At 71.0% G+C, this 82,042-nt stretch carries 69 protein-coding genes and 1 pseudogene; 38 read left to right on the top strand and 32 right to left on the bottom strand.

The window, feature by feature from the left end; all coding sequences use genetic code 11:
* The 4 genes and pseudogenes from AB0B58_RS38640 to AB0B58_RS38625 all read right to left on the bottom strand — a co-directional run.
* Positions 1-95: pseudogene (locus AB0B58_RS38640) on the bottom strand (sugar ABC transporter ATP-binding protein); the annotation flags it as partial.
* A gap of 78 nt (positions 96-173) precedes the next feature.
* Positions 174-1,271 (bottom strand): substrate-binding domain-containing protein, encoded by a 1,098-nt coding sequence (locus tag AB0B58_RS38635; RefSeq protein ID WP_360234980.1) that lies wholly within the window; start codon positions 1,269-1,271, stop codon positions 174-176.
* A 315-nt stretch (positions 1,272-1,586) separates the two neighbouring features.
* On the bottom strand, positions 1,587-2,069 hold the full coding sequence (ybaK, locus tag AB0B58_RS38630) for a Cys-tRNA(Pro) deacylase (protein ID WP_360234977.1): 483 nt from the start codon (positions 2,067-2,069) through the stop codon (positions 1,587-1,589).
* Positions 2,070-2,080: 11 nt separating this feature from the next.
* Entirely contained in the window at positions 2,081-3,247 is a 1,167-nt protein-coding gene (locus AB0B58_RS38625) for a class I SAM-dependent methyltransferase (protein WP_360234974.1), read from the bottom strand.
* Positions 3,248-3,479: 232 nt separating this feature from the next.
* Here AB0B58_RS38625 and groES point away from each other — a divergent pair, with 232 nt between their 5' ends.
* The 4 genes from groES (at position 3,480) to AB0B58_RS38605 (ending at position 7,818) form a co-directional block, all read left to right on the top strand.
* Entirely contained in the window at positions 3,480-3,794 is a 315-nt protein-coding gene (gene groES, locus AB0B58_RS38620; protein ID WP_018222648.1) for a co-chaperone GroES, read from the top strand.
* A gap of 73 nt (positions 3,795-3,867) precedes the next feature.
* Positions 3,868-5,517: a chaperonin GroEL gene (groL, locus tag AB0B58_RS38615; RefSeq protein WP_360234970.1), complete on the top strand. Its 1,650-nt coding sequence runs from the start codon at positions 3,868-3,870 to the stop codon at positions 5,515-5,517.
* 84 nt (positions 5,518-5,601) lie between these two features.
* The gene (locus AB0B58_RS38610; protein ID WP_360234967.1) at positions 5,602-6,222 is read left to right on the top strand and encodes a hypothetical protein; all 621 of its coding nucleotides are present in this window, start codon (positions 5,602-5,604) and stop codon (positions 6,220-6,222) included.
* A 21-nt stretch (positions 6,223-6,243) separates the two neighbouring features.
* The gene (locus AB0B58_RS38605; RefSeq protein WP_360234964.1) at positions 6,244-7,818 is read left to right on the top strand and encodes a molybdopterin-dependent oxidoreductase; all 1,575 of its coding nucleotides are present in this window, start codon (positions 6,244-6,246) and stop codon (positions 7,816-7,818) included.
* Positions 7,819-7,983: 165 nt separating this feature from the next.
* Here AB0B58_RS38605 and AB0B58_RS38600 read toward each other — a convergent pair whose 3' ends face one another.
* Entirely contained in the window at positions 7,984-8,373 is a 390-nt protein-coding gene (locus AB0B58_RS38600) for a WhiB family transcriptional regulator (RefSeq protein WP_360234961.1), read from the bottom strand.
* 231 nt (positions 8,374-8,604) lie between these two features.
* On the opposite strand from AB0B58_RS38600, the gene AB0B58_RS38595 reads away from it, so the two are divergent.
* Entirely contained in the window at positions 8,605-9,447 is an 843-nt protein-coding gene (locus tag AB0B58_RS38595; RefSeq protein WP_360234958.1) for a response regulator transcription factor, read from the top strand.
* 37 nt (positions 9,448-9,484) lie between these two features.
* Here the strand turns inward: AB0B58_RS38595 and AB0B58_RS38590 are convergent, their stop codons facing one another.
* The gene (locus AB0B58_RS38590) at positions 9,485-9,886 is read right to left on the bottom strand and encodes a DUF5319 domain-containing protein (protein WP_360234955.1); all 402 of its coding nucleotides are present in this window, start codon (positions 9,884-9,886) and stop codon (positions 9,485-9,487) included.
* A 120-nt stretch (positions 9,887-10,006) separates the two neighbouring features.
* Here AB0B58_RS38590 and guaB point away from each other — a divergent pair, with 120 nt between their 5' ends.
* Genes guaB through AB0B58_RS38575 form a run of 3 tightly spaced genes read left to right on the top strand, consistent with a single transcriptional unit; the run spans position 10,007 to position 14,072 of the window.
* Positions 10,007-11,494 (top strand): IMP dehydrogenase, encoded by a 1,488-nt coding sequence (gene guaB, locus AB0B58_RS38585; RefSeq protein ID WP_360234952.1) that lies wholly within the window; start codon positions 10,007-10,009, stop codon positions 11,492-11,494.
* A 12-nt stretch (positions 11,495-11,506) separates the two neighbouring features.
* Entirely contained in the window at positions 11,507-12,625 is a 1,119-nt protein-coding gene (locus tag AB0B58_RS38580; protein ID WP_360234949.1) for a GuaB3 family IMP dehydrogenase-related protein, read from the top strand.
* 13 nt (positions 12,626-12,638) lie between these two features.
* Positions 12,639-14,072: a M1 family metallopeptidase gene (locus tag AB0B58_RS38575; RefSeq protein ID WP_360234946.1), complete on the top strand. Its 1,434-nt coding sequence runs from the start codon at positions 12,639-12,641 to the stop codon at positions 14,070-14,072.
* Here AB0B58_RS38575 and AB0B58_RS38570 read toward each other — a convergent pair.
* Positions 14,062-15,162 carry an LCP family protein gene (locus AB0B58_RS38570; protein WP_360234943.1) on the bottom strand — a complete coding sequence of 367 codons (1,101 nt, stop codon included), beginning with the start codon at positions 15,160-15,162 and terminating at the stop codon, positions 14,062-14,064. The two genes, AB0B58_RS38575 and AB0B58_RS38570, sit on opposite strands and share 11 nt — an antisense overlap.
* A gap of 146 nt (positions 15,163-15,308) precedes the next feature.
* On the opposite strand from AB0B58_RS38570, the gene AB0B58_RS38565 reads away from it, so the two are divergent.
* From AB0B58_RS38565 to guaA, 3 genes are all read left to right on the top strand, one after another.
* Positions 15,309-17,087: a S8 family serine peptidase gene (locus AB0B58_RS38565; protein WP_360234940.1), complete on the top strand. Its 1,779-nt coding sequence runs from the start codon at positions 15,309-15,311 to the stop codon at positions 17,085-17,087.
* 109 nt (positions 17,088-17,196) lie between these two features.
* A complete protein-coding gene (locus AB0B58_RS38560) occupies positions 17,197-18,903 on the top strand; it encodes a S8 family serine peptidase (RefSeq protein ID WP_360234937.1) in 1,707 nt (568 codons plus the stop codon).
* 20 nt (positions 18,904-18,923) lie between these two features.
* Positions 18,924-20,477, top strand: coding sequence for a glutamine-hydrolyzing GMP synthase (guaA, locus tag AB0B58_RS38555; RefSeq protein WP_360234934.1), 1,554 nt, complete (start codon positions 18,924-18,926; stop codon positions 20,475-20,477).
* A gap of 34 nt (positions 20,478-20,511) precedes the next feature.
* Here the strand turns inward: guaA and AB0B58_RS38550 are convergent, their stop codons facing one another.
* Positions 20,512-20,784, bottom strand: a complete 273-nt coding sequence (locus AB0B58_RS38550) for a PspC domain-containing protein (RefSeq protein WP_360234931.1) — start codon at positions 20,782-20,784, stop codon at positions 20,512-20,514.
* A gap of 227 nt (positions 20,785-21,011) precedes the next feature.
* On the opposite strand from AB0B58_RS38550, the gene AB0B58_RS38545 reads away from it, so the two are divergent.
* The 3 genes from AB0B58_RS38545 (at position 21,012) to AB0B58_RS38535 (ending at position 24,129) form a co-directional block, all read left to right on the top strand.
* Positions 21,012-21,959 (top strand): NUDIX domain-containing protein, encoded by a 948-nt coding sequence (locus AB0B58_RS38545; RefSeq protein WP_360234928.1) that lies wholly within the window; start codon positions 21,012-21,014, stop codon positions 21,957-21,959.
* 5 nt (positions 21,960-21,964) lie between these two features.
* A complete protein-coding gene (locus tag AB0B58_RS38540; RefSeq protein WP_360234925.1) occupies positions 21,965-22,867 on the top strand; it encodes an NUDIX domain-containing protein in 903 nt (300 codons plus the stop codon).
* 353 nt (positions 22,868-23,220) lie between these two features.
* On the top strand, positions 23,221-24,129 hold the full coding sequence (locus AB0B58_RS38535; RefSeq protein ID WP_360234986.1) for a CDP-alcohol phosphatidyltransferase family protein: 909 nt from the start codon (positions 23,221-23,223) through the stop codon (positions 24,127-24,129).
* Positions 24,130-24,198: 69 nt separating this feature from the next.
* On the opposite strand, the gene AB0B58_RS38530 is transcribed toward AB0B58_RS38535, so the two are convergent.
* From AB0B58_RS38530 to AB0B58_RS38520, 3 genes are all read right to left on the bottom strand, one after another.
* Entirely contained in the window at positions 24,199-25,443 is a 1,245-nt protein-coding gene (locus AB0B58_RS38530; RefSeq protein WP_360234922.1) for a phosphatidylserine decarboxylase, read from the bottom strand.
* A gap of 106 nt (positions 25,444-25,549) precedes the next feature.
* Positions 25,550-25,996, bottom strand: a complete 447-nt coding sequence (locus AB0B58_RS38525; protein WP_360234920.1) for a phage holin family protein — start codon at positions 25,994-25,996, stop codon at positions 25,550-25,552.
* Positions 25,993-27,627: a PspC domain-containing protein gene (locus tag AB0B58_RS38520; RefSeq protein WP_360234917.1), complete on the bottom strand. Its 1,635-nt coding sequence runs from the start codon at positions 27,625-27,627 to the stop codon at positions 25,993-25,995. The genes AB0B58_RS38525 and AB0B58_RS38520 overlap by 4 nt, the downstream gene beginning before the upstream one ends.
* Before the next feature lie 206 nt (positions 27,628-27,833).
* On the opposite strand from AB0B58_RS38520, the gene AB0B58_RS38515 reads away from it, so the two are divergent.
* The 7 genes from AB0B58_RS38515 to AB0B58_RS38485 all read left to right on the top strand — a co-directional run bounded on the left by AB0B58_RS38515 (position 27,834) and on the right by AB0B58_RS38485 (position 35,670).
* Positions 27,834-29,063 (top strand): PspC domain-containing protein, encoded by a 1,230-nt coding sequence (locus AB0B58_RS38515; protein ID WP_360234983.1) that lies wholly within the window; start codon positions 27,834-27,836, stop codon positions 29,061-29,063.
* Entirely contained in the window at positions 29,060-29,725 is a 666-nt protein-coding gene (locus AB0B58_RS38510) for a response regulator transcription factor (RefSeq protein ID WP_360234914.1), read from the top strand. Before AB0B58_RS38515 ends, AB0B58_RS38510 begins: the two co-directional genes overlap by 4 nt.
* Before the next feature lie 268 nt (positions 29,726-29,993).
* Positions 29,994-31,628 carry an ABC transporter substrate-binding protein gene (locus tag AB0B58_RS38505; RefSeq protein WP_360234911.1) on the top strand — a complete coding sequence of 545 codons (1,635 nt, stop codon included), beginning with the start codon at positions 29,994-29,996 and terminating at the stop codon, positions 31,626-31,628.
* Positions 31,629-31,760: 132 nt separating this feature from the next.
* The gene (locus tag AB0B58_RS38500; protein WP_360234908.1) at positions 31,761-32,687 is read left to right on the top strand and encodes an ABC transporter permease; all 927 of its coding nucleotides are present in this window, start codon (positions 31,761-31,763) and stop codon (positions 32,685-32,687) included.
* A complete protein-coding gene (locus tag AB0B58_RS38495) occupies positions 32,680-33,618 on the top strand; it encodes an ABC transporter permease (protein WP_360234905.1) in 939 nt (312 codons plus the stop codon). The genes AB0B58_RS38500 and AB0B58_RS38495 overlap by 8 nt, the downstream gene beginning before the upstream one ends.
* Before the next feature lie 7 nt (positions 33,619-33,625).
* Positions 33,626-34,657 (top strand): ABC transporter ATP-binding protein, encoded by a 1,032-nt coding sequence (locus AB0B58_RS38490; RefSeq protein ID WP_360234902.1) that lies wholly within the window; start codon positions 33,626-33,628, stop codon positions 34,655-34,657.
* Positions 34,654-35,670, top strand: coding sequence for a dipeptide ABC transporter ATP-binding protein (locus AB0B58_RS38485; RefSeq protein ID WP_360234899.1), 1,017 nt, complete (start codon positions 34,654-34,656; stop codon positions 35,668-35,670). The genes AB0B58_RS38490 and AB0B58_RS38485 overlap by 4 nt, the downstream gene beginning before the upstream one ends.
* 77 nt (positions 35,671-35,747) lie before the next feature.
* On the opposite strand, the gene AB0B58_RS38480 is transcribed toward AB0B58_RS38485, so the two are convergent.
* Positions 35,748-36,038: a chorismate mutase gene (locus AB0B58_RS38480; protein WP_360234896.1), complete on the bottom strand. Its 291-nt coding sequence runs from the start codon at positions 36,036-36,038 to the stop codon at positions 35,748-35,750.
* 228 nt (positions 36,039-36,266) lie between these two features.
* Positions 36,267-38,117 (bottom strand): bifunctional metallophosphatase/5'-nucleotidase, encoded by a 1,851-nt coding sequence (locus tag AB0B58_RS38475; protein WP_360234893.1) that lies wholly within the window; start codon positions 38,115-38,117, stop codon positions 36,267-36,269.
* Between the two features lie 241 nt (positions 38,118-38,358).
* Between AB0B58_RS38475 and pcrA the strand changes: the two genes are divergently transcribed.
* Positions 38,359-40,776, top strand: coding sequence for a DNA helicase PcrA (pcrA, locus tag AB0B58_RS38470; protein ID WP_360234890.1), 2,418 nt, complete (start codon positions 38,359-38,361; stop codon positions 40,774-40,776).
* Between the two features lie 27 nt (positions 40,777-40,803).
* On the opposite strand, the gene AB0B58_RS38465 is transcribed toward pcrA, so the two are convergent.
* Together AB0B58_RS38465 and AB0B58_RS38460 are read right to left on the bottom strand one after the other, a co-directional pair.
* Positions 40,804-41,550, bottom strand: a complete 747-nt coding sequence (locus AB0B58_RS38465; protein ID WP_360234887.1) for a M23 family metallopeptidase — start codon at positions 41,548-41,550, stop codon at positions 40,804-40,806.
* 168 nt (positions 41,551-41,718) lie between these two features.
* Positions 41,719-42,435 carry a M23 family metallopeptidase gene (locus tag AB0B58_RS38460; RefSeq protein ID WP_360234884.1) on the bottom strand — a complete coding sequence of 239 codons (717 nt, stop codon included), beginning with the start codon at positions 42,433-42,435 and terminating at the stop codon, positions 41,719-41,721.
* Positions 42,436-42,873: 438 nt separating this feature from the next.
* On the opposite strand from AB0B58_RS38460, the gene AB0B58_RS38455 reads away from it, so the two are divergent.
* The 4 genes from AB0B58_RS38455 (at position 42,874) to AB0B58_RS38440 (ending at position 47,467) form a co-directional block, all read left to right on the top strand.
* On the top strand, positions 42,874-43,278 hold the full coding sequence (locus AB0B58_RS38455; protein ID WP_360234881.1) for a cobalamin B12-binding domain-containing protein: 405 nt from the start codon (positions 42,874-42,876) through the stop codon (positions 43,276-43,278).
* Positions 43,279-43,768: 490 nt separating this feature from the next.
* On the top strand, positions 43,769-44,947 hold the full coding sequence (gene sucC, locus AB0B58_RS38450) for an ADP-forming succinate--CoA ligase subunit beta (RefSeq protein ID WP_360234878.1): 1,179 nt from the start codon (positions 43,769-43,771) through the stop codon (positions 44,945-44,947).
* A 4-nt stretch (positions 44,948-44,951) separates the two neighbouring features.
* Positions 44,952-45,833 (top strand): succinate--CoA ligase subunit alpha, encoded by an 882-nt coding sequence (sucD, locus tag AB0B58_RS38445; RefSeq protein WP_360234875.1) that lies wholly within the window; start codon positions 44,952-44,954, stop codon positions 45,831-45,833.
* Positions 45,834-46,018: 185 nt separating this feature from the next.
* Positions 46,019-47,467 (top strand): DUF6350 family protein, encoded by a 1,449-nt coding sequence (locus tag AB0B58_RS38440; RefSeq protein WP_360234872.1) that lies wholly within the window; start codon positions 46,019-46,021, stop codon positions 47,465-47,467.
* A gap of 83 nt (positions 47,468-47,550) precedes the next feature.
* On the opposite strand, the gene AB0B58_RS38435 is transcribed toward AB0B58_RS38440, so the two are convergent.
* Positions 47,551-47,808: a hypothetical protein gene (locus AB0B58_RS38435; RefSeq protein ID WP_360234869.1), complete on the bottom strand. Its 258-nt coding sequence runs from the start codon at positions 47,806-47,808 to the stop codon at positions 47,551-47,553.
* Positions 47,809-47,972: 164 nt separating this feature from the next.
* Here AB0B58_RS38435 and purN point away from each other — a divergent pair, with 164 nt between their 5' ends.
* The 5 genes from purN (at position 47,973) to AB0B58_RS38410 (ending at position 53,234) form a co-directional block, all read left to right on the top strand.
* Positions 47,973-48,590 (top strand): phosphoribosylglycinamide formyltransferase, encoded by a 618-nt coding sequence (gene purN / locus AB0B58_RS38430; protein ID WP_360234866.1) that lies wholly within the window; start codon positions 47,973-47,975, stop codon positions 48,588-48,590.
* A complete protein-coding gene (gene purH / locus AB0B58_RS38425; RefSeq protein WP_360234863.1) occupies positions 48,587-50,146 on the top strand; it encodes a bifunctional phosphoribosylaminoimidazolecarboxamide formyltransferase/IMP cyclohydrolase in 1,560 nt (519 codons plus the stop codon). The genes purN and purH overlap by 4 nt, the downstream gene beginning before the upstream one ends.
* Positions 50,146-50,739, top strand: coding sequence for a pentapeptide repeat-containing protein (locus AB0B58_RS38420; protein WP_360234860.1), 594 nt, complete (start codon positions 50,146-50,148; stop codon positions 50,737-50,739). Before purH ends, AB0B58_RS38420 begins: the two co-directional genes overlap by 1 nt.
* A gap of 143 nt (positions 50,740-50,882) precedes the next feature.
* Positions 50,883-51,833 (top strand): malate dehydrogenase, encoded by a 951-nt coding sequence (gene mdh, locus AB0B58_RS38415; RefSeq protein WP_360234857.1) that lies wholly within the window; start codon positions 50,883-50,885, stop codon positions 51,831-51,833.
* 186 nt (positions 51,834-52,019) lie between these two features.
* A complete protein-coding gene (locus AB0B58_RS38410; protein ID WP_360234854.1) occupies positions 52,020-53,234 on the top strand; it encodes an NADP-dependent isocitrate dehydrogenase in 1,215 nt (404 codons plus the stop codon).
* A gap of 321 nt (positions 53,235-53,555) precedes the next feature.
* On the opposite strand, the gene galT is transcribed toward AB0B58_RS38410, so the two are convergent.
* From galT to AB0B58_RS38390, 4 genes are all read right to left on the bottom strand, one after another.
* Positions 53,556-54,647, bottom strand: coding sequence for a galactose-1-phosphate uridylyltransferase (galT, locus tag AB0B58_RS38405; RefSeq protein ID WP_360234851.1), 1,092 nt, complete (start codon positions 54,645-54,647; stop codon positions 53,556-53,558).
* Positions 54,644-55,420 (bottom strand): DeoR/GlpR family DNA-binding transcription regulator, encoded by a 777-nt coding sequence (locus AB0B58_RS38400; protein ID WP_360234848.1) that lies wholly within the window; start codon positions 55,418-55,420, stop codon positions 54,644-54,646. Before AB0B58_RS38400 ends, galT begins: the two co-directional genes overlap by 4 nt.
* A 92-nt stretch (positions 55,421-55,512) precedes the next feature.
* Complete coding sequence (locus AB0B58_RS38395; RefSeq protein ID WP_360234845.1) at positions 55,513-56,427, bottom strand: glycosyltransferase family A protein; 915 nt, start codon at positions 56,425-56,427, stop codon at positions 55,513-55,515.
* Positions 56,427-57,377, bottom strand: coding sequence for a sulfotransferase (locus tag AB0B58_RS38390; protein WP_360234842.1), 951 nt, complete (start codon positions 57,375-57,377; stop codon positions 56,427-56,429). The genes AB0B58_RS38395 and AB0B58_RS38390 overlap by 1 nt, the downstream gene beginning before the upstream one ends.
* A 62-nt stretch (positions 57,378-57,439) precedes the next feature.
* On the opposite strand from AB0B58_RS38390, the gene AB0B58_RS38385 reads away from it, so the two are divergent.
* Positions 57,440-58,225, top strand: coding sequence for a WecB/TagA/CpsF family glycosyltransferase (locus tag AB0B58_RS38385; protein WP_360234839.1), 786 nt, complete (start codon positions 57,440-57,442; stop codon positions 58,223-58,225).
* A gap of 38 nt (positions 58,226-58,263) precedes the next feature.
* Here the strand turns inward: AB0B58_RS38385 and AB0B58_RS38380 are convergent, their stop codons facing one another.
* From AB0B58_RS38380 to cysC, 8 genes are all read right to left on the bottom strand, one after another.
* Positions 58,264-59,262 (bottom strand): glycosyl hydrolase, encoded by a 999-nt coding sequence (locus AB0B58_RS38380; RefSeq protein ID WP_360234836.1) that lies wholly within the window; start codon positions 59,260-59,262, stop codon positions 58,264-58,266.
* A gap of 8 nt (positions 59,263-59,270) precedes the next feature.
* Positions 59,271-59,999 carry a methyltransferase domain-containing protein gene (locus AB0B58_RS38375; protein WP_360234833.1) on the bottom strand — a complete coding sequence of 243 codons (729 nt, stop codon included), beginning with the start codon at positions 59,997-59,999 and terminating at the stop codon, positions 59,271-59,273.
* Positions 59,996-61,561: an MATE family efflux transporter gene (locus tag AB0B58_RS38370; protein ID WP_360234830.1), complete on the bottom strand. Its 1,566-nt coding sequence runs from the start codon at positions 61,559-61,561 to the stop codon at positions 59,996-59,998. Before AB0B58_RS38370 ends, AB0B58_RS38375 begins: the two co-directional genes overlap by 4 nt.
* Positions 61,558-62,436 carry a sulfotransferase gene (locus tag AB0B58_RS38365; RefSeq protein WP_360234827.1) on the bottom strand — a complete coding sequence of 293 codons (879 nt, stop codon included), beginning with the start codon at positions 62,434-62,436 and terminating at the stop codon, positions 61,558-61,560. Before AB0B58_RS38365 ends, AB0B58_RS38370 begins: the two co-directional genes overlap by 4 nt.
* A gap of 2 nt (positions 62,437-62,438) precedes the next feature.
* Positions 62,439-63,668: a hypothetical protein gene (locus AB0B58_RS38360; protein ID WP_360234824.1), complete on the bottom strand. Its 1,230-nt coding sequence runs from the start codon at positions 63,666-63,668 to the stop codon at positions 62,439-62,441.
* On the bottom strand, positions 63,665-65,056 hold the full coding sequence (locus tag AB0B58_RS38355; protein ID WP_360234821.1) for a hypothetical protein: 1,392 nt from the start codon (positions 65,054-65,056) through the stop codon (positions 63,665-63,667). Before AB0B58_RS38355 ends, AB0B58_RS38360 begins: the two co-directional genes overlap by 4 nt.
* Entirely contained in the window at positions 65,053-66,867 is a 1,815-nt protein-coding gene (locus tag AB0B58_RS38350; RefSeq protein WP_360234818.1) for a Wzz/FepE/Etk N-terminal domain-containing protein, read from the bottom strand. Before AB0B58_RS38350 ends, AB0B58_RS38355 begins: the two co-directional genes overlap by 4 nt.
* A gap of 110 nt (positions 66,868-66,977) precedes the next feature.
* Positions 66,978-68,501 carry an adenylyl-sulfate kinase gene (gene cysC, locus AB0B58_RS38345; protein WP_360234815.1) on the bottom strand — a complete coding sequence of 508 codons (1,524 nt, stop codon included), beginning with the start codon at positions 68,499-68,501 and terminating at the stop codon, positions 66,978-66,980.
* A gap of 157 nt (positions 68,502-68,658) precedes the next feature.
* Between cysC and AB0B58_RS38340 the strand changes: the two genes are divergently transcribed.
* The 5 genes from AB0B58_RS38340 (at position 68,659) to AB0B58_RS38320 (ending at position 73,456) form a co-directional block, all read left to right on the top strand.
* Positions 68,659-69,990: a glycosyl hydrolase gene (locus AB0B58_RS38340; protein ID WP_360234812.1), complete on the top strand. Its 1,332-nt coding sequence runs from the start codon at positions 68,659-68,661 to the stop codon at positions 69,988-69,990.
* Between the two features lie 75 nt (positions 69,991-70,065).
* On the top strand, positions 70,066-70,980 hold the full coding sequence (locus AB0B58_RS38335) for an ABC transporter ATP-binding protein (RefSeq protein ID WP_360234809.1): 915 nt from the start codon (positions 70,066-70,068) through the stop codon (positions 70,978-70,980).
* On the top strand, positions 70,973-71,836 hold the full coding sequence (locus tag AB0B58_RS38330; RefSeq protein ID WP_360234806.1) for an ABC transporter permease: 864 nt from the start codon (positions 70,973-70,975) through the stop codon (positions 71,834-71,836). Before AB0B58_RS38335 ends, AB0B58_RS38330 begins: the two co-directional genes overlap by 8 nt.
* The gene (locus AB0B58_RS38325; RefSeq protein WP_360234803.1) at positions 71,833-72,744 is read left to right on the top strand and encodes an ABC transporter ATP-binding protein; all 912 of its coding nucleotides are present in this window, start codon (positions 71,833-71,835) and stop codon (positions 72,742-72,744) included. Before AB0B58_RS38330 ends, AB0B58_RS38325 begins: the two co-directional genes overlap by 4 nt.
* Position 72,745: 1 nt before the next feature.
* Entirely contained in the window at positions 72,746-73,456 is a 711-nt protein-coding gene (locus tag AB0B58_RS38320) for an ABC transporter permease (RefSeq protein ID WP_360234800.1), read from the top strand.
* Between the two features lie 67 nt (positions 73,457-73,523).
* Here the strand turns inward: AB0B58_RS38320 and ppc are convergent, their stop codons facing one another.
* Entirely contained in the window at positions 73,524-76,319 is a 2,796-nt protein-coding gene (gene ppc / locus AB0B58_RS38315) for a phosphoenolpyruvate carboxylase (RefSeq protein WP_360234797.1), read from the bottom strand.
* Between the two features lie 174 nt (positions 76,320-76,493).
* Here ppc and AB0B58_RS38310 point away from each other — a divergent pair, with 174 nt between their 5' ends.
* A complete protein-coding gene (locus tag AB0B58_RS38310) occupies positions 76,494-78,071 on the top strand; it encodes a lysyl oxidase family protein (RefSeq protein WP_360234794.1) in 1,578 nt (525 codons plus the stop codon).
* Positions 78,072-78,133: 62 nt separating this feature from the next.
* Here the strand turns inward: AB0B58_RS38310 and AB0B58_RS38305 are convergent, their stop codons facing one another.
* The 3 genes from AB0B58_RS38305 to AB0B58_RS38295 form a co-directional block, all read right to left on the bottom strand.
* Positions 78,134-79,201, bottom strand: coding sequence for a glycoside hydrolase family 6 protein (locus AB0B58_RS38305; protein ID WP_360234791.1), 1,068 nt, complete (start codon positions 79,199-79,201; stop codon positions 78,134-78,136).
* A 24-nt stretch (positions 79,202-79,225) separates the two neighbouring features.
* A complete protein-coding gene (locus tag AB0B58_RS38300) occupies positions 79,226-81,175 on the bottom strand; it encodes a galactose oxidase-like domain-containing protein (RefSeq protein ID WP_360234788.1) in 1,950 nt (649 codons plus the stop codon).
* Positions 81,172-82,042 (bottom strand): glycosyltransferase family 2 protein (locus AB0B58_RS38295; RefSeq protein ID WP_360234785.1); only part of this gene is annotated, 871 nt, incomplete at its 5' end. The genes AB0B58_RS38300 and AB0B58_RS38295, both read right to left, overlap by 4 nt.

Here is an 82,042-nt window from a genome sequence, read left to right as displayed (position 1 = left end):
CCCGGATAGACGCTGAGGCCGACGTCGTGCAGGACCTGTACAGGACCGAAACTCTTGTCGATCCCGCGCAACTCCAGAAGAGGTGTCGCGGCCACAGGGGGTTCTCCTTCACTCGATGCGGCGCCGCCCACACCCGGCCGGGCATGGGCGGCGCCGTCGGGCCCGAGGTGGGGTCAGCTGACGCCGTTCTCTGCGCAGAGCTTGGCGAAGTCGCCGGCGCAGAGCTGGTCCTTGGTGACGAATCCGTCGGCGACGACGTCCTTGACGCTGTCCTTGAAGATGGGGTCCGGGGTCAGCAGGACCGCGGGAATATCCTTCTTCGTCTCCGGGTCGGTGACGGTCTGCCCGGTGTCCTTCCTCGTGCCCTTGGCCAGGCCGATGGCGAGCTCGGCGGCCGCGTCGGCCTCCTGCTGGATCGCCTTGTAGACCGTCATGCACTGGTCGCCGACGAGGATGTTCTGCAGGCCCTGCACGGTCGCGTCCTGGCCGGTGACCGGGACCTTGCCGTTTAGGCCCTGCTTCTTGAGGACGGAGATGACCGCGTTGCCGAGGCCGTCGTTGGCCGCGAGCACGCCCTTGATGTTCTTGTTCTCGGTCAGCATCTGCTCGAAGATGGTGCCGCCCTGCGCGTTGTCCCAGTCCGGTACGGACTGGTCCGGACCCTTCACGAACTCACCCGAGGCGAACTTGGGGTCGAGGACCGAGTCGTAGCCCTGCTTGAACAGGGTGGCGTTGTTGTCGGTCGGCGAGCCGTTGAGCCGGGCCACGACGGGCTTGACGGCCTTCATGGCCGTCAGGCACTTGACCAGGCCCTCGCCCTGAAGCTTGCCGACCGCCACGTTGTCGAAGCTGACGTAGTAGTCCGCGTTGCCGCCGAGCGTGAGGCGGTCGTAGTCGATGGTCGCGATGCCGGCCGCACGGGCCTTGTCGAGGACCGCCTTGCCGGTTCCGGAGTCCAGGTTGACGATCATGAGCACCTTGACACCGCTGGAGATCATGCCCTCGGCGATCGTCTGGAACTGGCTCTTGTCGCCCTGAGCGTTCTGGATGTCGACCGGTACGCCGGCCGCGTCGAACGCCGCCTTCAGGAACTTGGGGTCGTCGGTGCTCCACCGCTGAGAGCTTGCAGTGTCCGGCAGGATGACGCCCACCTTGCCGACGGACGCGCCGCCGTCCGTGCCTGAATCGCCACCGCTGTCGTCACCGCATGCAGCCATGCTGCCGGCGGCCAGCAGGCCGGCCGCGGCAAGGGCGAACATTCCCTTACGCATTCCTCGAGTCCTTTCGGATCAATCCGGACCTTGCTTCGGATTCTGGTGTGCGCTGCCGGGAACGTCACTCACCCGATCCGCTGCGGGATCGGACACTCTGTTGTATCGGGCAACGTATTCCCGGTGCTGAACGTTGGCACGACGGGCCTGATCGCAAGGTCCCGCAGCCCGCGTAGACGGCAGCGCGACGACGTTGGGTCACCGCGCAGCCATGGAGTCACTCCACAACGTGACGCTAGGTCACTTCACGGCTCTGGATTGCCGGATCTTGATAACGGTGTCGTAACGGAAGGATCCGGAACAGCGTCTGCCGCTCTATGTCCGAATCTTCGCGATTTTCGCATCCGTGAGCCGGATCAGGTCGGCGGGAACGAGCGAGACCTGCAGGCCGCGGCGCCCGGCCGAGACGTACATGCGGTCCAGGGCGGCGGCCGAGTCGTCGACGACCGTCGGCAGCCGCCGGCGCTGTCCCAGCGGGCTGATCCCGCCGCGGACGTAGCCGCTGCTGCGCTCGGCCGCCGCGCGATCCGCCAGCGCCGCACGCTTGCCGCCCGCCGCGCCCGCCAGCGCCTTGAGGTCGAGTTCGCCGGTGACCGGGACCACGGCGACGGTGAGCCCGCCGTCGACCTCGGCGATCAGCGTCTTGAAGAGCGCCGCCGGTGCCACCCCGAGTGCCGCGGCGACCAGCGCGCCGTAGTCGCGCGCATCCGCCGGGACGTCATACGGGTGCAGCTCGTGCGCCACCCGCTGCGCCGTGAGCAGCACGGTGGCCGGGGTACCGGCAGCCTTCTTCGCCACGAGGAGGAAGGTTAGCGGCAGAGCAGGACCGTCGGCGCCCCCGCCGTGCGGGTCAGCACGAGCGACGCCGCGGCGCTGCCGCTGAGCCGCAGGTCCCGGCGCAGCTGCTCGGGCTCGAGCGCGGAGCCGCGTTTGCGGATCTCCAGCCGTCCGACGCCGCGCTCGCGCAGCAGCGTCCGCAGCCGCTTGAGGGAGAACGGCAGCACGTCGGTGATCTCGAGCCGCCGGCCGAACACCGTGTCGACGGCGGTGTCCGTGTAGACGTAGGCGATCTCGGGGTCGGCGATCCGGCCGCCGATCGCCGCGGCGAACTCGGCCACGAGGTGCGAGCGGACCACGGCCGGGTCCGGGTCGTACAGGAAGGCGCCGACCGGGCCGACCGGAGCCGCCTCGACTCCCGATCCGGTCAGCTCGGCCCCCGACGGCAATAGGATCGCCCGCCGCGCGAATTCCGCCAGCGGCCCGCACCAGAACGCGGCCTCGACCAGATCGCCGCCGACGCTGACCCACTCGCCCTCGGCGCCGGGCGGTAGCAGCGCGTGATCGATGCCGGGGGCCAGCTTGAGCACCGTGCGCGGCACCCGGCCTGGCAGGGCGGCGATGAAGTCCCACGGCGGCGACCACGAGCGCGGGTCCATCACCCGGCCGCGGCCCGCCCGCCGGCGCGCCGGGTCGGCGAAGACCGCGTCGAACCTCTCCACCGGAACGCTCGTCGCGTCCGCACACTCCACGGTCACCAGGTGGGCCAGGCCGGCGGCCGCCGCGTTCGCGGCGGCGAGCGCGGCCGTGAGCGGGTCGGCGTCGACGGCCCACACCCGGATGCCCTGGCGGGCCGCGGCGAGCGCGTCCGAGCCGAGGCCGCAGCCGAGGTCGGCGAGGGTCTCGACGCCGGCCGCCCGCAGCCGGGCGGCGCGCCGGTCGGCCACCACCGCCCGCGTCGCCTGCTCGAGCCCCGCCCGGGTGAAAAGCATCGTGGCGCCGGCCGCGCCGAACTTGGCCTCCGCGCGTCTGCGGAGGTCGGCCTGGGTGAGCGCGGCGGCGGACAGGGCAGGGGAGAGGCCGCGGGAGCGCAGGGCCGTGGCGGCGGCGAGCGGGTCCGCGCCGGCGACCTCGGCGGCGGCCGCCAGGGCGGCAGACCCCTCGGCGGTACGCAGGGCGGCGAGCAGTTCGAGGTCCACGGAAAGTCATTCTGCTGGAAGCTGACGTGTTGGCACTCTGGTTGACGGAGTGCTAGTTCCGGCATAATCTCCGATTAGCACTCTCAACCTGAGGGTGCCAGCGTGCTCCCCGATCCGGGGACGTGCGCTTGCGCCAGGCGGACCGGCACCCGCGACGACGGCCCCGCCCGGTGGCATGAGGCATCAGCCCGGCCTGTCATTGGCCGGCGACAACACCTGTACCCAGGAGGGTATGCCCGTGACTACCGCGACAAAGGTTGCGATCAAGCCGCTCGAGGACCGCATCGTGGTCCAGGCGAACGAGGCCGAGACCACGACGGCGTCGGGCATCGTGATCCCCGACACCGCCAAGGAGAAGCCGCAGGAGGGCACCGTCCTCGCCGTCGGCCCCGGCCGGATCGACGACAAGGGCAACCGCGTACCGATCGACGTGAAGGTCGGCGACACCGTCCTGTACTCGAAGTACGGCGGCACCGAGGTCAAGTACGCCGGCGAGGAGTACCTGGTGCTCTCCGCCCGCGACGTCCTCGCGGTCATCGAGAAGTAGACCTGATCTGACAGTGCTGAGCGCCCTGGCCCGGCTTCCGGTCCAGGGCGCCGGTGCGTTGAAGGGACCATAAATGGCGAAGATTCTCAGTTTCTCCGACGACGCGCGGCACCTGTTGGAGCACGGCGTCAACACGCTCGCCGACACGGTCAAGGTCACTCTCGGGCCGCGCGGCCGCAACGTCGTCCTCGACAAGAAGTTCGGCGCGCCCACGATCACCAACGACGGTGTCACCATCGCCAAGGAGATCGAGCTCTCCGACCCGTACGAGAACCTCGGGGCCCAGCTGGTCAAGGAGGTGGCGACGAAGACCAACGACGTCGCCGGCGACGGGACCACCACGGCGACCGTGCTCGCGCAGGCGCTGGTCCGCGAGGGCCTGCGCAACGTGACCGCGGGTGCCAACCCGATCGCGCTCAAGCGCGGCATGGACCTGGCCGCCGAGGCCGTCTCCAAGGCCCTGCTGGAGAAGGCGGTCGAGGTCGACGACAAGAAGTCGATCGCGAACGTCGCCACCATCTCGGCGCAGGACGCCACGATCGGTGAGCTCATCGCCGAGGCGATGGAGAAGGTCGGCCGCGACGGCGTCATCACCGTCGAGGAGGGGTCCGTCCTGGACACCGGGCTCGAGGTGACCGAGGGTCTGCAGTTCGACAAGGGCTTCATCTCGCCGAACTTCGTGACCGACGCCGAGTCGCAGGAGGCCGTCCTCGAGGACGCCTACCTGCTGATCACGACCCAGAAGATCTCCAGCGTCGAGGAGATGCTGCCGCTGCTGGAGAAGGTTCTCTCCGGCGGCAAGCCGCTGCTCATCGTCGCCGAGGACGTCGAGGGCCAGGCGCTGTCGACGCTCGTCGTCAACGCGCTGCGCAAGACCTTCAAGGTTGCGGCCGTGAAGGCCCCGGGCTTCGGGGACCGGCGCAAGGCCATGTTGCAGGACCTTGCGATCGCGACCGGCGGCGAGCTCATCGCCCCCGAGCTCGGCTACAAGATCGACCAGGTCACCCTCGACATGCTGGGCACCGCCCGGCGGGTCGTGGTGGACAAGGAGAGCACGACCATCGTCGACGGTGGCGGCCGCAAGGCCGAGATCGAGGACCGCGTCTCGCAGATCCGCAAGGAGATCGAGGCCTCGGACTCCGACTGGGACCGCGAGAAGCTCTCGGAGCGGCTGGCCAAGCTCTCCGGCGGCATCGCGGTGATCAAGGTCGGCGCCGCGACCGAGGTCGAGATGAAGGAGCGCAAGCACCGCATCGAGGACGCCATCGCGGCGACCAAGGCCGCGGTCGAGGAGGGCACCGTCCCGGGTGGCGGCGCCGCCCTGGCGCAGGTCGCCTCGACGCTCGACGGCAACCTCGGCCTCACCGGCGAGGAGGCGGTCGGCGTGCAGATCGTCCGCAAGGCGCTGGTCGAGCCGCTGCGCTGGATCGCGCAGAACGCGGGCCACGACGGCTACGTGGTGGCGGGCAAGTCCGCCGAGCTCGGCTGGGGCCACGGCCTCAACGCGGCCACCGACGAGTACGTCGACCTGGTCGCGGCCGGCATCATCGACCCGGTGAAGGTGACCCGCAGTGCGGTCTCCAACGCCGTCTCGATCGCCGCGCTGCTGCTCACCACGGAGAGCCTCGTGGTGGAGAAGCCGGCCGAGTCGGAGCCCGCCGCGGGCGGTGGCCACGGCCACAGCCACGGTGGCCACGGCCACCAGCACGGCCCGGGTTTCTGAGTCGAAAGAGTAAAAAAGGGCGCGTCGCATTCCGCGGCGCGCCCTTTCTCGTGTGTGATGCGGGATTCGGGGAAAGAGGCGCGGATGATCGTCGTGGTGGAAGGTCCGACCGCGGCCGGCAAGACGTCGTGGTGCCGGCGTTACGTCGGCCGTTACGTCGCCGAGTACGCCGCGACGGGCCGCGAGCCGACCGACGAGATGGCCCTGGCCCGGCACTGGGCGCGGGTCGGCATGGGCCGCTGGGCGCAGGCCGTCGATCTCGAACGCGCCGACGGCGTCGCGTTCTGCGACACCGACCCGGTGAAGCTGCACTACGCCTGGGGGATGGCGGCGCTCGGCCTGGCGCCGCGCGCCCGGTTCGACCGTGAGCTGACGGTGACCCGGGAGGCGTTCCGCTCCGGCCGGCTCGGGTTCGCCGACGCCGTGCTGGTCGGCCTGCCCGAGGTCGAGACGCTGCAACGGCGCCGCGACAGTGACGAGACCCGGCGGCGGCGCAACTTCGCGGCGCACGTACAGCTCCGCGAGCCCCTTCAGCAGTGGTACGCCACGCTGGACCGGCTCGACCCGGGCCGGGTGATCTGGGAGCTGCCCGCCGAGGGCGTGCCCAAGCTGCCGGTGCCCCGCGCCGATCGCTGCGCGGTGGAGTTGCTGGACGATCTGGTGGCCGCCCTGCCGCCGCTGCGCCAGGCCGTCACCGAACCGTAAGGGCTGTTCCGCGCCCCGCGGATGCAGGATGGAGGCGTGAACCTCTCGCCTCGGGCCGCGTGGGCCGCGCTGGCCGGTGTCGCCGCGGCCGGTGTCGCCGTCGGCGTCGCCGAGATCGTCGCCGTCCCGATCGGCCCGCTCTCGTCGCCGCTGCTCGCCGTCGGCGGCGTGGTGGTCGACAACGTGCCCGGGCCGGTCAAGGATGCGGGAATCGCGGTCTTCGGCACCCACGACAAGACCGCCCTGATCACCGGCACCGTGATCCTGCTCGGGCTCTACGCCGCGGTGCTCGGCGTCATCGCGCTGCGCAGCCGGGCGGCCGCCCTCGCCGGCGTCGTCCTGTTCGGCGCGATCGGCGTGACCGCCGCCGTCACCCGGCACGGCGCCGGGTTCGCGGCCGCGCTGCCGTCGCTGGTCGCCACCGTCGTGGCGGCGCTGGTGCTCCACCGGCTCGTGCGGCTCGCCGCAGCCGCGCAACCGGCCGCCGCGCCCCCCGAGGGTGAGGGCGGCCGGATGGGGCCCGGCGGCGTGGTGCAGGAGAATCGGCGCCGCTTCCTCATGGCGCTGGGCGGTGCCGCCGCGGTGGCCGCCGTCGGGGGCTTCGGCGGCCGGTTCCTGACCTCGCGGCGTGCGGTGACCGCCGCCCGCGACGCCGTCGTGCTGCCGGCCCCGGCGCGGCCGGCCCCCGCGGTCCCGGCCGGCGCCCAGGTCCGGGGTGCGGTCCCCTACGTCACGCCGAACGCCGACTTCTACCGGATCGACACCGCGCTGTATCCGCCTCAGATCGATCCGTCGACCTGGGAGCTGCGCATTCACGGCATGGTCCGCAACCCGATCACCCTCACCTGGGAACAGCTGTTGCGGCGCCCGATGGTGCAGCGGTACGTGACGCTGGCCTGCGTGTCCAATGAGGTCGGCGGCGACCTGATCGGCAACGCGCTCTGGCTCGGCACCCCGATCAAGGATCTGCTGGACGAGGCTCGTCCGCTGCCCGACGCCGACCAGGTGGTGCAGCGCTCGGCCGACGGCTGGAACTGCGGCAGCCCGACCGCGGTGCTGCGCGACGGCCGGGACGCCCTGCTGGCGATCGGCATGAACGGCCGGCCCCTGCCGGTGTCGCACGGCTTCCCGGCGCGCATGGTCGTACCCGGGCTGTACGGCTACGTCTCGGCCTGCAAGTGGATCACCGAGATCGAGTTGACCCGGTTCGCCGACTTCGACGCGTACTGGGTGCCGCGGGGCTGGTCGGCGCAGGGTCCGATCAAGACCCAGTCGCGGATCGACACGCCACGCGACGGCGCCGGGCGTAAGGCCGGCGCGGTCACCGTCGCCGGTGTCGCGTGGGCGCAGCACCGCGGCATAGACCTGGTCGAGGTGCAGATCGACGGCGGCCCATGGGTGCGGGCGACCCTCGCGCCGACCGTATCGTCGGACACCTGGGTGCAGTGGTCCTACCTTTGGCAGGCGACGCCGGGCGAGCACACGGTGCGGGTCCGGGCGGCCGACGGCGACGGCGGCCTACAGACCGGCGCCCCCGCGCCGCCGGCCCCGGACGGGGCGACGGGATGGCATTCCGTACAGGTCACGGTCGACTGAGGGTGTCACCCAAAAGCCGCACTTTTGGTCCGACGACAACCCCAAGTTCGCTCATACGGTGGCTTGCATGTCCACCGATGCGGCGAACACGCCGTTGAACACGTCGACGCGGCTCCCCGCAGGGAACCGCGTCGGCAGCTGTGTGGTGCCGCGCGTCGACCGGCGTCAGGCCGCCGGTACCTGCCGTTGTGCCGGGACCGCCGACTTGTGGGGCCGGCCGAGGCGGGCCTCCAGCCGGGCAAGGTCGACCCGTCCGTGATGCCGATCGGCAAGGTCCTCCCAGCCGACCGCGAGCAGCCGCAGCCGCTCCGCTTCGCTGAAACCTCCCCATACCCCGTACGGCTCACGGACAGCCAGTGCGTGAGCAGCGCACTCCGCCCGGACCGGGCAGGCGCCGCACATCGTCTTGGCGTTCGCCTCCCGACGGTTGCGGGAAGACCCACGCTCACCGTCCGGGTGGAAGAACTGGGCGCTGTCGCGCCCCCTGCACAGGCCGAGTCGCTGCCATTCCCAAAGGTCGGCGATGGGTCCGGGCAGTCTGCGAACGTTCGACATCAACACCCTCCTCCCGCGCGGCACCGCGGAGTGCTGTCATTGAGGGGCCTGACTCAGGCCTGCCGCCCGTGTACCCCGGCGAACGCCGGATCACACGCGACTTGTCGATGTCTTCGCCAGCCGTATCTCATCGGTGCTCCAAGCCGTACCGATGTTTCCTAATTTTTCCATCTAAAGCGCGTAATGCTGCGGCCGTTGCGTGATCTCCTCTGAGAGAGAAGGAGGATCACTGTGCGTACCGTCCTCGTGTGCGTCCGAACCCCACTTGCGGCCCAGACCGTCGCCTCTACCGCGGCCCGGCTCGGGATGACCGGGGTCGTGCGGACGGCGGTCAGCGAGACCGAGGCCATGATCCGACTGGCTGAAAGGCCGGCCGAGGTTGTCCTGGCCGACACCGCCGTGACCCGTCCCGACAGCGTCGGTTTCACCCGCCGCGTCCTCGCCCGCGCCCCACAGGCGCAGGTCGTCCTCTTCGGTGCCGAAGATCCACGGGTCGCCGCAGCGGCTGTCGCCGCCGGTGCCAGGGGTGTCATCCGCGGCGTCGAGCACGACCTGGTCAGTGTCGTCGCCAAGGCGTTGCTGCTCCTGCTGTTGCCGGTGCGGCCACAGGGCATGCCGATCAACGGCGCGAATGCCCAGCCCGCCGCGGTCGGCGGCGCCGGCCGTAACAACAACTCGGCGGCCGCTCGCGGCCTGCACCGCGACGGGCTGGCCATGGCCGGCACGCCCAACGGTGCCGGCGTCCCCGCGATGCTGCCGAATTCCCCGATGGTCCCCGCCCAGCGAGGCGACGGATCGGACATCGACCCGGCCACCGGCCGGCCGATGGTGTGGCCGGGTAACGACACCGGCCGTACCGACGCCCCGACGGGCCGGCGGCTCACGCTCACCGAGCGCGAGTTGCAGGTGTTGCGGGGGATGGCCGACGGCAAGAGCAATGCGGAGATCGGGCGCGAGCTCTTCGTCTCCGAGGACACCGTGAAGACCCACGCTCGGCGGCTCTTCCGCAAGCTGGGCGCCCGAGACCGGGCGCATGCGGTGGCCGCCGGCTTCCGGGCCGGACTGGTCGCTTAACGGTAAGTCGTTTCACACCCGGGGGCCCGGGCGGCGATCACGAAGCGTCGTCGTCCGTGCCCTCGGTCAGTGTGTCGTGCACCCCGTCGGCGTAACCGCGGGCGTACTCCCAGGTCACGTAGTGGTCCGGGTCGGGATCGTAGGCCGGCTCGTGCACCCGCGGTCGACCGTTGCTCAGCAGGTGGCGCAGGTTGCCCCGGAGCAGGTCCCAGTCGAAGTAGTGTGGCTCGTGGCAGTCCTCACACTCGATCACCAGGCCGCGGATGCCCGTCGGACTCAGCAACGCCTGGTAGATCTCCAGGTCGGAGAGGTCCTCGAGGACGTCCTGCCGCTCCGGCTCGGTCAGCGGATCGCTCTCGGCGTCCTCCGAGAGGTCGTCGAGACCGGCGGCCGGGTCGGCGGGGTCGCCGTTGAACGGGTCGATCGGCTCTTCTTGCACGATGTCTACCGTACCCATGTATGGCCGGTGTGTGCTGGCCCGCACGCGCTGTCCGCCCAACAGAACGCCCTGACCGGATGGGTAGGATGAAACACTCCGCCTCTTCGCTAGGGATGATCTGTGGATAACGAGTCGGCCCGCACGGTTCCGCTGGGTCTCACCTTCGACGACGTGCTGCTCCAGCCGGGTGAATCGGACGTCGTGCCGAGCCGCGTCAACACGATCACCCGGTTGACCCGCAACGTCGAGCTGTCCATCCCGCTGCTCTCCAGCGCCATGGACACCGTGACCGAGGCGCGGATGGCGATCGCGATGGCCCGCCAGGGCGGTATCGGCGTGCTGCACCGCAACCTCTCGCTCGAGGACCAGGCCTCGCAGGTCGACCTCGTGAAGCGCTCCGAGTCCGGGATGATCACCAACCCGGTCACGTGCAGCCCCGACGACACCCTGCGCGAGGTGGACCAGCTCTGCGGGCGCTACCGCATCTCCGGCCTGCCGGTCGTCGACGCCGAGGGCGTGCTCGTCGGCATCGTCACCAACCGCGACATGCGCTTCGTCACCGACGACAGCGTCAAGGCGCGCGAGGTCATGACGAAGATGCCGTTGATCTCCGCGCCGGTCGGTGTCGGCAAGGACGAGGCCCTGGCGCTGCTGCAGCGGCACAAGGTGGAGAAGCTGCCGCTGGTCGACGACGCCGGCCGGCTGCGCGGACTGATCACGGTCAAGGACTTCACCAAGAGCGAGCAGTATCCGAACGCCGCCAAGGACGCGCAGGGCCGGCTCCGGGTCGCCGCCGCGGTGGGCGTCGGCGAGGACGCCTACAAGCGGGCCCGGTCCCTGATCGACGCCGGCGTCGACGTGGTCATCGTGGACACCGCGCACGGCCACCAGCGCGCCGTGCTGGAGATGGTCGCCCGGCTGAAGAAGGACACCACCACCGACATCGTCGGCGGCAACATCGCGACGTACGCGGGCGCCAAGGCCCTCGTCGACGCGGGCGCCGACGCGGTCAAGGTGGGCGTGGGCCCCGGCGCGATCTGCACCACCCGGATCGTCGCCGGTGTCGGCGTACCGCAGATCACCGCGGTCATGGAGGCCGCCCGGGCCTGCCGCCCCGCGGGCGTACCGGTCATCGCCGACGGCGGCATCCAGTACTCGGGCGACATCGCCAAGGCGATCGTGGCCGGCGCCGACACCGTGATGCTCGGTGGTCTGCTCGCCGGCTCCGAGGAGAGCCCCGGCGACCTGATCTTCATCAACGGCAAGCAGTTCAAGACCTACCGCGGCATGGGCTCGCTGGGCGCCATGCAGTCCCGCGGCCAGGCGAAGTCCTACTCCAAGGACCGCTACTTCCAGCAGGACGTCACCGAGGACAAGCTGGTACCCGAGGGCGTCGAGGGGCAGGTACCCTACCGCGGCCCGCTGTCGCGCGTGGCGCACCAGCTGATCGGTGGCCTGCGCGCGGCGATGGGTTACGTCGGCGCCGAGACGATCCCCGATTTGCAGGAGCGGGGACAGCTCATCAGGATTACCGCGGCGGGCCTCAAGGAAAGCCACCCGCACGACATCCAGATGACCGTCGAGGCACCTAACTACCACTCCCGCTAAGGGGTTTGAGACATGCGTGACGTCGTGGAGATCGGTCTCGGCAAGACCGCACAGCGCGGCTACCACCTGGACGACATCGCGATCGTCCCGAGCCGCCGCACCCGCGACGTGGACGACGTGTCCACCGACTGGCGCCTCGACGCGTACCCGTTCAAGATCCCCTGTGTGGCGCACCCGTCGGACGCGACGATGAGCCCCGAGTCGGCGATCGCGCTCGGCCGCCTCGGCGGCCTGGGCGTGCTCAACGCGGAGGGCCTCTGGACCCGCTACGAGGACCCGACCAAGATCCTCGAGGAGCTGGCGTCGCTCGACGAGGAGGCGGACGCCACCAAGCGCCTCCAGGAGGTCTACTCCGAGCCGATCCGGCCCGAGCTGATCGCCGAGCGGGTCCGCGCCATGCGCGACGGCGGCGTCACGGTCGCCGTCCGGGTGTCGCCGCAGCACACGCTGGCGCTGGCACCGGTGATCCTCGACGCCGGCGTCGACCTGCTGGTCATCCAGGGCACGCTGGTCTCGGCCGAGCACGTGTCCACGACGGACGAGCCGCTGAACCTCAAGGAGTTCATCGCCGATCTCGACCTGCCGGTCATCGTCGGCGGCTGCACCGACTACAAGACGGCGCTGCACCTGATGCGCACCGGGGCGGCCGGCGTCATCGTCGGCATCGGCGCGGACGAGTGGTCCACCACGGACACGGTCCTCGGCATCCGGGTCCCGATGGCCACCGCGATCGCCGACGCCGCGGCCGCGCGCCGCGACTACCTTGACGAGACCGGCGGCCGCTACGTGCACCTGATCGCCGACGGCGGCATCCAGACCTCGGGCGACATCGCGAAGGCGATCGGCTGCGGCGCGGACGCGGTCATGCTGGGCGAGCCGCTCTCGCTGGCCGAGGGCGCCCCGGCCGGCGGCGCGTGGTGGCACTCGGCGGCGAGCCACCCGAGCCTGCCGCGCGGGGGCTTCTGCATCGCGGGCGAGCCGGACGGCACCCTCGAGGAGCTGCTTTACGGCCCCGCCGACCGGCCGGACGGCCAGCTGAACCTCTTCGGCGGCCTCCGCCGCGCCATGGCTAAGTGTGGCTACCACGACGTGAAGGAATTCCAGAAAGTTTCGCTTGTCCTCGATCGCTGACGATTAAGTGCACATGCAGGAAAACACGCGCAGGGTACGAGCAGCCGTAGCGACCGTCGCGGTGCTGGCGCTGGCCGGCTGCACCGCCGACGAGGGCGGGCCGGCGCCCACCCCGTCGACCTCGATCTCGACCGCACCGAGCTTCGCGGCGGGGGCCGAGGGGGCCGGCGATCCGTACTTCCCGACGTACGGCAACGGGGGTTACGACGTCGGCGGCTACGACCTGAAGCTGCGGTACGACCCGGCCGGCGGGGAGTTGCGGGGCACCGCGACGATCACCGCCACCGCCACCCAGGACCTGTCGCGGTTCAACCTCGATCTCGCTAACCTCGTCGCCGGCAAGGTGACCGTCGACGGCCGGGCCGCCACCAGCCGGGCCGACGGCAACGAGCTGGTCGTCACGCCCGCGGCCGGCCTCACCAAGGGCGCGGCCTTCACCGTCGTCATCGAGTACGGCGGCAAGCCGCAGGCGCTGGACAACGAGACGCTCGGGGTCGGCGGGTGGCTGCGTACCAAGGACGGAGCCTTCGCCATCGGCCAGCCGGAGTCCGCGAGCACCTGGTTCCCGGTCAACGACCACCCGTCCGACAAGGCCACGTTCTCGCTGGCCATGACCGTTCCCGACGGGGTCGAGGCGATCGGCAACGGCGTGCCGGGCCCGCGCAGCACCGCCGGCGGCTGGACCACCTGGACCTGGACAGAGCGGAACCCGCTGGCCAGCTACCTGGCGTTCGTGGTGATCGGGCAGTACCGGATGCAGGTCGGCACGCACGCCGGCAAGCCGATGATCATCGCGATCCCGGAGTCGCTGCCCGCGAACGGCAACGCCGCCCGGGCGCTCGCCCGCACCGGCGAGGTCGCCGACTATCTCGCCACCCAGTTCGGGCCGTACCCGTTCGCCGCGTACGGCGGGATCGTCCTCGACGACGACCGGGTCGGCTACGCCCTGGAGACCCAGTCGCGGCCGGTTTACGGGAACACCTTCTTCGGCGGCCGCGCCAACGCCACGGTGGTCGCGCACGAGCTGGCGCACCAGTGGTACGGCGACAGCGTCTCCATGCGCCGCTGGCAGGACATCTGGCTCAACGAGGGCTTCGCCACCTACGCGGAGTGGCTCTGGCAGGAGCACCAGGACGAGCGGACCGTCCAGCAGTCCTTCGACCGGGTGTACGCGGACTTCGACTGGACCATCCCGACCGGCGATCCGGGCGACGACAACCTGTTCAGCGACGCGGTCTACCTGCGCGGCGCGATGACCGTGCACGCCCTGCGCAAGCAGATCGGTGACGACGCGTTCTTCGCGCTGCTCAAGTCGTGGCCGGCCGAGCACCGCGACGGCAACGTCAGCACCGAGGACTTCATCGCGGCGGCCGAGAAGGCGTCCGGCAAGGATCTCGGCGACTTCTTCGAGGCGTGGCTGTTCGGCAAGCGGAAGCCTACTTATTGATCAGCTCGGGGTGGTCCTCGAGGTAGGGCCCGGGCCGGCTGGCCGCCATCGCCTTGAGGAAGCCCCGGCCGGTCGGGGTCAGCTGCTCGCCGATGTAGCGGCCGTTGCTGGAGACCGAGTCGCCGGGCAGCCCGACCAGGGTCAGCCGCGAGGGGTCGAGGTCGCGCAGCGCGTACGCGTACTCGATCGGGCTGCGGTCGCCGGAGAAGACCAGGGTGTCGCCGAGCGCCACGAGGATCGTCTGCACCCCGGCCTGGTCGGCGGGCAGCCCCGCGCCCATGGCCTGGGTGAGCAGCGCCCTGACGAGCTGGCGCTGGTGGCGCTGCCGGGTGTAGTCGCCGCCGGCGGTGTAGCGCTGGCGCGCGTAGTCGATCGCCTGCCAGCCGACGAGCTTGCGGGTTCCGGGCAGGTAGGTGGCCTGCGGGCCGACGTACCCGCCGCCGCCGGAGCGCAGCGTGCGCGCGGTGCCGTCGGGGCGGCGGTGCTGCGAGACGACCTTCTGGTCGATCTTCAGGGTGACGCCGCCGAGGGCGTCGGTCAGCCTGCTCAGCCCGCTGAAGGTCAGGATCGCGCCCGCGTCGAAACCGTCGATGCCGACGTAGTCCGAGATCGTCCGTGCGAGCAGCTCGTAGCCCTGCGCGACGTCGGCCTTGTCGGTGCCCGGTACCTTCGCGCCGGCGCTCATCGCCTCGGTGAGCTTGCGCCGCCCGCCGCCGTACCCGTTGGCCGCGAACGCGGGCACGTCCACGCGCAGGTCGCGGGGGAGCGAGTAGAGATAGCCGGACTTGAGACCGGCGTCGATGTGCAACACCATGACGGCGTCCGCGTGCGGTTGCCAGTCCGGGATGCTCACGCGGGTGTCGACGCCGACCACCAGCAGATCGAGCGGGCCGGTGATGTCGGTGCCGGCCGACGGGACCGGGTCGGCCGAGGCGGGCGGGGTGTACGGCACCGCGGGCCGTCCCGCGCTTGGCACAGCCGCCGGAGCGGGCTCGTCGGGGCCGCTCCGCAGCACTATGACGATTCCCACCCCGGCCAGCAGCACGACGACCGCGCCGATCGCCGCAAACAGGAGCTTCCTCGTCCGCATGTTGGAACAGTAGGCGACGACTTCAAGCAGCTCAATGCCCCAAGATCTCGCCCCTTGGAACGAGCATGGAAAACGTGAAGATCGGTTGTACGTTGGCCGCCGCGATTCGCCGTGGCGGTGGGTCGATCACGGGGAGGCGCGGCCATATGAAGTTCGTCTCGCGGCGGGTAACCGTCGGTGCTCTGTCGGCGGCGGTAGTCGTGTCCGTGGCCGGGGTGTCCACCTGGGCGCTGGCTGCCGAAACCCCCGATTCCGAGCCCGTGCGGCTCGTCGTCGGCCTCAAGGCCAGCGCACCGCAGGACGTGACGGCCGCGGGAACCGTGTCCGCGATGGGCCTCCGGACGATGGACGCCTCGGGCGCCGCCAAGCAGGCGATGTCTGTGCTGCGCGCGCAGACCACGGAGGTCTCGGCCGAGCGCAAGGCGTCGGTCATCGCGGCCCTGAAGAAGGACCCGAACGTCGCGTACGTCGAGGTAGACCACGTGCTGAAGGCGTACGACGTGAGCCCGAACGACCCGCAGTACGTCGCGGGCGCGCAGCCCGAGGTGGACCAGGTAAAGCTCCCGGCCGCCTGGGAAACCACGAAGGGTGACGACACGGTCAAGGTCGCTGTGCTGGACACGGGCGTCACCGGCGTCGGTGACCTGGCCGGCGCGGTCCTGCCCGGCTTCAATGCCATCACCAACGACGACGACACCGCCGACGACAACGGCCACGGCACCATGGTGTCGTCGCTGATCGCCGCCCGCGGCGACAACGGCGTCGGCATGGCCGGCGGCTGCTGGAACTGCAAGATCCTCCCGGTCAAGGTGCTCGACTCCGAGGGCTTCGGCACCTACAGCAACATCGCCAAGGGCATCGTCTGGGCCACCAACAACGGCGCTAAGATCATCAACCTGTCGCTCGGCGGTGAGTTCCCCGGCCGGGTCCTTGACGACGCGGTCGCGTGGGCCAACCTCAAGGGCGTGCTGGTCGTCGCCGCTGCCGGCAACGAGCACTCACCCGCCCCGCACTACCCGGCCGCGTGCACCGACGTGCTCGCCGTCGGCGCCACCGCGCGCGGCTCCGACGAGCGCGAGGTCTACTCCAACTACGGCGCCGGCTGGGTCGACATGGTCGCGCCGGGCGACGTCACGGTCATGGTCGGCGAGAACGAGTTCGAGCCCCTGCAGGGCACGTCGTTCGCGGCGCCGATGGTCGCCGGCGCGGCCGCGCTGATCAAGACGCAGCACCCCGAGTACACCGGCTGGTCGATCTCGCGCGCGTTGCGGGTCGCGGCCCGCCCGCTCGACGCCGACGGCAACGGCCAGCACGACGGCTGGTCGCAGTACGGCATGCTCGACGCCGCCAAGGGCCTGACCATCGGCACCGAGCTGGACCCGCCGACGATCACCGGCGTCTCGTACCCGGGTGAGAACTGGCGGATTCGCGGTTCCATCAACGTCACGCCGACCGGCGTCGGCGACCCCTGGTCCGGGGTTCGCAACGTCGACCTCTACGTGGACGGCGCATACAAGGCGCAGGACCGGACCGCGCCCTACGCGCTGCCATACAACACCACCAGCCACAGCAACGGCACGGTCAAGCTGCAGCTGCGGGTCTACGACAAGGCCGGCAACCGCACCACCTTCGACCGCACCTTCATCGCGGACAACACGGTGCCGACCGTGAAGATCACCAGCGCGCCGAAGAACAAGGCGAAGGTCAAGGGCACGGTGAAGATCGCGGTCACCGCCTCCGACACGTACGGCATGCGCCGGGTGGAGCTGCTGATCAACGGCAAGGTGATCCAGACGGACACCACCTCGCCGTACAACTTCAGCTTCGCCGCCTCGAAGCAGCCGAAGACGATGAAGGTCCAGATCCGGGCGGTCGACCTGGCCGGCAACGTCAAGTACGAGGCGACGCGCAACTACACGCGCTGACCGGTCCTGCGGCAAGCCCTCACCGAGCGCTCCCGGTGAGGGCTTCCTGCTACCCGGTCGCACCCGACGGGGTCCGGCGTCTCCAACGGGCGGGCCCGACCGTATAGGTATGACTCTGCTGCGGGTTCTGGGTGTCGGTCTCCTGGTGGGTGCCATCTCGGTCACGGGCAGTCCGGCCGTCGCCGCGCCGGCGGACGAGGCGCCCGTCTCGCTGATCGTCGGCCTGCGCGGAGACACCGACGTGGTCGCCTCCCTCGAGCGCCGCGTCGACGTCGTCGACAGCGAGCAGCTCGCCGGGGCCGGTGCGGTCACCGTCGACGTCCCAGCCGACCAGGTCACCGAGGCCGCGGACACGCTCCGGGCCGACCCCGCCGTCGCGTACGTGGAGCGGGACCAGGTCGCCCAGATGGCCGTCGTCAGGCCCGGCGACCCGTACTTCTCCGGCCAGTGGGGCGTCACCCGCACCGACGTCGCCCGGGCCTGGGACACGACCCGGGGCGCCGGCAGCGTGGTCGTCGCCGTGGTCGACACCGGCGTGAAGAAGCTGCCCGACTTCACCGGGCGGGTGCTGCCCGGCTACGACTTCGTCAACGACGACAGCAACGCCGACGACGACCAGGGGCACGGGACGATGGCCGCCGGCGTGATCGCCGCGAGCGGCGACAACGGCGTCGGCATCGCCGGCATCTGCTGGTACTGCAAGATCCTGCCGGTCAAGGTGCTCGACGCCAAGGGCAGCGGCAGCTACAGCGACATCGCCGAGGGCATCCGCTGGTCGGCCGACAAGGGCGCGGACATCATCAACCTGTCGCTGGGCGGCACGGCGGACAGCCGCCTGCTGCGCGACGCCGTCGCGTACGCCACCGGCAAGGGCGCGCTCGTGGTCGCGGCGGCCGGCAACAGCGGGGTGTCGACGCCGACATACCCGGCGGCGGCTCCTGACGCGCTCGCCGTCGGCGCCTCCACCTCCGGCGACGCCCGCTACTCCTGGTCGAACTACGGCAGCAAGTGGGTCGACATCGCGGCGCCCGGCTGCAACCCGGCGCAGGGTCGCAACGGCGTCGTCAGCCAGTTCTGCGGCACCTCGTCGGCCACCCCGTTCGTCGCCGGCATCGCCGCCCTGCTCGAGTCGACCACCCCGACGCCGACGGCCGCCACCATGCGGACGGCGCTGACGACGTCGGCCACCAAGATCTCCGGCGGCTGGGTCGCCACCTCCTCCGGCCGGGTCAACGCCGCGGCCGCCCTCGCCACCCTGCCGGTCACCGACGACCACGTGGCTCCGTCCACGTCCATCACCTCGCCGGGCGGCAACGCGCTGGTCCGCGGGACGGTCAACGTCACGGCCCGCGCCACCGACGACATCGGCATCGCCAAGGTTCAGCTGCTCGCCGACGGCGTGGTCGTGGGCACCGACCGGGTGGCGCCGTACGCCTTCTCCTGGCGGACCTCCGGCCGGGGCAAGGCCGTGACGCTCGCGCTGCGCACGTACGACCGCGGCGGCAATGTGGCGAACGCCACCCGCGCGGTGAACGTCGACAACTGGGGCCCCTCGGTCCGGATCACCAGCGGCCCGGCCAACGGCACGCGCAAGGTACGCAAGACCCGGTACATCGCCGCCACGGCCGCCGACACCCACGGGATCAGCCGGATGGAACTGCTGGTCAACGGCAAGGTCACCCAGCGGTACGCGGGTAGCACCCGCAAGTTCGGCGTGCAGACGTGGAAGCACGGCAAGGTCATGACCGTGCAGGTGCGCGCCTACGACAGGGCCGGCAACGTGCGATCCGCCCCGGCCCGGAAGTGGTACCGCTGACGCCGGTAAACTCGCGCGTCATGAGTACACCGCGTCCGGTTCTTGTCGTCGACTTCGGCGCACAGTACGCCCAGTTGATCGCCCGACGGGTCCGCGAGGCGCGGGTCTACTCGGAGATCGTGCCGCACTCGATGCCGGTCGCGGAGATGCTCGCCCGGAACCCGGCGGCCATCATCCTGTCCGGCGGCCCGTCGAGCGTCTACGAGCCCGGTGCGCCGTCGCTCGACGCGACGCTGTTCGACCACGACGTGCCGGTCTTCGGCATCTGTTACGGCTTCCAGGCGATGGCGCAGGCGCTGGGCGGCACGGTCGCGCACTCCGGCGCGCGGGAGTACGGCCGTACCGTGCTCACGCCGCTCGCCGAGGCCGGAACGCTGCTGCGCGAGCTTCCCGCGGACCTGCCGGTCTGGATGTCGCACGGCGACGCGGTGACCGAGGCTCCGGCCGGCTTCGCCGTCACCGCCTCCTCGGCGGGTGCGCCGGTGGCCGCGTTCGAGAGCCTGGAGACCCGGCGGGCCGGCGTGCAGTTCCACCCCGAGGTGGCGCACACCCAGCAGGGGCAGGAGATGCTCCAGCGTTTCCTCTATGACATCGCCGGCATCGAGCCGACCTGGACGTCGTCCAACATCATCGACGACCAGGTCGCCGCGATCCGCGAGCAGGTGGGCGACAAGCAGGTCATCTGCGGCCTGTCCGGCGGCGTCGACTCGGCGGTGGCCGCGGCGCTGGTGCACAAGGCGATCGGGGACCAGCTCACCTGCGTCTTCGTCGACCACGGACTGCTGCGCGCCGGCGAGGCGGAGCAGGTCGAGAAGGACTACGTCGCGGCGACCGGCATCCGGCTCAAGGTCGTCGACGCCGCCGACACCTTCCTGGGCCACCTGGCCGGCGTCACCGACCCCGAGCAGAAGCGCAAGATCATCGGTCGGGAGTTCATCCGGGCGTTCGAGGCGGCGGCCCGCGAGCTCGACGCCGAGCGGCACATCGAGTTCCTGGTGCAGGGCACGCTCTACCCGGACGTGGTCGAGTCCGGCGGCGGCACCGGCACGGCGAACATCAAGTCGCACCACAACGTCGGCGGCCTGCCGGACGACCTGCAGTTCGCGCTGATCGAGCCGCTGCGCACCCTGTTCAAGGACGAGGTGCGCGCGCTCGGCGCCGAACTGGGCCTGCCCGAGGAGATCGTCCAGCGGCACCCGTTCCCGGGCCCCGGCCTGGCGATCCGGATCATCGGCGCGGTCGACCGGCACCGGCTCGACGTGCTGCGCGCCGCGGACCTGATCGCCCGCGAGGAGCTGACCGCGGCCGGCCTGGACCGCGACGTGTGGCAGTTCCCGGTGGTCCTGCTGGCCGACGTGCGCAGCGTCGGCGTGCAGGGCGACGGCCGGACCTACGGGCACCCCGTCGTGCTGCGGCCGGTCTCCAGCGAGGACGCCATGACGGCTGACTGGTCGCGCCTGCCGTACGAGATCATCGCCAAGATCTCGACCCGGGTCACGAACGAGGTGCCCGAGGTCAACCGGGTGGTCCTCGATGTGACAAGCAAGCCGCCGGGCACCATCGAGTGGGAGTAGACGGGACCGGGCCCGTGCGGGCCCGGAATCTCCGTCACGCGGCCGGCGGCTGACCCCAGGTCGGGTCGGCCGGGTCGCGCCACGGCGGCGCGGCCGGCGCGGGCTCCTCGGGCATCAGGAACCAGACGACCGGGTACGCGAGCAGGGCCACGCCCCAGGTGAGGACGGCGAGCACGGCGAAGCCGACGCGGACGAGCACGGGGTCCACGCCGAGGTAACGGCCGAGCCCGCTGCACACACCCGCCACGATGCGGTCGTCGAGCGGTCGGCGGAGCTGCTTGTACGGTGCGATGGTCGGTTGAGTCATGACCCAAGAGTGCGGCGCGGCGGCCCCTCGCCGCCTCGGTGAGAGCCCCGATTCCGACCCTGATTCGCGGCACCGAGATGGGTGATTCGAGGGTTTGCTGTCTGTTACTACCCGGGTGCGCTCAGTGCGGAGAACCGCCCTGATCAGCGATTACTGTGGGCTATCGTCCTGTCAGGAATCCGACAGTAGATTTCTGGAGGTCACATAATCCGGGCAGAATGCCGCCCGTGACCCCCGCACTGGAGCCGCTTCGCAGGATCGCGGCCTACGCCGTCGCGACCGATCCCCAAGGCCGCGTCCTACTCGTCCGCGCCTCGACCCGGTCCGGCACTCCCGGTGTGTGGTCGCTGCCCGGCGGCGCCGTCGACCATGGCGAGGACCCGAACCACACCGTCGTCCGCGAGACCGCCGCGGAGACCGGGCTGTCCGTGGCCGTCGCCGGCCTGCGCGACGTGCTGGCCGACATGAGGTCCCTGCCGCACCGCGGCGTCACCATCCACACCGACCGCCTCATCTACGAGGTGTCGATCCGCGGCGGCAACCTCTACGACCGCGTGGGCCAGCCGACCGACCTGGCCCGCTGGCACACCCTCGGGGAGGCGGAGAGGCTGCGCCTGCGGCCGTTCACCGCCGCCGCGCTGGGCCTGCCGGCCGCCTCCGCCGATCTGCGGCCCGAGGAGGTGCCGGACTTCCCTTCCTTCTACGCCGTCGCCGGACCGGACGGGTTGCACCGCGCGCAGCGCTTCGCGGCGTACGCGATCGCCACCGACCCGCACGAGCGCCTGCTGCTCACCCGCATCGCGCCGGGCTATCCCGGCGCCGGGCGCTGGCACCTGCCCGGCGGCGGCACCGACTACGGCGAGCAGCCGGGCACCGCCCTGATCCGCGAGCTGGTCGAGGAGACCGGCCAGGTCGGCCGCCTGGTCGAGCTGCTCGGCGTCGCCAGTCACCGGGACGCGGCGTCGCTGGGCCCCGAGGGCTATCCGATCGACTGGCACGGGGTCCGCGCCTTCTACCGGGTCTTCGTGGACGCGCCGACCGAGGTGATCGTCAAGGACGTCGGCGGCTCCACCTCCGAGGCCTGCTGGATGCCGGTCAAGGCGGCCGCCGAGCTGCCCGGCGACCAGGTGACCGAGGTGACGGCCGAGGCGCTGCGGGCGGCGAGGCTAGCCTGAGGGGCGTGAAGGTCAGACGAATCGGCGCGTACGGCGTGTGCCGCGACGACACCGGGCGGGTTCTGCTCGCCCGCAACTCCGGCCTGTCGTCGTTCCCCGGACTGTGGACGCTGCCCGGCGGCGGCGTCGAGCAGGGCGAGGACCCCGACGACACGGTCGTCCGGGAGTTCGCCGAGGAGACGGGCCTGTCGGTGCGCGTGGCGGGCCTCCGTTCGGTGACGTCGGACGTGTTCCGGCTGCCGCACACCAGTACGTGGGAACACACCGACCGGATCATCTACGACGTGGAACGGGTCGGCGGCAGCCTGCGCGACGAGGCCGCGGGCACCACCGAGGCCGTCGACTGGGTGGTGCCGGAGCGGCTGCCGCTGATGCCGTTCACCGCCCGCGTCCTGGGCCTGCCCGACACCCCCTCGGACGTCCCGGACGACTCGGACGAGGCCGTCGCCCGCGCCGCCGGGAGCGGCCAGCGCTTCGGCGCGTACGGGCTGGTCACCGACCCGGACGGCCGGATCCTGCTCACCAGGATCGCGGCCGGGTATCCGGGCGCCGGCCTCTGGCACCTGCCCGGCGGCGGCACCGACCACGGCGAGTCGCCGGAGGAGGCCGTCGCCCGGGAACTGCTCGAGGAGACCGGGCAACACGGACGGGTGACCGCGCTGCTGGGCACCTCTCACCGGCACGACCCGGCCGCGATCGGCCCGGAAGGGGTGCCGATCGACTGGCATGTCGTCCGTGTCCTGTTCAGGATTCTCGTCGACAAGCCGACAGAAACAGTGGTGACCGAAGCGGGTGGATCCACGGTCGCGGCGGGGTGGTTCGACGCCACCACGTTGCGTGATCTCCCGCTGACCGAGGTCGCGAGGGCCGCCGTCGACCGACTGGCGGAGGAGACGACGCAACGATGATCGGCCGAGGCGGCCGGTGATCGGCCTAGGAGGCTTCGGTTAGAATCGTCACAGGGCCAGGCAGCGTGGGTGCCTCCCTCGCCCGTCGGGAGATCACAACTCCAGAGGATGTCGTTGCACGCGGAGCTGAAGAGGTCTGCGAGGTCTATCGCCAAGACAGCTCGGCTATGCGATTGTGTAACCCGCCTAACATGACTGTCCGTAGACGTACGGGCGAAGGGCAGCACCCCGGACCGGCTCGAGCCGCCGGGGATACCGACCCCAAGATGGAGGAGCACGTGCCGAGAACCCCTTGGCGCCGGCGTCGCACGACGGATAGTCCCCGTCCCGCCGGACGTCGTTGGGCAGGCCGGCTGCGCCGCGGCGGAACGATCGCGCGGCAAGCCCTTCTGGTGCGCGTGGGACGCAGGTCCGGCGACGCCGGACGCGCTGCCACCGCTACCCGGGCCGAGGTGATCTACACCGGCACGGAGCTTCTCCCGTCACCGTACGGCCGCAGCCGTGCGGTCGTGACCTCGGACAGCCACGGCCCCGTGCCGGCGGCCCAGCCGGTCGTCGTCGAGGCCGACTCGGCCTCGCTGCTGCCCGGCGAGCACACGATGCGCCGCCGCGTCAGCTTCGCGCTGGTCAACGCGTGCACCCTCGCGAGCCTCGGCCTCGGGCTGCTCGCCATCTTCCTTGCCATGCACGGCGACACCCGGATCGCGGCCGCCTGCCTGGTCGCGTGCGTCGGCTTCGACGGGCTCGACGGCGCCCTGGCCCGCAAGCTGGGTGTCTCCAGCCCGTTCGGCGCGCAGATGGACTCGCTGGCCGACATGTGCTCGTTCGGCCTGGCCGCCCCGGTCGTGGTCTACGCCTCGCTCGCGCACACGGTGCCGACCGCGTTCGCCGCGGTGGCCTGCATGCTGGTGGCCGGCTGCGCCGCGATCCGGCTGGCCCGCTTCAACGTCTCGCCGAAGGACGGCCGGTTCTTCTCCGGCGTGCCGACGACCATGGCCGCCGCGGTGCTGGCGCTCGCGGTGCTGATCGGCCTGCCGCTGCCCGGCGTGGTGGTGCTCGGCGGGGTGGCGCTGATGGCGTTCGCGATGGTCTCCAGCTTCCCGTACGCGAAGCTGGCCCGGCTCGTGAAGCTGCCGCCGTGGCTTTGGCTGCTGCCGATCGTCGGCGCCCTGGTGGACCCGCGCCTGACGTTCGTGCTGGTCGTGGCCGCCTACCTGGGCAGCGGCCCGGTCATGTGGCTGCGGACCCGCCGCGCCGTCTGACGTTCGGCGATCATTCGAAAGGCCGCCTTCCCCTAGGGGGAGGCGGCCTTCGACGTTGGTGCGTGCCGGTCAGATCCAGCGGGCGATCACGGAACTGGCGCCGATGACCTTGTCGCCGACCGCGACCCGGGCCTCCGCCTTGTCCGCCGGCAGGTAGACGTCCGTGCGGGAACCGAAGCGGATCAGCCCCATCCGCTCGCCGCGGGCGACCAGCGTGCCGACCGGGGTGCGCTGCACGATCCGGCGGGCGATCAGGCCCGTCCGCTGCGCCACCGCGACCGTGCCGTGGTCGGTGTCCAACACCGTGTATGCCGCCACGTTGTGCTCGGCGGCCGCCGTCATCGCGTTCGCGTAGCCGCCGTCGATCACGAAGTAGTCCGTGACCCGCCCGGCCACCGGTACGCGGTTGACGTGGACGTCCAGCACCGACAGGAAGACCGCGATGCGGAGGAACTCGCCCTCGCCGATGCGCTCGTCGGTCAGGCGCTCCACCGACAGCACCCGGCCGTCGCTGGCGGCCACGATCGTGTTCGCGTCGGTGGGGATGTCGCGCTCGGGGTCGCGGAAGAACGCCGCCACCGGGAGCGCGGCCAGGGCCGGGAGCAGCCACAGCTTCGACTTGGGCCGGGCGCTGCGGGCCAGCGCGGCCAGGCCGAGCGCGATGCCCGCCGCGGCGACGCCGTTCGAGTCGATGTGCATCGTGCGGGTGACCGGCACGCTGGACGGCCGGTATGCCGGCGCCAGCGTCGCGGCGACGCTGGTCTCGGCCTGGCTGAAGCGCAGCCGGTGCACGCGCAGCGGCGGCTGGTTGCGGGCCACCAGGTCGGTGCCGACCCCGAAGAGGGCGCTCTGCCGGAACAGCTCGGCGGCCGCGCCGCCGGTCCGTCCGGGCACGGCGGGTGTCGCCACGGAGACGACCGCGCCCTCGGTGAGGTATTTGCCCAGGCTGTCCAGCACCGCGCGGGTCTCGTCGGCGGTGCCGGTCAGCGGCTCGCCGAGGATGACCACGTCGGCCGGGGCGGCGTCGGCCAGCGAGTCCAGGATCCGGACCCGGTCCGAGACCCAGCTGCCCAGCCCGGCGATGTGATCGCGGAGCAGGTCGGCGGTGCTGCGAACGCCAGCGACCAGGGTTAGGTTGTCGCCGGGCAGCAGCGCCTCGATGGCGGCGGCCACCACGGCCGACGAGTGGTCGGCCCCGATGACCAGGGCGGTGGTGGCGGCGTTGTGGCGGGCGAACTCGGCGGTAAGGGCGCGGGCGGCGCGCGGGCCGACGCCGGTCACAGGCGCGGTGGACACGGCGGGAAACGGCGTCATGGCGGTACGAGCTCCTCGCGCTGTCGGATTTCCTCTGCTCGAAGAGCATATGGCGCCGCCCGCGGGCCTCACCCGTTGGTGTGACCTGCGGACGGCGCCCTAGCTGTCAGTCGCGCTGCGGTAGCTCGCCGGTGTCCCCGTCCGCCGCCGGCGCGGGCGGCGCCGAGGCCGGATTCGGGGCGGCGGGGGCCGGCGATTCCGTGGCCGGCGGCGTGGAGACCGGATGCTTCAGGTACGCCGGGTTCAGGTCGACCCGGTCCGCCGGGTTGTCGAGCAGCTCGCGGACGATGTCGGCGTGCATGCCGGGCGGCAGGTCGCCGGGCGTCTCCACCTGGGCCTCGGCCTGCACCGGGGCGGGCACCTCGGCGCGCCTGCCGGAGCGGATCGCGCCGAGCAGCCCGATCACCCCGAACAGGATCAGTCCGCCGGCCACCAGCCAGCCCGCGGCGGGCAGGTGTACCGACATCACCCGGGTGATCGCCCACCAGACCGCGATAAGCAGAAAGATCAGTCCGAAGCTCAGCGAGATGCCGTCAGTGCGGTGCGGCTTCATCGGGTCACCTCCACGTCGCCGGTGTTCATTTCGATGTTGAGCCGCAGCTTGCCGCCGCCGGCGCCGTCGGCACCCAGATCGGTGATCTCCTGGGTGCTGAGGTCGTTGCCCTCCCACGAGCGGCCGAAGATCTGTGCCCGGCCGCCGTCCATCTGGACGGTGGTGGTGGCGTCGACGTTGTCGGGTAGCAGCACCTTGAGCTGCCCGACCTTCATCGCGACCGTGGTGACCTGCTCCTTGCCGGTGAAGTCGACCGCACGCAGGTCCAGGGTGGCCGTACCGATGGTGAAGTCGTAGCGGTCCGCGACCGCGCCGATGGTCTGCGGCCGGTAGGAGCTGTTGCCCAGCTCGCCGCCCCAGGTCTCGGCGCCGCTGGAGATCGCGAGGCCCAGGCTGGCCAGCACCGCCAGGAAGATGAGCCCGCGGGCCCGGCCGAACCAGGCGCCCACGATCAGGCCGAGCGCGATCGTGGTGAGCGCGGCCGCGAAGTAGGCCGAGACCGAGACGTCCACGCCGGCCAGGTCGAACAGGGCCAGCAGGCCCATGACCATCACGATCATGAAGAACGTGATGCGGCCGAGCTTCGAGCGCTCCCGTGGCGGCTTGGGCGGCTTCGGCGGCTTCGGCGGCGCCGGCGGGTGCACCGCCGGTCCGGCCGCCTGCTGCGCCCAGGGTCCGTGCGGGGCGAACGGTGGCCGGTAGCCGCCAGCCGGCGGCGCATAGGCCGTGCTCGGCGGGATGTACGCGGCCTGCGTGTAGTTCGGCGGCGGGTAGCCGGGCGGGGCGGAGGCCGGCGGGCCGTAGTTCGGGGGCCGGGGCGGCAGCGGCGCGGTCACCGGTTCGCCGGCCGGTGCGGCCGCGGCCGGGAACGCCGCGGTCCGCTCGTCGCCCGGCGCCTCGGCAGCGGGCGGTGCGGGTGCCGGTGCCGCGGGAAACGTGGCGGCGCTCGCCGCCGACCAGGGCTCGGCCGGCGCCGGACCCGGCGTCTCGGCGGTCCGGCCGGCGTTCAGCCGGTTGTTGCGCTTGAGGACCAGCGCGCCGCCGACCAGGACCGCCGCGGCCAGCAGGGTCGCGCGGAAGCCGTCCCGGACGACGAACGCGAAGGTCAGCACCGCGGCCGCGCTCACCAACAGGATCGAGAGCGGAGCCATCGCCGAGCGGCCGCGGCCGAGCAGCGACTCGACCGGGGAGCCGGTGTCGCCCTCGGCCGGTATCAGCAGCCAGGCGACCAGGTAGATCAACACGCCGACGCCGCCGAAGAAGCCGAGCACGGCCAGCACGACGCGCCAGAGCACCGGGTCGGTGTTGGTGGCGTTGGCGATCGCGCCGGAGACGCCGGCGATGTATCGGCCGCGGGTGGGCCGGATCAGCTTCTCGCGGGAGAAGGCGGGCCCGTCCGGCGCGCCGAACCACGGCGGGGGCTCGGCGCCCGGGGGCGGCTGGGCCCCGGGAGGAGGCGGTGCGGCGCCCGGTGGCGGCGGAGGGGGCGGGTCTGCCGCGGTGGGTGCGTCCGCGGCCGGCGGCTCGTAGGCCGCGGGCGGTGGGTCGGACGCCGGAGGTACGGCGGAAGGTGCCGGAGCGTCCTGCGACGACCCGGAAGCTTCGCGGGACTGGGCAGCTTCGTCGGTCATGCCTTCGATACTGGCGGTACCGCTACCCGAACCGCCTCAGGCGGCGACCCTGACGCCACCCTGAGATCCGGGGGCCCCGCGGATCGGGGAGTTACCCCGTGGCCGTTGCCCCCGGCGCGTGTGACGATCGAACAGGCCGGACTCAACCGTGCCCGGAGCCTGGAGGAGGAGCGATCACCGCCGCCGCCGCACCACCGCCGCGCCGCCTGTACCGGCCGCGCGACCACCGTGTCATAGCCGGTGTCGCCTCCGGTCTCGCGCGTCATCTGCGCGTACCGGTCACGGCGGTACGTATCGCCCTCGTGCTCCTGCTCGGTTTCAACGGGCTGGGCCTACTCCTCTACGCGGTCTTCTGGGCCGTGCTCCCGCAGCAGTCGCCCACCGGCGAGCAGCGCGCCCACCGCGACCTGGCGTTGCTGCTGCCGTTCGGCGCGATCGGCCTCGGCGTCGTCCTGCTGCAGGGCCTGCTCTTCGGCGGCAAGGGCGACACCGCAGGCACGGCGGGCTGGCTGATCGCGATCACGGCGGTCGGCGTCGGCGTGATCTGGCACCAGTCCGATCCGACCCGCCGCGGCCAGTTCGCGGACAACCCGCGGGCGCCCTGGCTCGCCGCGGTCGTGGCGGAGAGCGACCGCCGCTCGTTCCTGTTCCGGTTCGTCGGCGGCGGCGTGCTGGTCGCGGTGGGTGTCATCGGCGCGCTGGCCGTGTACGCGCCCGCCGGCAACCTCACCACCGTCGTCAACGGCGTGATCTTCGCGCTGGTCGGCCTGCTCGGCGTCGCGGTCGTCATGGCGCCCCTGCTCTGGCGTACGTTCAGCCAGCTGCGCTCGGAGCGCGAGGGCCGCATCCGTGAGCAGGAGCGCGCGGAGGTCGCGGCGATGATCCACGACCAGGTGCTGCACACGCTCGCCCTGATCCAGCGCAACTCCGCGGACATCAAGGAGGTGCAGCGGCTTGCCCGCGGCCAGGAGCGCAGCCTGCGCAACTGGCTGTACAAGCCGATGGCGTCGCCGACCGAACGGTTCGCGGCGGCGCTCGAGCAGGCGTCCGCCGAGGTCGAGGACACCTACGCGATCTCGGTCGAGACCGTCGTGGTCGGCGACACCGAGTGCGACGAGCGGGTCGCCGCGCTGGTCGCCGCCGCGCGCGAGGCGCTGGTCAACGCGGCCCGCCACGCCGGGGTGGAGACCGTGTCGCTCTACGCGGAGGTCGAGGCCGACGAACTGAGCGTGTTCGTTCGTGACCGGGGCGCCGGTTTCGACCCGGCGGAGGTGGAGGATACGAGACACGGCGTCCGCGGCTCGATCGTCGGGCGGATGCGGCGGCACGGCGGCAAGGCCGAGATCCGCAGCGCACCCGGCGACGGCACCGAGGTACGCCTGACGCTGCCCGCTTCGCGGGAGAGCGTCTCCGCCGGAAAGGAGACTGCACGATGACCGAGCCTGTAGCCGAGGAGAACCGGCGGCTGACCGTCTTCCTCGTGGACGACCATGCGATGTTCCGGGCCGGCGTCCGTGCCGAGCTCGGCGCGCACGTCGAGGTGGTCGGCGAGGCCAGTTCGGTGGCGGAGGCCGTCACCCGGATCGCCGCGACCTCCCCGGACGTGGTCCTGCTCGACGTGCACATGCCCGACGGCGGCGGCCGTGCCGTGCTCGACGCGATGCGGCGTACGCATCCGCAGGTCAAGTTCCTGGCCCTGTCCGTCTCCGACGCCGCCGAGGACGTGATCGGCCTGATCAGGGCCGGCGCCCGCGGCTACGTGACGAAGACGATCTCGCCGGAGGAGCTCGCCGCGGCGATCCGGCGGGTGGCCGACGGCGACGCGGTGTTCAGCCCGCGGCTCGCCGGCTTCGTGCTGGACGCGTTCGCGTCGCGCCCGGACGTGCCCGTCGCGGACCCCGAACTGGATCAGCTCACCAACCGCGAACGCGAGGTGCTGCGGCTGCTCGCCCGCGGCTACGCGTACAAGGAGATCGCCAAGGAGCTGTACATCTCGATCAAGACGGTGGAGACGCACGTGTCGAACGTGCTGCGCAAGCTGCAGATGTCCAACCGTTACGAACTCTCAAGGTGGGCGGCGGATCGCCGACTTGTGTAGGTGTACCCAACCGTCTAGAGCGGTCGTTTTGCCAAGTAGGGGACAAAGCGGGCGCTCCAGTAACTGTTGGTTACTGCACTGTTACAAGTAACCCAAAACCAGAGGTCAGCGGCATGTAGCCGACCGAGAAGATGATCTTCGTACAGCGGCGGCGGCGCATCGGGCTAATATCGGCTTGATAACGGCGCCGCCATGGCCTAGGGGCCCTGTGCGAAGGTGTCCTCTACTCACACAACCCCTCGTGAGCGCCCTTGAAGGAGTAACTCCCATGCTCGGGAATCGTCCATGGAAGATGGCGGTCGGCGCGACCGCCATCGCCTTGTTGGCCGCTGGCTGCTCTGGAGGTGGGTCGGAAGACACCGACTCCAACTCCAACACCATCGTCATTGGTATCGGAGAGCCGCAGCACCTGATTCCGTCGAATGCGACTGAGTCGAGTGGCGCCCAGGTCCTCTCCTCGCTGTTCTACCCCCTCATCGACTTCGACGCCCAGAGCAAGCCGGTCGAGGTCGGCGCCGAGTCGGTCACCTCGGACGACAACAAGGTCTGGACGGTGAAGCTGAAGGATGGCTTCACGTTCAGCAATGGCGAGCCCGTCATCGCCGATAACTTCATCGACGCCTGGAACTACGGCGCGTACGGCCCCAACGGCCAGGGCGCGTCCTACTTCTACGAGCGCATCGAGGGCTACGCCGACCTGCAGTCGGTCGACCCCGATGGTGAGGACGGCCCGAAGAAGGCCCCCGAGCCCAAGGCCAAGACGCTGACCGGCCTGAAGAAGATCGACGACAGCACCTTCACGGTGACCCTGTCGGCGCCCTTCGCCGGCTGGGAGTCCGTCATGGGCTACACCGCGTTCTACCCGCTGCCGAAGGCCGCCTTCTCCGCCCCCGGCGTCATCGCCGACGGGTTCGAGGACGCGATCATCGGTAACGGCCCCTTCAAGATGAAGGGCACCTGGGAGCACGACTCCCAGATCGTGGTCGAGAAGGTCGACGGCTTCAAGGGCACCGCCCCGAAGGTCGACGGCATCACCTGGAAGATCTACCAGGACCAGAAGGCGGAGTACGCCGACCTCCTCGCGGAGAACGTCGACGTCCAGACGACCATCCCGATCGAGAGCCTGGCCGCCGCGCCCGGCGACCTGGGTGCTCGCTTCCTGAAGAGCCCGAGCTCCTCGTTCGCGTTCGTCGGCTTCCCGACGTTCCAGAAGGAGTTCGCCAAGAAGGAGGTCCGGCAGGCCCTCTCCATGGCGGTCAACCGCCAGGAGATGACCGACCAGATCTTCCTCGGTTCGCAGACGCCGGCCACGTCGTTCGTGTCCCCGGTGGTTGCCGGTTACCGCGAGAACACCTGCGGTGACAACTGCAAGTACGACCCGGCGAAGGCCAAGGCGCTCTACGAGGCCAACGGCGGCCCCAAGAAGATCCAGGTCACCTACAACGCCGATGGTGGCCACAAGGCGTGGGTCGACGCCATGTGCAACCAGATCAAGGCGTCGCTCGGCATCGAGTGCACGGGCGTCGGCGAGCCCAAGTTCGCCGACCTGCTCACCAAGGTCGAGAAGAAGGAGCCGGTCGGCCTCATCCGCCTCGGCTGGCTGATGGACTACCCGCTGATGGAGAACTACCTCGGCCCGCTGTACGGCACCGGTGGCTCCTCCAACTACTACGGCTACACCAACCCGGCGTTCGACAGCCTGGTCAAGGAGGGCTCGGCGGCCAAGACGACCGACGAGGCCATCGCCAAGTGGCAGGCGGCCGAGGACATCCTCGCCCAGGACATGCCGGTCATCCCGCTGCGATTCGGTCAGAACGTCTTCGGCCACTCGCAGAAGGTCAAGAATGTCGAGGTTGACCTGTTCTCGAAGGTTAACCTCTACAAGATCGAAGTCAACAGCTAGTCCAGACCGTTAGTGCAGTGGTGGCGCCACGGATAATGTGCAACCGTGGCGCCACCGCTGTGTTCCCCTACTTATAGCCGCCGTGCCCACGAGGCGCGGCGGCGCATCTTCCGCGGAAGAGGCTAAATCCGTATGTTCCGCTACATCGTGCGGCGCTTACTTCAGATGGTTCTGACGTTCTTCGGAGCCACCTTCATCGTGTATGCGCTGATGTTCGCCAACCAGGACGACCCCCTCCAGGCGTTGGCGGGCGAACGGCCCCTTACCCAGAACGTGCGCCAGGCACTGACCGAGCGCTATCACCTCGACGAGCCCTTCCTCATGCAGTACTGGTACTACATGAAGGGGATGCTCACCGGAGATTTCGGCACCTCGCTGACCGGCCGGTCGATCAAGAGCATGATGGAGACGGCTTGGCCCGTGACCATCCGGCTGGCGCTCATCGCGATGGTCATCGCCGCCACCGTCGCCGTCGTCGCCGGCGTCATCTCCGGCATCCGCCGAGGAAGCACGTTCGACAACGTGACCCTGGTGATCACGCTGATCATCCTCTCCCTGCCGATCGTGGTGCTCGCCCCGATCGCGCAGCTGGTCTTCGCCATCAAGCTGGGCTGGTTCCCGCCGACGGCCGGCGCCAATCCGACCTTCTGGGCGCTGTTACTACCGGCGCTGGTCCTCGGCAGCCTCGTGATCGCGACCGAGCTGCGGGTCACCCGCTCGTCGGTCGCCGAGAACCTGCGCTCCGACTACGTTCGCACGGCACGGGCCAAGGGTCTGTCCCGCAAGCGGGTGATCGGCGTGCACGTGCTGCGAAATTCGCTCATCCCTGTGGTGACGCTCATCGGTGTCGACATCGGCGGCCTGATGTCCGGCGCCATCGTCACCGAACGAATCTTCAACATCCCCGGCGTCGGGTTCAATCTCTTCCGAGGCATCACGACGGAGGACGGGCCGCTGGTGGTCGGCTTCGTCAGCATCCTTGTCATAGTCTTCCTGGTCGTGAACCTGCTGGTTGACCTGCTGTACGCCGCACTGGACCCGAGGATTCGTTATGAGTGATCTTGAATCAGTAATGGCGGCCGAGGGTCCGACAGGGCAGCTTCAGGAGCCCAGGCACGCCGACAAGCGCGACAAACCACGCAGTCTCGCCGCCGACGCCTGGATCGACCTGCGTCGCAACAAGATCTTCTGGTTCGCGGCCGTCCTGGTCGTGATCATCTTGGCGATGGCTGCCTTCCCGTCGATGTTCGGCGCGGGAGACCCGCGTGACTGCGCGCTGAGCCGCCAGCACGCCCCGGCAAGCGGCACCGCCTTCTTCGGATACGACTTCCAGGGCTGTGACGTCTACGCCAAGACCATCTACGGCGCCCGCGCCTCGATCGTCGTCGGCGTGCTCGCCACGCTGCTCTCGGGCCTCATCGGGCTGGCCTTCGGGCTCAGCTCCGGCTACTCCGGTGGCTGGCTCGACGCGCTGCTGTCCCGTTTCGTCGACATCGTCCTCGGCGTGCCGTTCCTGCTGGCCGCGATCGTTCTCGCGCGGCGCCTGGCGTCGGACCCGAACAGCACGGGCGTCGTGGCCGTCACGATCACGCTGGGTGTGCTGGGCTGGACGACGGCCGCCCGCATCATGCGGTCCGCGGTGATCACGTCCAAGAATCAGGACTACGTCGCGGCGGCCCGCATGCTCGGCGCCGGTCCGGGGCGCATCATGCTCCGGCACATCCTGCCGAACTCGATCGCGTCGTTCGTCGTGGTGCTGACGATCCTGTTGGGCACGAACATCGCCACCGAGGCCACGCTGTCGTTCCTCGGCATCGGGCTCAAGAACGGTGCCATCTCCTGGGGCATCGCGATCGCCGAGGCCGGTCCGTACGTCCGGACCGCACCCGCCCCGCTGATCTGGCCGTCCATCTTCCTCGCGGCCACTGTGCTGGCCTTCATCATGCTGGGCGACGCCATCCGCGACGCCTTCGACCCGAAGCTGCGGTGACCGCGACATGACCGATATCAAGGCGCAGATCGACGTTCTGCCCGGGCTCGATCCGCACGCACCGTTGCTCGAGGTCACCGATCTGCACGTGGAGTTCCGCACCCAGTACGGCGTCGCGCGCGCCGTCAACGGCGCCAACTTCGTGCTGTCGCCCGGCGAGACCCTCGCCATCCTCGGCGAGTCCGGCTGTGGCAAGTCCGTGACCGCGCAGGCGATCATGGGCATTCTCGAAAGCCCGCCCGGCTTCATCACCCAGGGCGAGGTCAAGTACCGCGGCCTCGACCTGCTGAAGCTGCCGGAGAAAGAGCGCCGCAGGGTGCGCGCCAACCAGATCGCGATGATCTTCCAGGACGCGCTGTCGGCGCTGAACCCCGTGTTCAGCATCGGCTACCAGATGGCCGAGCTCTTCCGGGTGCACCGCGGCATGTCCCGCGGCGACGCCAAGCGGCGCTCGATCGAGCTGCTCGACCAGGTCAAGATCCCGGCCGCGAAGGCCCGGATCGGCGACTACCCGCACCAGTTCTCCGGCGGCATGCGCCAGCGCGTGATGATCGCGATGGCGCTCGCCCTGGACCCCGAGGTGCTGATCGCCGACGAGCCCACCACGGCGCTCGACGTGACCGTGCAGGCGCAGATCATGGGCCTGCTCGCCGAGCTGCAGCAGCAGCGCAACATGGGCCTCATCCTGATCACCCACGACATGGGCGTGGTCGCCGACGTCGCGGACCGCATCTCGGTGATGTACGCGGGCAAGGTCGTCGAGGAGGCGCCGGTCTACGACATCTACGCGCGGCCGGCGCACCCGTACACGAAGGCGCTGCTCGAGTCGATCCCGCGGCTCGACATGAAGGGCCGGGAGCTCAAGGTAATCAAGGGCCTCCCGCCCGCGCTGACGGACATCCCGAAGGGCTGCGCCTTCAACCCGCGCTGCACCTACACCCAGGATGTCTGCCGGCAGAACCCGGCGCCGCCGCCGTACTTCGTCGCTCCGGGCCGTACGTCCCGTTGCCACTTCTGGAGGGAGGTCGCAGGCGAATGAGCGACCGCAATGAAGTCGTGCTCGAGACCAAGAATCTCGTGAAGCACTTCCCGATCACCCAGGGCATCGTCTTCAAGACGAAGGTCGGCGCGGTCCGCGCGGTCGACGGCGTGGACATCCAGCTGCGCCGCGGCGAGACCCTCGGCGTCGTCGGCGAGTCCGGCTGCGGCAAGTCGACCCTGGCCAAGCTGCTGGTCGGCCTCGAGAAGCCGACCTCGGGTGAGATCAACGTCCGCGGCGAGGACATGGTCAAGCTCAGCGGCGGCAACCTGCGGCGGGCCCGCCGCAACATCCAGATGGTGCTGCAGGACCCGTACACCTCGCTGAACCCCCGCATGACGGTCGGCGACATCATCGGGGAGCCGTTCGAGATCCACCCCGAGGTCACGCCCCGCAAGGGCCGGGCCCGGGCGGTGCAGGACCTGCTCGACACGGTCGGCCTCAACCCCGACCACGTCAACCGGTACCCGCACCAGTTCTCGGGCGGACAGCGTCAGCGCATCGGCATCGCCCGCGCGCTGGCCCTGAAGCCGGAGATCATCGTCTGCGACGAGCCGGTCTCGGCGCTCGACGTGTCGATCCAGGCGCAGGTCATGAACCTGCTGGAGGGCCTGCAGAGGAACTTCGGCCTGTCGTACATCTTCATCGCGCACGACCTGTCCGTGGTCCGGCACATCTCGACTCGGGTCGCGGTCATGTACCTGGGCAAGATCGTGGAGATCGGCAACGACCAGCAGATCTACGAGCAGCCGACCCACCCGTACACCCAGGCGCTGCTCTCGGCGGTCCCGGTGCCGGACCCCCGGCTGCGCGGCCGCCGTGACGAGATCGTCCTGGAGGGCGACGTCCCGTCGCCGGCCAACCCGCCGTCGGGCTGCCGGTTCCGGACCCGCTGCTGGAAGGCCCGGTCGGTCTGCGCGGAGCAGGAGCCCCTGCTGCAGATCCGGGAGCGCTCGCCACACCCGAGCGCCTGCCACTTCGCCGAACCGCGCGACGTGGTGCACGCAGTCTGAGGAATCGCGTTCGAGGAGGGGCCTGCCGATCCGGCGGGCCCCTTTCTCCTACCCCGTCAGGCGATCGAGGTACGGCGTCAAAGGGGTCCGCGGCCGGCGCGGAGCAGCAGCAATGCCACCTGCGTGCCGTCCGGGCCGAGGGCCTCGCGGAAGCGTTCCACGATCTCCCGCTCGCGGCTGAGCACCAGCCGCGTGCCGCCCGATGCCATCCGGGTGCGGCCGACCTGCTGGCTCAGGCGGGAGCGCTCCAGCCACAGGTCGATCAGGGACTGGTCGATCTCGTCGATGCGTTCGCGGATGGCCTTGATCTCCTCCACGGCCGGCTCCGCGCCGGCGCCGGTGGGCTGGTCGATCAGGTCTGCGCTCATGTCGTGCTCCTCGGGTGCTGGCGCCCCGGTCGGCCCGGCCCGGGCAGCATCAAGCCCCGGGCTGGGAGGCCCGGGGCTTGGTGTAGGTCTGTCGTTCAGACGCGTCCTACGGTCGCCGGACTTCCGGTGCCGTAGTAAAAAAATCGCGTCTGTTGGATCACGCAGCGAGTATGACCCCGGCCCGGGCCGCTTCGCAAGGAAACGGCCCGAACCGTGGGAATGTACTGCTCAGCCGGCCCTCGTGATGCGGTTGGCCGGGCCCGGCGCGACCGGCGTGCCGGTGCCCAGGTAGCCGACGAGGGCGTCGACGTCGAAGCCCGGGGCCGTGGTGCGGCCCGTGCCCAGCGTCAGGTTGGTGAAACCGTCGCCGCCGTTGGCCAGGAAGTCGTTCGTGGTGACCTGGTAGCTGGCGGCGGGGTCGATCGGGACGCCGCCCAGGGCCAGGGCCGACACCCGCGAGCCCGCCGGGGCGGTGCTGTTCCAGGAGTAGGTCAGGCCCGCGGACACCTGCAGGATGCGCTGCGTTGTCTGCCCGCCGAAGCCGACGAACTGCTGCTCCAGCACGTTCTTGAGCTGCGCGCCGGTGAAGGTCTGCGTGACCACCAGGTTGTTGAACGGCTGGACGGTGAACGCCTCGCCGTATGTGACCTGGCCGTTGGCCTCGCCGCCCGCCGACGCCTCGGCGTCGAAGTCGGCGCGGATGCCGCCGGGGTTCATCAGCGCGATCTGGGCGTTGCTCGCCTTGGTCCAGGCCAGCTGCGCGTCGGCGATCACGTCGCCCAGCGGGGACTCGCCGTTGGCGCCGGCCGTACGGGTGATGTCGCCCGTGATGCTGCCGACGACCCGGTTGGCGATCGGGGCGACCGCGGTGCGGTACTTGTCCGCGACCTTCTTCGCCTTCGCGTCGACCGTGGCCGGGTTCTTCAGGAACACGCCCGCGGCGTCCTTGAGCCAGCCGCCGTTGCCGTCGGAGACGCCGTTCTCCACGACGACGTTCTTGGCCGTGACCTCGGCGAAGCGACCCGTGCGCCGGTCGATGGAGTAGTCGATGTCGGTGATCAGCTGGCCGTTGGTGCCGGCACTGGTCACGACCGAGGTGCTCTTCGAGTTCGGCAGCGTGCACGAGTAGAAGCGGTGCGTGTGTCCCGAGACCACCAGGCTGAACTCCGGGTTCAGGCCGGCGACGATCGGCACGATCGGGCCGGAGAAGTTGTTGCAGTCCGAGGTGCCGGGTACCGGGACGCCCTCGGACGCGCTCTGCTGGCCGCCCTGGTGCACGAGCAGCACCTGCGCCTTGACGCCGAACAGCTTCAGCAGGTCGCCCCACTTGTTCGCCGTCTCGACCTCGTTCGCGAAGCGCACGTTCTTGATGCCGGCCGGGTTCACGATGCCGGGGGTGCCCTCGAGGGTCAGGCCGACGAAGCCGACCGGTACGCCGTCGACGAACTTGATGTCGATCGGCGGGAGGATCGGCAGGCCGGTCTTCTTGCTGATCGTGTTGGCGGCGAGGTAGGTGAACTTCGCGCCCTTGAAGCCGTCGCCGTCCTGGCAGCCGTCGGTCGGGTGGCAGCCGCCGCGCTGCATGCGGATCAGCTCGTCGACGCCCTCGTCGAACTCGTGGTTGCCGACCGAGCTCACCTGGAGCCCGACCTCGTTCATCAGTTCGATCGTCGGCTCGTCGTGGAAAGCCGCGCTGACCAGCGGAGTTCCGCCGATCAGGTCGCCGGCGCCGACGGTCAGGGTCGAACGGCCGTCCGCGGCCGCCTCGGTGCGCAGCTTCTTCAGGTAGGTGGCGAGGTATTCGACGCCGCCGGCGGGAGTGCCGTTCACGGCCGCGCCGCTACCGCCGGGCGGGTCGATGGCGCCGTGGAAGTCGTTGTAGCTGAGGAACTGGCCCTTGACCGTCTTGCCGGACAGTCCGTAGGAAACGCTGGCGGGCGCCATGCCGGGCAGGTGCTGCGCGGCGGGAGCGTGTGACTCGGAGCGCGTCATCGGCAGGGTGGCGATGACGGCCAGAGCGAGGGCCGGTACGGCGAGATGACGCGTCGCGGCCCAGCCGCTGCGGCGGGGGTGGTCCATAGTATTGGGTCTCCCGATCGGGTTACGGATCAACCAACTGACACAGCCTCGTGTATCGATCCTGGTCAGCGCTACTACTTCCGGGTGACAGCTTGGTTGCGGCGGCCCATCCGATGACCGGTCGGGAGACATATGTCCGACCCTGGATCGCGCGACCGCCCCGGAGAACATTGTCGGAGGTGCGGCATAGACTTGTCCGGCGATGCGAGCCCTTCCGGAAAACTCCCAGCCCCTGTTCGCAATGCCGCCTGTCCAGGAGGGGACGCCGCCCGTCCAGGAGGGCGGATCCCGGAGTCCGGAGGGCGCGCCCAAGCGGCAGCCGGCCCGCCGGCTCGATCCCGAGTCGCTGCTCGTCGGCCTCAACACCCCGCAGCGCGACGCCGTCACCCACGCCGGTTCGCCGCTGCTGATCGTGGCCGGTGCCGGGTCCGGCAAGACCCGGGTGCTCACCCACCGGATCGCCTATCTGCTGGCCGAGCGGGACGTGCATCCCGGCCAGATCATCGCGATCACCTTCACCAACAAGGCCGCCGGTGAGATGAAGGAGCGGGTCGCCGCGCTGGTCGGCCCGCGGGCCCGGCTGATGTGGGTGTCGACCTTCCACTCGGCGTGCGTGCGCATCCTGCGGGCCGAGCACGAGCACGCCGGGCTGAAGAGCACGTTCTCGATCTACGACGCCGACGACTCGCGGCGGCTGATGCAGCTCGTGGCCCGCGAGCTGGATCTCGATCCGAAGCGCTACACCGCTCGCGGCCTCGCCGCACAGGTGTCGAACCTGAAGAACGAGCTGGTCGAGCCCGAGGATTTCAAGAATCGAGCGAAAGGCCCCAACGAGCGCGCCGTCGCGGAGGCCTACGTGCTCTACCAGCGCCGCCTGGCCGAGGCGCACGCGCTGGACTTCGACGACATCATCATGGCGACCGTGCACCTGCTCCAGTCGCACCCGCACGTCGCGGAGGCCTACCGGCGTCGCTTCCGGCACGTGCTCGTCGACGAATACCAGGACACCAACCACGCGCAGTACATGCTGGTGAAGGAGCTGGTCGGGCCCGTGGACGGGGACCCGGCGCCGGGTGAGCTCTGCGTCGTCGGCGACGCCGACCAGTCGATCTACGCCTTCCGCGGCGCCACGATCCGCAACATCCTGGAGTTCGAGCGCGACTATCCCGACGCGCGCACGATCCTGCTGGAGCAGAACTACCGCTCCACACAGACGATCCTGTCCGCGGCCAACGCGGTGATCGACCGCAACACCTCACGCAAGCCCAAGCGGCTCTGGAGCGACCAGGGCGCCGGCGAGCAGATCGTCGGGTACGTGGCCGACACCGAGCACGCCGAGGCCGACTGGGTGGCCCGCGAGATCGACCGGCTCGGCGACAACCACGAGGTGCGCCCCGGCGACGTCGCGGTCTTCTACCGCACCAACGCGCAGTCGCGTGTCTTCGAGGAGGTGTTCATCCGCGTCGGCCTGCCCTACAAGGTGGTCGGCGGGGTGCGCTTCTACGAGCGCAAGGAGGTCCGCGACGCGCTGGCCTACCTGCGCGCGGTGGTCAACGACGACGACACGGTGAGCATCCGCCGCGTGCTCAACACGCCACGCCGCGGCATCGGCGACCGGGCCGAGGCCTGTGTCGAGGCACTGTCCACCCGCGACCGCATCTCTTTCGGCCAGGCCCTGCGCGGCGCCAAGGGCGCACCAGGCATCTCGACCCGCGCGGCCAACAGCATCGCCGACTTCGTGCGGCTGCTCGACGACCTGCGGGAGCAGTCCAGGACGGCGCCGCCCGAGGAGGTGCTGGAGGCCGTGCTTCAGCGCTCCGGTCTGCTGTCCGAATTGGAGGACAGCCTCGACCCGCAGGATCAGGGCCGGGTGGAGAACCTGCAGGAGCTGGTCAGCGTCGCCCGCGAATACACCGAACGGGTCGAGGCACAGGCCGCGGAGGACGACGACGCGCCGGCCGCCACCCTCGCCGGCTTCCTCGAGCAGGTCGCGCTCGTCGCCGACGCCGATCAGATCCCCAGCGACGACCCCGACCATCAGGGCGTGGTCACCCTGATGACGCTGCACACGGCGAAGGGCCTCGAGTTCCCGGTGGTGTTCCTGACCGGTCTCGAGGACGGCGTCTTCCCGCACATGCGCGCGCTCGGCGACAATGCCGAGCTCGAGGAGGAGCGTCGGCTCGCCTACGTCGGCATCACCCGGGCCCGGCAGCGGCTCTACCTGTCCCGCGCGGTGACCCGGTCGGGGTGGGGCCAGCCGCAGTACAACCCGCCCTCGCGCTTCACCGACGAGCTGCCGGCCGAGCTGGTGCGCTGGGAGCGCACCGCCGGGTCCTACACGTCGTGGTCCGGCACGGGCGGCGGCGTCGGCGGTCGCGGTGGGGGAGACCGCGGGCGCGGCGGAGGCTTCGCCGGGGGTACCCCCAAGGCGCAGCAGCTGGCGTCGCGCCTCGGCGTCGACGCCAGCAGGCTGACGACGGCGAGCGAGCTGAAGCAGACGCCGAAGGTGGCGGCCGGCGACCGGGTCAACCACCAGCGCTACGGCCTGGGCCGGGTCGTGACCGTGGAGGGCCACGGTCCCGGGGCGCGCGCCCAGATCGACTTCGGCGACCAGGTCATGTGGCTCGTGCTGCGCCACGCACCCGTCGAGAAGCTCTAGCGCCGGCAGGGCGGCACGGCGGCGGTATCAGTCGGTCGTGCAGCCGAGGTCGACGCCGCGCTTGTGCATCCAGCGGGTCGGCTCGATCGGGTTCTGGTAGCTGCCCTTGTGCACCTCGAAGTGCAGGTGCGGGCCGGTCGAGTGGCCCGTGGAGCCCTCCTTGCCGATCCGGTCGCCGGCCTTGACGGCCTGGCCCGCCTGTACCGTGATGGCCGACATGTGCCCGTAGTGGGTCAGGTAGCCGTTGCCGTGGTCGATCAGCACCGCGTTGCCGTAGCCCTCGGCCGGGCCCGCCGACACGACCTTGCCCGCGCCCGCGGCGCGGATCGGGGTGCCGTGCGGCGCCGCCAGGTCTACGCCGGCGTGCAGGCGGCCCCACCGCTGGCCGAAGCAGGACGTCACCGAGCCGTCGGGCATCGGGTTCACCCACGGCCGCGGCTTCGCCTTGCGGCTCCGGGGGACGAACGACAGCCCGGTGTCCAGCGACAGCCCGCCGGTGGCGCGGAGGGCGGCGGGGGCCGGGGCCGGGACGGCCATCGGGTCGGAGAGCTTCAACTGTGCGGCGGCCTGGGTGCGTGCCTTAGCGGCACCCGGGGACGAGGATGCGCTGTCGGATGCGCCCACGACGCCCGCGACGCCGACACCGGCGACCAGCGCGGCGGCCACCACGTAGCGGCCCCGCTCGACGATCGGCCGGGTCGGGGCACGGTGGCTGTGCGTCTCGGCAGTCCGGCGGTGGCGACCCCTGCTGTTCCCGTTGGCTCGATGCTGCACGACGGGGTGATCCTCCAGGGGTCTCGGCGTCCGACATCTGCCTGTCGGCGCCGCCCTGCGGATCATGAGAGGAACAGGCCCGGTGCAACCGCCGCGGTGGTAGCACGGTTGCGGGCACGCGAAAACGCGGCCGGACCGTGAGGTCCAGCCGCGTCGGGTAGTGCGGGATCAGGAGGCGCCGACTCCGTAGACCGACTCGATCCGGAGCTTGATGTCGACGCCCTGATCGCGCAGGAAGACGATCGGGTCGGTCGGGGCGCCGTTGACGTGGACCTCGAGGTGCAGGTGCGTGCCGTAGGAGTAGCCCGTGTTGCCGACCTCGCCGATGATCTGGCCGGCCTTGACGGTGTCGCCGGCCTTGACCAGGAGGCGCCGGGAGTGCGCGTAGATCATTTCGGTGCCGTCGGTGTGCTTGACGGTGATGGCGTAGCCGTAGCCGCCGTTGTAACCCGCGGCCGTCACCTGGCCCGCGTGCACCGCCTTGTACGGGGTGCCCTCGGGCGCCGCCAGATCGATGCCGGCGTGCAGCTTGCCGAAGCGGACGCCGTAGGGCGAGGTGAACTGGTAGTCGTCGAGAGGGAGCAGCCAGGCCTCGGCCTCGGCCTGCTCGTCGGAGATCTTGGCGCTGGCGGTGCGGTCCTCGCCACGCGACGCACGGTCGCCGTCGGCGGACCGGTCGGCGAGGGCATCGCCCGCCTCGAGGTTCTGCAGGACCGAGGGGTTGATGGTCTTGGCGTCCGGCAGCTGCGAGGCGGCACCGAGGGCCACGACTCCGGCGCCGACGAAAGCGGAGGTGACGACGACCGCATAGCGGCTGCGCGGAGGTGTGGGCACGCGGCGACGGCCGCGATAGCGGTCGGGCTCAGACGACAAGCGCTGACGCACGAACAACCCTCCGTCGGTGGCAAAGAGCGGCAGCCACCAAGCTTGGAACAGATGCTGAACGGTGGTTTGCCGGGCGGTCGGTCTGGGGTTAACCAGTTGACAGCCGTGGGCCACGGTAACGAAACGCAACGCGAGTCACAAGTCGCAGCGCCAATTCCCTGACAGTTAACTGTCGGCATTCGGGAGTGATTGTCCGAGTTAGCTGCTTTTCTGAGTAGGGGCGGTGTTGGCTCTCCGTAACTGCCATTTCGACACAAAGTCATGTGACGTGGAATACGTTAAACGGTGCTTGCTTAGTGCGGTCGGATGCTCTTGTGCCGGCCGGTAGTACGGGGCGGCGGCTTCCGGGGTTCAACCGCGGGGGGTTACCGTTCGTTCAGGTGGCAGTTTCAGATGGTCGGCCGGCAGTGCAGCCGGTGAGCGCCGAAGGGGTCGAAGATGCAAGCACGGATCAGGGTCGTGGTGGCGAAGCCGGGGCTGGACGGGCACGACCGCGGCGCGAAGGTCGTGGCCCGGGCGTTGCGGGACGCCGGCATGGAGGTCGTGTACACCGGCCTGCACCAGACGCCCGAGCAGATTGTCGAAACCGCGATCCAGGAGGACGCCGACGCCATCGGGCTGTCGGTGCTCTCGGGTGCGCACATGACATTGTTTCGGCGCGTAGTGGAACTGTTGACGGAACGTGATGCGGCCGACATCGTGGTATTCGGCGGCGGCATCATTCCGGCCGACGACATTACCGAACTGGAGAAGATCGGCGTCGCGCATATCTTCACGCCGGGCGCGACTACCGCATCCATCATCGAATGGGTACGCGCCAATGTGGCCACGCCTGTAGCGTGACCAATTAGCTGCGAAGAGTTAAGGGGAGAGGCCGGACGCACCCCTCACACGTCCGGCCTCTCTATGCACGATGCCCCGCCGCCACCCCTCGACCGACAGGGCATCGGCCGCTTTCATCGGTGCTCAGCGCTCCGACATCACACTCAACGACGCCTCCTGGGCAGGGTTACGCGACCAGGGGCCACTTTTTCCCGTTTTTCCCGGGTGCCCGCCCGGCTCATCGCCGGCGGGGTGCGCGCGGGAGTTTCCGCGGTCGTCGCCGAGTTCGGTGCGGACGGCGTCCAACAGGCGTAGAACTCGACCTGTGCCGTCTTGCACACCGCGTACCCGCGGCGGTGCGGCCGGCGGCCGGGTGGCTAGGCTGCGAAATGAGGCCCTAGGGCCGACATTTCTCTCACGCTGGCGGCGACGCAACGACGCGCCGCGGACATCAGGTCGGGACGCAGGTACGCGGCTTGCCGGGGCAAGCGTCGCGAGCGAAAGGAGACACGTGGACCTGTTCGAGTATCAGGGGCGCGACCTGTTCGAACGGCACGGGCTGCCCGTGCTGGGCGGCGGCGTCGCCGAGACCCCGCAGGAGGCCCGCGCGATCGCCGAGCGCCTCGGCGGCCGGGTCGTCGTCAAGGCCCAGGTGAAGGTCGGCGGCCGTGGCAAGGCCGGCGGCGTCAAGCTCGCGGCCGACGCCGCCGAGGCCGAGGCCCGCGCCGGCGACATCCTCGGTATGGACATCAAGGGCCACACCGTGCACAAGGTGATGCTGGCCGAAACGGCGGACATCAAGGAGGAGTACTACTTCTCCTACCTGCTGGACCGGGCCAACCGCACCTTTCTCTGCATCGCCAGCGTCGCCGGCGGCATGGAGATCGAGACGGTCGCCGAGGAGGACCCGGAGCGGGTCGCCAAGATCGCGATCGACGCCAACGAGGGCGTGGACGAGGCCAAGGCGCGCGAGATCGTCGCCGCCGCGAAGTTCCCGGCCGAGGTCGCCGAGCACGTCGTCGACATCGCGGTGAAGCTCTGGCAGGCCTTCGTGGCCGAGGACGCCACCCTGGTCGAGGTCAACCCGCTCGCCAAGGTCGGCGACGGCCGGGTGCTCTGCCTGGACGCCAAGATCACCCTGGACGAGAACGCCGGCTTCCGGCACGCCGACCACGAGGCGCTGGTCGACCAGTCCGCGGTCGACCCGCTGGAGCAGGCCGCCAAGGCCAAGAACCTCAACTACGTCAAGCTCGACGGCGAGGTCGGCATCATCGGCAACGGCGCGGGCCTGGTCATGTCGACGCTCGACGTGGTCGCGTACGCGGGCGAGGGCCACGGCGGCGTCAAGCCGGCCAACTTCCTCGACATCGGCGGCGGCGCCAGCGCGCAGGTCATGGCGAACGGCCTCGAGATCGTGCTCGGCGACCCGGCGGTCAAGTCGGTCTTCGTGAACGTCTTCGGCGGCATCACCGCGTGCGACGAGGTCGCGAACGGCATCATCCAGGCGCTGGCCCTGCTCGGCGAGCGCGGCGAGGCGGTCACCAAGCCGCTCGTGGTCCGCCTCGACGGCAACAACGCCGAGGCCGGCCGGGCCATCCTGGACTCGGCCGACAACCCGCTGGTGCAGCGGGTGGACACGATGGACGGTGCGGCCGAGCGTGCCGCCGAGCTCGCAGCTGCGGGGAAGTGACGACATGGCTATCTGGCTCACCAAGGACTCCAAGGTCATCGTCCAGGGCATGACCGGCTCGGAGGGTTCCAAGCACACCCGCCGGATGCTCGCCGCGGGCACGAACGTGGTCGGCGGCGTCAACCCGCGCAAGGCGGGCACGAGCGTCGACTTCGACGGCACGTCGCTGCCGGTCTTCGCCTCCGTAGGCGAGGCCATGAAGGAGACCGGCGCGGACGTGTCGGTCATCTTCGTGCCGCCGGCGTTCACCAAGGCCGCGGTGCTCGAGGCGATCGACGCCGAGATCCCGCTGGCCGTGGTGATCACCGAGGGCGTACCGGTGCAGGACTCTGCCGCGTTCTGGGCGCACAACATCGCCCAGGGGCAGAAGACCCGCATCGTCGGCCCGAACTGCCCCGGCATCGCCTCGCCGGGCGCCTCCAACGCCGGCATCATCCCGGCGGACATCACCCCGGCCGGCCGCATCGGCCTGGTCAGCAAGAGCGGCACGCTGACCTACCAGCTCATGTACGAGCTGCGCGACATCGGCTTCTCGACCTGTGTCGGCATCGGCGGCGACCCGATCATCGGCACCACGCACATCGACGCGCTGAAGGCGTTCCAGGAGGACCCGGACACCGACGCGATCGTGATGATCGGCGAGATCGGCGGCGACGCCGAGGAGCGCGCGGCCGAGTTCATCAAGGCCAACGTGACCAAGCCGGTCGTCGGCTACATCGCCGGCTTCACCGCCCCGCCCGGCAAGACCATGGGCCACGCGGGCGCGATCATCTCCGGCTCGGCCGGCACCGCCGACGCCAAGAAGGAGGCCCTCGAGGCCGCCGGCGTCAAGGTCGGCAAGACCCCGAGCGAGACCGCGCGGCTCATGCGCGAGGTCATGAGCTGATTTTGGTACGGCAACAGGCGCGCCGCCGCGCGGATCCTCGGGATCCGTACGGCGGCGCGCCGCCGTTCCGGGCCCGCGATTCGCCGGTGGCCAGGGCGTCCGCGGCGGCTCCTGAGGAATCGTTCGGCGGCGCGCCGCGGTTTCTGCGTCGCCGCATGCGGCCCGGCGTGGAAAAGTAGTCCGCGATGCCGACCACCCCCGACCTTCCCGATGGTCGACCCGCCGGCTCGGAGGACCAGTTCGAGGCCGCCGAGGCCGTTCACCTTGCCGCCCGCGAGACGGTGCCGGTCAATGTGCGCCCCTCGGCGCCCGCCGGCCATCCCACGGTGAAGGTCGATCCGGGTGACCGCGCGACCGTGCGGGTGGATCCGCGCAACCACAAGACGGTCAAGCTGCCGGGCCAGCGCCGCCCGAGCGAATCGCGGCGCCGCGCCCCGCTGCCGGTGGCCGCCGCCGTCGCGACCTTCTGGGCCGCGTTCGTCGCCTACGTTCCGGTCGCCGCCGTCATCGGGCTGGCCCGCACGCTCGAGGGCCAGGGCGGCCTGGGCGGTGCCTCGCACGCCGGCCTGGCGGGCTGGCTCCTCGGCCACGGCGTGCCGATCGGCACCTCCATCGGCCCGCTCGGCGTGGCGCCGCTGCTGCTGACCCTGCTGGCGGGCTGGCGCCTCAACCGCGCCGGCCTGCACGTGACCCGCGCGATCGGCGCCCGGCGCAGCGGCTCGCCCGGCGCGGCCCTGCTGGTCGCGGGGACGATCGGACTCGCGTACTCGTTCCTGGGCGCGTGCGCGGCGCTGGTCGTCGACGGCCGGGGGACGGACGTCTCCGCGGGCCGCGCGGCGCTGAACTTCTTCCTGGCCGGGCTGGCGTTCTCCCTGATCGGCTCGCTGCGCGGCACGGAGGCGCTCGTCGTGACGGCCCGCAGGATCCCGCCGGCGCTGCGCCACGGGCTCCGCGCCGGGGTGGTGTCGGCGCTGCTGATCCTCGCGGCGGGTGCGGCCTTCGCCGGGCTGTCGGTGGCGGTCGGCGGGGGACAGGCGGCGGACATGATCTCCGCCTACCGGACCGGCGTCGCGGGTCAGGCCGGCATCACGCTGGTCAGCCTCGCCTACGGGGCGAACGGCGTGGTCTGGGCCGCGGCGTACCTGCTGGGTCCCGGTTTCCTGCTGGGCACCGACTCGGCGATCCGGCTCACCGAGGTGACGGTCGGCCCGCTGCCGACGCTGCCGCTGCTGGCGGGCCTGCCGGACGGCCCGATGGGCGCGAGCGGCGCGGCGCTGCTGGCGGTGCCGGTGTGCGCGGCGATGGCCTCGGGCTGGCTGCTGACCCGGCGGCTCGTCGGCGTGCACCACGTCGTCGACGGCCACCTGACGCAGGGCCGCAAACCGGGAGACCCGGCGCCGGTCGAGCCGGCCTGGTCGCTGGTGCTCGGCGCGGCGGTGCTGTCGGGGCCGGTCGCCGGACTGGTACTGGGCCTGCTGTGCTGGATGTCGGGTGGGTCGCTGGGCAACGGCCGCCTCGCCGAGATCGGCCCGGTCGCCTGGCAGGTCGCGCTGGTGGCGTCGATCGTGGTCGCGGTGTCCACGAGCATCGGCGCGGCGGCGGGCCGCGCCTTCCGGGCCCCGGTACACATGTAGCCCGCGAGCCGCACGCGCCGGTCGGAGTACGACGACGGGCGCCCGGGCGGTGAGGCCCGAGCGCCCGTCGCGGCGCTACAACGTCAGTTGCCGGTGATGTTGTCGTAACCACCCGAGGCGTAGAAGACGATCTGAACGATGAGCAGCAGTGCGATGATGCCGAAGCTGACGAAGGCCAGCGTCGGCTGCTTTCCGACCTTCTTGGCCTCGAGCAGGCTCAGGATCGCGAAGACGATCGCGAGCGGGGTGCAGCAGAACGCGAAGACAATTCCGAGAACGCCCCAGAGCGTCGTCTTGTCGTTGCCTGCGGCGGCCGGCTGTCCGTAGGGCGGTGGCGTCACGGCGAATCCTCCAGATAAATCCGCGCAATGCGGTATGTGTAAACCATATGCGCACGCGGGCCATCACGTGAGCGGCCCGCAGCCTAACCGATGATCAATGGTTTTCGCTGTCCTCGAATCGACCCGTTTACCGGCCCCGACCGGCGCGGCGATAGGGTGCTCGGGTGACAGACCCCGCGCCCGCCCGCCTGGTCGTCCTGGTCTCCGGCTCCGGCAGCAACCTGCAGGCACTCCTCGACGCCGCCGCGGATCCCGCGTACGGCGCGAAGGTCGTCGCCGTGGGTGCCGACCGGGACGGCATCGCCGGACTCGAACGCGCCGGGCAAGCCGGCATTCCCACGTTCGTGGATTCGGTGAAGGCCTACCCGAGCCGGGACGACTGGGACGCCGCCCTCGCCGGCCACGTTGCCGAGCATAAGCCCGACCTGGTCATCTCGGCGGGTTTCCTGAAGCTTGTCGGCAAGGAGTTCCTTACCGCCTTCGGCGACCGTTACGTCAACACGCACAACGCGTTGCTGCCGTCGTTCCCGGGCATTCACGGCCCGCGCGACGCCCTCGCCTACGGCGTGAAGATCGCCGGGGCGACCCTCTTCTTCGTCGACGCGGGCGTCGACACCGGACCCATCATCGCCCAGGTCAGCGTCCCCGTGCTCGACGACGACACGGAGGAGACGCTGACCGAGCGGATCAAGGACGCCGAGCGCCGGCAGCTGGTCGAGTACGTCGGCCGGCTGGTCCGCGAAGGCTGGACCATCACGGACAGAAAGGTCTCCATCCCATGACCGCCGACGAAGGCCGCCGTCCGATTCAGCGCGCGTTGCTCAGCGTGTACGACAAGACCGGCCTGGTCGAGCTCGCGCAGGCCCTGCACGCCGCGGGGGTACAGGTCGTCTCCACCGGTTCGACCGCCTCGGTGGTCGAGGCGGCCGGCGTGCCGGTCACCCGGGTCGAGGAGCTGACCGGCTTCCCGGAGTGCCTGGACGGCCGGGTCAAGACGCTGCACCCGCGGGTGCACGCGGGCCTGCTCGCCGACCTGCGCCTGCCCGCTCACGAGGCGCAGCTGGCCGAGTTGGACATCGAGCCCTTCGACCTGCTGGTCAGCAACCTGTACCCGTTCACCGAGACCGTCGCCTCCGGCGCGACCGTCGACGAGTGCGTCGAGCAGATCGACATCGGCGGGCCGGCGATGGTGCGCGCGGCGGCCAAGAACCACCCCTCGGTCGCCGTGGTGACCTCCGTGGCGGCGTACCCGTTGATCGCCGACGCGCTGCGGGACGGCGGTTTCACGCTGACGCAGCGCAAAATGCTCGCCGCCCGGGCCTTCGCCGACATCGCGGAGTACGACGTCGCGGTCGCGAACTGGTGCGCGACCACCCTGGCGCCGGCCGACTGGCCCGAGTTCGCCGGGCTGGCGCTGCGGCGCGAGAGCCCGCTGCGGTACGGCGAGAACCCGCACCAGCAGGCCGCGCTCTACCTTGACCCGAACGCTCCCGCCGGGCTCGCGCAGGCCGAGCAGCTGCACGGCAAGGAGATGTCCTACAACAACTACGTCGACGCGGACGCCGCCTGGCGCTCGGCGAACGACTTCGCCGAGCCTTGCGTGGCGATCATCAAGCACGCCAACCCGTGCGGCATCGCGGTCGGCGCCGACGTCGCCGAGGCGCACCGCAAGGCGCACGCGTGTGACCCGGTCTCGGCGTTCGGCGGGGTCATCGCGGTCAACCGGCAGGTGACGGTCGAGCTCGCCGACCAGCTGGACGGCATCTTCACCGAGGTGATCGTGGCGCCCGGCTTCACGCCCGAGGCGCTCGCGGTGTTCCGGGAGAAGAAGAACCTGCGGGTGCTCGTCGCTCCGCCGTGGAACCCGCCGCCCGCCGAGATCAAGCAGGTCGGCGGCGGCGTGCTGGTGCAGCTCTCCGACCGGATCGACGCCGAGGGCGACGACCCGGCGAACTGGACGCTGGCCACCGGCGAGGCGGCCGCTCCCGAGGACCTCGCCGACCTCGCCTTCGCCTGGCGCGCGATCCGGAGCGTGAAGAGCAACGCGATCCTGCTCGCGCACGACGGCGCGACCGTCGGCGTCGGCATGGGTCAGGTCAACCGGGTCGACGCCGCGCACCTCGCGGTGAACCGGGCCGGCGCGGACCGGGCCAAGGGCAGCGTGGCCGCCTCGGACGCGTTCTTCCCGTTCCCGGACGGCCTCGAGGTGCTGATCGCGGCCGGCGTCAAGGCGGTCGTGCAGCCGGGCGGCTCGATCCGCGACAACCTGGTGATCGAGGCGGCCGAGAAGGCCGGCATCACCGTCTACCTGACCGGCACGCGGCACTTCTACCACTGATGGACGTGGTCCGGAACGAGACCTTTTCCGGCAAGGACTGGGCGCTCGACGAGGTGGAACGCGCACACTACGAGGACTGCGCGTTCCACGACGTCGACTGGTCGGAGGCGAAGCTCGGCGGCTGCACGTTCACTCACTGCGAGTTCGGCAACGTGCGATTCAACGCCGCCGAGCTGACCAATTGCGCGATCACGCAGTCGGTGGTGCGCCGCAGCTCGTTCTTCGACGCCACGCTCGTCGGCTGCAAGCTGACCGGTACGCAGTTCCTCGACTGCGGACTGCGGCCGCTCACCATCGACGGCGGCGACTGGGGGTTCGTCTCGCTGCGCGGTGCCAACCTCACCGCAGCGAGGCTCGGCGGACTGCGGCTGCGCGAGGCGGATCTCACCAACGCCGACCTCACCAGGGCGGATCTGCGCGGCGCGGACCTCTCGAACGCCCGGCTGCAGGGCGCGGTGCTCAAGGGCGCCGACCTGCGCGGCGCCGACCTGGACGGGGTCGCGCTGCGCGATGTCGCCATCGACGGCGCGCAGATCGACCTGGCGCAGGCGGCGCAGTTCGCCTCGGCGCACGGGGCCCGGGTCTCCGGGTAGCGGACGGCCGGCGACGCCGCCGAGCGGCCGGATGAGGCCCGCGGAGTGGCTTACCTCGCGCTAATCGGCCCTGCCGGGTAATGCGTCGTTAACCGACTGATACGGTCCGGAAAAAGTCGTCCCGCCGACTGGGAGTGAGAGACATGGGCAAGAAGGTCACCGTCGTAGGCGCCGGTTTCTACGGGTCCACGACCGCACAGCGTCTGGCCGAGTACGACATCTTCGAGACCGTGGTGCTCACCGACATCGTCGAGGGCAAGCCGGAGGGCCTCGCGCTGGACCTCAACCAGTCGCGCCCGATCGAGGGCTTCGAGACCAGGATCGTCGGCGCCACCACCGGGCCGAACGGCGAGGGCTACGAGGCCATCGAGGGCTCCGACGTGGTCGTCATCACCGCCGGCCTGCCCCGCAAGCCGGGCATGAGCCGCATGGACCTGCTCGGCGTCAACGCCAAGATCGTGCGCCAGGTCGCCGAGAACGTCGCGAAGTACGCGCCGAACGCCGTCGTCATCGTCGTGTCGAACCCGCTCGACGAGATGACCGCGCTCGCTCAGATCGCCACCCAGTTCCCGAAGAACCGGGTCCTGGGCCAGGCCGGAATGCTCGACTCGGCGCGCTTCACCAACAACGTCGCCGAGGAGCTGAAGGTTCCGGTCGGCAGCGTCAAGACGCTGACGCTGGGCTCGCACGGCGACACCATGGTGCCGGTGCCGTCGAAGTCCTCGGTCAACGGCAAGCCGCTCGCCGAGCTGCTCCCGGCCGACAAGGTCGAGGAGCTCGTCACCCGTACCCGCAACGGCGGCGCCGAGGTCGTTGCGCTGCTCAAGACCGGCTCGGCGTACTACGCGCCGTCCGCCGCCGCCGCGCGCATGGCCAAGGCCGTCGCGGAGGACTCCGGCGCGGTCATGCCGGTCTGCGCCTGGGTCGACGGCGAGTACGGCATCTCGGGCGTCTACCTGGGCGTCGAGGCCGAGATCGGCGCCGAGGGCGTGAAGAAGGTCGTCGAGACCGACCTCACCGCGTCCGAGCTGGCCGGCCTGAAGGAGGCCGCCGAGGCCGTCCGCGCCAAGCAGGCGGACGTCGCCGACCTCTGATCCGTCAAACGTGAAAGGCCAGGGCCGTCGGCCCTGGCCTTTTTTCGGCCCGCCGGACCGGCGTCCAGCCGGTAGCGCGATGATGGTGAGCGGACCCACAGGGCAAGGGGCGGGAGCGATCTCCAACCGGCCTGCAGTACGCTCGTACTGCTAAAACATGTGTCCCGGGAGAGGAGCGCCAGGTCGATGGCGAAGATCAAGGTCAACAACCCGGTCGTGGAGCTTGACGGCGACGAGATGACCCGGATCATCTGGAAGCAGATCCGCGAACAGCTGGTGCTGCCGTACCTCGACGTCAACCTCGAGTACTACGACCTGTCGATCCAGCACCGCGACGAGACCGATGACCAGGTGACCATCGACTCGGCCAACGCCATCAAGCGGCACGGCGTCGGCGTGAAGTGCGCGACCATCACCCCGGACGAGGCCCGCGTCGACGAGTTCGGCCTGAAGAAGATGTGGCGGTCGCCGAACGGCACGATCCGCAACATCCTCGGCGGCGTCGTCTTCCGCGAGCCGATCATCATGTCGAACGTACCGAGGCTGGTACCGGGCTGGACCAAGCCGATCATCATCGGCCGTCACGCGCACGGCGACCAGTACAAGGCGACCGACTTCGTGACGCCGGGCCCGGGCAAGCTCACCGTCACGTTCACGCCCGAGGACGGCTCCGCGCCGATGGAGTTCCACGTCGCGGACTACCCGGGCGGCGGCGTCGCGATGGCGATGTACAACTTCGACGAGTCGATCCGCGACTTCGCGCGCGCCTCGTTCCGGTACGGCCTGGCCCGCAACTACCCGGTCTACCTCTCCACGAAGAACACGATCCTCAAGGCCTACGACGGCCGGTTCAAGGACCTGTTCGCCGAGATCTTCGAGACCGAGTTCGCCGAGGAGTTCAAGGCCGCCGGCCTGACCTACGAGCACCGGCTGATCGACGACATGGTCGCCGCCGCGATGAAGTGGGAGGGCGGCTACGTCTGGGCCTGCAAGAACTACGACGGTGACGTGCAGTCCGACACGGTGGCGCAGGGCTTCGGCTCGCTCGGCCTGATGACCTCGGTGCTGATGACCCCGGACGGCCAGACCGTCGAGGCGGAGGCCGCCCACGGCACGGTCACCCGGCACTACCGGCAGTGGCAGAAGGGCGAGAAGACCTCGACCAACCCGATCGCCTCGATCTTTGCGTGGACCGGCGGCCTCAAGCACCGCGGCAAGCTCGACGGCACCCCGGCGGTCACCGAGTTCGCCGAGACGCTCGAGAAGGTCTGCGTGGACACCGTCGAGGCCGGTCAGATGACCAAGGACCTCGCGCTGCTGATCTCCCGGGACGCCCCGTGGCTGACCACGGACGAGTTCATGAACGCCCTGGACGAGAACCTGGCGCGCAAGCTCGCCTGATCCCGTACCGCAGAGACCGCCGGCGGTTGCCGGCGGTCTTTTTTGCTATTCCGATGAATGCGGTAAATCGCATGTTTAAGATGCGTTACCAAGGGGCAGGGCTTTCGTTCTTCTCTGTAGAACGGATGACGGTCGTGCCGCCTCACCAGTCGCCCGCCGGTCTGGCTGCCTCGTCCCGGGCGCCGACCGGTTCTGGAGGCGGACACGATCAGTGGGCGCTTACGCCCGCCGTCCTTCCCTGCGGGGGGCCTTTGTCCCGGGCCCCCCGCCCCCACTCTGCCCGCCGGTCGCCGCCCGCCCGGCGCGACCGCGGTCGCGCGCTCAGAGGGCGTCGCGCAGCAACTGTGCCGCGGTCTCCGGGACTATGTCGTTGATGAAGGCGCCCATCGCGGACTCGGAGCCGGCCAGGTACTTCAGCTTGTCCGCCGCCCGGCGGACGCTGAAGAGCTGCAGGTGCAGGTAGCCCAGCTCGCGGCCCTCGCCGGTCACCGCCTGGTGCCAGGCGGAGATGTAGGGCATCGGCCGGTCGAAGAGCGCGTCGAAGCGCCGCAGGATGTCCAGGTAGATCGGGCCGAAGGCGTCGCGCTCCGCGCCGGTCAGGGCCGGGATGTCCAGGACCTGCCGGTTCGGGGCGAGCTGGATCTCGAACGGCCAGCGGGACGCCGCCGGCACGTAGGCCGTCCAGTGCTCGTTGGCGGCCACCACGCGGACCTGAGCCTTCTGTTCGGCCTCGAGCACGTCCGAGTACAGGTTGCGGCCCCCGGTGAGCTCCGCGTGCCGCTGAGCGGCCCGGAGCGTCGCCTGGGTGTGCGGCGGGACCATCGGGTACGCGTAGATCTGCCCGTGCGGGTGGCTCAGCGTCACGCCGATCTCGATGCCGCGGTTCTCGAACGGGAAGACCTGCGCGACGCCCGGCAGCGCGGACATCTCCGTCGTGCGGTCGGCGAGCGCGTCGACCACCGTGCGTACGCGTTCCGGCGTCAGCGCGCCGAAGGAGCTGTTGTGGTCGCTGGTGAAGCAGACGACCTCGCAGCGCCCGACGCCCGGCCGGACCGGCACCAGGTCGGTCAGCTCGGTGATCTCGTCCGCCTTGATCCGGTCGCTGAACGACGGAAACTGGTTCTCGAAGACGACCACGCCGTAGTCCGGTGCCGGGATCTCGCTCGCGAAGTCCGGCGTCGACGGGCAGAGCGGGCACTTGTCGCTCGGCGGCAGGAACGTGCGGGTCTGCCGGTGCGCGGCGACCGCCACCCACTCGTCGACCAGCGGGTCGTACCGCAGCTGCGACGTCGGTGGCGGGGGTGGCAGGTGCCGGGTGTCGGGCCACCCGTCGCGGTCCGCGTCCGGAGTCTCGTCGAAGTAGATGAGCTCGCGGCCGTCCGAGAGCCGGATCGCGGTCCTCTTGGCGATCATTGAGCGCTTACCACCATCAGCTCGTTCACCTGTTCCGCCAGGACCGCGCGCGCGGCCTCGTCCAACTGGTCATCCGTGATGACCACGTCGGCGCGCTCGAGCGGCACGATCGAGGAGATGCCGACCGTGCCCCACTTGGTGTGGTCGGCGAGCACGACCAGCCGCTCGGCCGCCTCGACGAGGGCGCGGTTGACGTCGGCCTCCATGAGGTTCGGCGTGGTGTAGCCGGCCCGCTCGCTCATCCCGTGCACGCCGAGGAAGAGCACGTCGAGGTGCAGCGTGCCGATCGCGGCGACCGCCACCGGGCCGACCAGGGCGTCGGAGGGCGTTCGCGTCCCGCCGGTCAGCACCACGGTCTGGTCCGGGCGCCCGGCCCGGTAGAAGATGTCGGCGACCGGGATGGAGTTGGTGACCACGGTCAGCGCCGGAACGTCGACGAGCCGCTGTGCGAGCCCGGCGGTCGTGGTGCCCGCGGACAGCGCGATGGCGTCGCCGGGGGAGACCAGCGCGGCGGCGCGCATGGCCATCGCCGCCTTCTCGGCGCGCTGGCGCACCGACTTGGCCGCGAAGCCGGGCTCGTGCGCCGAACCAGGGCTCACCGTGGTGGCGCCCCCGTGTACCTTCGCCAATAGGCCCCGGTCAGCCAGGGACTCCAGGTCGCGGCGGATGGTCATGTCTGACACGCCGTACTCGGTGGCCAGCTCGCTGACGCGCACGCCGCCCGCCGCGCGTACCCGGTCCAGGATGGCCGCCTGGCGCTGCTGGGCCAGCATCAGCACTCACCCGCATTGAGTCGTTCTAACCGCACGAATTCGAACACGTGCGAACACTACCTGCTGATCGGGTGTGCGCAAAAGAGTGTGTGTTAGATACCTCGGCCACGCTTGTGCAGGGCGGAGAGCACGTTCTCGACCTTCACCGCACCCGCGATGGCCGCCAGGGCGATCGCGGTGCGCGGCTCCTTCCAGTTCGCACGGACCGCCTCCTTGCTGAACTGCCAGGCCTGGCTGCGGTTACCGGTCGCCGCCGACCAGCACGCCAGCTGGCCGTAGACCCGGGCGGCGCCCGGCCGGCACCCGCTGATCTCCGGGTGGCGTTGCATCATCCAGCGCAGCGAGGAGATCTTCGTGGCGTACTCGTAGGCGTAGTGCGAGGTCCGTCCCCAGAGCACCCGGACCAGCGGCTCGTCCAGATGCACGATCGGCGCCCGGCGGGCCGCGCGCAGCAGCAGGTCCCAGTCCTCGTTCTGGCTGCCGGGCGCGTCCTCGGCGACCAGCCCGATCGCGGACTCCGCCAGCGCCTCCCGGCGCACCAGGAACGACGACGAGTGCAGCATCGCCATCCGGGAGCGGGCCAGTTCATCAACGGTCACCCGGCTGTGGCCGGCCAGCCGCGGGGTGGTCCGGCCCTCGTACTCGACCTCGATCGCACACGTGGCGAACTCGGAGTCCGGCTCGGCCAGCAGGGCGGCGACCTGGCGGCGCAGCTTGTCCGGCGCCCACCGGTCGTCGTCGTCGCAGAACGCCACGAACTCGGTGTCCAGCGCCAGGATGCCGGTGTTGCGGGCGCCGGCCAGGCCGGACGTGCGCCAGTTCGTCAGCACCAGCACCTGGGTGCCCTCGGTGGAGGCGAGCAGGTAGTCGGGCTCGGTCTGGTCGTAGACGACGACCACCTTCATCTCGCCCGGGTAGCGCTGGTCGCGGACGGCGGCGATCGCCTTGCGTACCAGTTCGGGGCGGTTGCGGGTGGGGATAACGACACCGACGGACGGCCAGTTCATCACGCCTCCTGGAGCATCTCTGCGGGGTTGAGCGGGTAGCCGTACGCGCGCAGCATCGGTGCGCACACCGCGCCGACGAGGCGGCGCTGGCCGCTGGGCAGCGCGCGCATCCAGGCATCGTCGCGGCGCATCGGCAGCCGCCCGACGCTGAAGCGCATCGGGTTTCCGGCGGCGCTGTGTCCGACCCGCAGGTCGGCGTACCCGTCGCCGAGGAAGGCCAGGTCGGCGTCGTCCGCGGGGACGCCGGCGTACTCGGCCAGTTCGCGCAGCGCGGCCCGCGGGTCGGTGAGGAACTGCTCGTAGCGGATCCGCCGTACCGGGACGTCGAGCCGGGCGAGCAGCCCGAACGCGGCGTTGTGCGCGTTCCAGAGCAGGGCCGAACGGCCGGGGGAGTAGCGGGTCATCTCGTCGCTGCCGTCGGTCTCCGGCCGGGCGACGGTCTTGGTCCACGAGTACGCGACCCCGCGCGCGTCCCGGACGACGTGCACCACCCGCAGGTCCACGTCGTCCGCCCAGCGCAGCACGTGTGCGAGCGCGCTGTGCTTGGAGGAGTCGACGACGACCGCGGCGCCGGAGACCTCGGCGGCGGCCGCGTAGACCTTGGCGTAGTAGCCCGCGTACTCGCGGACGTCGGCGCGCTGGGCGGCGGGCAGGTTGGCGCTCGCCAGGCGGGGGATGTGCCGGGTCCGCTCCACGACGTCGCGCAGGGCGTGCACCCGGTCGACGTCGACGTTGCCCCATCCGCCGAAGGCGGTGAGGCCGACGCGCTTCCAGAACGTGCACGCGGAGAAGTGGGCGCCGCAGCCGCAGCGTTCGTCGTCGCGGATGTCGCGCTGCCACAGGTGGACGACTTCGCCGAGCGCACACACGGAGGGAAGTTCGCCGAGTAGGCGTTCGACGAGCGTCGTTCCACTTCGCCCTAATCCGCCCAGATATAGAACTCGTGCCACTTTCGCCCGCCTTCGCTCGTTTCGCTCCTATAACGAGCGAGTAGGGCTGAAGGAGGCGTTGCATGACTGTCGAGGCTTTCGACCGTGTCCACCTGGACGGCACGGGAATCGACCGCATCACCGAGGACGAGGTCGTGGCGGTCGTCCGGGAGGCGATCAACCACGGGCGGGGCGGTCGCATCCTCACCCCGAACGTCGACATCCTGCGCCAGGCGCAGATCGACGACGGTGTCCGCGTACACCTCGACGACGCCGACCTGATAGTCGCCGACGGCATGCCGCTGGTCTGGGCCAGCAAGCTCAGCGGAACCCCGCTGCCGGAGCGGGTCGCGGGCAGCAGCCTGATCTGGTCGCTGTCCCGCGGGCTCGGCTACGACCGCCGGTCGATCTTCCTCGTCGGCGGCGCGCCCGGCGCCGAGGGCGCGCAGGACGGCGCGGCCCGGGCCGCCGAGCGCCTCGCCCGGGAGTGCACCGGGCTCAGGATCGCCGGCACCAGTTGCCCGTCGTTCGGCTTCGAGAAGGAGGAACGGACCTATGCCGGCTTCTGTGCCGAGATCGTCCGCGCGGAGCCCGACCTGGTCTTCGTCGGCCTGGGCTTTCCCAAGCAGGAGGCGGTCATCACCCGGCTGCGCGCCGAGATGCCGAAGGCCTGGTTCATCGGCTGCGGCGCGGCGGTCAACTTCGTGGCCGGGGACGTCGAACGCGCACCGCGCTGGATGCAGCGGACCGGTCTGGAATGGGCACATCGGCTGGGCACGGAGCCCGGCCGCCTGGCGAAGCGCTACCTCAAGCACGACGCCCCGTACGCGATGCGCCTGCTCGCCGGCGCCGCGAGCCGGCGCCTCTGAGCCCTGGTTGGACCGGGACCGGCGTCCCGGTCCAACCCTCAGCCCGGGTTGAAGTACGGATCCTTCGTCAGCCTCGTGAAGGCGTCGAAGGCCGGCGGATCGCCGGCCAGCTGGAACTGCTGCTTCGGGCCGTTTCCCTCGGGATTCGACTCGAAGTAGACGACGCCCTTGATCTGCGGGTTCGCCTTGAAGGTCTCGGCGGCGTTGCGCAGCCAGGCGGCCCGGCCCGCGGAGCCCCAGGCCTTGGCCACCCCGAACTCGCCGATGATGATCGGCTTCGGGCGCTGGGCGGCCCACTGCAGGAACGGACCCATCAGCTGCCCGATCGGCTGGAAGAGGTTCCCCGCGTAGACGTCGACGCAGGTCCAGTCGACCTGGTCGTCGCCCGGGTAGAAGGCCGGCGCGTCGCCACGGACGAAGCCCTCCGCGGTCGGGCACCACACCCACGACACGTTCTCCACCCGTTGCTGGGCGAAGATCTCCCGGATGTGCTTGTACGCGGCGATGTAGTCCTCACCGGACCACATCGTCGCGCGCAGGTTCGGCCGGTCCATCTCCCACCGGATCCGCAGCAGCACCGGCTGGCCCACCTTGCGGATGGCCCGCGCCTGCTGCCGGATCAGGCGGTCGTGCTCGCCCGCGAGGATCGAGCGGTTGTCGCCGGTCGCCCAGCTCACCATGAGCGTCGCGCCCTTGGCGAGGAACTCCGCGTCCGACTCGGTGCCGACCATCTGCTCGAAACGCCGGTAGGTGTTGACGATGTCCAGCGGCCGGCCCAGCTCCTCCTCGAGGCCGTCGACGGCCGCGACGCGGCCGACGTGGGTGAGTTCGTCCGGCTTGATCCAGGCGCCCAGGTACGCACCGGTCGGCGGCGCCCCGAACGGTCCGGCCTCGAACGGCCCCGGGTTGACGGCCACCGCGACGGGCGCGCTGGTCAGGTCCGGTGCCGGCGGGGGTTCGGGCGCGTCCCGCCGGTGCGAGGTGCAGCCGGCGAGAATGAGGACGAGCAGGCCCAGCAGGGCGAGAACGCGGCGCATGGCAGTGGCTACCTCTTCCGGCGGGCCGTGTACAGAACGTTGACCGCGAAGCCGTCCGCGCCCGGCAGCCTGCGTACGGCCGCGTCGGCGGCACGAGCCAGCCGCATGTTGTCCAGCGACTCGGTCAGCATGGAGAAGCCGCGCCGGTCGATGATTTCGAAGCCGTGCCGGTCGAACAGCTCCTCGACCTCGTCGTGTGACAGCTCGGCGAACCAGCGCTCGCCGGAGTGCCGCCGGGCGCGCAGGTGCCGCAGCGAGCCCGCGTTGCCGTGGTTCTCCACCACCAGCAGGCCGGAGTCGCGCTCCGGCAGGGCCTTCGCGGCGAACGCGATCGCCCGGTCCCGCACGTCCGCGTGCACATTGAGCAGCAGCCGGAACATCGTGACGATCGCCGGGTGCCCGGCCGGAACCGGGTTCGGCACCGGGCCGTCCGTCGGCACCTGGTGCCACCGCGCCTGCGAGCCGACCTCGGCCGCCTTCGCCATCATCTCGGCCGACGTGTCGTAGCCGTGCGCGTCGCGGACCAGGCCGTGCAGCGTGCGGATCGCGCGGCCGGTGCCGCAGGCGAAGTCGTGCTGCACCGGCGGGGTGTCGAACTCCCGGTCGACGAGCCGGCGCAGGTAGGCCCGCTGCCGCTCGTTGATCCGCGACGCGTAGCTGTCCGGCGCGTAGGTGACATGCTCGTACTTGTCGACGGCGTTCGCGTCCTGGAACACCTTTGTGTATTCGGTGGTCAACCGGTCCTCCTCTGGATGAGCTTGCGGGGCTGGAAGGCGTCGAGGGCGAGGGGGCCGCGCAGCAGCCAGACGCCCGCGGCGAACGCGGGCACGGCCGTGGCCACGCCCAGCGTGAGACCGGCCGGTCCGGCGCCGGCAACGGTGGTGACGAGCCCGGGTAGCACGCCGAAACAGGCGGCGGAGAGCCCGGCGGCGGCGAGCGTGCCCGTTCCGAACGGGTGCAGCCGGGCGGCCCGCCCCACCTGCACGAGCGGCAGCAGGTTGTTGGCGACCATCGCGCAGGCCAGGCCGATCGCGGCGCCGAGGGCGCCGTACCGGGGGATGAGCAGCACGTCCAGGCCGATCGTCACGCCCAGCGCGATCAGGACGTTGACGAGGTTCCACGAGGTGCGCCCGGCCATCGCCAGAACCATGTCGACCATGCCGCAGCCGGTGGCGACGAGCATGGCGCAGGCGAGCACGACGACGACCTCCGCGCCCTGCGGGTAGGCGTCGCCGAACAGTCCCAGGTAGACCGGCGCGAGCAGGATCACCAGGAAGTTGATCGGCCAGGTCACCAGCACCAGCCAGCCGGTGGCGGTCTGGTACAGGTGATTGGCCGTCTCCCGGTCGCCGGTCGCGAGGGCCTCGGCCAGCCGTGGCTGCACCGACTGGGAGATGCCCTGGTTGGCGAACTGGATGAGCACCACGAACCGGCCGGCGACGGCATAGATCGCGGCGGCCGCCAGCCCGCCGAGGGCGGCGACGAGGAGCACGTCGACCCGCTGCAGCGCGAGCTGCGCGACGCTGGCCAGGGCCCGCGGGCCGGTGAAGCGCCAGAAGTCGCGGCGCAGCCGCCGCCGCTCGGTGCGCCTGGTCCGCGCCTGCTCGGGCTTGCCGGCCAGGTAGGTCTTGCGCAGCGCGACCGCCGCGAGCACCGTCACCGGCAGGTACGGCACGGCCCAGGCCAGGGCGAACGCCGGCAGCGTCGCCATCGTCCAGAGCCCGGCCACCCCGACCGCTCCCACGCACAGCAACTGCAGCGCGCTGCGCGTGATCCGGTCGAGGGTGACGGTGGGCCGCATGGCCTTGTAGCCGCGGGTGGCGGTCAGCAGGGCGTCGGTGAGCGCCTGCAGCGGCAGGAAGACCGCCAGCACCCGCAGCCCGGTGGTGTGCGCGTCGACGACGTGCGGCGAATCCTGCGCGGTGAGGTGTGCGATCGCCGGCGCCCCGAACCACATCGCGAAGCCGAGCGCGACGGCGAGCGCGAGGACGGGCGTGAGGCCGGTGCGCAGGCAGACGCCGAGCAGGTGGTCGTGGCCGGTGGCGCGCAGCCGGGCCGGCCAGTAGACCAGGCCGGTCTGCGTTCCGAGCTTGGCCAGCCCGCCGGCCAGCACGAACGCCGCCGTCGCGGCGAAGAACGCGCCGGCCTGCTCGGCGCCGAGGCCCCGCGCGACCACCCAGGTGACCGCGATGCCGGTGCCGCCGGCGAGCGCGGAGCCGACCATGTTGGCCAGGCCCCCGCGTGCGACACCCCGGGTGGCTTTTCGGCGCGGCGGATCGGCGACCGCCGTCGCGGTCATGCCTGACGCCAGATGGGCACCCGGCCGAGCCAGGTGATCAGCGCCTCGTCGTGCGTCGCGAAGTAGTTCGTCAGGTCGCGGCGCAGGCCCGGGTCCATGTCGGCCTGCCGGGGCCGGGCGTTGTGCCGCTCGAAGGCCGGATGCCCGAGGTCGAGGCGTAGCCCCAGGAACGAGCAGACCTCGTCGTAGGTCTTCTCGGGCTCGGTGAAGAACCGCTCGCTCTCCACCACGTGGATGCGTTCCCGGCCGACGTGCTGCGCCATCACGCTCAGGTAGCGGGCGTACTCGCCCCGGGACCGGTAGGCGTGGTGCTGGTGTGCGAACGAGTAGTAGGTCGGGTCCGTCGCCAGCTTGTGCTCCTGGCGGTGCAGCCGGGGCGGCTCCAGCGCGAGCGCGTTGCCGAAGTCGCGCTCGTGCTCGAACCCGCGGGCCAGCTCGTGATGGTGCTGCGAGTACGCCCGCTCCACCGGGTCGCGGACCAGCACCACGAGCTTCGCCCCGGGCAGATCCGCGGCGATCCGGGCGGCCGCCTGCGGGTGGTACATGTAGTACGGGCTGGACTCGAAGGTCTGCGCCTCGACCCCGTACTTGGTGCGGACCCGCTCGGCGCTGCGCTGCAGCGGGAAGTGGCCGCGGTACCAGCCCTTACCGCGCTCGTAGGACACGTCGAAGTAGTGCACGCCCTTGTGCAGCACGGCCTTGAGCACGGTCGGGTGAGCGGCGAGCGCGCGGTACAGCGAGGTCGTGCCGCAGCGCTGGCCACCGCAGATCAGGAACGACGGGGTCATCCGCGCGGGCGCGGTGAGCCGGCCGTACGAGCGGGAACCCAGGTGCACGACCCGTTTCACCGGGCTCGGAACCTTGGAGGCGTCCATTGTCACAGCTCCTCGACCCGGCGGATGAGCACCGGGAGCAGCCAGGTGCCGAGGACGCCCAGCCGGGCACCCGCCTCGGCCTGGCGGTCGGTCAGATAGCGGGCGGCGAGGTCGATCAGGTACAGCAGGGCGGTGAGCTCGCGAACCTCGTCGGCGACGCCGAACGCGGCCAGCAGCTCGCCGGCCCGGCGCACCGTCGCCTCCACCGCGTCCGTCGCGTCGCCGGTGGACTGGATCCGGCGCTGCAGTTCGTGGTGCACCGCGTCGAAGCCGACGGGAACGCCCCGGGCGAACCGCTCCCAGTCCCAGACCAGCAGGGTGTCGGAGAGGTTCGCCATGTTCCACGGTGCCCAGTCGCCGTGCCAGGCGCCGTACCGCAGCGTGTGCTGCCCGGCGTGGGTGGCCAGCAGCTCCGCGGCCGAGGCCAGCGCGGCGCCCTCGGGCCGGTCGCAGACGGCCGCGAGCCGGCCCCGCAGCTCCGCCCAGTACGCGCTCCCGACCAGGGTCCCGCTGGTGTAGCCGTAGCAACCGGCGATGTCCAGCATCGCCGCGGTCAGCCGGCGCGGGGTCAGCGGCGCCCGCGGCAGCCACACCGGCAGCGCCGACTGGATCAGCACCTGCAGGCCGCGCCACTGCCCGGCGTGCAGCACCGTTGGCACGGTCAGCTTGGTGAGCCCGGCGGTGCCCAGCGCCCGCAGGGCGGCGGTCTCCGCGTGCACCAGTTGCTGGGTGAGCGGACCGGTGCCGAGCTTGCCGAAGCCGAACGTCTCGCCCGCCGGGGTGATCAGCTGGAGCACCGGCTTGCGGTTGGCCCGGGCCGGCCCGATGTGGATGCTGACGGCCAGCTCGCGGTGGAGCGCGTCGCGCAGGTGCCCGTCGATGCTCTCGGCGACCGGGCCGGTGACCCGCACCCGGTCGCGCAGCAGCAGACTCGAGGCGCCGGTACGCAGGGCGGCCACGACCGCGTCGCGCTTGAGCCGGGCGCCCATCGACTGCGGCTCGGCGTAGCGCCGGACGGCCGCCGCCGCGACCCGCCGGGACGTGTTCGGCACCAGCAGCCGGGGTCGGCGCGCGTCGGGCACGACCAGGTACTCGGCTATCGGCTCGCCAGGCCCGCCGGTGGTGTCGCACGGTGCCGGGTAGAGCAGCGCGAGTACCTCCGCCAGGTACTGCGTGCGCAGCGCCGCGTCTCCCACGGTCAGTTCCGCCGGAGCGGTCTTCACCGGACTCAAGAACCTTCCCCCTCGATCTTGTTGCGCCAGAGCAGCGCATAGGCCAGGAACATGAAGACCAGAGGGGTGGCCAGCGAGTTGTACCAGAGCATGGCCGAGAAGGAGCTCACGATCGCGGCGCTGCCGGCGATGCCGATCGGGGTGCGATCGCGCCGGAAACGCCACAGGCCGCAGGCGAAGAAGCCCAGGTAGGCGACCGTGCCGACGATGCCGTGCGCGAACAACAGCTGCCAGAACTGGCCGTTGCCGCCGACCGTGAAGTTGCCGCAGCGCTCGCACTCGGAGCTCTCGCCGACCGCGATGGAGTTGCGGCCGCCCATGGTGCTGCGGGTCGAGCCGTAGCCGATCACGGGGGAGTCGGCGAAGCCGGCGACCGCGCGTTCGATCAGGAAGGAGCGCACCCCGTTGGACTTGCCGTTGTCGAGCCGCGCGCTGACCGTGTCGCCGAGCGGGGTGGCGACCAGGGCGACGACCAGCGCGGCCGCGGCGACCGCCACCGCGCCGATGATCCAGATCCGGCCCATCAGCACGTAGCGGACCGCGACGTAGAGGACCACGACGCCGATGCCGATCCACAGGCCGCGGTTCAGCGAGACGACCGCCGGCACGATCGACACGGCGAGGCAGAGCACCGCGAAGAGCTTCAAGCCACCCCGCCGGGAGGCGTGGGCGGCGACGACGAGCCAGCCCATCAGCAGGCAGAAGTTGTTGCCCCAGGTGTTGGTGTAGCCCCACGGCGCGGCCGGGCGGGGCTTCTCGCCGCCGACCAGGTCCATGATCTGCGCCGCGTACGGGTGCACCAGCGACTGCACGAAGCCCTTGCTGCGTACCCCGTGCGGCAGCAGCCACTCGACCGGCGAGGTGAACTCGAAGCGCCCGGCCACCATGCCGAGCAGGCCGCCGAGCACCGTGACCACGAAGAGCCAGCCGAGCAGGTTGACCAGGCGTCGCCGGGGAAGCTCGGCCTCGGTCAGGTTGCCCGCGTAGACGAGCAGGACGCTCAGGGACGCGTACAGGCAGAGGCGGTAGACGACCGCGACCATGCGGTCGCTCGCGGCCTCGACCACCGTGCCGGAGGGGTCGGCGCCGAGCGCCGCGATGCTGACGACGACCGCCGTGAGGAACAGCAACCACCAGGCGAAGCCGGGCGGCAGCCGCAGCGGGCGCCCGGCCGCGTGGCGGCGCAGCAGCAGCACCAGCATCGGCGCGGCCATGATCGGAAAGATCAGCACGCCGAGCCCGAGCGCCCACCACGCCGGGTAGAACGCGAGCACGCTCGCGAGCGGCCAGGCGGGCAGCGCGACCGGCCGCCCGGCCGCGACCGGGTGCGCGGGCCCGGCCGCCCGGGTGCTGAAGGTGCCAGGGCCGCCCGGGACGACCAGCGTCACTTCTCTTCCGGCTGGTCGGCGGGCTTCTCGGCGGTCTGGGTCTGCGCACCGGCCTTCGGCTGCGGTGCGGCCTTGGTCTGCGGTGCGGCCGTGCTCTGCGGCCCGTTCGGTCCCAGGTCGATGACCGCGGTGACATCGTCCATGTCGCCCTCGCGCGGCCGGACCGGCCCGCCGGCCGCCGGCGAGGCCGGCGCCCGCAGCGGCTGGGTCCGGTCGGCGTCGAGGACCGCGGTCTCGTCCGGTCGCGGTTCCCTGCGTTCGGCCGGGAGGGTGACGGCCGGCAGGCTCTCCTCGACGCCGCGCATGCCGGTCAACCGGGGAAGCACGACGGCGCCGAGCAGCGGCGTGCCGACCCGGCTCAGCTGCTCGGCCGCGTCCAGCAGCGCCGGGCGCTTGGCGCGGCGCAACTCCACCGCGAGGATGGCGGCGTCGGCGAGGCTGGCCAGGCTCTGCGCGTCGGCGCTGCTGGTGGTCGAGGGCGCCTCGATGACCACGTAGCCGGACTGCCGGCGCAGCGCCTCCAGCGTGTCGCGCAGCCGTTGCGACTGCATCAGGCCCGCCGCCGTCGCGGCGCCGCCGGTCGTGATGACCCGCAGCGACGGGATGCGTGGCGTGCGCTGCATCGCCTTGTTCAGGCCGATCCGCCCGGCCAGCAGGTCGGACAGCCCGGGCATCGCCGAGACGCCGAGCATCCGCGCCAGCGGCGCGGCGTCGACCACGCTGTCCGGCAGGTGGGCGCCGATCAGCACGACATCGCTTCCGGTGCGCGCCAGCGCGGCGGCGAGGTTCGCGGCCACGAGCGTCGACGCGGAGCCCCGGCTGGCGCCGGTGACGACGAGGATCTGGTCGCCGTTCTTCAGGCTCGCCAGGACCTCGTTGCGCAGCCGGTTGAAGACCCGCCCGCCCGGCCCGTACGGCTGGAGCACGTCGTCGAAGTGCGGGGCGGTCCGCTCGTCCAGCGCGGCGAGCACCGGCATGCGCCCGCGGTCCCGCACGTCGGCCGGGGTACGCAGGCGACCGTCGAAGCGCTCCCGGGCGAACGCCAGCGCGAGCCCGGCGAGCAGCCCGGTCATCCCGCCGGTGGCGATGTTGAGCAACGCGTTCGGGCTGGTCGGAGCCTCGGGCTCGCGGGCGTCGCTGATGATGCTGCCGGCGCCGACGGTGGCGGTGGTCAGCTCGTTGAGCCGGCCGGTCAGGTTGTTCAGCTGGTTCTGCGAGTTGTTGCGCAGGCTCTCCAGGTTGCTGCGTTCGAAGCTGCCGTTCTCCGCCCTGGCCAGCCGGTTGTTGATGCCGGTCAGGTTCGCGGTGAGCTGCCTGACCTTGAGGGTCAGCGTCTTGATCTGCTGGTCCAGCCCGGCGCGGGCCGTCTCCTCGCGGTTGCGCAGGTACGCCTCCGCGAACGCGTGCGAACCCTTCTGCGCGCCCGCGGGGGTGTCCGCCTCGAAGCGGATCACCAGGACGGTGGTGTTGGCGGGCACCTCGACGGAGACGTTCCGTGCGAGCTCGAGCGGCGAGCCCTCGGCGCGCAGCAGCCTCGCGGCCTTCACGGCGACCGCGCCGGAGGCGACGAGCTGAGCCTCGGTGTCGAGGTTGATGGTGCCCTTGGTCCGGCCGCCGGAGGCGTTGGTGTCTCCGGAGACGGCCTGCACCAGCACCGACGTCGACGCCTCGTAGACCTTCGGCACGGTCTGGGTGACCAGGGCGCCGAGCCCGAGGCCTACCCCGCCGGCAGCGAGAACGACCCACCAGTGCCGGCGGAACACGCCCAGGTAGTGCGAGAGGTCGGCGGATACCGGGCGTGGATCTTCCATCGGTAAGGCAGCCCTTTCGGGGTGGAGTTGAGTTCACAGCAATCGGGCTTTTCGCCCCCGAGGGGGTAAACGGCCCGTAAGCCGTTGCGTAACTACTCCACCGCGATCGGTTACTTCATATTCGGTTCCACCCAGCCGCTCTCCATCAGGTAGGCCAGCACCACGTCGATGGCCTCCGGCACCGTCATGTCCGTCGTGTCGAGCGTCAGCTCGGCGTCGGCCGGCTCCTCGTACGGGTCGTCTACCCCCGTCATGCCGCGGAGCTGGCCGGCCCGGGCGCGTGCGTACAGGCCCTTGCGGTCGCGGCGTTCGCAGACCTCGAGCGGGGTCGCCACGTGCACCAGCACGAAGCCGGCGCCCGCCTCGGTGGCCATCCTGCGTACGGCGGCGCGGGCGTCGGCGTACGGGGCGATCGGGCAGGCGATGGACATGCCACGGTGCCGGGCGACCTCCGCGGCCACCCAGCCGATCCGCCGCACGTTGCGGTCCCGGTCGGCGCGGCTGAAGCCGAGCCCCGCCGACAGCTCCCGGCGCACGACGTCGCCGTCGAGGAAGGTGACGGTCCGCTCGCCGTCCTCCCGCAGCGAGTCGGCGAGGCCGCGGGCGATTGTCGACTTGCCGGAGCCGGAGAAGCCGGTGAAGAAGACGACCAGGCCGCGGTGCCGCCGCGGCGGGCGCACCCGGGCCAGTTCCTTGGCCACGGCGGGCGGCGTGTGCCACTCGGGCAGCGGGAAGCCGCGGTCGAGCAGGTCCTCGATCTCGGCGGTGGACATCGCCAGCCGCCGGTTGCGTGGCGGGATGTCGTCGCGCCAGCGCCACTGGCCGTCGCGGTTGTCGTACGCCAGCTCGCGGGGGACCAGCACGCGCAGGCCGGCGCCGGAGAGCATGTCCCCGGTGGACAGCACGTGGGTGACCCCGTAGGCCGTCGCGACCCGCGCGCGCAGCAGCGCGTCGCGCATCTCGTCGTTGCGGGGCATCAGCGGCACCGCCACGATCGTGGCCGGGGGCATCCGGTCGCGGGCCGCGAAGATGGAGCGGACCAGCGCCTCCGGCGGCAGGCCGTCGGGGCCCGGGCCGGTCACCGGGATGATGATGAGCAGGTGCGCGGCGAGGGTGCGTGCGGCGTGCGCGATCTGCGCCAGCTGCGGGCGGTGCAGCGGCCGGTCGGCGATGACCCCGAGGACCCGGCCGGGCGGGAGCAGGGCCTGCACCTCCTCCGGGGTGCGCCGCAGGCGCTGGAACGGGCCGTGCCCGCCGTCGCCCATCCGGCGCACCGTCCCGCCGATCGCGTACATGCCCGCCTTTGTGGGCCAGGCGTCGGTCACCTCGATCGCGGCGACCGGCGCGCCCTCGGGGTCGGTGAGCACGACCGTGCGGCGCATCGGGTCGTCGAGGTCGAGCGCGGTGGCGAGCTCGGCCGGGATCTCACAGGTCACGCCGACCGGCCACGGTGTCCCGTCGGCGAGCCGGCCCCGGCGCCGCAGCGCAGTCAGGTCGGCCCGGCCGAGGAAGCCGGTCAGCGGCGCGTAGGCGCCGGAGAGCAGCAACTCGAGGTCGGCGAGTTCGTGCCCGCGCGGCGTGTACGTCGGCGCGTCACGCAGCACGTCCTCTGGCAGCACAGAACCGTCGTTCACCTAAGACTCCCCCTGCAGCGACTTGAGGGACAGTTTCGCAGCCGGACTCCCCGGGGTCGAGCGGGGCTCGGCAGTCTGTCCGTTACGGATCTTCGCCACGCGGGTAACCGGGCCAGGTAGTCGACAAAACGGACATAAGGTCGAATACTGGGCGATCGTGAGACGTCGACCACACCGGGCCAGGCCCTTGCACATCATCGCCATGACGGCGATCTTCGCCATCTCGCTGGTCGCCACCCTGTCATGGGCGTGGACCGGCGGCGTGGATCAACTCGGACTGCCCTACGGGCCGGGCAACGATCCGACCGTGACGGTGCCCGGCCGCACGCTGCCGCCGCTCGGCGGTCCGCGGACACCGGCCGAGCCGGGTGCGTCCGCGCTGCCCGGCGGGCCGGGCGCGGTGCCCGGCGCCACCGGCTCCTCCGGCGTACCCGGTGACCGCGGCTCCGCCACGTCCGGCGCGCAGCCGTCGCGCCCCGGTTCGGGCGGGGACACCGCCGACGGAACGCGGTCCTCGGAGTCCGGCGACCGGCGCTGCCGTACCGGTCGCAAGCTCGTGCCGACCTGCGGCGTGCTGTGGGGAGTCGCGCCCGGCGCCTTCACCGACGAACGCGGCAAGCGGGCGCTGGCGAAGTTCGAGGAGAAGACCAAGCGCCACCAGGACGTCTTCCACGCCTACCACCGGGGCAACCGGCAGCTCTTCCCGACCGAGGCCGAGGTGTCGATCGCCCGCGAGCCGGGCCGGGAGCGCATCCTCTTCCTCAACTGGAAGCCGTCGGGCGCGTCCTGGGCCAGGATCGCCAAGGGCGACCGGGCGACCGACGCGTTCCTCGACCGGCTGGCCCGGCACATCAACCAGAAGTTCCCCGAGCAGTTCTTCTTCACCGTGCACCACGAGGCCGAGGACAACGTGCGGGAGCGGGCGGGATCCGGCTACCAGGCCCGGGACTATGCGGCGATGTACCGCCACGTGGTCGAGCGGCTCCGCGCCCGCGGTGTCGACAACCTGGTCACCGTGCTCGTGCACATGGCGTACGTGCCGCACACGAGCGAGAGCTGGTTCCAGGCCATGTACCCCGGCGACGGCGTGGTCGACTGGATCGGCTTCGACACCTACGCCTACGGCGACCCCGGCTACGGCCACGGCGACTTCGCGGAGCTGCTGAACAGGCAGAGCTCGGCGCGCCCGAACTGGCCGGGCTTCTACAACTGGGCCACGCGCAGGCACCCGGACAAGCCGCTGATGGTCGCCGAGTGGGGCGTCTGGACCTCGAAGCGGAACCCCGGCCACAAGGCGGAGTTCTACCGCGAGGTCGGCCGGCAGATCGGCCGGTTCCCGAACATCCGGGCGATGGTGCACTTCGACACGCCGCGCAGCCAGAAGGGCCGCGACTCCCGGGTCGACGCGACCGCCGCGTCGCTGAGGGCGTATCGCGAGCTCGGCCGGATGCCGATCTTCCAGGTCGACGTCGTGCCGTCCACGCCCTGAGGCATAGGCGGTCTCAGGGGTGAGTCCGGGGTTCACCTGATCCGCAACCGTGACAGCTCTTCATAGGCTGTCGCTGTGAGCCTCATCGACACCCACGGGTTGACCAAGACGTACGGCGGGCGGGTGACCGCCCTGCAGGACCTGACCGTCTCCGTCGAGCCCGGGATCATTGGACTTGTCGGCGCCAACGGCGCCGGCAAGTCGACCTTTATCAAGATCATGCTGGGTCTGATCGCGCCGACGGCCGGGCAGGTCCGGGTCTTCGACATCGATCCCACCGTCGACCCCGACCGGGTCCGTGCCAAGGTCGGCTACATGCCGGAGCACGACGCGCTCCCGCCCGACGTCTCCGCCGCGGAGTTCGTCACCCACCTCGGCCGGATCAGCGGCCTGCCCCGCACCGCCGCCCGCGAACGCGCCTCCGAGGCGCTGCGGCACGTCGGCCTCTACGAGGAGCGCTACCGGCAGATCGGTGGCTACTCGACCGGCATGAAGCAGCGGGTGAAGCTCGCGCAGGCGCTGGTGCACGACCCCGACCTGCTGCTGCTCGACGAGCCGACCAACGGCCTCGACCCGGCCGGGCGGGACGCCATGTTGGCGCTCGTGCACCGCATCGGCACCGAGTTCGGCATCTCCGTCGTGGTCTGCTCGCACCTGCTCGGCGAGGTCGAGCGGATCTGCGACTCGCTTGTCGCCATCGAGGGCGGCCGGCTGCTGCGCGCGGACCGCATCTCGGCGATGACGGAGGCCCGCGACGTGCTCGCGGTCGAGGTCAGCGACGGCACGGAGGAACTGGCCACCGCCCTGCTGGCGCTCGGGCTGCCGGTGACACGGGACGGCCGGATGCTGCTCGTGCCGCTCGACCAGGAGGAGACCTACGACCGCATCCTGCGGGCCGTCGCCGACCTGGACCTGCCGCTGCACCGCCTGGACCAGCGACGCCACCGGGTGGCCGAGCTCTTCGCCACGAGGGAGACCGCCGATGTCTGAGTCGAGCGTCATCCATGACATCGGATATCAGCGCTACACCGGGCCGCGGCTGGGCCGCGGCGCGGTGCTGGGCGCGCTCTACGTGCACGGCCTGCGCGCGGCCTACGGTTTCGGCCGGTCGGCCAAGTCCAAGATCTTCCCCTGGCTGGTCTTCGGCATCGTCTCCCTGGTCGCCGTGATCCTCGCCGCGGTACGCGCGCAGACCGGCCTGCTGCCGCTCAACTACATCCAGTTCGCGGACGCGATGAGCTGGCTGATCATCTTCTTCGTCGCGATCGTGGCGCCGGAGCTGGTCTCCCGCGACATGCGCGCCGGGGTGCTGCCGCTCTACTTCAGCCGGCCGCTGCGCGCCGCGGACTACGTCGGCGCGAAGGTCGCCGCGATGGCGACCGCGGTCTGGGCGCTGCTGGCCGGTCCGCAGCTGATCATGTTCCTCGGCGGCGCCTTCACCACCAAGAAGGGCATGTCGGGGGTCTGGACCGAGCTCGGCTACCTGCTCTCGGGGTGGGCATACAGCCTGCTCTGGGCCCTGGTGTTCACCGGTATCGGCCTGCTGGTGGCGTCGCTGACCGGCAAGCGCGCGTTCGCGGCCGGCGGCATCGTGGCCGTCTTCCTGATGACCACGCCGATCGTCGGCGTGCTGGCGATCCTGCCGTCCGCGACCGCGCAGCAACTCGCCTTCCTGGCGAGCCCGATGACGCTGGTGAGCGGCGTCGCCCAGTGGCTGATCACCGGCGCCAACACCGGCCTCAACATCGGCCGCTTCGGCCCGGTGTACGCCATCGAGGCGTTCACCCTGATCGTCACCTGCCTGCTGCTGCTACTGGCCCGCTACCGGAGGGTGGCCTCGCTGTGACCACAGTGGAGCTTCAGAACGTGTCCCGCTGGTACGGCAACGTGGTGGCGGTCAACGACATCAGCATGACGCTGGAGCCGGGCGTGACCGGCCTGCTCGGCCCGAACGGCGCCGGCAAGACCACCGTGCTGCACATGATGGCCGGCTTCCTGTCGCCGTCGCGCGGCACGGTGACCATCGACGGCGCGTCGACCTGGCGCAACCCGGAGATCTACCGCCGGCTGGGCCTGGTCGCGGAGCGCGAGGCGGTGCACGGCTTCCTCACCGCCCGCGAGTTCGTGCACGCCAGCGCCCGGATGCAGAAGCTGCCGGACCCCGCGGCCGCGACCGAGTGGGCGCTGCAGATGGTCGAGATGACCGACGCCGCGGACCGCCGCATCGAGACGTACTCCAAGGGCATGCGGCAGCGCACCCGGGTGGCGGCGGCGCTGGTGCACAACCCGCAGGTGCTGCTGCTGGACGAGCCGTTCAACGGCATGGACCCGCGCCAGCGGATGCACATGATGAGCCTGCTGCACGAGCTGGGGGACCGTGGCCACACGATCCTGTTCAGCTCGCACATCCTCGAAGAGGTGGAGCAGGTCTCGGGCACCGTCCAGGTGATCGTGGCCGGCCGGCTGGCGGCCTCCGGCGACTACCGCCGGATCCGCCGCCTGATGACGCACCGCCCGCACGTGTTCGCGCTCCAGTCGTCGGACGACCGGCGGCTCGCGGTCGCGCTGATCGGCGAGAAGTCGGTGAGCGGTGTGGAGATCGACCACGTCGGCCTGACGGTCCGCGCCAGCGACTACGGCAGCTTCACCCGCGCCCTGCCGCGCATCGCCCTCGACGAGGGCATCCGGCTGCGCAAGCTGCTGCCGTCCGACGAGTCCCTGGAGAGTGTCTTCTCCTACCTGCTGGAGGCCTGACGTGTCGACCGTTGCGTGGATCACCGCCCGCGGATTGTTCGGCCGGCGCCGGGTGCTCCTGCTGCTTCCCCTGCCGGCGCTGCTGGTCGGCCTGGCCCTGCTCTGCAGGGCGTACGACGTCAACCCGGCGGAGTGGGGACCGCCGGTGCTGGTCGGCCTCGGCCTGGCCGTGGTGCTGCCGGTGGTGACGCTGATCGTCGGCACCGGCGTGCTCGGCTCCGAGGTGGACGACGGCACGATCGTGCACATCCTGACGAAGCCGCTGCCGCGCCGCGACATCGTCCTGGCGAAGCTGGGCGTGGCGATCGGGGTGAGCGCCGTGACGGCGGCGGTGCCGCTCTTCGTGGCGGGCGCCCTGGCCGACTCGGCGCGCCTCGGCCTGGCGCTCGCGGCCGCGGCCGCGGTGGGCGCCTGCGCGTACTCGGCGTTCTTCCTGATGCTCAGCCTGCTGACCCGCCGGCCGGTGCTGCTCGGCCTGGTCTACATCCTGGTCTGGGAGGGGCTGCTGGGTAACTTCGTCAGCGGTACCCGGGTCCTGTCGATCCAGCAGTACGTGATCACGATCGCGGACCGGATCGAGCCGACGGTGCTGCTCGATTCCAAGGTGTCCGGGACGTTGTCGGTCGTCATGGCGGCGATCTTCATCGTGGGCTGCACCGTGGCCGCGGTGGACCGCCTCCGCAGCTTCAGCATGGCGGGCGAGACCAGCTGACGGTCCGCAACGACGGCGACGGCCGGGACCCTGTGCAGGGGCCCGGCCGTCGTGGTTGCGGCGCGGATCAGCCGGTGTTGCGCATGCCGGCGGCGATGCCGTTCACCGTCGTCAGCAGGGCGCGCTCCAGGGCCGTCGAGTCCGACGGCGACCGGCGGGCGCCCGGTGCCGTCGGCGGCTGGCGGTCGGCGTCGTTCAGTTCGCGGTACTGCCGCAGCAGCGCCACCTGCAGGTGGTGCAACGGCTCCAGGTACGTGTCGCGGACGCCCAGCGTGCGCGACAGCTCGGGCTGGCTGGAGAGCAGCTGGTCGTGGCCGGTGATGGCCAGGATCTGCTCGACCGTCTTCGCGTACTCCCGCTCGATGGTCGCGAAGATTCCCTTGAGCTCGGCGGGTACCAGGGTCTCGACGTAGCGCCGGGCGATGTTCAGGTCCGTCTTCGCCAGCATCATCTCCACATTGGAGATGAAGGTGCGGAAGAACTGCCAGTTCGCGAACATCTCCCGCAGCACGTCCGCGCCGCCGGCGTCACGGACCGCGGCGAGGCCGGTGCCGACGCCGAACCAGCCCGGCACGATCTGCCGGGTCTGCGTCCAGCCGAAGACCCACGGGATCGCCCGCAGGCCGCCCAGGCCCGCGTCCGCGTTCGGGCGCTTCGACGGGCGGGAGCCGATGTTGAGCGCGCCCAGCAGCTCCGTCGGGGTCGCCGCCCAGAAGTACGCCGGCAGGTCCGGGTTCTCCACCAGCGCCCGGTACGCCCCGAAGGCGGCACCCGACGCCGTGTCCATCGCCGCGTCCCATCGGGCCAGCGAGGAGAGGTCGACCGACGGCGTGGTGTGCAGCAGCGTCGCCTGGAGCACGGCCGCGACGGTCAGCTCGAGGTTCTCCCGCGCCAGGGTCGGCAGCGTGTACTTGTCCGAGATGACCTCGCCCTGCTCGGTCACCTTGATCGCGCCGTCGAGCGTGCCGTACGGCTGGGCCAGGATCGCCTCGTGCGTCGGGCCGCCGCCGCGGCCGACCGTGCCGCCGCGGCCGTGGAACAGCCGCAGCCGGACGCCGTGCCGGGCCGCCACGTCACGCAGCGCCCGCTGCGCCTTGTGAATCGACCACTGGCTGGTGGTGATCCCGGCCTCCTTGTTGCTGTCGGAGTAGCCGAGCATCACCTCCTGCAGGTCGCCGCGGGCCTTGACGATCTCCCGGTAGGCCGGCAGGGAGAGCATCTCGTCCAGCAGCTCGCCGCCGGCGTCGAGCTCCGCCGGGGTCTCCAGCAGCGGCACGATGCCGATCCGGGCGCGGCCGCTGTGTATGTCGATCAGGCCGGACTCGCGGGCGAGCACGGCCGCGGCGAGCACGTCGTCGACGCCGAGGGTCATCGAGATGATGTACGACTCGACGACGTCCGCGCCGAACCGGTCCTGCGAGTCGCGGATCGTGTTGAACACGTCGAACGTTTTGCGTGCCGAGTCGGTGAGCGGGGTGTCGGTGCTCGACAGCGGCCGTCGCCCGGTCAGCTCGGTGGAGAGCAGCTTGGTGCGCTCGGTGCGGTCCAGCGACAGGTAGTCGTCCACCTCCCCGACCCGCGCGTACATCTGCGCCAGCACCTCGTGGTGCTTCTCCGCGTGCTCGCGGACGTCGAGCGTCGCCAGCTGCAGGCCGAAGCCGGACACCGTGCGGATCGCCGACGCGACCGTCCCGACCGCGGTGAGCTGCCCGGAGTTGCGGGCCAGCGAGGCCCGGATCAGCTCGAGGTCACCGATCAGCTCGTCGCTGCCGAGGTAGTCGCGGCCCGGCACGTGTGCGGTGCCGCGGTGCAGGCGCTCGCGGGTGTTGGCGAGCTTGGCCTTGATGCAGCGGACCTTCAGCCGGTACGGCTCCTCCGCGTTGGTACGCCGGAAGCGGGGCGCGACCTCGCGCAGCGCGTCGAGGTCGTTGGCGAGGCTGGCGGAGAGGTCGAGCGAGACCCCGCGCAGCCGGCGGGACACCGACAGCTCGTCGATGAGCGCGTCCATCGCCGCCTCGGTGGCCTGGATGCCGTGCTCGTGCTGGATCATCAGCACGTCGCGGGTGACGGCCGGGGTGACGAACGGGTTGCCGTCGCGGTCGCCGCCGATCCAGGTGCCGAAGGTCAGCGGGCGCGACGTCGGCGCCGTCTCCACGCCGAGCCGGCGCAGCGTCTCGGCGAGGTCGTCGAGCACCCGCGGGGCGGCGTCCGCGTAGAGGTCCTTGAGGTAGTAGACCGCGTTGCGGGCCTCGTCCGTCGGGTCCGGCCGGTCCAGCCGCAGCTCGTCGGTCTGCCAGAGCAGGTCGATCAGCTCGGCGAAGCGCCGCGTCGAGGCGGTGGTGTCCGATGCGCCGTACAGGATCGCGGCGCTCGCCTCGGCGTCCAGCGAGTCGGCGAGCTGGCGCAGCTTGGACAGGATCGAGCGCCGGGCGGCCTCGGTCGGGTGCGCGGTGAAGACCGGACGGACGGCCAGCCGGCGCGCGGCGGCAGCGATCTCCTCGGCGGGCACACCCTGCTCGGCGATCCGCTTGGCGGCCTGGTCCAGCCACCCGCCGTCGCGGGCCCGGCGGCGCTGCAGGTCGCGGGCGCGGTGCACCTGCTCGGTGATGTTCGCCAGGTGGAAGTAGGTGGAGAACGCCCGGGCCAGCTTGGTGCCGGTCGTGACGTCCAGGGCCGCGAGGCGCTCGGCGGCGGCCGGGGCGTCGGCCCGGACCAGCGCACGCACCTCCTCGACCAGATCGAGCAGCGGCTTGCCCTCCTGCCGGGCGAGGGTCTGGCCGAGCAACGTGCCGATGCGCCGGATGTCGGCGCGCAGCGCCGCGTCGGGGCCGTCGGGGTCGAGCTGGCCGTGCTGGTCTGTCACCGGAGCGCTCCTTTTGCATCGCGTGCGGAAGGACTGCGCTGTCCCGACTCTGCAGATCGTATCGGTGAGGCGCCCACCCTGCGTGATTTGAGGTAAGTCTCATACGTCCTTACGTCCGCTTCACGCCTTTCCGGCTTACCTGTGCGACACAAAGGTTCCCGGGGAGGGAAAAGCATGACAAGAAGGACTCGAGTACTGGTGGCCGGCGCCGTGGCCACCGCCGTCGGCATGGCCGCCGCCGGCATGGGCGTGGCGAACGCGGCCACCGATCCGCCGCCCCTGGCGTTCACGCTCGCCACGCCGAACGTGGTGGCGGAGCGTTACGTATGGGAGGACCAGAGTTACCTCTCCTTCAATCTGGGCGTCCACGTGATCGCGGGCAAGGACCCGTTCGAGATCCACGCGTCCCGCAAGTCCTACGCCGACCCGATCGTCGCCCATCAGGTCGTCGTCAAGAACGGCAAGAAGAAGAACGTGGCGCTGCCCGCCGGGATGGTCACCGGCTGGGGCGGGCTGAAGGACTTCACCACGGTCACCATCAAGAACGCGGCCGGCACCGAGGTCGCCAACTACTCGACCGACTTCTGCCCCAACAGCTACGAATCGGCGCGGACCCGGCGGGACGCGCCCGCCGAGACGCCGTACCCGCAGGGCTGTGCCGACAGCAACCCCTTCACCCTGGGTTCGGTCTGGGGCATCCAGGCCGGCTGGAACGCCATCACGTCCAGCATGCCGACCACCGGCGACCTCGATCTGCCGGACGGCGACTACCGGGCGACCGTCACGCTGAACAAGGCGTACCAGGACCACTTCAAGATCGCTGCGGATTCCGCGACGCTGAACGTCAACGTCAAGGTGGAGACGGTCGAGGAGGGCACCCGCGCCGCCGAGGCGGGCGCCGCCAAGGTCAAGGCCGCGCGGGTCGGCGACGACACCGCCGAGTCGGCCGCCGTCGCCGAGCACGGCGAGCACGCCGGCGAGGGCGACCCGAAGCTGCAGATCTCCGCGTACAAGCCGGAGTTCCGGCCGCCGGCGAAGAAGCCGAAGGCCGTCAAGGCCGCCAGCATCCCCAAGGGCCCGCGGCCCGATCTGCGCTCGCTGCCCGCCTGGGGCATCTCGCTGTCGCAGGACGAGGGGAAGCAGTACGTCAACTTCGGCGCCACCGTTTGGAACGGCGGCACGTCGCCGCTGCTTGTCGACGGCTTCCGGCAGACCGGCACCGAGCTGATGGACGCGTACCAGTACTTCTTCGACGCCAAGGGCAAGGAGGTCGGCTCGGTCGCCGCGGGCACCATGGAGTGGGACGCGCGCGAGGGGCACCGGCACTGGCACTTCACCGACTTCGCGCAGTACAACCTGCTCTCGAGCGACAAGAAGCAGGCGGTGCGCAGCGGCAAGGAGGCGTTCTGCCTGGTGAACACCGACGCGGTCGACTACACGATCCCGAACGCCAAGTGGCGCCCGCAGAACACCGACCTCTCCAGCTCGTGCGGCCAGAACACGGCCGTCGCGGTGCGCGAGGTGCTCGACATCGGTAACGGCGACACCTACACGCAGGAACGGCCCGGCCAGTCCTTTGAGATCACCGACCTGCCGAACGGCACCTACTACATCGAGGTCAAGGCCAACCCGGTCAACCGGCTGACCGAGCTCAGCACGACGAACAACACGTCGCTCCGGAAGATCGTCCTCGGCGGCACGCCGACCGAGCGCACCCTCGAGGTGCCCCCGGTCAACGGCATCGAGGGCTGACACACCGGCCGGCCGGCGGGCACCGATCCAGCGTGGGGTCGGTGCCCGCGGGTCCCGGCCGGTCAGGCCGGTGGACGGGCCAGATCGAGGGCGTACCGGGGCCACCACTGCCCGGCCGGCGGCGCGCCGCTGCCGCAGGCGCCGTCGGACTCGCCCGGCCGTTTGACCCACAGGAACGCGTCGGCGAGCGGCACTCCGGTCCGGGTCGTCGGCTCCTCGCCGAGTGCCCGCCCCGGCGGATTGCACCAGTGCCGGTCGCCCGCGCCCTTCTGCGCGGGCCCGTTGCCGTTGCGGCTGGTGTCGACGACGAAATGCGCGCCGCCGAGCAATGTGGACAGCCGGCCGCCGTACGCCACGTTGTCCGCGGTCGTCTCGAAGTTGGCCACGTTGAGCGCGAACCCGTACGCCCGGGCGATGCCGGACTTGCGCAGGGCGGCGACCAGCCGGGCCGGCTGGGTGATCCACGTCGGGTTGCCCGCGTCGAGGTAGACCAGCACGCCCGGTACCGCCCGCAGCGCCTCGACGGCCTCGGCCAGCATCGCGTACCGCTGCTCGGCGTCCACCTCGCTCAGGCAGCCCTGCACCGCCTGCGGGATCGCGTCGGGTTCGAGCACGATCAGCGCCCGGTGCCCGCTGAGGGAGCCCGCCAGCGCTCGTACCCAGGCCCGGTAGTCCGCGGCGTCGGACGCGCCGCCCGCCGAGTGGCCGGCGCAGTCCCGGCCGGGGATGTTGTAGAGGGTGAGCACCGGCAACTGGCCCGCCGCGGTCGCGGCCGTGACCAACCGCCGGGCCCGCTGTGCGTAGCCGGGTGCGGCGTCGGCGAACCACGTCGCGGTCGGCCGGTCGGCGATGCGCCGGATGATCCGGGCTTCGGCGGTACGCCCGGTGCGTTCCCATTCCGCGGCCTGTTCCGCGGCGGCGCCGTGCGGATCGACGTACAGCCGGCGGTCCGAGAGCCGCCCGCCACCGGCGACCGCGGCGGGCTGCTGTTCTTGCGGCGGCTGCTGCTGCGTCGCCGTCGGCCCGGCCACCACCGGCGAGTCCGCGCCGCGCATCGAGCGGGTCACGATGGCGGCGAGGACGAGCGCGAGACAGAGCCCGGCGGCCAGCATCGGCCAGCGCAACCGCATCGTGCAGGAGTGTCGTGACATGGCTCACCGCACCTGGATCCAGCGGCCGGTCGACGGCACGCCCTTGTCGTCGATGAGGAACAGCATGTACCAGCCCGAGGGGACGAGACCCTTGGCCTTCGGTACGGTCACGGCGACCCCGCCGGCGGAGCGCGTCAGGTCAAGGGCGACCGACCGCTGGTCGACGTCGGTGACGTGGGTGACGGCGCCGGGCCGCAGCAGCCGGGCCGTGCGGACGCGCCCGGCGTCCGGCGTGGCGAATTCGGCCTTCGCTCCGCGCTGCACGGTGCCGGGCCCGGCGCCGACGACCGGCCGCGCACCCTTGAACAGGTACGGCGGGGAGTACACCTCGATGCGCTGCTCGAACGTGCCGGGATCCCGGCCGGCCCGGTCGTAGAGCGGATCGCTGCCCATGGTGATGACCCGGCCGTCGGGCAGCAGCAGCGCCTCGGAGTGGTAGTTGCGTCCGACGGTGGACTCGGCGGCCGTCTCGAACCGGTCACCGGCGGGCCGGTAGATCTGCGCGTTGAACAGATCGCTGCGGGTCTGGCCGCGGTACGCGCCGCCGCGGTAACCGGACGAGCCGCCGGTGGTCAGCACGGTGTCGTCGGGCAGCAGCACGGTGCTCAGGTAGCGCGCCGGATGCGGCAGGTCCGGGCCGGGCACGTAGGCCGGCTTCGCCGCGTCCAGGTCGGCGATCGCCGTCCGCCGGGTGGAGACCGGCGACTCGCCGACCTCGCCGCCGCCGAAGATCATGACCTTCTGGTCCTGTGCCGGCGGCAGCAGCACGGACGAACTCGTCTCCGTCATCCGCGCGTCCGGCAGCCCGGGAACGACCTGGAACTTGTTGTTGGTCAGGTCCCACAGGCCGGGCGTGCGGCCCTCGGTGTCCGAGCCGTAGCCCGAGTTCGAGCCGGAGAAGAACAGCCGCCCGTCGGCCGCCAGGTGCAGCCCCGGATAGGTGGGGAAGACCCGTTTGAGCTTCGGCGCGGCCACCCAGCGCTTCTTCGCCCTGACGTAGCTCTCGTTGTCGCCGGGCAGTATCCGGCCGAACTCGTCCAGCCCGGACACCGCCAGCACGTCGCCGTTCGGCATTTCGGCGAGCGTCGGGTACCAGCGGCTCCGGACCATGTCGCCGGTGCGCACGTAGCGCTCGGTGCGCGGGTCGAACTCGTACGACGTCCGGTCGCCGCCGTACTCCTGCTTCTCCCGGGTGATCTTGTCGGAGAGGCCGTAGATGTTGCGCTGATCCAGGCCGGTCAGGCCCGCGACCGCGTACTGGGCCGGGTGGTCGACGATCGAGGCGTCGCCCGCCGCCTCGGCGTCGACCCAGACCTCGGCCGCGCCGGCGTGCGTCATCACCTGGTCGCCGTGCTTCATCGCGATCGCCGCCGGCACGGTCACGTCGTCGCGGGTCAGGTAGGCCCTGCCGTCCTTCGCGGTCAGCCGGGTGCCCCGGGGGAAGACCCGCGGGCCGCCCGTCGGCGACTCATTCTTGATCTTCATCACCCCGGCGGCGTGGGTGATGTCCTTCTCCAGGACCTCGTACGACTTCGTGCCGCCCGCGATCAGCAGGTTGCCGTCGGGCAGGAACGTGTGCCCGGCGCAGAACACGTCGGTCGGCGTCGGCACCTCGCTGAACCTGTCCTGGCCGGGGTCGTAGAGCACCGTGCGGAACGTGCCGGCCTCGAAGTCTTCGCGGTTGTTGCCGCTGCCCGCGATGATCAGCACCTTGCCGGTGTGCAGCAGCGCCGCGTGGATCGCGTTGACCCGAAACTTCAGCGGCACCGGCAGCCGCGCCCAGTGCCCGTACTTCTGCTTGTAGGACAGCCGGTTGATGGTGAAGTCGTGCAGGGCGTCCGAGCCGAACGCCACCACGGGCCGGTTGACGAAGACGAGCAGGCCCAGGACGACGAGACCGATCGCTCCGCTCAGCAGGCGGCGGGCCGTCGACGGGCGGGGGCGGGGTTTCATGCGTACGACTCCACGGGTTCCTCGGCGGTCCTCTCGGGCGGTGCGCTCGCGGGGGGCGGTACGGCCCGGCGGCGCTGGTGTTCCTGTCCGACCCAGATCGCGGGCGGCATCAGGCAGATCACGAGGTTGATGGCCGGCCACAGCCACATCGCGCCGTGTACGTGCGCGCCGATCGGCGCCGAGATCAGCAGCGCGACGTAGAACGCGGCCCAGCGCAGCCCCGGCGCGAACGTCACCAGCCGGTCCGGGCTGGCCGAGTCGCCCTTCGGCGTCACCACGAAGCCGGTGTTGCGGCGCAGCAGCGCGCTGACGAACGACGACACGTAGATCGGCGTGGACAGCGTGGACACCAGCATGCCGGCGAGCCCGGACGAGCCCGCGTCCTCGTGCGGACTGGTGTTGTGCCGGCGGTTCCACACGTACAGGCCCACCTGGAACAGCGCGGCGTCCACATAGAGCATCAGCCACACCTCCTGTGGCACCTGCACGCCCTTGGCACCCAGCACCAGGTAGCAGACGGCGTTCGCGGCGCCGAGCAGCCAGGCCAGCGCGGTCAGCGGGTAGTACGAGGTCAGCAGCGCATAGTGCAGCCCGCGCCGGAAGCCGAGCCGCCACATGAACTTCGCGAAGGACGTGACGACGACCTCGTCGGTGCCGCGCGACCAGCGGTGCTGCTGGGTGAAGTAGTCGGTCCACGAGGACGGCCCCTCGCCGACGGCGAGCACGTCCGGGGTGTACACCGAGCGCCAGCGTGCGCCCGAGTCCGGGTTGCGTCCACTGTGCATCACCAGGCTGGTGGCCATGTCCTCGGTGATGGAGTCCTGCAGGCCGCCGATGCTGCGCAGTGCGGAGATGCGTACGGCGTTG

It is taken from the genome of Actinoplanes sp. NPDC049118, assembly GCF_040648555.1.
Lineage (GTDB): Bacteria > Actinomycetota > Actinomycetes > Mycobacteriales > Micromonosporaceae > Actinoplanes.
The sequence above is the reverse complement of the archived record's forward strand: the minus strand, read 5'-3'. Positions and strand labels throughout refer to the sequence as shown.

Excerpts from the sequence above, each read along its gene's own strand:
- galT (WP_360234851.1), bottom strand. The coding sequence starts at position 54,647 with ATGATCGCCAAGAGGACCGCGATCCGGCTCTCGGACGGCCGCGAGCTC.
- AB0B58_RS38520 (WP_360234917.1), bottom strand. The coding sequence starts at position 27,627 with ATGACCGACGAAGCTGCCCAGTCCCGCGAAGCTTCCGGGTCGTCGCAG.
- AB0B58_RS38600 (WP_360234961.1), bottom strand. The coding sequence starts at position 8,373 with ATGTCGAACGTTCGCAGACTGCCCGGACCCATCGCCGACCTTTGGGAA.
- AB0B58_RS38605 (WP_360234964.1), top strand. The coding sequence starts at position 6,244 with ATGCAGGATGGAGGCGTGAACCTCTCGCCTCGGGCCGCGTGGGCCGCG.
- purH (WP_360234863.1), top strand. The coding sequence starts at position 48,587 with ATGACCGCCGACGAAGGCCGCCGTCCGATTCAGCGCGCGTTGCTCAGC.
- AB0B58_RS38380 (WP_360234836.1), bottom strand. The coding sequence starts at position 59,262 with ATGCGCCGCGTTCTCGCCCTGCTGGGCCTGCTCGTCCTCATTCTCGCC.
- AB0B58_RS38495 (WP_360234905.1), top strand. The coding sequence starts at position 32,680 with ATGAGTGATCTTGAATCAGTAATGGCGGCCGAGGGTCCGACAGGGCAG.
- sucD (WP_360234875.1), top strand. The coding sequence starts at position 44,952 with ATGGCTATCTGGCTCACCAAGGACTCCAAGGTCATCGTCCAGGGCATG.
- AB0B58_RS38420 (WP_360234860.1), top strand. The coding sequence starts at position 50,146 with ATGGACGTGGTCCGGAACGAGACCTTTTCCGGCAAGGACTGGGCGCTC.
- AB0B58_RS38560 (WP_360234937.1), top strand. The coding sequence starts at position 17,197 with ATGACTCTGCTGCGGGTTCTGGGTGTCGGTCTCCTGGTGGGTGCCATC.
- AB0B58_RS38485 (WP_360234899.1), top strand. The coding sequence starts at position 34,654 with ATGAGCGACCGCAATGAAGTCGTGCTCGAGACCAAGAATCTCGTGAAG.
- AB0B58_RS38525 (WP_360234920.1), bottom strand. The coding sequence starts at position 25,996 with ATGAAGCCGCACCGCACTGACGGCATCTCGCTGAGCTTCGGACTGATC.
- AB0B58_RS38530 (WP_360234922.1), bottom strand. The coding sequence starts at position 25,443 with ATGACGCCGTTTCCCGCCGTGTCCACCGCGCCTGTGACCGGCGTCGGC.
- AB0B58_RS38580 (WP_360234949.1), top strand. The coding sequence starts at position 11,507 with ATGCGTGACGTCGTGGAGATCGGTCTCGGCAAGACCGCACAGCGCGGC.
- AB0B58_RS38400 (WP_360234848.1), bottom strand. The coding sequence starts at position 55,420 with ATGCTGGCCCAGCAGCGCCAGGCGGCCATCCTGGACCGGGTACGCGCG.
- AB0B58_RS38610 (WP_360234967.1), top strand. The coding sequence starts at position 5,602 with ATGATCGTCGTGGTGGAAGGTCCGACCGCGGCCGGCAAGACGTCGTGG.
- AB0B58_RS38570 (WP_360234943.1), bottom strand. The coding sequence starts at position 15,162 with ATGCGGACGAGGAAGCTCCTGTTTGCGGCGATCGGCGCGGTCGTCGTG.
- AB0B58_RS38575 (WP_360234946.1), top strand. The coding sequence starts at position 12,639 with ATGCAGGAAAACACGCGCAGGGTACGAGCAGCCGTAGCGACCGTCGCG.
- AB0B58_RS38490 (WP_360234902.1), top strand. The coding sequence starts at position 33,626 with ATGACCGATATCAAGGCGCAGATCGACGTTCTGCCCGGGCTCGATCCG.
- AB0B58_RS38475 (WP_360234893.1), bottom strand. The coding sequence starts at position 38,117 with ATGGACCACCCCCGCCGCAGCGGCTGGGCCGCGACGCGTCATCTCGCC.
- AB0B58_RS38410 (WP_360234854.1), top strand. The coding sequence starts at position 52,020 with ATGGCGAAGATCAAGGTCAACAACCCGGTCGTGGAGCTTGACGGCGAC.
- AB0B58_RS38635 (WP_360234980.1), bottom strand. The coding sequence starts at position 1,271 with ATGCGTAAGGGAATGTTCGCCCTTGCCGCGGCCGGCCTGCTGGCCGCC.
- AB0B58_RS38455 (WP_360234881.1), top strand. The coding sequence starts at position 42,874 with ATGCAAGCACGGATCAGGGTCGTGGTGGCGAAGCCGGGGCTGGACGGG.
- pcrA (WP_360234890.1), top strand. The coding sequence starts at position 38,359 with ATGCCGCCTGTCCAGGAGGGGACGCCGCCCGTCCAGGAGGGCGGATCC.
- AB0B58_RS38310 (WP_360234794.1), top strand. The coding sequence starts at position 76,494 with ATGACAAGAAGGACTCGAGTACTGGTGGCCGGCGCCGTGGCCACCGCC.
- AB0B58_RS38480 (WP_360234896.1), bottom strand. The coding sequence starts at position 36,038 with ATGAGCGCAGACCTGATCGACCAGCCCACCGGCGCCGGCGCGGAGCCG.
- AB0B58_RS38565 (WP_360234940.1), top strand. The coding sequence starts at position 15,309 with ATGAAGTTCGTCTCGCGGCGGGTAACCGTCGGTGCTCTGTCGGCGGCG.
- AB0B58_RS38510 (WP_360234914.1), top strand. The coding sequence starts at position 29,060 with ATGACCGAGCCTGTAGCCGAGGAGAACCGGCGGCTGACCGTCTTCCTC.
- AB0B58_RS38505 (WP_360234911.1), top strand. The coding sequence starts at position 29,994 with ATGCTCGGGAATCGTCCATGGAAGATGGCGGTCGGCGCGACCGCCATC.
- AB0B58_RS38370 (WP_360234830.1), bottom strand. The coding sequence starts at position 61,561 with ATGACCGCGACGGCGGTCGCCGATCCGCCGCGCCGAAAAGCCACCCGG.
- AB0B58_RS38350 (WP_360234818.1), bottom strand. The coding sequence starts at position 66,867 with ATGGAAGATCCACGCCCGGTATCCGCCGACCTCTCGCACTACCTGGGC.
- AB0B58_RS38385 (WP_360234839.1), top strand. The coding sequence starts at position 57,440 with ATGACTGTCGAGGCTTTCGACCGTGTCCACCTGGACGGCACGGGAATC.
- AB0B58_RS38550 (WP_360234931.1), bottom strand. The coding sequence starts at position 20,784 with ATGACTCAACCGACCATCGCACCGTACAAGCAGCTCCGCCGACCGCTC.
- AB0B58_RS38500 (WP_360234908.1), top strand. The coding sequence starts at position 31,761 with ATGTTCCGCTACATCGTGCGGCGCTTACTTCAGATGGTTCTGACGTTC.
- AB0B58_RS38300 (WP_360234788.1), bottom strand. The coding sequence starts at position 81,175 with ATGAAACCCCGCCCCCGCCCGTCGACGGCCCGCCGCCTGCTGAGCGGA.
- groES (WP_018222648.1), top strand. The coding sequence starts at position 3,480 with ATGCCCGTGACTACCGCGACAAAGGTTGCGATCAAGCCGCTCGAGGAC.
- AB0B58_RS38395 (WP_360234845.1), bottom strand. The coding sequence starts at position 56,427 with ATGAACTGGCCGTCCGTCGGTGTCGTTATCCCCACCCGCAACCGCCCC.
- AB0B58_RS38305 (WP_360234791.1), bottom strand. The coding sequence starts at position 79,201 with ATGCGGTTGCGCTGGCCGATGCTGGCCGCCGGGCTCTGTCTCGCGCTC.
- AB0B58_RS38440 (WP_360234872.1), top strand. The coding sequence starts at position 46,019 with ATGCCGACCACCCCCGACCTTCCCGATGGTCGACCCGCCGGCTCGGAG.
- AB0B58_RS38365 (WP_360234827.1), bottom strand. The coding sequence starts at position 62,436 with ATGGACGCCTCCAAGGTTCCGAGCCCGGTGAAACGGGTCGTGCACCTG.
- AB0B58_RS38330 (WP_360234806.1), top strand. The coding sequence starts at position 70,973 with ATGTCTGAGTCGAGCGTCATCCATGACATCGGATATCAGCGCTACACC.
- mdh (WP_360234857.1), top strand. The coding sequence starts at position 50,883 with ATGGGCAAGAAGGTCACCGTCGTAGGCGCCGGTTTCTACGGGTCCACG.
- guaA (WP_360234934.1), top strand. The coding sequence starts at position 18,924 with ATGAGTACACCGCGTCCGGTTCTTGTCGTCGACTTCGGCGCACAGTAC.
- groL (WP_360234970.1), top strand. The coding sequence starts at position 3,868 with ATGGCGAAGATTCTCAGTTTCTCCGACGACGCGCGGCACCTGTTGGAG.